This window comes from Nitrosomonas eutropha (assembly GCF_003201195.1).
Taxonomy (GTDB): domain Bacteria; phylum Pseudomonadota; class Gammaproteobacteria; order Burkholderiales; family Nitrosomonadaceae; genus Nitrosomonas; species Nitrosomonas eutropha.
The window spans coordinates 1-90190 of record NZ_QICQ01000008.1 but is presented as its reverse complement, the minus strand read 5'-3'; the positions used below and the strand labels follow the sequence as shown (position 1 = coordinate 90190).

The 90190-nt window shown below is 46.9% G+C and carries 85 protein-coding genes, 3 tRNA genes, 3 rRNA genes and 3 pseudogenes; 32 read left to right on the top strand and 62 right to left on the bottom strand.

Going from position 1 to position 90190, the window contains the following annotated elements:
- Positions 1 to 831, top strand: an 831-nt coding sequence (locus C8R14_RS04710; protein WP_110332566.1) for an IS3-like element ISNieu3 family transposase, incomplete at its 5' end; no start/stop codon positions are given.
- Between the two features lie 629 nt (positions 832 to 1460).
- Here the strand turns inward: C8R14_RS04710 and cspE are convergent.
- From cspE to C8R14_RS04670, 7 genes are all read right to left on the bottom strand, one after another.
- Positions 1461 to 1664 carry a transcription antiterminator/RNA stability regulator CspE gene (cspE, locus tag C8R14_RS04705; protein ID WP_011633429.1) on the bottom strand — a complete coding sequence of 68 codons (204 nt, stop codon included), beginning with the start codon at positions 1662 to 1664 and terminating at the stop codon, positions 1461 to 1463.
- A 704-nt stretch (positions 1665 to 2368) separates the two neighbouring features.
- Positions 2369 to 2445: transfer RNA gene (locus C8R14_RS04695), tRNA-Ile, on the bottom strand.
- A 51-nt stretch (positions 2446 to 2496) separates the two neighbouring features.
- Positions 2497 to 4746, bottom strand: a complete 2250-nt coding sequence (rpoD, locus tag C8R14_RS04690) for an RNA polymerase sigma factor RpoD (RefSeq protein ID WP_177165352.1) — start codon at positions 4744 to 4746, stop codon at positions 2497 to 2499.
- A gap of 181 nt (positions 4747 to 4927) precedes the next feature.
- The gene (gene dnaG / locus C8R14_RS04685; protein WP_011633426.1) at positions 4928 to 6721 is read right to left on the bottom strand and encodes a DNA primase; all 1794 of its coding nucleotides are present in this window, start codon (positions 6719 to 6721) and stop codon (positions 4928 to 4930) included.
- 94 nt (positions 6722 to 6815) lie between these two features.
- Complete coding sequence (locus tag C8R14_RS04680) at positions 6816 to 7265, bottom strand: GatB/YqeY domain-containing protein (RefSeq protein WP_011633425.1); 450 nt, start codon at positions 7263 to 7265, stop codon at positions 6816 to 6818.
- Between the two features lie 31 nt (positions 7266 to 7296).
- The gene (gene rpsU, locus C8R14_RS04675; RefSeq protein WP_011110871.1) at positions 7297 to 7509 is read right to left on the bottom strand and encodes a 30S ribosomal protein S21; all 213 of its coding nucleotides are present in this window, start codon (positions 7507 to 7509) and stop codon (positions 7297 to 7299) included.
- A 58-nt stretch (positions 7510 to 7567) separates the two neighbouring features.
- Positions 7568 to 7834, bottom strand: a complete 267-nt coding sequence (locus tag C8R14_RS04670; RefSeq protein ID WP_177162447.1) for a hypothetical protein — start codon at positions 7832 to 7834, stop codon at positions 7568 to 7570.
- On the opposite strand from C8R14_RS04670, the gene tsaD reads away from it, so the two are divergent.
- Entirely contained in the window at positions 7786 to 8802 is a 1017-nt protein-coding gene (gene tsaD, locus C8R14_RS04665; RefSeq protein WP_011633424.1) for a tRNA (adenosine(37)-N6)-threonylcarbamoyltransferase complex transferase subunit TsaD, read from the top strand. The two genes, C8R14_RS04670 and tsaD, sit on opposite strands and share 49 nt — an antisense overlap.
- Before the next feature lie 17 nt (positions 8803 to 8819).
- On the opposite strand, the gene plsY is transcribed toward tsaD, so the two are convergent.
- Complete coding sequence (gene plsY, locus C8R14_RS04660) at positions 8820 to 9422, bottom strand: glycerol-3-phosphate 1-O-acyltransferase PlsY (protein WP_011633423.1); 603 nt, start codon at positions 9420 to 9422, stop codon at positions 8820 to 8822.
- An 85-nt stretch (positions 9423 to 9507) separates the two neighbouring features.
- On the opposite strand from plsY, the gene C8R14_RS04655 reads away from it, so the two are divergent.
- A complete protein-coding gene (locus tag C8R14_RS04655; protein WP_011633422.1) occupies positions 9508 to 9861 on the top strand; it encodes a dihydroneopterin aldolase in 354 nt (117 codons plus the stop codon).
- Here C8R14_RS04655 and queC read toward each other — a convergent pair whose 3' ends face one another.
- The 24 genes from queC to C8R14_RS04535 all read right to left on the bottom strand — a co-directional run bounded on the left by queC (position 9862) and on the right by C8R14_RS04535 (position 29964).
- Positions 9862 to 10542, bottom strand: a complete 681-nt coding sequence (gene queC, locus C8R14_RS04650; RefSeq protein WP_011633421.1) for a 7-cyano-7-deazaguanine synthase QueC — start codon at positions 10540 to 10542, stop codon at positions 9862 to 9864. It lies immediately after the preceding gene.
- Between the two features lie 21 nt (positions 10543 to 10563).
- On the bottom strand, positions 10564 to 11199 hold the full coding sequence (gene queE / locus C8R14_RS04645; RefSeq protein ID WP_011633420.1) for a 7-carboxy-7-deazaguanine synthase QueE: 636 nt from the start codon (positions 11197 to 11199) through the stop codon (positions 10564 to 10566).
- 101 nt (positions 11200 to 11300) lie between these two features.
- The gene (ybgF, locus tag C8R14_RS04640; protein WP_011633419.1) at positions 11301 to 12122 is read right to left on the bottom strand and encodes a tol-pal system protein YbgF; all 822 of its coding nucleotides are present in this window, start codon (positions 12120 to 12122) and stop codon (positions 11301 to 11303) included.
- Positions 12122 to 12643, bottom strand: coding sequence for a peptidoglycan-associated lipoprotein Pal (gene pal, locus C8R14_RS04635; RefSeq protein ID WP_011633418.1), 522 nt, complete (start codon positions 12641 to 12643; stop codon positions 12122 to 12124). Before pal ends, ybgF begins: the two co-directional genes overlap by 1 nt.
- Positions 12644 to 12705: 62 nt before the next feature.
- Positions 12706 to 13977: a Tol-Pal system beta propeller repeat protein TolB gene (gene tolB / locus C8R14_RS04630; protein ID WP_011633417.1), complete on the bottom strand. Its 1272-nt coding sequence runs from the start codon at positions 13975 to 13977 to the stop codon at positions 12706 to 12708.
- A 38-nt stretch (positions 13978 to 14015) separates the two neighbouring features.
- Positions 14016 to 14912 carry a cell envelope integrity protein TolA gene (gene tolA / locus C8R14_RS04625; protein ID WP_011633416.1) on the bottom strand — a complete coding sequence of 299 codons (897 nt, stop codon included), beginning with the start codon at positions 14910 to 14912 and terminating at the stop codon, positions 14016 to 14018.
- Between the two features lie 20 nt (positions 14913 to 14932).
- Complete coding sequence (gene tolR / locus C8R14_RS04620) at positions 14933 to 15349, bottom strand: protein TolR (protein WP_011633415.1); 417 nt, start codon at positions 15347 to 15349, stop codon at positions 14933 to 14935.
- The gene (gene tolQ, locus C8R14_RS04615) at positions 15346 to 16050 is read right to left on the bottom strand and encodes a protein TolQ (protein WP_011633414.1); all 705 of its coding nucleotides are present in this window, start codon (positions 16048 to 16050) and stop codon (positions 15346 to 15348) included. Before tolQ ends, tolR begins: the two co-directional genes overlap by 4 nt.
- Entirely contained in the window at positions 16043 to 16456 is a 414-nt protein-coding gene (ybgC, locus tag C8R14_RS04610; RefSeq protein WP_011633413.1) for a tol-pal system-associated acyl-CoA thioesterase, read from the bottom strand. The genes tolQ and ybgC overlap by 8 nt, the downstream gene beginning before the upstream one ends.
- Before the next feature lie 60 nt (positions 16457 to 16516).
- Positions 16517 to 17557, bottom strand: coding sequence for a Holliday junction branch migration DNA helicase RuvB (gene ruvB / locus C8R14_RS04605; protein WP_011633412.1), 1041 nt, complete (start codon positions 17555 to 17557; stop codon positions 16517 to 16519).
- Positions 17558 to 17575: 18 nt separating this feature from the next.
- A complete protein-coding gene (gene ruvA, locus C8R14_RS04600) occupies positions 17576 to 18160 on the bottom strand; it encodes a Holliday junction branch migration protein RuvA (protein ID WP_011633411.1) in 585 nt (194 codons plus the stop codon).
- A complete protein-coding gene (gene ruvC / locus C8R14_RS04595) occupies positions 18157 to 18693 on the bottom strand; it encodes a crossover junction endodeoxyribonuclease RuvC (RefSeq protein ID WP_011633410.1) in 537 nt (178 codons plus the stop codon). Before ruvC ends, ruvA begins: the two co-directional genes overlap by 4 nt.
- Positions 18694 to 18695: 2 nt before the next feature.
- Entirely contained in the window at positions 18696 to 19421 is a 726-nt protein-coding gene (locus C8R14_RS04590; RefSeq protein ID WP_011633409.1) for a YebC/PmpR family DNA-binding transcriptional regulator, read from the bottom strand.
- A 142-nt stretch (positions 19422 to 19563) separates the two neighbouring features.
- The gene (gene glmS, locus C8R14_RS04585; protein WP_011633408.1) at positions 19564 to 21411 is read right to left on the bottom strand and encodes a glutamine--fructose-6-phosphate transaminase (isomerizing); all 1848 of its coding nucleotides are present in this window, start codon (positions 21409 to 21411) and stop codon (positions 19564 to 19566) included.
- 39 nt (positions 21412 to 21450) lie between these two features.
- Complete coding sequence (gene glmU, locus C8R14_RS04580; protein WP_011633407.1) at positions 21451 to 22827, bottom strand: bifunctional UDP-N-acetylglucosamine diphosphorylase/glucosamine-1-phosphate N-acetyltransferase GlmU; 1377 nt, start codon at positions 22825 to 22827, stop codon at positions 21451 to 21453.
- Between the two features lie 246 nt (positions 22828 to 23073).
- The gene (locus C8R14_RS04575) at positions 23074 to 23496 is read right to left on the bottom strand and encodes a F0F1 ATP synthase subunit epsilon (protein ID WP_011633406.1); all 423 of its coding nucleotides are present in this window, start codon (positions 23494 to 23496) and stop codon (positions 23074 to 23076) included.
- 25 nt (positions 23497 to 23521) lie between these two features.
- Entirely contained in the window at positions 23522 to 24904 is a 1383-nt protein-coding gene (atpD, locus tag C8R14_RS04570) for a F0F1 ATP synthase subunit beta (RefSeq protein WP_011633405.1), read from the bottom strand.
- Positions 24905 to 24934: 30 nt separating this feature from the next.
- Positions 24935 to 25819: a F0F1 ATP synthase subunit gamma gene (atpG, locus tag C8R14_RS04565; RefSeq protein WP_011633404.1), complete on the bottom strand. Its 885-nt coding sequence runs from the start codon at positions 25817 to 25819 to the stop codon at positions 24935 to 24937.
- 3 nt (positions 25820 to 25822) lie between these two features.
- The gene (atpA, locus tag C8R14_RS04560) at positions 25823 to 27364 is read right to left on the bottom strand and encodes a F0F1 ATP synthase subunit alpha (protein ID WP_011633403.1); all 1542 of its coding nucleotides are present in this window, start codon (positions 27362 to 27364) and stop codon (positions 25823 to 25825) included.
- 12 nt (positions 27365 to 27376) lie between these two features.
- Entirely contained in the window at positions 27377 to 27913 is a 537-nt protein-coding gene (locus C8R14_RS04555; RefSeq protein ID WP_011633402.1) for a F0F1 ATP synthase subunit delta, read from the bottom strand.
- Positions 27914 to 28387 (bottom strand): F0F1 ATP synthase subunit B, encoded by a 474-nt coding sequence (locus C8R14_RS04550; protein WP_011633401.1) that lies wholly within the window; start codon positions 28385 to 28387, stop codon positions 27914 to 27916.
- A gap of 39 nt (positions 28388 to 28426) precedes the next feature.
- Complete coding sequence (gene atpE / locus C8R14_RS04545; protein ID WP_011633400.1) at positions 28427 to 28699, bottom strand: F0F1 ATP synthase subunit C; 273 nt, start codon at positions 28697 to 28699, stop codon at positions 28427 to 28429.
- Between the two features lie 43 nt (positions 28700 to 28742).
- Entirely contained in the window at positions 28743 to 29552 is an 810-nt protein-coding gene (gene atpB / locus C8R14_RS04540) for a F0F1 ATP synthase subunit A (RefSeq protein ID WP_011633399.1), read from the bottom strand.
- Between the two features lie 31 nt (positions 29553 to 29583).
- Complete coding sequence (locus C8R14_RS04535) at positions 29584 to 29964, bottom strand: ATP synthase subunit I (protein WP_011633398.1); 381 nt, start codon at positions 29962 to 29964, stop codon at positions 29584 to 29586.
- A 603-nt stretch (positions 29965 to 30567) separates the two neighbouring features.
- On the opposite strand from C8R14_RS04535, the gene C8R14_RS04525 reads away from it, so the two are divergent.
- Genes C8R14_RS04525 through C8R14_RS04505 form a run of 5 tightly spaced genes read left to right on the top strand, consistent with a single transcriptional unit; the run spans position 30568 to position 34886 of the window.
- Positions 30568 to 31728, top strand: coding sequence for a cysteine desulfurase family protein (locus C8R14_RS04525; protein WP_011633397.1), 1161 nt, complete (start codon positions 30568 to 30570; stop codon positions 31726 to 31728).
- A 43-nt stretch (positions 31729 to 31771) separates the two neighbouring features.
- The gene (locus C8R14_RS04520) at positions 31772 to 32578 is read left to right on the top strand and encodes a phosphocholine cytidylyltransferase family protein (RefSeq protein WP_011633396.1); all 807 of its coding nucleotides are present in this window, start codon (positions 31772 to 31774) and stop codon (positions 32576 to 32578) included.
- A gap of 21 nt (positions 32579 to 32599) precedes the next feature.
- Positions 32600 to 33037 carry a hydrolase gene (locus C8R14_RS04515; protein ID WP_041353405.1) on the top strand — a complete coding sequence of 146 codons (438 nt, stop codon included), beginning with the start codon at positions 32600 to 32602 and terminating at the stop codon, positions 33035 to 33037.
- Positions 33038 to 33058: 21 nt separating this feature from the next.
- Complete coding sequence (locus C8R14_RS04510) at positions 33059 to 34126, top strand: fatty acid desaturase family protein (protein WP_011633394.1); 1068 nt, start codon at positions 33059 to 33061, stop codon at positions 34124 to 34126.
- Between the two features lie 49 nt (positions 34127 to 34175).
- Positions 34176 to 34886, top strand: a complete 711-nt coding sequence (locus C8R14_RS04505) for a 2,3-bisphosphoglycerate-dependent phosphoglycerate mutase (protein WP_011633393.1) — start codon at positions 34176 to 34178, stop codon at positions 34884 to 34886.
- Between the two features lie 44 nt (positions 34887 to 34930).
- Here the strand turns inward: C8R14_RS04505 and C8R14_RS04500 are convergent, their stop codons facing one another.
- From C8R14_RS04500 to C8R14_RS04475, 6 genes are all read right to left on the bottom strand, one after another.
- Complete coding sequence (locus C8R14_RS04500) at positions 34931 to 35617, bottom strand: DUF6781 family protein (protein ID WP_011633392.1); 687 nt, start codon at positions 35615 to 35617, stop codon at positions 34931 to 34933.
- A gap of 46 nt (positions 35618 to 35663) precedes the next feature.
- Positions 35664 to 36977, bottom strand: coding sequence for a serine--tRNA ligase (serS, locus tag C8R14_RS04495; protein WP_011633391.1), 1314 nt, complete (start codon positions 36975 to 36977; stop codon positions 35664 to 35666).
- A 194-nt stretch (positions 36978 to 37171) separates the two neighbouring features.
- Positions 37172 to 37696 carry an adenine phosphoribosyltransferase gene (locus C8R14_RS04490; protein ID WP_011633390.1) on the bottom strand — a complete coding sequence of 175 codons (525 nt, stop codon included), beginning with the start codon at positions 37694 to 37696 and terminating at the stop codon, positions 37172 to 37174.
- An 89-nt stretch (positions 37697 to 37785) separates the two neighbouring features.
- The gene (locus tag C8R14_RS04485) at positions 37786 to 38268 is read right to left on the bottom strand and encodes a YbhB/YbcL family Raf kinase inhibitor-like protein (protein ID WP_011633389.1); all 483 of its coding nucleotides are present in this window, start codon (positions 38266 to 38268) and stop codon (positions 37786 to 37788) included.
- 154 nt (positions 38269 to 38422) lie between these two features.
- Positions 38423 to 39034, bottom strand: a complete 612-nt coding sequence (locus C8R14_RS04480) for a hypothetical protein (protein WP_011633388.1) — start codon at positions 39032 to 39034, stop codon at positions 38423 to 38425.
- Positions 39035 to 39312: 278 nt separating this feature from the next.
- Positions 39313 to 39762, bottom strand: a complete 450-nt coding sequence (locus C8R14_RS04475; RefSeq protein WP_011633387.1) for an NUDIX hydrolase — start codon at positions 39760 to 39762, stop codon at positions 39313 to 39315.
- Positions 39763 to 39884: 122 nt separating this feature from the next.
- On the opposite strand from C8R14_RS04475, the gene C8R14_RS04470 reads away from it, so the two are divergent.
- A complete protein-coding gene (locus C8R14_RS04470) occupies positions 39885 to 40676 on the top strand; it encodes a glycosyltransferase (protein ID WP_011633386.1) in 792 nt (263 codons plus the stop codon).
- A 140-nt stretch (positions 40677 to 40816) separates the two neighbouring features.
- Here C8R14_RS04470 and C8R14_RS04465 read toward each other — a convergent pair whose 3' ends face one another.
- Positions 40817 to 41086 (bottom strand): Rho-binding antiterminator, encoded by a 270-nt coding sequence (locus C8R14_RS04465; RefSeq protein ID WP_011633385.1) that lies wholly within the window; start codon positions 41084 to 41086, stop codon positions 40817 to 40819.
- 148 nt (positions 41087 to 41234) lie between these two features.
- On the opposite strand from C8R14_RS04465, the pseudogene C8R14_RS14360 reads away from it, so the two are divergent.
- From C8R14_RS14360 to ftsZ, 18 genes and pseudogenes are all read left to right on the top strand, one after another.
- Positions 41235 to 41392 (top strand): annotated as a pseudogene (locus C8R14_RS14360) (transposase); the annotation flags it as partial.
- A pseudogene (locus C8R14_RS14355) lies at positions 41393 to 41584 on the top strand (IS5/IS1182 family transposase); the annotation flags it as partial.
- 345 nt (positions 41585 to 41929) lie between these two features.
- Positions 41930 to 42376 carry a division/cell wall cluster transcriptional repressor MraZ gene (gene mraZ / locus C8R14_RS04450; protein ID WP_011633383.1) on the top strand — a complete coding sequence of 149 codons (447 nt, stop codon included), beginning with the start codon at positions 41930 to 41932 and terminating at the stop codon, positions 42374 to 42376.
- 15 nt (positions 42377 to 42391) lie between these two features.
- Positions 42392 to 43345 carry a 16S rRNA (cytosine(1402)-N(4))-methyltransferase RsmH gene (rsmH, locus tag C8R14_RS04445; RefSeq protein ID WP_011633382.1) on the top strand — a complete coding sequence of 318 codons (954 nt, stop codon included), beginning with the start codon at positions 42392 to 42394 and terminating at the stop codon, positions 43343 to 43345.
- The gene (gene ftsL / locus C8R14_RS04440) at positions 43342 to 43629 is read left to right on the top strand and encodes a cell division protein FtsL (RefSeq protein WP_011633381.1); all 288 of its coding nucleotides are present in this window, start codon (positions 43342 to 43344) and stop codon (positions 43627 to 43629) included. Before rsmH ends, ftsL begins: the two co-directional genes overlap by 4 nt.
- A complete protein-coding gene (locus tag C8R14_RS04435) occupies positions 43626 to 45365 on the top strand; it encodes a peptidoglycan D,D-transpeptidase FtsI family protein (RefSeq protein ID WP_011633380.1) in 1740 nt (579 codons plus the stop codon). Before ftsL ends, C8R14_RS04435 begins: the two co-directional genes overlap by 4 nt.
- Entirely contained in the window at positions 45362 to 46924 is a 1563-nt protein-coding gene (locus C8R14_RS04430) for a UDP-N-acetylmuramoyl-L-alanyl-D-glutamate--2,6-diaminopimelate ligase (RefSeq protein WP_011633379.1), read from the top strand. Before C8R14_RS04435 ends, C8R14_RS04430 begins: the two co-directional genes overlap by 4 nt.
- Positions 46921 to 48294 carry a UDP-N-acetylmuramoyl-tripeptide--D-alanyl-D-alanine ligase gene (locus C8R14_RS04425; protein ID WP_011633378.1) on the top strand — a complete coding sequence of 458 codons (1374 nt, stop codon included), beginning with the start codon at positions 46921 to 46923 and terminating at the stop codon, positions 48292 to 48294. Before C8R14_RS04430 ends, C8R14_RS04425 begins: the two co-directional genes overlap by 4 nt.
- Before the next feature lie 71 nt (positions 48295 to 48365).
- Positions 48366 to 49451 (top strand): phospho-N-acetylmuramoyl-pentapeptide-transferase, encoded by a 1086-nt coding sequence (mraY, locus tag C8R14_RS04420; RefSeq protein ID WP_011633377.1) that lies wholly within the window; start codon positions 48366 to 48368, stop codon positions 49449 to 49451.
- Positions 49448 to 50860 carry a UDP-N-acetylmuramoyl-L-alanine--D-glutamate ligase gene (gene murD / locus C8R14_RS04415; RefSeq protein WP_011633376.1) on the top strand — a complete coding sequence of 471 codons (1413 nt, stop codon included), beginning with the start codon at positions 49448 to 49450 and terminating at the stop codon, positions 50858 to 50860. The genes mraY and murD overlap by 4 nt, the downstream gene beginning before the upstream one ends.
- A gap of 4 nt (positions 50861 to 50864) precedes the next feature.
- Positions 50865 to 52025 (top strand): putative lipid II flippase FtsW, encoded by a 1161-nt coding sequence (gene ftsW / locus C8R14_RS04410; RefSeq protein WP_011633375.1) that lies wholly within the window; start codon positions 50865 to 50867, stop codon positions 52023 to 52025.
- A 22-nt stretch (positions 52026 to 52047) separates the two neighbouring features.
- The gene (murG, locus tag C8R14_RS04405) at positions 52048 to 53160 is read left to right on the top strand and encodes an undecaprenyldiphospho-muramoylpentapeptide beta-N-acetylglucosaminyltransferase (protein ID WP_011633374.1); all 1113 of its coding nucleotides are present in this window, start codon (positions 52048 to 52050) and stop codon (positions 53158 to 53160) included.
- On the top strand, positions 53157 to 54578 hold the full coding sequence (murC, locus tag C8R14_RS04400) for a UDP-N-acetylmuramate--L-alanine ligase (RefSeq protein WP_011633373.1): 1422 nt from the start codon (positions 53157 to 53159) through the stop codon (positions 54576 to 54578). Before murG ends, murC begins: the two co-directional genes overlap by 4 nt.
- 9 nt (positions 54579 to 54587) lie before the next feature.
- Complete coding sequence (gene murB, locus C8R14_RS04395) at positions 54588 to 55586, top strand: UDP-N-acetylmuramate dehydrogenase (protein ID WP_011633372.1); 999 nt, start codon at positions 54588 to 54590, stop codon at positions 55584 to 55586.
- Positions 55583 to 56503 (top strand): D-alanine--D-alanine ligase, encoded by a 921-nt coding sequence (locus C8R14_RS04390; protein ID WP_011633371.1) that lies wholly within the window; start codon positions 55583 to 55585, stop codon positions 56501 to 56503. Before murB ends, C8R14_RS04390 begins: the two co-directional genes overlap by 4 nt.
- Before the next feature lie 55 nt (positions 56504 to 56558).
- Positions 56559 to 57287 (top strand): cell division protein FtsQ/DivIB, encoded by a 729-nt coding sequence (locus C8R14_RS04385; protein WP_011633370.1) that lies wholly within the window; start codon positions 56559 to 56561, stop codon positions 57285 to 57287.
- Between the two features lie 61 nt (positions 57288 to 57348).
- Complete coding sequence (ftsA, locus tag C8R14_RS04380; RefSeq protein WP_011633369.1) at positions 57349 to 58587, top strand: cell division protein FtsA; 1239 nt, start codon at positions 57349 to 57351, stop codon at positions 58585 to 58587.
- 69 nt (positions 58588 to 58656) lie between these two features.
- Positions 58657 to 59805 carry a cell division protein FtsZ gene (ftsZ, locus tag C8R14_RS04375; protein ID WP_011633368.1) on the top strand — a complete coding sequence of 383 codons (1149 nt, stop codon included), beginning with the start codon at positions 58657 to 58659 and terminating at the stop codon, positions 59803 to 59805.
- A gap of 132 nt (positions 59806 to 59937) precedes the next feature.
- On the opposite strand, the gene C8R14_RS04370 is transcribed toward ftsZ, so the two are convergent.
- Positions 59938 to 60189: a hypothetical protein gene (locus C8R14_RS04370; protein ID WP_011633367.1), complete on the bottom strand. Its 252-nt coding sequence runs from the start codon at positions 60187 to 60189 to the stop codon at positions 59938 to 59940.
- A gap of 230 nt (positions 60190 to 60419) precedes the next feature.
- Between C8R14_RS04370 and pstC the strand changes: the two genes are divergently transcribed.
- The 3 genes from pstC to pstB all read left to right on the top strand — a co-directional run bounded on the left by pstC (position 60420) and on the right by pstB (position 63167).
- Positions 60420 to 61355, top strand: a complete 936-nt coding sequence (gene pstC, locus C8R14_RS04365; RefSeq protein ID WP_011633366.1) for a phosphate ABC transporter permease subunit PstC — start codon at positions 60420 to 60422, stop codon at positions 61353 to 61355.
- A gap of 78 nt (positions 61356 to 61433) precedes the next feature.
- On the top strand, positions 61434 to 62360 hold the full coding sequence (pstA, locus tag C8R14_RS04360) for a phosphate ABC transporter permease PstA (RefSeq protein WP_011633365.1): 927 nt from the start codon (positions 61434 to 61436) through the stop codon (positions 62358 to 62360).
- A 9-nt stretch (positions 62361 to 62369) separates the two neighbouring features.
- Positions 62370 to 63167: a phosphate ABC transporter ATP-binding protein PstB gene (gene pstB / locus C8R14_RS04355; RefSeq protein ID WP_011633364.1), complete on the top strand. Its 798-nt coding sequence runs from the start codon at positions 62370 to 62372 to the stop codon at positions 63165 to 63167.
- Between the two features lie 118 nt (positions 63168 to 63285).
- Here the strand turns inward: pstB and hemB are convergent, their stop codons facing one another.
- The 8 genes from hemB to dapC all read right to left on the bottom strand — a co-directional run bounded on the left by hemB (position 63286) and on the right by dapC (position 70152).
- Entirely contained in the window at positions 63286 to 64293 is a 1008-nt protein-coding gene (hemB, locus tag C8R14_RS04350) for a porphobilinogen synthase (protein WP_011633363.1), read from the bottom strand.
- A 143-nt stretch (positions 64294 to 64436) separates the two neighbouring features.
- On the bottom strand, positions 64437 to 65108 hold the full coding sequence (gene yihA, locus C8R14_RS04345; protein ID WP_011633362.1) for a ribosome biogenesis GTP-binding protein YihA/YsxC: 672 nt from the start codon (positions 65106 to 65108) through the stop codon (positions 64437 to 64439).
- An 18-nt stretch (positions 65109 to 65126) separates the two neighbouring features.
- The gene (locus C8R14_RS04340) at positions 65127 to 65900 is read right to left on the bottom strand and encodes a type III pantothenate kinase (protein WP_011633361.1); all 774 of its coding nucleotides are present in this window, start codon (positions 65898 to 65900) and stop codon (positions 65127 to 65129) included.
- Between the two features lie 27 nt (positions 65901 to 65927).
- Positions 65928 to 66917, bottom strand: a complete 990-nt coding sequence (locus C8R14_RS04335) for a biotin--[acetyl-CoA-carboxylase] ligase (RefSeq protein ID WP_011633360.1) — start codon at positions 66915 to 66917, stop codon at positions 65928 to 65930.
- Positions 66918 to 67103: 186 nt separating this feature from the next.
- A complete protein-coding gene (smbP, locus tag C8R14_RS04330) occupies positions 67104 to 67451 on the bottom strand; it encodes a small metal-binding protein SmbP (RefSeq protein WP_011633359.1) in 348 nt (115 codons plus the stop codon).
- An 86-nt stretch (positions 67452 to 67537) separates the two neighbouring features.
- A complete protein-coding gene (smbP, locus tag C8R14_RS04325) occupies positions 67538 to 67909 on the bottom strand; it encodes a small metal-binding protein SmbP (RefSeq protein WP_011633358.1) in 372 nt (123 codons plus the stop codon).
- 188 nt (positions 67910 to 68097) lie between these two features.
- The gene (gene dapD / locus C8R14_RS04320; RefSeq protein ID WP_011633357.1) at positions 68098 to 68919 is read right to left on the bottom strand and encodes a 2,3,4,5-tetrahydropyridine-2,6-dicarboxylate N-succinyltransferase; all 822 of its coding nucleotides are present in this window, start codon (positions 68917 to 68919) and stop codon (positions 68098 to 68100) included.
- A 27-nt stretch (positions 68920 to 68946) separates the two neighbouring features.
- Positions 68947 to 70152, bottom strand: a complete 1206-nt coding sequence (gene dapC / locus C8R14_RS04315; RefSeq protein WP_011633356.1) for a succinyldiaminopimelate transaminase — start codon at positions 70150 to 70152, stop codon at positions 68947 to 68949.
- 94 nt (positions 70153 to 70246) lie between these two features.
- Between dapC and C8R14_RS04310 the strand changes: the two genes are divergently transcribed.
- The gene (locus C8R14_RS04310; RefSeq protein WP_011633355.1) at positions 70247 to 71143 is read left to right on the top strand and encodes a DMT family transporter; all 897 of its coding nucleotides are present in this window, start codon (positions 70247 to 70249) and stop codon (positions 71141 to 71143) included.
- 6 nt (positions 71144 to 71149) lie between these two features.
- Here C8R14_RS04310 and tviB read toward each other — a convergent pair whose 3' ends face one another.
- From tviB to C8R14_RS04240, 14 genes and pseudogenes are all read right to left on the bottom strand, one after another.
- A complete protein-coding gene (tviB, locus tag C8R14_RS04305; RefSeq protein ID WP_011633354.1) occupies positions 71150 to 72424 on the bottom strand; it encodes a Vi polysaccharide biosynthesis UDP-N-acetylglucosamine C-6 dehydrogenase TviB in 1275 nt (424 codons plus the stop codon).
- Positions 72425 to 72432: 8 nt separating this feature from the next.
- Positions 72433 to 73440, bottom strand: a complete 1008-nt coding sequence (locus tag C8R14_RS04300) for an NAD-dependent epimerase (protein ID WP_011633353.1) — start codon at positions 73438 to 73440, stop codon at positions 72433 to 72435.
- A gap of 188 nt (positions 73441 to 73628) precedes the next feature.
- Positions 73629 to 74355: pseudogene (locus C8R14_RS04295) on the bottom strand (IS5 family transposase).
- A 1125-nt stretch (positions 74356 to 75480) separates the two neighbouring features.
- Positions 75481 to 75593 (bottom strand): 5S ribosomal RNA (gene rrf, locus C8R14_RS04290).
- 66 nt (positions 75594 to 75659) lie between these two features.
- Positions 75660 to 78543, bottom strand: a 23S ribosomal RNA gene (locus C8R14_RS04285).
- 148 nt (positions 78544 to 78691) lie between these two features.
- Positions 78692 to 78767 (bottom strand) — tRNA-Ala (locus tag C8R14_RS04280).
- A 2-nt stretch (positions 78768 to 78769) separates the two neighbouring features.
- Positions 78770 to 78846, bottom strand: a tRNA-Ile gene (locus C8R14_RS04275).
- A gap of 94 nt (positions 78847 to 78940) precedes the next feature.
- Positions 78941 to 80477: ribosomal RNA gene (locus tag C8R14_RS04270) — 16S ribosomal RNA — on the bottom strand.
- Together the 16S, 23S and 5S rRNA genes with 2 tRNA genes alongside form the textbook arrangement of a ribosomal RNA operon.
- Before the next feature lie 523 nt (positions 80478 to 81000).
- Positions 81001 to 82428: a D-alanyl-D-alanine carboxypeptidase/D-alanyl-D-alanine endopeptidase gene (gene dacB, locus C8R14_RS04265; protein WP_011633352.1), complete on the bottom strand. Its 1428-nt coding sequence runs from the start codon at positions 82426 to 82428 to the stop codon at positions 81001 to 81003.
- Positions 82429 to 82455: 27 nt separating this feature from the next.
- A complete protein-coding gene (locus C8R14_RS04260; RefSeq protein WP_011633351.1) occupies positions 82456 to 82776 on the bottom strand; it encodes a hypothetical protein in 321 nt (106 codons plus the stop codon).
- Positions 82777 to 82813: 37 nt separating this feature from the next.
- The gene (gene sucD, locus C8R14_RS04255; protein WP_011633350.1) at positions 82814 to 83689 is read right to left on the bottom strand and encodes a succinate--CoA ligase subunit alpha; all 876 of its coding nucleotides are present in this window, start codon (positions 83687 to 83689) and stop codon (positions 82814 to 82816) included.
- Positions 83690 to 83692: 3 nt separating this feature from the next.
- On the bottom strand, positions 83693 to 84886 hold the full coding sequence (gene sucC / locus C8R14_RS04250; RefSeq protein WP_011633349.1) for an ADP-forming succinate--CoA ligase subunit beta: 1194 nt from the start codon (positions 84884 to 84886) through the stop codon (positions 83693 to 83695).
- Positions 84887 to 84903: 17 nt separating this feature from the next.
- Positions 84904 to 88569 (bottom strand): ATP-binding protein, encoded by a 3666-nt coding sequence (locus tag C8R14_RS04245; RefSeq protein WP_011633348.1) that lies wholly within the window; start codon positions 88567 to 88569, stop codon positions 84904 to 84906.
- A 5-nt stretch (positions 88570 to 88574) separates the two neighbouring features.
- Positions 88575 to 89357, bottom strand: coding sequence for an aldolase (locus C8R14_RS04240; RefSeq protein ID WP_011633347.1), 783 nt, complete (start codon positions 89355 to 89357; stop codon positions 88575 to 88577).
- A gap of 627 nt (positions 89358 to 89984) precedes the next feature.
- Between C8R14_RS04240 and C8R14_RS04230 the strand changes: the two genes are divergently transcribed.
- A partial coding sequence (locus tag C8R14_RS04230; protein ID WP_143000361.1) for a transposase occupies positions 89985 to 90190 on the top strand: 206 nt, incomplete at its 3' end.

Here is a 90190-nt window from a genome sequence, read left to right as displayed (position 1 = left end):
CTGATGTGCCGGCTATTGGGTGTCAGTCGCAGTGCTTACTATGACTATGAACAACGCCGCTGCAATTGCCCGGATGATCTACACCACAGGCAACTACTTAATGCTGTGCAGAATATTGCAAAATCATGCGATTACACCTATGGCAGTCGCAGGATGAAACGAGCGCTAAATGCCTTGGACTATCGGGTTAGTCGCTGGAAGGCGAGAAGACTAATGCAAGAAGCCGGGATACAAGTGAAACACCGGAAGAAGTACAAGGTGACGACGGACAGCAATCACCCGTTGCCAGTGTTTGAGAACCAATTGAATCGGCAATTTACGGTTGCCAGACCGGATCAAGTCTATGTTTGCGACATTACCTGCATTTGGACTCAGGAAGGCTGGCTGTATCTGGCGGTTGTCATCGATTTGTTCTCCCGAAAGGTGGTGGGCTGGAGTATGAGCTCACGGATGAAAGCAACACTGGTTTGTGATGCATTACGAATGGCGATCTGGCTACGCCGGCCACCGCCTGGCCTGATCGTGCATTCGGATCGTGGGTCGCAGTATGCTAGCAAAGCATACCGCAATCTACTGAAAGCATACGGTTTTATTGGCAGTATGAGTCGTCTGGGAAATTGTTGGGATAATGCGGTTGCGGAAAGTTTCTTTGGCAGCCTCAAGCAGGAACGCTGCCAATGGCGGCATTACCAAACCCGCCATGCAGCACAGCAGGATATTTTGCAGTATATCGCCGTGTTTTATAATAACCAAAGACTGCATTCATACCTGGATTACAAAAGTCCGAATCAATATGAAGCAGAAGCAGCAAAATCGATAAAAGCAGCTTAACTGAGGTGTCCGATTTTACTTGACCACGTTAATCCGGTTTCCAGAAGGGAGGGATCGTCCTTATGGCTGGAGTGTCACCGGTAATGTAAAAATGCCCCCCTGAATTAAGCTGGTCACTTTTTCTACAAGGTGGCCGCTATTGTTAACACAGGAGATGGCAATGACTATTAAGGTATTAAGAAGCAAAGGCACCTCCTGCGCCGAAGCTGTCTATCAAGGCACCTGTCTGGACAAAGCCAGATCCCGTCGCTATAAGAGATTAGCTCGTACCATCGTAGTAACTAACAGACAAACTGATCACAGAACTGAAAGTCTGGGCCAATACTTTACCACGTAGAATTGGCGGCCTTTGTGGAATGCTCTGAAGATCTTCAGGATCTACTCGTTACCGGTTGGACTGAGGTGGATGAGACCCCCTAGCTGGATGGATCACCCGGGGGGGGGGGGGGGGGGGGGGGGGGGGGGGGGGGGGGGGGGGGGGGGGGGGGGGGGGGGGGGGGGGGGGGGGGGGGGGGGGTGAATTACCTGCACAGATGGCAAGGAAGGGAATGGAAAGGTGGGGAATGTAGGGTAAACAGCAAAAAGCCCAGCTTCTTAAGGGCTGGGCTTTTTATCAGATCAAGTCTTAATCAGGGAGCTTGAATATTGGATGCTTGTTTACCCTTTTGACCTTGTGTCACATCAAAAGAAACTCTTTGACCTTCTCTCAGAGTCTTAAATCCATTCATGCTGATTGCAGAAAAATGCGCGAATAAATCCTCGCTACCATCATCAGGGGTAATAAACCCAAAACCTTTTGCATCATTAAACCATTTAACTATACCTGTCGTCATGTGAATACTCCTTTGTCAAAAAACGGAAAGGCTTCCGTAGAGCTATTTGAATCTAAGATTGCACATGGAATACCAACAGGAACACCAATAACTGCAAAAGCTTTGAAACAAATTCGTTATATAGTTACTTATACTCCAAATAGAACTGAAAGTCTATAAAATAAAAATCTGAGTTACCTCAAATCACCATTAATAAGTCACGCTTGCAACTGATTCAATTGACGATGGAAGCTAAGCAGGAGAAGCTAGCTGTCGCATCCTGAATGATTGTATGGTTTTTTATGAAAGAGATGGGGATGAGTTTTATACCATTCTTTCATGGCCTACATTGCTTTTTGATGTAAAACTCCTCGGATGATGGGTTTTTTTCCACCTATCAAGGTGTCCGGGCAAATTAGACTACTACAGCCAGTAAGAAGCTGGCATATATCACGCTGCGCGCACATTTTGATAAGGTCATCAGGGAAGCGGCCAGCGTAGATAAAGGCAAATTTCAGTTCCGCGATTTGTGTGCAAAAGCCGGGATCGATAAAGCAGAGTCTGCAGATGATATCAGACAGGCTCAAAAGCAACTGGGACACGCATCAGTCACCATGATGACGGAGATATATGTTCGGGAGAGAAAAGGTGACAAAACCACTCCAACGAAGTAGCGGTTTGCGGAAATAGTTATGGGTTATATAACCCATAACTATTTGATTGAATGGTGGGTCTGGTAGGACTTGAACCTACGACCAAGGGATTATGAGTCCCCTGCTCTAACCAACTGAGCTACAGACCCTGATGACAGAAGTTTTTGACAGCTTCTTTTTTCAATTTGATTAATATAGTATCAGGAATTTCCACTATCCAGGAAGCTGCGTAATCGGTCAGATCGGGCAGGATGCCTTAATTTTCGCAGCGCTTTTGCCTCGATCTGGCGAATTCGTTCACGCGTCACATCAAACTGCCTTCCTACCTCTTCTAGAGTATGATCTGTATTCATTTCAATACCGAAACGCATGCGTAAAACCTTTGCTTCCCGAGGCGTTAAAGAGTCCAGTACATCTTTTGTGACAGTACGCAATCCTGCATAAATCGCAGCATCGGCCGGCTCCATGGTAGAGACATCTTCAATAAAATCTCCCAAGTGAGAATCCTCATCATCACCAATAGGTGTTTCCATTGAAATTGGTTCTTTTGATATCTTAAGGATTTTTCTGATTTTTTCCTCAGTCATCTCCATTTTTTCTGCAAGTACTGCAGGTTCTGGCTCTTGTCCGGTTTCCTGCAGAATCTGACGGGAGATACGATTCATCTTGTTGATAGTTTCTATCATGTGCACTGGGATACGAATAGTACGTGCCTGATCTGCGATAGAGCGTGTAATCGCCTGACGGATCCACCATGTCGCATACGTTGAAAACTTGTATCCACGTCGATATTCGAATTTATCAACTGCCTTCATCAATCCGATATTACCTTCCTGTATCAGATCAAGGAACTGCAATCCGCGATTAGTGTATTTCTTGGCAATTGATATAACTAACCGCAAATTAGCCTCTGTCATTTCGCGCTTTGCACGTCGTGCTTTGGCTTCACCCGTCGTCATACGACGATTAATTTCCTTCAATTCCTTGATAGGAATACCAGCCTGTTCCTGAAGAGTAAGCATCTTTTGCTGCTGCTCCATAACAGCCGGGCGATAGTGCTCAAGAGATTGGCTGTAAGGCTGATTTGCATCCACTTCCGAGTTGATCCAGTCAATATTTGTTTCGTTACCTGGAAATGCCTTAATAAAATGATTTCGTGGCATTTTTGCCCGCACGACACACAATTCAGCAATTTTGCGTTCGCAGCTGCGAATATCATTCACAATAGCACGCTGTGTATCACACAATCTTTCAACCATCTTGGCCGAGAAGCGCATTGCCATCAGTTCGGCAGAAATTTTTTCCTGCAGCTGCTTATATTTCTTGTCTTGGCGCCCACCACCCTTTTTATCAATGATTTTTTTCATATCATCATAGGTTTGGCGTATCATAGCAAAACGCTCCAGCACCTCATTTTTCATCTTCAGCATATCGGCATTGGCCGAAGCGATTTGCTCTTCTTCAGTTTCATCCGAATCAAAGTCCTGATCCAGTGATTCTTCAGGCATTCCCTTGCCTATGATTTCCTCTGTATCGTCATCCAAGAAACCATCGACCAGCTCGTCTGCACGCAACTGGCCGCTTTCCACATCTGCAGCCAGCCCAAGTATGTTTTCTATAATCGTCGGACAGGCAGAAATTGCCTGGATCATATGTCTTAAACCATCTTCGATACGCTTGGCGATTTCTATTTCACTTTCTCGCGTCAACAACCCTACCGAACCCATTTCACGCATATACATCCGCACTGGATCTGTAGTACGTCCAAACTCTGAATCCACACTAGAAAGTGCCGCTTCCGTTTCTTCAGCCACATCCTCGTCAGCCACCGCCGTCGCTGTATCCGACATCAGCAAAGCTTCTGCATCAGGCGCTTCATCGTGTACCGAAATACCCATGTCATTGATCATGCTGATAATGCTTTCAATTTGATCAGCATCCAACATATCATCTGGCAAATGGTCGTTAATCTCAGAGTAAGTCAGATAACCGCGTTCCTTACCCTGCATAATTAATTTCTTCAAACGCATTCTGCGTAATTCAACATCATCGCCCGATGATATAGATACGGAGCTCCTGCTCAATTCAATAACCTGCTTCTCTGAAAGAAGGCTTTTATCTTTTTTGCTCACTTTGTTTTTTTCAGAAATATCATCAACGAGTTTCGACTCTTCCACTCCTGTTTCAGGCATCACCACATCCTGTCCGGGCGAGGCAGCTAGATCACCGCTGGACTTCGTTCCCTTGACAGATTTTTTCCTGGTGATCGCCTTCTTTTTAACAGATGCACCCCCTGATTTAGCCACAGAAATATCGCCAGCACCCTTAACTACCACTTCAATCTCATCATCGTGGACTGTAATAGGCGTTTTTTTACTTTTTGTTTCAGTCGTTTTTTGTGATGTAACCGTATTTTTTTTAGCTGATTCTGACACCTTTACTTTTGCCATGCAGAGCACCTATTAAGACTAAAGACGAAACAAACCGAAAGCTTTTAATTATATCAAATTTCTGACGCGCTTTTAATAGATGAACAAAAGTATCGCTTATCAACCAATCGCGGCAACACAATTTGATATACCCCACATTTTTTATTTTGATCACCTTGTAAAAGGTCCTGCACACCACAGCTCAAGAAAGTATCAATCGTCGCAACTCTTTTTTCTCTTCCGGAGTAAGTGATGCAAGCGGTCTATTGTGTAACTCAGCCACTCTCGACTTACGTTGAGCTTCTCGTAATCGCACCATTGCTCCAGTAAATTCAGCATCGATATCCCAATCTACATCTTTTACATGTATATCCCGGGCAATCTTTTCCAATAAAACACGATGCGGAGTTTGATCAAGATGCAACATGATTGCTACTGAATTCAATTCATCCATCGAAGTGCAGGAAGATGTTTTAAGAAAATCCACCAATGCAGCCAGCAGTGCCTTTTCCTCATTTTGACCATCATTTAATGCAAAAAGATCTGTATCCAGCTTATCCACATAAGCTGGAGTGTGCAGCAAAATCTGTATCAACCTTCGATATGGCGTAACCGATAAGGGCCTGGATACATTTGAACGAGATATGGAAGGCTGATTCTTCTTTCCGGGTTTCAGAAAAGCAATCAGCTGATTCTGATCCACTCCAGCTAACTCAGAAATACGCTTCATTAACATAAATCCAAATATAGGAGCATTAATCTGCACAAGCAGCGGTTCTGCCTGCTGAACCAATCGGGCACGTCCCTCACTTGTACTAAGATTCACACGGCTAGATAACTCTTTACAAAAAAACACAGATAGCAGCTGAGCTTTTTCCAGCAGATTTTTAAAAGCATCCTTGCCGTATTTGCGAATATAGCTATCTGGATCTTCTTTATCCGGTAGAAATAAGAATTTGATATCCTTCCCATCTTTGAGTTGCGGCAAACTGGTTTCTAATGCTCGCCAAGCAGCTTTTGTACCGGCTTCATCTCCATCAAAACAAAAAACCACTTCATCCGTATAACGTAAAAGCTTCTGGATATGCGTAGACGTCGTTGCCGTACCTAAAGTTGCCACTACGTTTTCAATGCCGTGCTGCACCAGCATTACAACGTCCATATAACCTTCTACGACGACTACCCGACCTGATTTTCGGATTGCCGGACCGGCTGATACCAGATTATAAAGTTCGCGTCCTTTGATAAATAACGGAGTTTCCGGCGAATTGAGGTACTTCGGTTCACTCCCATCCAATGCTCGTCCGCCAAACCCTATTATTCTCTTTTTAAGATCGAGAATAGGGAACATGATCCGATGACGGAAACGGTCATAGTTTTTTTTGCTTTCATGAGCAACGATCAAACCTGATCGCACCAGCGCATGACTGGAATCACCTGACGGATAATCCGTAAAGATCTCAGCCAGATTTTGCCAGCCAGAAGGTGCGTATCCGATTCCGAAATGCAAAGCGGTCTGCCCTGACACCCCTCGATCTTTCAAATAAGCAATCGCCAACTCTGATTGTTTGAGTTGCACACGATAAAACTTTGCAGCCTGCTCCATCCGCCCATACAAATCAGATGATGTCTGTATAACCTCATCAAATCTCACTTCATTCAATGAAGTTTCACCTGAATCGGATGCTTTTGAATTAATGTTCTTCCAAGCAGGAATTTGCATACCAGCATGCGCCGCGAGACTTTCCACTGCTTCGACAAAACTGACTCCACTATGTTCCATCAAAAAATTAATGGCATTGCCGTGCCTGCCACAACCAAAGCAATGGTAAAACTGCTTGGACGAATTTACAGTAAATGACGGGGTTTTTTCATTATGGAAAGGACAGCACGCTGTAAAATTTGCACCGGCCTTTTTGAGTTTAAGATGTCTTGCAACAATATCGACAATATCGATACGATCCAACAATTCCTGAATAAATGGCTGCGCAATCATTTATGGGTAATAAATCTCCGATAAAAGACCACTCGGAGCACACCTCTTCTGAAGTATGCCTGCCTGGAACAGGTATTAGCCGGTTAGCTTCAACTTAATTTGATGCGATTTTTTCCTTTACCAGCTGAGATACCCTTCCCATATCTGCCCGACCTGCAAGCCTTGACTTAAGCAGCGCTATGATCTGCCCAATTTTTGGTGACCCACTTTCTCCAAGTGAAGTAATCACTTCGTTTATCATAGCATCCAGCTCAGCATCACTTAGTGCTACAGGCATATACACCTGTAGAACCTCTACCTCAAATTTTTCGATATCCGCCAAATCTTGACGCTGTGCCGCTTCATATTGCGAAATGGAATCCCGACGCTGCTTAAGCATTTTCTCTATCACAGCAACTACGGCACCATCGTCCAGCTCAATCCGCTCATCAACTTCTTTTTGTTTTAAGGCAGCTTGCAGCAAACGTAACGCATCTCGACGCTGCACGTCCCCTGCACGCATTGCCGACTTCATATCCTCGGTTATTTTTTGCCTTAATTTCATTAAATGATGAAACCCAGGAAAACAAATGGAATCAATACAATTTGGGTGGCAACATCTGACTACGTAACCGTTTATAGGTACGTTTTACTGCCGCAGCATGTTTACGCTTACGCACCGCTGTGGGTTTTTCATAAAATTCCCGTGCGCGCAACTCGGTCAGTAAACCTGTTTTTTCAATAGAACGTTTAAAACGCCGCATTGCAATTTCAAATGGCTCATTTTCCTTGACTTTAACAGTAGTCATAAAGTAATAATTCCTTTCGGTCTCCTTTGATTGTTTTCCATATCACACAAAGCAAAAGTTAATCGGTTTGCCCTGCAGTTAAAACTAAGTTATAAACCTGACTGATTCCTTGTTTGAATAATGAAGCAACGCAAGTTCGCTCCAAACCAGCCTGCTTTTTCCAAAGCCTGTTTGCCCAACCAGCCTCGAAAAATCCCGCTAGTTTAACATCAATCATTTTTTTTCCAAAAGAAAGTTTGATCACTACAAAAAATATTTCCCACCAAAAATCCCAAAATGCTCGTATTAGGTATTGAAACTTCATGTGATGAAACAGGCGTGGCACTCTATGACACCCGTCGAAAATTGCTTGGCCACGCTCTGTACTCTCAAGTTGACATGCATCGTGATTATGGTGGTGTTGTGCCGGAACTCGCATCACGTGATCATATCCGTCGGGTATTACCCCTTGTCACACAGGTATTAGAACAAACGAATACTTCTCTGGAAACTATTGATGCAATTGCCTATACCCAGGGTCCGGGACTTGCGGGAGCGTTATTGACAGGTGCGAGCATTAGCAATGCACTAGCTTTTGCACGCAACATCCCTGTATTGAACATCCATCATCTTGAAGGCCATCTTCTTTCCCCACTTTTATCTGATCCGGCGCCTGATTTTCCGTTTGTGGCGCTGCTTGTATCCGGAGGACACACTCAATTAATGCACGTAAAAGGCATCGGGCAATACAAGCTATTAGGTGAAACGGTGGATGATGCCGCAGGAGAAGCATTTGATAAAACTGCAAAACTATTGGGCTTGGATTATCCGGGTGGAAAATTGCTCGCAGACCTGGCAACCCAGGGCCAACCAGGAAGATTTAAACTCCCACGCCCCATGCTTAACAGTGACGATCTGAATTTCAGTTTTAGTGGATTAAAAACAGCCGCAGCTTTACTCATTAATAAACAAAAAGCAAATACTCAAACCCGTGCCGACATCGCGCTTGCTTTTGAAGATGCGGTTACTGACGTACTGGTAAAAAAATCTATCGCTGCTTTAAAAATTACCAGACTGCAACAACTGGTCGTAGCCGGCGGTGTAGGCGCAAATAGCCGTTTACGCCAAAAACTGCGACATCATCTGGTAGGAACGGGTATTGCCGTCTTCTTTCCTGAGCTAGAATTTTGTACTGATAACGGTGCAATGATCGCCTTAGCCGGCGCATTACGCTTGCAGCAGCTCAACGAAAAACCACCTGGATCAGATGGCAGCTTTACCATCAAGGCTCGCTGGAACCTGGAAGATTTATGAGAATATGCAGCTTGAAATTAGCTACTTTTGCCTATCCTTGTTTCCTTGCCGGCGATCAAGTTAGCAATATTCGATTGATGCTTTAATATCAATAGTATGGATATGATGAGCACAGTTATTGTCAGCATTTCTTTCTGCAATAAAAAATAAGTGTACAACGGTGCAAGCAGAGCTGACAATAAGGCAGACAATGAAGAAATACGCGAAACCAATGCAACGATTATCCAAGTTAATATAGCAAGAATACCTAACCACAGATTTAATCCTAACAGTATGCCTGCCGATGTGGCAACGCCTTTTCCACCCTTAAACGCAAGAAAAATCGGAAATAAATGTCCCAGAAATACTGCAAGTGCTGCGCTGGCAATGACCTCATCACCTAATCCCAGAACATTACCCAAATATTTAGCGACCACAACCGCTACCCAGCCTTTACCCGCATCTCCCAATAATGTTACTGCCGCTGCCACTTTCTTACCGGTACGCAATACATTCGTTGCTCCGGGATTACCAGAACCGTAACTACGCGGATCCGGAAGCTTGAATAACCAGCTTGCAACAACAGCAAAAGAAATTGAGCCTAGCAAGTAGGCAGAAAAAATCAGAATCACCGTAATCATCAAAACTTTTATATTCCAATAAATAAACTAAAATTGTGCAACCCGGGTATTACCCGTAACCCCCAAGCCAACCCGGAGTCTGTCCATGGATATCATCTTTCTCAAAGAATTCAGAATAAAAACCTTGATTGGCATTTATCCGTGGGAAAAAAAAATTCCGCAGACCATCGAATTAAACCTTGAGATTGCTTTGCCTTCTCAACAGGCTAGCAAGACTGATCATATTGAAGATACGCTGGATTACTCACAAATCGCGTATAAAATTAATTCAATGCTCGATCAGCAACATTTTTCTTTACTTGAAACGCTCACAGAAAATATTGCTCAGATGATTCTTAACGAATTTGGCTCACCCTGGGTAAAAGTCAGTGCAGCAAAACTGGATGTTATTCAAGGGGTGAAACAGCTTGGTATCTGCATCGAGCGCAGTCGATTGTAATCATCGTTTGTCCTGGTAGTATGTTGGGTCGGGAATATTTGCCGCTGCAAAACCAGCTCGGCGGATATGGCACGCATCACACTGACCGCAAGCCCACCCGCTTGCATCTGCCTGGTAACAGGAAACAGTCATACTGTAATCTATTCCAAGCTCCAGGCCGCGACGAATGATGTCATGTTTGGGCAGATTAATTAAAGGAGCATGCACCTTTAGAAGATTGCCTTCTCTTCCTGCTTTTGTGGCCAGATTCGCCATTTTCTCAAAAGCATCAATATAATCCGGCCGGCAATCAGGATATCCAGAATAATCAACAGCTGTTACACCGATGAAAATATCCTGGCTGCCCAGCACCTCCGCCCATGCCAGCGCCAGCGACAACATAATGGTGTTTCGGGCCGGAACATAAGTGGCTGGAATTCCTCGATTGGTGCCATGTATCGGAACAGTAACAGAAGGATCGGTCAGCGCAGAGCTGGCCAGAACAGTCAAATCCAGCTTGAGAAACTGATGTTCACAAACCTGGAGTAATTGACCAATTCGCGTTGCAGCAGCTAGCTCGGCAGCATGACGCTGACCATAATCAACACTGAGTGCGTAACAGGCAAACCCATTTCCCCTGGCAATAGCAAGTGTTGTAGTGGAATCCAGCCCTCCTGATAACAGCACAACTGCTTTTTTCATGAATCAAACCCGTCTACTGTTTTATCGCCCGACACACTCCCCCCAGAGCAACTTATGTAGCTGGAATTGCAAACGAACCGGCAATCTATCTTGTAATATCCAAGCCGCCAGCGCTGCGGGATCAAGCTGGTTATAAACCGGGGAGAACAAAACCGGGCAGATGTTAGCTAACTCCAGCGTCAGGAGTTTTTGCATCGCCCAGTTATAATCAGTCCGATCACACAATACAAATTTTATTTCATCATGAGCAGTCAGGCAGTCGAGGTTATTCCAGTAATTTTTTTCCATCTCACCAGAACCTGGTGTTTTGATATCCAGAATTCTCGATACACGCGTATCTACTCGTGAAATATCCAGTGCTCCGCTGGTTTCAAGAGAAACGGAATATCCTCGATCACACAAAGCTGTCAGCAGAGTCAGGCTGTCGGCTTGAGCTAACGGCTCCCCTCCCGTAACAGTGACATAATGCGGAGAAAACGAAGCCACTTTGCGCATGATTTCACTGATATCCATACTTTCGCCACCAGAAAATGCGTAGCTGGTATCGCAATATCCACAACGTAACGGGCAGCCGGTCAGGCGGATAAATACCGTGGGCAATCCCATCCGGCTTGTTTCCCCCTGAAGCGAATAGAAAATTTCCGTAACTCGTAACATCGGATCCTAACGGGACTGGAACATTCCCTCTGCTTGCCAAAAGGAATTTAAAAATGAGTAGAACAAGTTGTGCTAAATTTTAGCAACATAGACAGTCAAGTCTATTTGAGAGATCCCAAACGACGCTTAGCCTTTTCTGCCGCCTCAGTACCAGGGTAGTTCGTAATGAGATTTACCAATGTTTTTCTGGCAGCAGCTTTTTGACCGATTTCAACCTGACTGCTTGCCATATTAAGAAGCCCATCCGGTACTTTGGGACTATCAGGATACGTTTCAATCAATCGCTGTTGCGCAGCAATCGCTTTGTCAAAATTTCTCATTGCATAATGTGCGTTTCCAATCCAATAAGCTGCGGCAGGTGCCAGAGCAGATTGGGGATGCCGGGACAAGAAACTCTCAAAACTGGCTATCGATCCGGAATAATCACCATCCTTAAACAAAGCATAGGCTGCATCATAGCGATTGCGCTGAACTGTATCCGGTAATTGCAGAATCACAGACGCTTTGAGAGGTGTAGTATTTTTTATATCAGCAGCTGGCGGTTCTGATGCCGGGACAGAGATTTCGGAGTCCGGCACAGAGACGCTCGCTGAACCAGGCTCAATCTGACGCAGTCGGTTATCAAGGTCCAGATAGAAATCCTTTTGTTGCTTGCGCAATGACCGATTCTCATCCTCAAGTACCTCTATCTTCCCCCGTAGTTTTCCCATTTCTTCCTTGAGGGCTTCTGCCTGGGAATGCAATTCGATTAGAGATTGGCCCATAAAAACTTCTTCCGTATGCTGCATGCGCGCTTCCATTTCCAATACCTTTGTGCGCAGCGCATCCAACTGTTCACGGGTTTCAGAATCACCAAACAGTGCAGCCTGTGCAACGCTACAACCAAGAAGCAAAAGTAACGGCAAGAAAGCGCGCAAAAACATTAATACTCTCCTTGATAGAGAATATCAGTACGTCGGTTCTCAGCCCAGGATGACTCATCACTCCCCAGAGCACGCGGTTTTTCTTCACCCAGGCTGACAGCTTCAACCTGTTGATCACGGGCACCGGATAGCAGTAGGATATCCTTCACACTGTTGGCCCGGCGTTGCCCAAGTGCAAGGTTATATTCCCGACTGCCACGTTCATCAGTATTGCCTTGCAGTAACACCTGTGCGTTCAGGTTGTCACGCAAATAGGCAGCGTGCGCAAGAACCAGGTCGCGGTACTCGCCCTTTACTGTATAGCTGTCAAAATCAAAGTAAACACTGCGCCGGGATAATATGTTGTTCGGGTCCTGTAAAGGATTCATCCCAAATCTATCTGATCCGGTACCGCTTCGCATACCCTCACTTTCTCCTCCCCTGCTATACGAATGATCCTCAATATCAGAAGTTTGTTGTGCATTATCGCTAGCGCAAGCTGACAGCAGGCTAATCGCCAGCACTGCTAAAAATTTTTTCATTTCTCACCATAAATAAATAAATAAATAAATAACCCACATCCAGTGAGCGTTTCTTATCCACATTACCGCTGTTTCAGCAACGGCCCCCAAACCGCTTCCCGGACATCACCCGCTTCCTGCGAAAATCGACTTCTCGTCTGGCCATCACTGGAAACGATGGATAATATACCACGCCCACTCACTTCCGTCGTGTACAGAACCATGCGGCTATTGGGGGAAAAACTGGGAGATTCATCAAAACTGGAATCCGTTAGTAATTGCATCTGGCGAGTCGATAAATCCTGTACAGCAACGCTGAATCGGCCAGAATTTCTGTGGATATAGACAAACCGTTTTCCATCCGAGCTATAACGCGGACTGACATTGTAATCTCCTTCAAAGGTCAACCTCTCGGCAGCACCGCCAGATACCGGCATACGATATATCTGCGGACTTCCTCCTCTGTCAGAAGTAAATATCAGCCATTTTCCATCCGGTGAAAAACTGGGCTCTGTATCTATCCCCGGGCTTTGTGAAATCCTCTGCAGTCCACTACCATCCGCATTGATCAGATAAATCTGTGATCCACCATGCAATGTCAAAACCACTGCCAATTTTCCACCATCAGGCGACCAGGCCGGGGCACTGTTACTTCCTTTGAAATTTGCTACCACCTTACGTTCACGGGTTGCCAGCGCCTGCACATAAACCACTGGTTTTTTCTTTTCAAAGGAAGTGTAAGCAATTTTGCTGCCATCTGGCGACCAAGCCGGGGAGATGATCGGCTCGGTATACTCGATCAGTGAACGTGCATTGAACCCATCATAATCTGACACTTGCAATGCATAGCGGCTTCCCTGTTTTCTGACGAAGGCAATCCTCGTGCTGAAGACACCAGGTTCATTTGTCAATGCTTCATACACAATATCCGCAATACGATGAGCAAAGGCACGCAGCTGTTCGATCGTAACGGTACCGCTAAATCCAGTCAGTTGAACCTGTTTGGCAACATCCAGCAAGCGAAACTGGATATCCACCCGCCCGTCCGGCAACATTGATGTACTGCCGATGACCAGCGCACTCGCACCTCGCCCCAGCCAATCGACATAGCTCACTGGCTCTTGCGAGGTTAACCCCAACGGATCAACCAGTTTAAATATCCCGCTGCGCTCCAGATCAGCCGATACAATCGCCGAAATATCCTGGGGAAGCCCTTTTTCGCCATTAAACGGAGCTACGGCAATCGGCATCCTGTTAGCCCCACCACCAAAGATTTCAATATCAAGAGCAGCTTGTAGCGGTGTATTCATCCATAACAACAGAAACACACCAGTACAATACAAAAAATTACGCATATGAATCACCATGCCATGTTGTAGAGGTAGGTCAAAAACTATTCACGATAATAAACAGTAATATTTAAATTACGAAACTCATTAAACAATCCGGGATCCGGGGGCAAAGGCAAGGGCTTCGCTAGATAAATCGCCCTTTCCACTGCCTCATCAAAAGCAGTATAACTACTTGATTTGCGCAAAGTGACTGTCAGCACATCTCCTCCCGGTAGCAGGGTCACCATAAACTCAACTGCAGGGTTCCCCGGAAGATCCGGCGGCATGATAATCCGGCTACGAATCTTGGCCTGAATCATGGCTTTGTATTTTTCGATTTCACCCAGCGCTCTGGCTTGGGCTGCCTTCGCTGCAGCCATCTGCTGTTCACGCTGCTGATCCTGTTTTTGTGCTTCAGCCTGCTGCCGAGCGTCATCCTTTTTCTCGGTTTTCTGTTCGACTTTTTTGATAGATTCAGTTTTGGGTGCCTCTTTCTTAACCAACTCTGGTTTCTTTACCTCTTCCTTGGATGCTGGTTTCTCTACCGGTTTCTTGGCTGGTTCTTCTTTTGACACTTCCTTTTTCACCGGTTCCAGTTTTTTCACTTCCTCTTTAGGTTGTGGTTTTTCCGTTTTATCCTTAAGCGCAATCTCGGGTTTACGCACCGGAGGGGGTGTCGCCTTGATCACCGGCTGAGGCTGGGGTTGAGTTTTTTGTTGTGGCCGGGATTGCGGCTTAGCTGGTTCGGGCTGGGATGTTACTTGCGCAACAGGTGATACAGGCTTGATCGGACGTTGAGGCAGATCTGCCCATAAATCAACGGACATCGCTTCAGGTGCTTCATTCTTCCAGTTCAGGCCAAATACCAGCAAAGCGAGAAATGCTGCATGCACCAACAGGGCAAACAATGCCGCACGCAGTTTTCCCGGTTCGTTCTTATTCCCGGGTAGCCGGACCATTGCGCATACACCCCGATAGTTTATTTTGACTTGGTTAACAACCCGATTTTACGGATTTGTTGCTGTTGCAACATATCCATTACTTGAATTACCTCTTCGTAACGAACATTTTTATCTGCTGCAATCACGACAGGCTGATTGGTATTCTGTGCCTGCCTGGCCTTGATCAGCTCCACTAGCTGGTTGCGATTCACCTGCTGCTCCCTGTTCGCACCGGCACGATCACGTAACGTGAGATTACCATTTGCGGCAATTGTGACTTCTAAAGGCTCTGCTGGAGGTACAGATGATTTACCGATTTCAGGCAATTCAATTTGGCTGGGCTGGATAAGCGGTGCTGTGATCATGAAAATTATAAGCAGCACCAGCATAACGTCAATATATGGCACAACATTTATTTCATTCATTAATCGGCGTTTACTGCGACGCGGAATCATGAGAAATTTGCCATATCCCGAGGTTTGGCCACACGACGCTGCAAAACGTTGGATACTTCCTCTATAAAACTTTCATAGCGAGTGGCGAGCTGAGCGGTATCACTAGCATAGCGGTTATAGGCAATCACGGCCGGAATCGCTGCAAAAAGCCCCATTGCCGTTGCAATCAGCGCCTCAGCAATACCAGGCGCAACATGCGCGATGGTCGCCTGACCAACATTGGACAGCTCACGAAAGGCATTCATAATCCCCCACACCGTTCCGAACAATCCTACGTACGGGCTTACAGATCCTACAGTAGCCAGAAACGATAAATGTGATTCAAGTCTGTCCATTTCCCGCTGGTAAACAGCTCGCATTGCGCCGCGCGTACTGTCCATGATGGGACCGATATCGATCCCCGACTGGTATTTGGTGAATTCACGAAATCCAGCTTCAAAAATACGCTCCATACTACCTGCTGCATGGCGCGCACTGGCCGCTCGCTGATACAGCGCATTCAAATCTGATCCGCGCCAGAATACGCTTTCAAATTCATCGGTTTGCTTGATTTCCTGACGGAGGGTAAATAATTTTCTGAAAATAAACCACCAGGAAATAAATGAAGCCAACAACAATAGCAGCATAACCAGTTGAACCGGGAGGCTTGCACCGCTAATCAGGTGAAGAAATGATAAATCCTGGGTGATGGTTTTACTCATGATGGCCGTTTTCTATTTTTTGACGAAGTGGCACTGGAATACTAATCGGTTTCAACGTATCCGATCCGACACATACTGCATGAACAGTTGCGCTGGCAAGTGTACCTTGTTCACGTAAAATCTGCTGCTGCAACGTTATCCGGCTTCTGCCCATTTCTGTTACCTTCACAGTTATGTCCAGCAAATCGTCTAGTACAGCCGGCTTGAAGTACTCGATACTGAGTGAACGAATAAGAAAAATCATTTTATGTGACCGGATCATGGTATCCACCGTAAACCCCAGATCGCGCAACCACTCGTAACGGGCGCGCTCCATGAAGTTGAGGTAAGATCCATGATATACAACGCCTCCCGTATCAGTATCCTGGTAGTAGACACGCACGGGATAAAAAAAAGCAGCTTTCATTTTTGTAAAAATACTCTTCAGAAAGATATTGAATCTTGGTTTGCGGGTTATTACTAGCTTTTAATCTGGGTTAAACAGACCGGGTGTAGCGGCTTGCTGTAAAGGGATGATATCGAAATGCTGATAAGTCATGGTTGTTGCCATTCGGCCACGAGGCGTACGCTGCAGAAAACCCTGCTGAATAAGATAAGGCTCCAGCACTTCTTCAATCGTGTCACGCTCTTCATTGATAGCCGCAGCAAGATTATCCACTCCTACCGGACCACCGCCAAATTTTTCCAGCACTGCTAGCAGAAGCTTTCTATCCAGTACATCCAGACCAGCAGCATCAACATCCAGCATCTGCAATGCAGCATCTGCTACCTGGCGATCAATACGTCCGTTCGCCCGGACTTCAGCAAAATCACGGACTCTGCGCAGTAATCGATTGGCGATCCGTGGCGTGCCCCGTGACCTGCATGCAATCTCTCTGGCGCCATCGGCAGTAATATCGACATCAAGTAACCCGGCAGAACGGGTAACAATCTTGCTGAGCTCATCTGAAGTATAAAATTCCAGGCGGGAAACGATTCCAAAGCGGTCTCTCAGTGGGTTGGTCAACATACCCGCTCGCGTAGTCGCCCCCACTAGAGTAAAACTTGGCAAATCAATCTTGACTGATCTTGCTGCCACTCCCTCGCCGATCATGATATCCAGCTGGTAATCCTCCATCGCCGGATACAGAATTTCCTCAACAACGGGAGAAAGCCGGTGAATCTCATCAATGAACAATACATCATTGGCTTCCAGATTGGTCAGCAAAGCGGCCAGATCACCTGCGCGCTCTAGTACTGGGCCGGAAGTATGGCGCAAATTTACACCCATTTCGCGAGCAATAATATGAGCCAGTGTCGTTTTACCCAATCCGGGCGGGCCAAACAGCAGCACATGATCCAGTGCTTCTTGCCTTTGTCTGGCAGCCTCAATAAAAATCTTTAATTGCTCACGGATCTTTTCCTGACCGACATAGTCATCCAGCTGAACAGGACGAAGTGCGCGTTCTATTACTTCTTCTTGGGAAGAAAACGGAGAGGCAGTGATAATCCGATCCGATTCAATCATTTAAGATCAGCCAAAACGTTATTTTACTTTCGACAAAAATTTAAGTGACTGCATAATGCCGTCAGATACCGTAACACCTTCCGACAATTGCTCTAATGCCCGGTTAACTTCGCGGCCATTATAGCCCAGTGCTAATAGTGCAGAAAGAATGTCTTTGTCAACGTTAGATGCAGCCGCTCCCGCTTCAGAAAGGATCGCTACTGGATCGATCTTATCGCGCAACTCCAGTAATAAACGCTCCGCCGTCTTCTTTCCAATTCCGGGGATTTTGGTTAGGCGAATACTGTCCTGCGATACCACAGCTTGATGGAGATCTGTGACGCTCAAGCCGGACAAAATCGCCAAACCTGTTCTCGCACCAATACCAGAAATTTTTGTAAGCTGGCGAAAAAGCGCACGTTCCTGCTCCGTCATAAAACCAAACAGCAAATGTACATCCTCTCGTACCCAGAAATGGGTATGGAGCGTTACCTTTTTGCCAATATCAGGCAACTTGCAGAAAGTACTCATCGGCACGTCAATTTCATAACCGGTACCTTGTACATCAACCAACACCAGCGGAGGATGTTTTTCAAGCAGCAACCCGGTAATTCTGCCAATCACGGACAACCACCTCGTTTCAGATGATTACGCACACTCAGGGCAAGCAAGCCTGTTCCTCCATGAGCATGGCAAATGGCACAGGCCAACGCATCAGCCGCATCCGGGCGAGGGCGTTCTCCCAGCCTCAACAATCGCATCACCATTTCCTGCACCTGCTCTTTCCGGGCATGGCCATTCCCCACTACAGATTGCTTGATTTGCAGAGCAGTATATTCGTATACGGAAAGTTCATGAAGAACTGCTGCGCTAATTGCGGCACCGCGAGCCTGTCCGAGCAACAGCGTCGATTTAGGATTGATATTGACAAAAACCTGCTCTACAGCAACCTGCTCCGGTTGGTGCTGCAAAATAATTTCATTCAGTCCATCAAGGATGGTCTTCAAGCGATCCGGCAAACCGGATTTTTCGGTTACTACGCAGCCACTCCCAAGGTAGGTTAGTTGGCTTCCATTTTTTTCGATAACACCAAAACCTGTTATACGTAAGCCAGGGTCAATCCCCAGTATGCGGATGCTCTTGCCGGAAGGTAACAAGATTAGATGTCTAAGACTGCAGTAGTATAAACATCCTGTACATCGTCTATATCTTCCAGAGCATCCAACAGCTTCTGCATTTTGGCTGCATCATCACCCTGCAGCAAGATTTCGTTTTCCGGTTTCCAGGTTACCTCAGCCAGTTCAGCCTTAAAAGCAGCCTTTTCCAGCTCGTCTCTGACTGCTACAAATGTATCCGGACTGGTAATAACTTCCAGACTGCCGTCATCATTATCGATAACATCTTCCGCACCTGCATTGAGCGCAACTTCCAGTAACCGCGCTTCATCAATATCTGGCGCAAATAATAATTGGCCACAATGTGTGAACAAATAAGAGACAGAACCATCCGTTCCCAAGTTGCCACCGTGCTTGGTAAATGCATGACGAACATCCGCCACGGTTCGTGTACGATTATCCGTCATGCAATCAACCATGACAGCAGCCCCGGATACCCCATAGCCTTCGTAGCGAATTTCCTCATAGTTAACGCCTTCAAGCTCACCACACCCGCGCTTGATCGCACGCTCGACATTATCCTTTGGCATGTTATGTCCAAAGGCTTTATCCATCGCCAACCTTAAACGGGGATTACTACCAGGGTCTCCGCCACCCAGCCGGGCAGCAACTGTAATTTCCTTAATCAGACGAGTAAAAATCTTTCCTCGTTTTGCATCTTGCGCGGCCTTTTTATGCTTAATATTGGCCCACTTACTATGACCAGCCATTGACTTCCTCTAATCATTGAAAGGCTACAATGCTACCATTCCAGCATCATTGTATAAAGCATGCCGCAGCCGTGTGCCTTGTTGGTCGGGCCAGAGAGTACTTGGATACTTTAATCGCAAGCTGAAAATCAAAGCAGCTCAATTACTCAACCGTAACGGATTTTGCCAGATTTCTGGGTTTATCAACATCGGTACCCTTTTGCAAAGCCACGTGATAAGCCAATAGCTGTAACGGAATAGTATGCAAAATGGGACTAAGTACACCTCCATATTCATCCATGCGAATAATATGCACCCCTTCACTCTCCTCAATACGTGAATCTGCATCTGCAAAGACGTACAACTCTCCTCCGCGTGCACGCACTTCATGCAAATTGGATTTCAGCTTTTCCAGCAACACATCATTCGGAGCTATGGCAACTACAGGCATTCCACTGTCTACAAGCGCAAGAGGGCCGTGCTTGAGTTCACCTGCGGCATAAGCTTCAGCATGAATATACGAAATCTCCTTAAGCTTCAGCGCCCCCTCCAATGCGATTGGGTAGTGTACGCCGCGCCCCAGAAACAGAGCATGGTGTTTCTGGGAAAAATCTCCTGCCCATTTTTTAATTTCCAGCTCACTTTGAAGCGTACGCTGTATCGCAACTGGCAAATGCCGTAATGCGGCAATCATTTTCTGTTCGTCTTCAGTCGGCAATTTGTTGCGTATCTTTGCAAGCACTGCTGTAAACAACAGCAAAACTGCCAGCTGCGTAGTGAAAGCTTTTGTGGAGGCAACTCCAATTTCAGGGCCGGCACGAGTCAGGAAGCGCAGATTAGTTTGCCTAATCAGGGCACTTTCCGGCACGTTACAAATTGCTAAATTGTAGCGATGGCCTAATGACTTAGCATAACTTAGCGCAGCCAGAGTATCCGCAGTTTCACCAGATTGAGAAATACCAATAACCAGCGTAGCTGGATCAGCAATTGGATTGCGATATCGATATTCACTGGCAATCTCGACATTACAAGGAAGTCTTGCAATTGTTTCCAACCAGTATTTTGCAACCAGACCAGCATGATAGCTGGTCCCGCAAGCGAGTATCAATATTCCCCGAGTCTGGGCAAAAATCGTTTGTGCTTCACTGCCAAATAATTGAGGAGACACTGATTGTACATTCAATACCATTTCCAGGGTATTTGCCACAGCAACCGGCTGCTCAAAGATCTCCTTTTGCATAAAATGCGAATATGAACCTAGCTCCACCGCATCCCGCGTCAAGCTGCTCTCAATTACTTCACGAGTGACTTCACAGCCGTTTACCGTATTCAGGCAATTCAAAATACGATATCCATCACTGGACAACTCCGCCACATCTCCTTCTTCAAGATACACAATCCGCTGCGTAATCTGTACCAGTGCAGAGGCATCAGAAGCAGCGTAAAGTCCACCATCATCTATCCCGAGCAAGAGTGGAGCCCCATTTCTGGCAACGACAATGCGATCCTGACGCGCCTCTTCCATAACGGCGATAGCATATGCGCCCTGCAACTCCTCAAGGGAATGGCAGACAGCATCCAGCAAATCATCGGTCTTACGAAGATAAAGCGAAATCAAATGAGCAATTACTTCGGTGTCGGTATCTGACAGAAATTTAAATCCCTCCTGTTCTAAACGTTGCCGGAGAGTTTCGTGATTTTCGATAATACCATTATGTACAACAGCAATTTTTCTTTGATCACCAGAAAAATGCGGGTGAGCATTCCGCTCAGAAGGCGCCCCATGCGTTGCCCAACGAGTATGCGCAATACCGGTAAGTCCTGATGTTCCTCCGGCATGAACCAGCTTGCTCAGCTCAGAAACACGGCCCGTTGTCCGCAATCTATGCAACGTACCATCTGCAACTACGATTCCTGCCGAGTCATAACCACGGTACTCAAGCCTGGATAATCCTTCCAATAAAAATGGTACAACATCATTTTTCGCAATTGCACCTACAATACCGCACATAACCTATCCTCTACTCAGCTCTACCTTGTATAAACAGCATCAATCCTTGTTTTTTTTCGGCCGCTTCCAGTTGGCAATACTTATTTGTTTAATCCTGGATAATGTTAGCTGACCTTCAGGCGTATCACGCGTAATAGTGGATCCAGCGCCAATTGTCGATCCCTTGGCCACCGTTATCGGAGCGATCAACTGCGAATCAGAGCCAATAAACACGTCATCTTCAATGATCGTTTGGTGTTTAAAGGCTCCGTCATAATTACAAGTAATCGTACCAGCACCAATATTCACCCGTCTGCCCATTTCAGTATCACCAATATAGCTGAGGTGATTAACCTTGCTCCCAGAAGCTATATGACTATTTTTAATCTCGACAAAATTTCCAACATGTACAGCGTCGTCGAGTTGTGTCCCCGGTCGGATGCGAGCATAAGGGCCAACACGGCAATTTTTACCTACCTCTGTATCTTCTATCATGCTAAAAGGATGGACAATCGATCCATCCGAGATGGCCACGTTTCTAAGTATGCAGTTTGCGCTAATCTTCACGTTATCCCCCAAGCGTACATTACCTTCAAATACGCAGTTGATGTCGATTTCAACATTATGTCCGCAAATCAGCTGGCCGCGCACATCAAAGCGCGCAGGATCAGCAAACATCACTCCCTGCTCCATAAGCCCCTTTGCAACATCCTGCTGATGGGCGCGCTCCAAGGTAGACAATTGAATCTTGTCGTTTACACCAACCACTTCCCAATCAGATGCGGGGCTGGAAGTCTCTATTTGGACTCCATCATTAACAGCCATCGCAATAATATCGGTAAGGTAGTATTCGCCCTGAGTATTGGCATTACTTAGCCTATCGAGCCAGCTCTCCAGATACATATTCGGAAGAACCATGATGCCTGTGTTAATTTCACGAATTTTCTTCTGCGATGGCAGGGCATCCTGTTCTTCTACAATTGCTTGGACACGATTTGTTTTAGGGTCGCGTATGATACGCCCATAACCGGCAGGGTCATTTAATTCTACAGTCAGCAAAGCCAGGCTATCTTCACACGCTTTATCAATCAGGGATTTGAGTGTATTACTCTTTACTAACGGTACATCACCGAATAAAACCAGCGTAATACCATTCTTCCCCAAGCAAGGCAGAGCTTGCTTTACTGCATGCCCCGTCCCCAGCTGCTGTGTCTGTTTTACCCAGATAAGATTAGGATCATTACCAACAGTTTGCCGAACCAGCTCTCCGCCATGCCCGTAAATCACACATATTTTTGTAGGAGACAGAATACGCGCAGTATCTAAAACATGGAATAAAATAGGTTTTCCGGCCAAAGGATGCAAAACCTTGGGTAAAGTTGACCGCATCCTCTTACCCATCCCAGCTGCCAGTATGACTACATCAATTTGTAACACGAGTTAATCCTTACTTGAAATGCTTTGTTTATGGTTATGCAGTCAAAGGTGTATCTGCTAAACCAAGAATTATCTATCACTCTTGCACAATTATCAGTGACAAACACACGCAAATTAAGTGTACTGGAAAGGGAAAGGGTGGAATAAATAAGACAGCTAACAAAATACCTTCTGTTTATAAAAAAAGGCGATTATGAATCGCCCTTTTTTATAAACACATTACCATTGAACACTAATTAGATAACTCTAGTGTCTCCTTTTTCTTAGCTTCCGAATAGCTGCCAGCTGGGCTGTTGCTTCAATTAATTCAGCTTGTGCCCGTGCATATTCAATATCAGAAGTCTTATTTTTCATGATTTCTTCTGCTTTGCGCTTCGCCTCCAAGGCTTTGGCTTCATCTAAGTCCTGCCCCCGCACAGCGGTATCTGCCAGAATTGTTACAACATCGGGCTGTACTTCAAGCATACCACCCGAAACATAAATTTCTTCATCATCTTGAAGTGGTGCCTTTACTCGTACCACACCTGATTTGATACGAGTAAGCATAGGGGTATGCTGAGGATATATTCCTACCTCCCCCATCACTGCCGGAGCAACAATGAATTCTGCAGGTCCAGAATAAATCGATTCTTCTGCACTCACTATATCCAAATGGAATATCGTACCCATTGATTACCTATAAAATAGATATTTATTATTGGAATGATTTAGCCTTCTCTAGCACTTCTTCAATTCCGCCCACCATGTAAAAAGCCTGTTCGGGAATATCATCATACTCACCATTAATAATTCCTTTGAAGCCCTTAATGGTTTCTTTTAATGAAACATATTTCCCGGGTGAGCCTGTAAAGACTTCGGCAACAAAAAATGGCTGCGACAGGAATCTTTGTATTTTTCGTGCGCGACTAACCGATAATTTATCTTCTGGTGAAAGTTCATCCATACCTAAAATAGCAATGATGTCACGCAGCTCTTTGTAACGCTGTAATGTCTGCTGAACTTCACGCGCTGTGTTGTAGTGATCTTCGCCAACAACCAGGGGATCTAATTGACGTGAAGTCGAATCGAGTGGATCAACAGCAGGATAAATCCCAAGAGAAGCGATATCCCTCGACAACACTACAGTAGCGTCAAGGTGACCAAACGTCGTTGCCGGAGACGGATCGGTCAAGTCATCAGCCGGTACATATACAGCCTGAATTGACGTAATTGAACCCGTTTTAGAAGAAGTAATTCTTTCCTGTAAACGCCCCATTTCTTCTGCAAGTGTCGGCTGATATCCAACTGCAGATGGCATACGCCCTAATAATGCAGAAACCTCCGTCCCCGCCAGAGTGTAACGATAAATATTGTCTACAAAGAATAAGACATCACGCCCTTCATCGCGAAATGCTTCAGCCATTGTCAAACCTGTTAGCGCAACACGTAAACGGTTTCCAGGTGGCTCGTTCATCTGTCCATAAACTAATGCCACCTTGTCCAATACATTGGAATCTTTCATTTCATGATAGAAATCGTTTCCTTCCCGTGTCCTCTCGCCCACACCAGCGAATACCGAGTATCCGCTATGCTCAATTGCGATATTACGGATAAGCTCCATCATGTTGACAGTTTTTCCTACACCAGCACCGCCGAAAAGCCCAACCTTGCCTCCCTTGGCAAAAGGACAAATCAAATCAATAACTTTAATTCCAGTTTCCAGCAGCTCCGTCGAGGCTGACAGTTCATCAAAAGCAGGAGCAGTCCGATGAATGGGCATGAATGATTCTGCACCGATTTCTCCCATTTCATCAATGGGCCTACCGAGGACATCCATAATGCGCCCCAGCGTCTTGGTACCAACAGGAACCGATATCTGCTTTTGGGTATTGGTAACCATCATTCCTCGCCTCAGACCATCTGACGATCCAAGTGCAATGGTTCTAACAACTCCATCTCCCAACTGCTGCTGTACTTCCAGTGTTAACTCCGACCCTTCCATTACCAGAGCGTCATATACTTTTGGTATTCCCTCTGATGCAAATTCCACGTCGATTACCGCGCCAATGCATTGAACGATCTTTCCTTGATGGCTCATCACTTTTCCCTAAATACAAATTTACAATACTTAAACAGCCGCTGCTCCGCCGACGATTTCTGAAAGTTCTTTGGTAATAGCTGCCTGACGAGATTTGTTATAAATGAGTGTCAGTTCGTCAATTAGATTACCAGCATTATCGGAGGCTGCTTTCATAGCAACCATCCTTGCTGATTGCTCGGAAGCCATATTTTCAGCAACTGCCTGATATACGAGTGCCTCTATATACCTAATCATAATATCGTCAATAACAGGCTTGGCTTCAGGTTCATAAATATAATCCCATGGAGCGCGAGCAGGCTTGGCTTCATTACCATCATCCCTCATATGCTCGTCAGTCAGCGGGAGAAGTTGCTCCATAACCGGTATTTGTTTCATCGTGTTGACAAAACGGTTATAGAAAATATATACCCTGTCAAAATGGTCATCAGTATAAGCATCCAAGACAACCTTAACTGCGCCTATCAGTTTTTCCATATTAGGTGCATCACCTAAGCCAGTAACCTGTGAAATCACCCGGACACCGAGACGACTCATGAACCCCAAGCCTTTGTTACCTATGCAGCAAACTTCTATTTGCTCGCCTTCGGCTCCCCAAACTCGTATTTCATTGAGAGCTCTACGTAATACATTAGTATTCAGCCCGCCACATAACCCTTTATCTGATGTCACAACAATAATTCCTACTCTTTTAACAGAATTACGGTCAATCAGAAAAGGGTGACGATACTCAACACTCGCCTTGCTCATATGTGCGGCCACATTACGAATCTTTTCGCCATAAGGACGCGCCTTTTTCATGCGATCCTGTGCTTTTCTCATCTTGGAGGCAGCAACCATTTCCATCGCACGCGTAATCTTTTGCGTATTTTTAATACTCTTGATTTTGTTTCGTATTTCTCTGCTGCTTGCCATGGGTTAGTATATCCCGTTCTGCTTAAATTCCTGAATAGCTGCTTCTAACGCCTTTTCTGTTTCAGCGTCAAGCTCCTTGGTTGTCTCGATCTTATCCAGTATTGCAGCATGATGACTACGAACATGGCTTTTTAATGCAGACTCAAAAGCAAGAGCGCGCTTAATGTCAACATCATCAAAATAACCTTTATTCAACGCAAACAGTGTTAATGCCATCTCTGAAACTTTTAATGTAGCGTACTGCGCCTGCTTCATTAACTCTGTAGCCATTTTTCCACGCTCCAGTTGCTTACGTGTGGCCTCATCAAGATCAGAAGCAAACTGTGCAAAAGCAGCAAGTTCACGATATTGCGCCAAAGCCAAACGAATACCACCGCCTAGTTTTTTGATGACCTTGGTCTGAGCAGCGCCTCCAACTCTGGAAACCGAAACACCAGCATTGATTGCCGGCCGTATACCTGCATTAAATAAATCAGACTCAAGGAATATCTGACCATCCGTAATTGAAATTACGTTAGTAGGTACAAATGCCGTTACGTCACCTGCTTGAGTTTCAATAATAGGTAACGCGGTTAGCGATCCTGTTTTTCCTTTTACTTTTCCACCAGTAGCTTTTTCAACATAATCAGCATTCACTCTTGCTGCTCTTTCTAATAAACGAGAGTGAAGATAGAAAACATCTCCCGGATAAGCCTCACGACCAGGAGGTCGGCGCAACAACAAAGAAATCTGACGATAAGCCCATGCCTGCTTAGTTAGGTCATCATAGACAATCAGCGCATCTTGCCCCTTGTCACGAAAATATTCACCCATGGTACAGCCAGAATAAGGTGCAATATACTGCATAGCTGCTGATTCAGAAGCAGAAGCCACTACCACAATGGTATATGCCATGGCACCAACTTCTTCCAGTTTACGCACCACATTTGCAATTGATGAAGCTTTCTGGCCTATTGCAACATAGATGCAGATCATATCTTCACCCTTTTGATTAATGATCGCATCAATTGCAACTGCTGTTTTACCTGTCTGCCGATCTCCAATGATCAACTCACGCTGCCCTCTTCCGATCGGAACCATTGAATCAACCGATTTCAAGCCAGTTTGCATTGGTTGATCAACTGATTTACGTGATATGACGCCAGGAGCAATTTTCTCTATTGGCTCCATTCCCTGTGCAGCTACAGGTCCTTTACCATCAATCGGCTGCCCTAAAGCATTTACGACACGACCCAGCAAAGCCTCTCCTACAGGAACCTCAAGAACTCTGCCAGTACATTTTACGATATCTCCTTCCGTAAGATGTTCGTAAGCACCTAAGATAACCGCACCAACCGAATCACGCTCCAAATTTAACGCCAGGCCATACGTCCCACCCGGAAACTCCAGCATCTCGCCTTGCATTACGTCAGAAAGACCGTGCACTCGAACGATACCATCCGTCAACGATACAATAGTTCCTTGCGTACGAAATTCCGATGTAACGGAAAGGCCTTCAATTTTACTCTTGATTAATTCACTGATTTCTGATGGATTTAACTGCATTTTATATCACTCCTAGCTTTTGAGAGTCGCCGCCATAGCTTCCAGCTTTCCGGACACAGAACTGTCAATCACCTGGTCACCGATTTCAATTTTTACGCCACCAATAAGCCCACTATCCACACTTACCTGAGCCTTTACTTTATGCTGAAATTTTACCTCCAGAACCGATATTAGCTTTTCCAGCTGATACGATTCAAGAGGAAATGCTGATACTATTTCCGCTTCAAGCACACTCTCATGTTGCGCCTTAAGCTGCTCATACAGCTCGCTTATCTGCGGCAATACAAGTAGCCGTCCATTTTCAATCAACAATGAAATTAAACGCCTTCCATCTTCATTTAGTTCTTTATCACAAATACTGAAAACGATTTCACGCAGTTTTATTGATGGGATTTGTGGGTTGCCGATTAAAGCATTTACCTGAGATTCCTGAATAACAGAGCTGACAATCCCAAGCATCTCCGACCAGAGTGACAAAGATCCACTTCCTTGAGCAAGTCTGAAAACTGCCTCTGCATACGGTCGTGCTATTGTTATCGCTTCAGCCATTTATTTTAACTCTGTCTCTATTGATGCCAGTAGATCAGCATGAGCCTTGGCATTTACTTCACGACGTAGAATTTTTGAAGCACCTTGCACCGCCAATCCCGCCACCTGTTGACGCAATGATTCACGCGCACTAAAAATCTCATGCTGAATTTCCGCTTTAGCTCCGGCTAGAATTTTTTCACCCTCAACTCGAGCATTCTTTTTAGCTTCTTCTATGATGTCAGAAGCTCTTTTTTCCGCCTGAATAACGATCTCACCCGCACGCTGCTTGGCTTCTTTCAATACCTCTGATGAACGCTGGCTGGCAAGCTCCAATTCCTTCTTACCACGCTCACCTGCTGCCAAGCCATCCGCTATTTTCTGCTGACGCTCTTCAATAGCACGCAACAAATACGGCCACACAAATTTTGTGGTAAACCATATAAATATGGAAAAAGCTATCGCTTGCGAGACCAATGTGAAATTTATATTCATAACAGCCCCTTATTTACATTCGGCAACTAATTCAATAATTTACTGAACAACAGCTAACAATGGGTTACCAAATGCAAAAAGCATTGCTAAACCTACGGCAATAATAAATGAAGCATCAGTCAATCCCAGCAACAAAAACACCTTACCCTGCAAGGTAGGAATCATTTCAGGCTGACGAGCAGCACCTTCCAAAAATCGGCCGCACATCACACCCACACCAATACACGCACCCGCTGCACCCAAACCAATCATTAATCCAATACCAATTCCGGTATACGCCTGAATCATTGCAAGAAATTGAACGTTATCCATATTTTTCCCTTTAGTTCAAGTTAATAACAAAAAACCTTTTAAATCAATGTGATTCATGCGCCATGGAAAGATAAACCACAGCCAGTATCATAAATATAAACGCATGCAACACCACGATCAGTATGTGAAAAATTGCCCAACCAACACCAAGGACAGCTCCAAAAATTGTACCGGCGATCCCTGTTGCCGCCCACATACCGAGCAACATAAAAATAATCTCACCCGCATACATGTTCCCAAAAAGTCGCAAAGAATGAGATAAAGGCTTTGAGATGTATTCAATCAGATTCAACAACAAATTAAACGGCCACAATATAGGATTCTTGCCGAAAGGGGCGCAAAACAACTCTTTAATCCACCCTCCAAAACCCTTTACTTTGATGCTGAAGTAAATTGTTAGCATCCAGATAGAAAGCGCAAGTGCAAAAGTTGTATTAACATCTGCCGTCGGCACACCTCGCCAGTTATGCAGACCGAACAAGTGCTCGTAAATCCACGCCATAATATCGACAGGCAAAAAATCCATGGAATTTAACAGAAGAACCCAGACAAAAATTGTTAACGCCGCCGGGGCAACAAAGGCATGACGATTTCCGTGAAATGTATTTTTTACCTGATCATCTATAAATTCTATCAACAACTCAACAAAAGCCTGTGTTTTACCGGGGACTCCCGACGTAGCTTTCCTAACAACCATCCAAATAAAACCAAGACTGATCACGCCAAGTATCAATGACATCACCAGTGTATCCACATGCAAAACCCAGAATGAACCCTCTCCGATGCTCATCGTCATATGTGTTAAGTGATGCTGTATGTACGATGTTGGGTTTAACTCAGCTTCAGTTGACATCTACTTACCTTTATTACGTTATTTGATATGTTCATTTAACAGGAGGCTTTTCTGAAACAAACACTGCCATGCTTGACATCAATACAGCAACAGTAAACGAACCAATAAATATAACAGGCTTCAAATCTTTATATGCTGCAAACACGATCCATAACAGCATTACTATTAAAAATATTTTCACAGCTTCCGCACGAAGTGCCGTGCGTAAAACATCACCTGCAGAATATCCGCTGTGCCTGGATACCAAAACTGCGTAAGCACCTCCTGCAATTACGCTGACTAATACACCAAAAAAACCAGAGAATGCGCCACTTACACCTGACAACAAACCACAAACAATCGCCACCACAAATGCAAATGTCAGTTGCCAGAGCAGAACAATACCAAGCGGTCTGTGCTTAATCAGAAACATAATCCAAGCGGATACGTCGAAAAATTAAAAAGTGAAATGTCCCTAAAAAAGTGCGGCGATTCTACCCTGATCACCCTACCCAGTCAACGCGAATGAGAAATGTCGATTTTAACTTAGATGGCGTAGTCACGAGATTGAAAATATGAGATTCTTTTATTTTTAAAAGGATCTCATACAACACAACCCCATCGCAGGCATGATATTTCAAATAAGCTGGTTGCTACTTGATGAGCATTTACCGGGCAGAGAAGGGGCATAGGGAGGGATTTACCGCCGGACTACGGGGGAATACCCACCATCGCTTTATTCACTGGCATGGCGTTGCTTGCTTGCTTGCTTGCTTGCTTGCTTGCTTGCCATAAGATACGCCAAAAACACCTCTTCTTTTCTTGCCACCGTACAAATTAGATGCATCACCCTCTGGGCAGGTATCTTGTGATTGCACCATCGAGTGATTTATCTGTTGCCAGTTAATTTGAGGCAGATATTTGAAAGATCGTATCCGCAGTCCACAAATTTGACTATACTCGTTCTTTATTGATTTCTATATCAGGAGTTTGCCGGATACAAGCTATCCGGTGTACTAACCGATTCTTACATCTCATGACTCAAGTTTATTTTGATCATAATGCCACTACCAAAGTGGATGATGCAGTGCTGGCAGCGATGTTGCCTTACTTCCGTGAACATTATGGTAATGCGTCTAGCAGTCATTCCCTTGGATTGGCTGCACGCCGAGCAATTGATCAGGCGCGTGAACAGGTGGCTCAGGCGGTAGGAGCTCGGCCTGCACAGGTCATTTTTACCAGTGGTGGTTCTGAGGCAAATAACTTGTTTATTCGCGGTGTAGCAGATAGCCTGAAGCCTTCTGCACTGATTGTAAGTGCAATTGAGCATCCATGCGTCATGCGTACCGCGCAGGCACTGACAAGAAAAAACGGTGAGAAATGGCAACTGCATTATCTGTCAGTGGATGCTGCAGGACAGGTAAATACGGATGAAGCAACGGAAATGCTGGTTGCAGAAAAACCAGCCATGGTTTCAGTAATGCTGGCAAATAATGAAACTGGTGTGATTCAGGATGTTACTTCCATTGCCGAAGCTGCAAAGACACAGGGTACTTGGATGCATACCGATGCAGTGCAGGCATTTGGTAAAGTTCCGGTAAATTTTGATGAACTTGGCATACATGCCATGACGTTGTCTGCACATAAAATTTACGGGCCCAAGGGGGCTGCAGCGCTGATTATTGATGAGCGTCTTCCACTTAAACCGCTCATTTACGGAGGCGGCCATGAAGATGGGCTGCGCTCCGGTACTGAGAATGTGCCAGCTATTGTCGGATTTGGTGCTGCTTGTGAACTTGCTATATCCAGGCTAACTGAATCAATGGCACACACGGTGAAGTTGCGTGATCATCTGGAGCATGGTTTGCTGGCGATGGGTGCCACGGTATTTGGATTGGATGCTTCTCGCTTGCCTAATACCTGTTATTTTGCATTGCCAGATATAGAAGGCGATACCTTAGTTGTTCGCCTGGATAAAAGAGGATTTGCAGTTGCCAGTGGCGCTGCCTGTTCCAGTGCTGTACCCGGTAAAAGTCATGTACTGGAAGCCATGAATGTACCAACTATTCTGGCGCGATGCGCGGTAAGGGCAAGTCTGGGGCCAGATAATACAATTGAAGAAGTTGACGCTTTTCTTTCTGCTATCAGGCATATAGCGGATGAATTGAGAAAAATGAGCGTACTGCTAAATGTGTGAATATATCGAAAGAACCCGTAATTGAATAGAGCCGGATATAAAAATGACTGACCAAATTGATGATTTTCCGGGTAAGGCGATCATTCTGAGTGCCGGGCAGGGTAGACGATTATTACCCTTGACCGAAGATACTCCTAAATGCCTGTTGCCAGTTTCAGGAAAACCGGTGATTGCTTGGCAGATTGATACCTTACTGGCCAATGGTATCCAGGAAATCGTAATCGTCGCCGGCTTCCAAATTGGCAAAGTGGAAATGCTGTTAGCCGAACGCTATCCGAATCATTCTAATATTCGGGTTGTATTTAATCCTTTCTACGAAGTAGCGGATAATCTGGCCAGTTGCTGGATTGCACGTGAAGAGATGAATACCGGATTTCTATTACTGAATGGTGATACGCTGCTGGAAGATAATTTGCTGTCAGGTGTGTTGCGCACACAAATAGCACCAATTACTTTATGCATTGATTTTAAAGAAAAATTTGATGACGATGACATGAAGGTTCAGCTTGATCTGCTAGGCCAAGTGAAACAGGTCAGCAAGAAACTGTCTGTAGAGGAAACCAATGCAGAATCAATTGGACTGATTCGTTTCAGCGGGCAAGGTGCGCGGCTTTTCCGTAATGCAGTGGAGCAGGCATTACGCGAACCGGAGAAACTTGGATCGTGGTATCTGGCTATTATCAGTGCGTTAGCTAAACAAGGTATAGTAAGCAGCCACTCGGTTGTTGGTAATCACTGGTGTGAAATTGACTTTATTCAGGATTTACAGAGGGCGAGAAACTACTTCCCTTGTGTGGAGATTGCTGCAGATCAATCGCAATCTGATCAGTTCCTGCAGGCACCAGGCTGATCTGGAGAAAAGATAGTGAGTATGAAAATATTTAATGGCACCATGCAGAAGTTTGGCGCGCCAGACACAGTTATTTGCCAGTTTCAGTATTGGAGCGTGCTGTTGCGTCCAGCCCAGTTGACCTTGGGTGCTTTGGTTTTGATTGCGCATGAACCGGTACAAAGTTTTTCTGCGTTGAGCAGTGCCAGTTTTACTGAACTGAAAATTGTGACTGGCAAGATTGACGTTACTTTAAGAAAAGCCTTTCAGTATGACAAATTGAATTACCTGATGTTGATGATGGTTGACCCTGATGTCCATTTTCACGTTATTCCTCGTTATGCACAAGCCAGAGAATTTGCCGGTAAAACTTTTTTTGACGCTGGTTGGCCCGGTGTGCCTGATTTCAGCAAAATTAACGGAACCAATCCAGATATAAACCAGCTGATAATCAAACACCTGATTTCTAATTGGGGATAAATTTGAAAAATATTTTCCCTCATGGCTGCTGATAACGATAATACGATACAAGTCAATTTTCCCTTATATGAGGCGCGTGCATTGGTGCGTGACCTGATGACACCTGATCCTGGAATTTACTGGTCAGATTTTCTGTTTCATATCATGCTGGGATGGGCAGCTTTCGCGACAGCATTCCACATGCCATGGCTTTCCATCTGGCAAATACTTTCTTGTTGGGTAGCGATATTTGCCTTTTATCGTGCTGCAATTTTTATCCATGAGCTTGCCCATCTTGAGCGTGGAACGTTCAAAATATTCCGACTGGTGTGGAATCTGACTTGTGGCATTCCATTTATGATCCCGTCTTTTACCTATGACGGCGTGCATTATGATCATCATAAACCGGCTATCTATGGCACCTCTGAAGATGGGGAATATCTTCCCTTTGCCACTCAACATCCGGTAGGGTTAGTAGGTTATGTACTGCTTTCACTGATTCTGCCGCTACTGCTGGTGATGCGGTTTTTGTTGCTGACTCCAATCTCGTATCTGATTCCACCCTTGCGGAAAATTATCTGGGAGCGTGCTTCTTCGCTGACAATTAATCCAGCCTATATTCGTCGGGCAGATGCTGTACGTAACGATCATCATTGGCAGCTGCAGGAGCTGGCGACATTTTTGTTTGCAGTAATTGTCGTAGCCAGTGTGATATTGGGGAAGTTATCCTGGCAGGTATTGGTGCTCTGGTATGTGGTTGCTGTCGCAATTTTTATCCTGAATTCACTGCGCACTCTGGCTGCCCATGCGTATCGTCATAGAGGTGATTATCATCTGACACTGGTTGAGCAGTATCTTGATTCCATCAATGTTCCCGGTAATTTTATGACCGGATTATGGGCGCCGGTCGGGCTACGTTACCATGCTACACATCATCTTTTCATGAGCATGCCCTACCACAATCTCGGCAAGGCTCAAAGGCGGCTTGCACAGGAATTTGGTGATAACCAATTGATTTTACAAACCAATCGTAATGGATTGTGGTCTGCATTGAGGCAAATCTGGCAGGAATCTACGGCGGCAGTAAAGAAAAATAATATACGGGATTGATGTTTAATATTTTTGTAACTTTACTGTCTCTAAAAATCTACAATCATTTGTGAGTAAAACAGAAAAGTTAACCCGGCTGGTATTGCTCCGCCATGGGAAAAGTGTCTGGAATAAAGACAGGCACTTTACTGGTTGGAGTGATATTGCACTCAGCTTGCAAGGTGAGGAGGAAGCAAGAAGAGCAGGCCAGCGTCTCAAGCAGGCAGGTTTTAGTTTTGATATCTGTTTCTGTTCGGAGCTAAAGCGTGCACGAGATACGCTTGCGTTTGTGCAATCGGAAATGAGCCTGAGCCATCTCCCAGCTTATCAGAGCTGGCGGCTGAATGAACGTCATTACGGCGCACTGGAGGGCATGCGTCCTTGGGCTGCCATTCGTAAATTTGGTATCTGGCCGGTACTGAAAAGCCAGCTCCATTTTGATGCGGTGCCTCCATTGCTGATGGCAAATGATCCTCGTGTACCCGCCAGCCAGCAGCGCTATGCAGCAGTTAATCATGCCCAGTTACCTCTGGCAGAAAGTATGCAACAAGCATTGGTGCGCGTACAGCCCTTCTGGCAGCAAACGATTCTCCCTGAAATCAGGCAGGGGAAACGTTTGCTAATTGTCTCGCACAAGGGGCTTTTAAGAACTTTAGTTATGCAATTGGAAGGATTGACAGGCGCACAGGTGATGCGCTTATCAATTACGACAGGTCAGCCGCTTTGTTACGAGCTGGATAGCTCGCTCAACCCAGTTAACCGTTATTATTTACCAGGTTGAGGCGCGCCAGAATTTTCGACAGATTTTCCGGATCGGAGAAATGATTATTTTTTATCCCGATCAGTTTGACTGGTGATGCCGGATAAGACCCCGGTAGAAATTTTGTACAGAAGATCTGCAGTCATTTGAGTGAGTTTTACGCCCGCTTCAAATTGTGCCCGGCCGGCTGAAGCTACTTGATGCGCCAAAACTGCCAGCGTATCTTTGATCTGTCTGCCCACAGCGGTGCCATTATGTTGTGCATGTGTTAACAGATCCTGCAGTGTTTCAGCAATCAAACCCTGTGTGGCGGAAGCCGTCTGTTTCAGGGTATCCAGAAATACATCTTCCAGATCTTCCAAATCTGCCCGGGCTTTGGCCAGGTCGCTGTCGGAGAACTGCTTTGCTTTTCCTGCTGCTTCTTCCAGAGCCAGCTTGGAAGCACCGGCCAATTGAGCAAAAGCACCATCTAGTCCGCTGACTGCCTGGGTGATTTGTGATCGCGCTGTTTGAGATTGCCCTGTGGCATGCGTTATTTTCTGCTGCGCACCAGCCTGAGCCCCTTCCATTACAGCGGTTGCTATCTGTTTCAGGGATTCGATATCCAGACCGTTAGAGTGCATAGTCTTGAGTGTAAGATTTCTGACAGCATTTTCCACATCACCACCCTGCTCTATTGCTTTCCTGACTTCTTCGGCAAGTTGGGTAACATCCTTATCAGTATGGGTGGCATCATGATTGTCATTTTGCATCAGAATCCTCCATTTCTAGTAGTTAATACAGACGAACATGCATACATTATAGGCTGATCCGCTTGATGCCGCCCATATAAGTCTGCAAAATTTCCGGGATAGTAACACTGCCATCTTCATTCTGATAATTTTCCAAGATGGCCACCAGCGTTCGTCCTACTGCTAGTCCAGAGCCATTAAGTGTATGCAGCAGTTCCGGTTTATCTTGCCCCTTACGGAAGCGTGCTTGCATGCGTCGCGCCTGGAACGCTTCACAATTACTACACGATGATATCTCCCGGTAGGTTTGTTGTGCGGGTAGCCATACTTCAATGTCGTAAGTCTTGGCGGCAGAGAATCCCATATCTCCTGTACACAACAACATGATCCTATAAGGCAGCTCCAGCTTTTGGAGAATTTTCTCGGCATGACCTACCAGCGATTCCAATGCTTCGTAAGATTTTTCCGGATGGGTGATTTGTACCAGTTCGACCTTATCAAATTGATGCTGACGGATTAATCCGCGTGTATCCTTACCGTAACTTCCCGCCTCGGAACGGAAACACGGAGTATGAGCGACAAACTTAAGCGGAAGCTGCTCAAGAGGAACAATCGTATTGCGAACGATATTGGCAAGAGGGACTTCGGCAGTAGGAATGAGGTGCAGGCCAACCATGCCTGTTTTATCTACATTATCTGTTTCATCCTGTGCGTTGGTCAGTACAGAAAAGAGATCTTGTTCGAATTTGGGTAGCTGTCCAGTTCCGCGCAAACAGTCCGCATTAACTAGATAAGGCACATAGACCTCGTTGTAGCCATTTTCTTGCGTATGGGCATCGAGCATAAATTGCGCCAGCGCGCGATGCAGCCGCGCCACCCCGCCTTTCAGCAGGCAGAAGCGTGCCCCGCTCAGCTTTGCCGCGGTTTCAAAATCAATCAACCCAAGATGCTCACCGATGCTGACATGATCCTTGACTGTAAAATCAAAATTCTTGGGCGTTCCCCAGCGCCTTATTTCAAGATTGCCATCTGCATTCTTGCCTGTCGGAACGCTGTTATGAGGCAGATTGGGAATTTCCATCAACAATTGCTGTAGTTTGGTTTGAATAGATTCGAACTGATTTTCCGCCTGCTTTAACGCATCTCCCATATTCGCTATTTCAGCCATGATCGTACTGACATCTTCTCCCTGCTGTTTGGCGATACCAATTTGCTTAGAAGCTGAATTACGTTTTGCCTGTAATGTTTGAGTCAGGGTTTGTATGGATTTACGTTGGCTTTCCAGATTCTCAAAATCGGACACAGGAAAGTTGTAACCTCTTTGGGCTAGACAAGTAGTAATATTTTGTAGGTCGCTACGTAATTGCTGGATATCTAACATGTGAACGGACTCCACGGCAGCCAGTAGGCTGGGTCGATATAAAATTTGTTATTGCGGAAAGTTGCTCCGGCATCTTAACCGGCAGGATTGCGGCTAATCTGCTGCGGATATTAGCATTGCAACGATTCTGTTTGAACAGAAATTAGATATCTGTATACGTGTTTAATCCAGAGACGAGGATGCCGCCAGCAGATTCAATCATCAAAACTGCACAGAGAATACAGTGGATGGTCTTGTTGGCGCAGCCGTGTACTTCCACCGACACCAGGTAAATCAATCACAAAACAGCATTCGATTATTTTTCCGCCCATCTCCTGAACCAGCTTGATCGCTGCTTCCATCGTTCCACCTGTTGCAATTAGATCATCGATCATTAGCACACGGTCGTCTTTATCGATTGCATCCGCATGGATTTCAATCTTATCGTAACCATATTCCAGTTGGTAATCACAGCTGATGGTTTCTGCCGGCAATTTACCTTGCTTGCGGATGGGAACAAATCCGGCCCCCAGCGCATAAGCAACCGGTGCGGCAAAGATAAAACCACGAGATTCTATTCCGACAACTTTGTCGATTTTTTCAGCCCGATAACGCTCGGCAATCTCATCAATAGTTATACGCAATCCGACTGGATCTTTCAGAAGAGTGGTGATATCCCGGAACATAATCCCTTCGCGAGGGTAGTGTGGGATAGTACGGATACGTGATTTGATAGACATATTAACAAGAGTGATAGCAGTATCGGAGTCAGCAGCCAGGATTGACAGGATGATGCAGTTTGTTGGCTTTTAACTTGGCTGTTTGTGTTTCAGGCGTTGCTTGGGCGGCAATATCGTCCGATTAATTCAGCCTGAGCAATAATGTGACCTTGCATGGCTTTTTCCAGAACAGCTTTGGTTGGTTGGTTCAAATCGGGCAATATAGTATCCAGAGCGTACAACTTATGAAAATAGCGATGGGTTCCGATTGGTGGACATGGTCCGCCGTAACCAGTTCTTCCCCAGTCGTTTATACCTTCCAAAGTACCGGCAGGCAATCTATCTACGGTTACTTGTGCTGGCAGGTTATCAACCGTAATTGGAATATTGTAAAGTACCCAATGTACCCATGTCATTTTGGGTGCCTGTGGATCAGGTGCATCCGGGTCATCAACGATCAGAACCAGGCTTTTCGTATTTTCTGGTACTCCTGTCCAGATGAGCTTCGGAGAAGAGTCCTCACCGTCGCAGGTATGATCTGCTGGAATTAGGCCTTGATGAGAAAACGATGGAGATGTCAAACTGAGTGCCATGATTTTTTATTGTAAGAAAATGGTTGGGAGTATGCTTATGCATAGCTTGCGCCACTTTTTTCGTGGTATCTGGGTATCCGGGTATTCAGGCATGCAGCTCTATATTTGGCAACACAATGCTGCATGCTTCCATATTTAATTGATATTATCTTGATTAAGCTTTTGCGGGATCTTTCTTGCGAAGGAAAATGAAAGCACCTGCTATGCCCACACCAGCAAGTAGAATCAATTCCATCGTACCAAAGTTGGATCCATGACTGTGGCCACTCCCCTCTCCAATATGCAGCGGGATCTTGACGGCTGTTTTGACATTGCCTGCACCATCGTCTGTTTCCAGCTGAACGTTATACTGTCCAACTTGTTCAAGATTGGTTGCAACCACGATAATACCGGAGGAATATTTCTCGGCAGGCATATACAGCACTTCATGTGCGCCGTGCTCACTACCTTCATGTCCTTCCATAAGGACCCTGACAGCGATAGGAACTTCACGTGTCTTGGCATCGGAAAGCTCAATCGTCATATTGATCTTGCCTGCATTGGGAACATGACTGCAATATGAATGCATAGGAGGAATATTCCCTTCCGGAACTTCATAAATGCTGATCGCAACAGGAAAATCTCCATCATCAACTTTACACCCTGAGTCATCATGATGTCCCTCGTGCGCGAGCATCAGCTGAGCTGATGCGGGCAACGATACCAGAAACATTGATATTGCGAGGCATAGCCCGGCAACGTATCTGTTTCGAAAAACCTTCTTCATATTTCCTCCACTTTATGATTTCAAATTTTGGTGCTGCTTAGTGTATTTCCTTTTAACCGGGCCGTTTGATTCTGGCTCGATTCTTTTGATTCGGGTTAGAACATAAACCACCACCGGATTGTATAACAAAAAACAAGCTGGGCAGCATCGTGATTTGTATGGTTATGGGATTGCTGTTTCTATCCTTGCTAGATAAGAGTGTAGAAAGCCCATGGGTTGCCATACCGGTTCATATGTATGATTCCTTGTGCCGAATTTTGTAGTTAGCTGATTGGCTCTCAGCCGTAGTACTTCAGGATATTCAGCGGATAGTTTCTCCCGGTGAGGTAGTCTTCAATACATTGCATTACCAGCGGTGTGCGATGAAATGCCTGTTTTGCACGGATTTCATCTATATTGAGCCAGATTGCCCGTATGATGCCGGTATCGAGTTTTCTTTCGTGATCAAAAGCAGTAACTTGACCGGAGAAGGTAAAGCGCAGGTAGGTGATACCATTCGAGGCCGATGTCCAATGATAAATGCCGGTTAACACCTCAGGCTGAAAGGTATGGCCAGTTTCTTCCAGTACTTCTCGACAGCACGCCTGAATAATGGACTCACCGGGTTCCAGATGACCGGCTGGTTGGTTGAGTTTTATCTCGGTTCCTTTGGGAATTTCTTCCACCAACAGGTATTTACCATTCTGTTCAACAACTGCGGCGACTGTAACATTGGGTTTCCAGATCATATGGCAGGGGCGTGTGAAATCAAGCTGTTTAAAATTGGAAGATGTAATTATAAATGCAGGCTTCTGGGCATATCTATCCTTACCCGAATTTTATATTGTAAGCTGAACAAGGTTGTAATTCTGTGATTTACGATGAACGCTCGGTAATGGCAGAAATTACTGAATTTTTTATTATTGAAATAGGTTATATGCGCATTTCTTTTATCATTCCAGCTTTCAATGAAGAGCAATTGATCGAGCAGTGCCTGCGTTCAGTTGCCGATGCAGTGATGGCGAATCGCTCCTATGGCTATACCCATGAAGTCATCGTAGTGAATAACAATTCTACTGATGCAACTGCTCGTTTAGCTAAACGAGCAGGTGCCCGGGTGGTTTTTGAGCCGATCAATCATATTGCGCGTGCCAGAACTGCTGGCGCAGATGTTGCCAAGGGGGAATGGCTGATATTTATGGATGCCGATTGCCTTATGAATGCCGGACTGGTAGGCGATATGTTTGAATTGATCAAACAAGGCAGGCATGTCGGTGCGGGCAGCACGCTTTATATGCCGGATCAGCCCAGATGGGCGGAGATATTGCTGCGAATATGGACGCTGCTGTCAGTGCAGCTTGGCTGGGCTGCTGGGGCGCTGATAGTATGCAATGCCATCGCATTCAAAGAGGTAGGCGGGTTTGATTTGACACTGTACGCGGCGGAAGAAATCGAATTGAGCCGGAAACTCAAGAAATATGGCCGCCAGCACAAGCTCAAGTTTGCAATTTTGAGCAAACACCCGCTCGAAACATCCTCCAGAAAAACCAAGCTTTACAGTGGATGGGAGATTACCAGGCAGTTTTTTTACCTGGTATTGTCTCCCTTGGGCTCATTGCGTAATAAAAAGAAGCTGCCGATGTGGTACGACGGTAGACGCTGACCGGGAAAATACCGGTTACTCCACTACGCTGTTAATTCAGGCTGTGTCACTCCGGCGAAAGCCGGAATCTGGAAAAGTCAGTCCGCCGGATGACGGATTTCGCGCCTGATTATTCAGGCAGTTTCCGGATCGTAACGGATTCAGGATTCACAGGATCCGGAAAAGACAACTTCAGTAAATCGTGCATCCGGAGTCAGTACTTGCAGTTTATCGAGAAAAATTAATTCAACCTGCTGGGATCCGATTTCAGTTTCCAGCAGCAGAAACTCACGCGTTTCAGTATCCGTCAGAATATCCTTAGCCTTCCCTTCCGCAGTTGACTGGTCCTTCAGGATCAACCTGACCTGATAGCCATACATACAAGCCACTTCGATATAGTCGTGTAAATCGCAGGAAATATGTTGAGTCATGGTATTTGTCCAAATGATTTGAATCACCGCTGTTTTTCTTCGGTAATTATACTGCGCCTAGGGCCTGTTCCCGTTTGGTCTCAAGCCATTGATTTAAAGAAGCACTCATATCGTTGTAGCTTTCACACAACAACAATACGAGCTTGCAATACTCCGATTACTGCTCAATGCCGAACTTTGGTCGAAGCTATTGGCTATTTTGCTTCACGACAACATCTACAACAAGCAAGATTTGCGTATAACTGTCGAAGGCATACTGTACGCATGCATACCGGTTGTCCCTGGAGAGATTTACCCAAGGCATTCGACTGGAAGCCGGCGACACGGTGCCAGAAGGATACCGACGCGACCTGGACGAAGAAGCCCGGCAAGAGCCACTTCGGCTACAAGCTGTCGATCAATGTCGATAACAAGTGCAAGATCATCCACCGGATCGAAACCGATACCGCCCCCCACGCCCGGCAGGATCATGCCGGGCATAACCAAGATGCTCGGAATGATCCGGTGCATCATCGGATCACGTGCCGACAAGTCATTAACTGCCTGTTCCCAAAATACCAAAGCCATATCGGTCTGGTTTGAAATGTTCTCCCGGTTTGTACTATGCCATATTCAAATCCCGAAATAAGCTGTCTTTACAAGGTGATTTTATTTGAAATGATTACCGGAAAAATCTGTTAAGTAATTGTCACAACAATATAAAAATTCCTCCTGACTTGACCCTGAAAATTTTATTGAGTAAAGTGGCAAAAAGTGGTGAAATATGTAGAATTGTGGATGCCAGTGGAGTAAATACGATTCAAATATTAAACAGCCACCTCCATTGAAATCAAAAGGGACGAAATGTTTCGTGGCTCCACTCAATTAAATCTCGATAGCAAGGGAAGGCTCGCGATTCCCGCCAAATATCGAAATGAATTATTTGCCAATTGTGGAGGCAACATCGTTGTGACCGCTGATCCCTCCAGGTGCCTGCTGATATACCCCCAGCCCGTGTGGGAACCAATTGAAAAGAAACTGAGCGGCTTTTCTAGCTTCAACCCACAGATTCGAAGTTTGCAGAGACTTATTATCGGTAATGCCTGTGACGTGGAAATGGATGGCTCCGGTCGCATTCTGATCAGCGCCCCCTTGCGGCAATTTGCCGGTTTACAGAAAGAAGTCGTGCTCGCGGGACAAGGCGAAAAATTTGAACTCTGGGATATGGCGAAATGGGATCTGGAAATCGATACGGCAACTGCTTGCAAGGATGGAGATATTCCTCCCGAACTGGAAGGATTTTCACTGTAATGTGCCGGTAACGCCGTGCACATATCCGTTCTGCTGGAAGAAGCTGTAGATGCGCTAAATATTCAAAAAGGCGGCATCTATGTGGATGGAACGTATGGCCGGGGCGGCCACAGCCGCCTGATTCTGTCGCGACTGGACAAGTCAGGCCAGTTAATCGCGTTTGACAAGGATCCGGCGGCTATTTCCGAAGCTCGATCCATCCTGGATGAAAGATTTCAGGCAGTACACAGCAGTTATGCCGGAATGTACACAGCACTTCAGTCGCTGGGCATAAACCGGGTTGACGGTATTCTGCTGGATCTTGGTGTATCGTCAATTCAACTGGACGAAGCTTCGCGCGGATTCAGCTTTCGTCATGATGGTCCCCTGGATATGCGCATGGATTCCAGCCGGGGTAAAACAGCAGCAGAGTGGCTGACTATGGCGTCAGAAACAGAATTAAAGGAAATAATCAGAACCTACGGCGAAGAGCGGTACGCAGGACAGATTGCAAGTGCAATTGTTATGGAGCAGGCACGCCAGCCCATCAGTACCACGCTTCGGCTTGCCGAGATTGTCGCAGCAGTTGTGCGTAAGCGCGGTCACCGGGATGATCGACAGCATCCAGCGACACGTACTTTCCAGGCGATACGGATTCACCTTAACCAGGAGCTTGAAGAACTATCAATGACATTGCCACAATGTGTGGAGTTGCTGAATACAGGCGGCCGGTTGGTGGTGATCAGCTTTCATTCATTAGAAGATCGCATTGTCAAGCGTTTCATGCGTATGCAGACCGGTACCGATACTCTGCCGCGAAGATTGCCTATCAGGGAGGAGGAAAGCCGTTTACACAATCAGCAAAAATTAAGAATTATCGGTAAAAAAATTCGCCCAGGATCGGATGAAGTATCCGCCAATCCACGGGCACGCAGCGCTGTCATGCGGGTGGCAGAAAAACTGGAAACCAGAAACGCGATAAGCAGATGATCAAGCTAAATATTTTTCTATTTGTAATATTGATTATCTGTGGATTGGGTATTGTGACCGCACGGTATGAAGCACGTAAACTTTTCATGGAACAGGAAAAGGAACAAAAATTAACTGAGCAGCTAGAAACCGAATGGAGCCAGCTACTACTGGAGCAAAGCACACTGGCCATGTCTGCGCGTGTAGAAAAAATCGCCCGGAAAGAACTTGGCATGATTACGCCACCTACGACCGGAAATATTCTGGCTATTCATCCTGATTACACTCCGGGCACAACCGAATGAAAGTTTTGTTCAATCCTTCCCGTAAAACAATCTCTCCTGTTCCAGAATGGCGTTCACGCTTGGTGCAGGGACTTCTACTGACGTGCCTGATCATACTAATCTCCCGGTCAATTTACTTACAGGCACTGAACAAGGATTTTCTTCAGCAACAAGGGCAGTCACGTCACGAGCGGGTTATCGAACAAAATATGCAGCGCGGCAATATCAAGGATCGCAATGGTGAAATCCTTGCTGTTAGCGCACCTGTCAGATCTGTATGGATCGAACCTCAAAGAGTAAATGCAACACCGGAACAAATTAGACAATTAGCCAGTTTGACGGGCGTAGAAGAAGCAGTCATCCAGCAGCGCATTCGCAGCGGGAAAAAATTTGTATACCTGAGACGGCAGCTCCCTCCAGAATTAGCGGAAAAGGTAGCTGAACTCAATATAAAAGGAGTAAATCTCAAGCACGAGTTCTATCGTTATTATCCAGCACGCGAGCTGGCCGCGCATATTCTGGGCTTCACTGATATAGATGGACGGGGGCAGGAAGGAATGGAGCTGGCGTGGCAGGACATGCTGACCGGCGAGGATGGTAAACGGCGCGTGATTAAGGACCGGATCGGACGTATTGTGGAAGATGTCGAGCAGATTCAATCTCCGAAACCGGGCCAGGATGTCGTTCTGTCAATTGACAGTAAAATACAATACCTCGCTTACCGGGAATTGGCACGCGCAGTAAAAGAACAGCACGCTAAAGCAGGTAGCATCGTAGCGTTGGATGTACAAACTGGTGAAGTACTGGCAATGGCGAACTACCCGGCTTTCAATCCCAATCAGCGCGCCAGCATGAATAATGAAGTAATTCGTAATCGCGTGCTGGTCGATACATTCGAACCTGGTTCAACATTAAAGCCATTCGTCGTGGCTGTGGCAATGGAAACCGGCCGGATCAAGCCGGATACGCTGATGGAGACTGCTGGAGGCAAACTGAAAATAGGCAGAGCTGTCATACATGACGTGCGTGACAAGGGCAACCTGACCGTTTCCCAGGTTATTCAGGCTTCCAGTAATGTTGGCGCTGCAAAAATTGCTTTGTTGCTCCCGCCAAAAACTTTCTGGGAAATGCTCAACCGCTCAGGTTTTGGGACTGAAACCGGCATTGGATTTCCCGGCGAGGCAAGCGGACGGTTACGTGCATATAATACCTGGCGACCGATCGAGCAGGCCACCATGTCCTATGGCCATGGCATTTCAGCCAGTTTAATGCAGCTGGCGCGTGCTTATACGCTGTTCGCCACTGATGGAGAATTAAAGCCTGTCACACTGCTAAAGCGTGATATGCCTGCCGTTGGCCAGAAAGTCATTTCGCACGAAACTGCACAATCAGTCCGAAAAATGCTGGAACTTGCCGTTCAACCTGAAGGCACAGGCAATAGTGCACGCATCAGCGGCTACCGTGTTGCAGGAAAAACCGGTACCGCACACAAACGCCTGAAAGGTCAGAAAGGTTATGCCAAAGATCGCTATATCTCTTCATTTGTCGGCTTCGCTCCGGCGTCTGATCCGCGCGTAATCATCGCCATCATGATTGATGAACCCTCAAGCGGAAATTATTATGGCGGTACAGTAGCCGCCCCTGTCTTCAGTCGGGTAATGGAAGGTACGTTGCGCATATTGAACGTGCCGTTTGATGAGCCACTGGGCAATCTGGTTATATCACCTGTTCCTGCAGAGCTGGAAGATAAGGGATGAGCACTTCGTCCCGCTTTGGATCAGATGAAACTTATCTTGCTTGCTTGCTGGATCGGCTGAGCGTCAAGATACAACGTCTGGCGGCAGACAGCCGCACCCTGAAACCGGGCGATACCTTCCTGGCTTGTGCTGGCGAACAGCATGATGCACGCAACGATATTCCACAAGCAATTGCATTGGGCGTCAATGCAGTTATCTGGGAAAAACAAGGATTTTCCTGGAAACCGGAGTGGAAGATACCCAATCTGGGTATCTCTGGATTACGCCATGAAGCCGGGAAAATTGCCAGCCAGGTGTACGACCACCCATCCAGACATTTACGGCTAGTTGGAATCACAGGCACCAACGGAAAAACTACGTGTAGTCACTGGTACGCCCAGACCATGATGACACTGGGGGAAAAGACAGCCATCATTGGCACGCTGGGACATGGCTTCCCGGGAGCGTTGAATCATGCCAACCATACAACGCCGGATGCAGTATATCTGCAGCAACTGATGGCTGACTATTTACAGCACGGCGCTCGCTCCCTGGTTATGGAAGCTTCTTCACATGGTCTTTCTCAAGACAGGCTGGCTGGTTCGGAATTTTCGATTGCCGTACTGACCAATCTGACGCGTGACCACCTGGATTATCATGGCAGTATGGATGCCTATGCTGCTGCTAAGGCAAAACTCTTTTTCTGGGAGGGGCTGCAACACGCTGTCCTTAATCTGGACGAGGTACTGGGCGTGGAACTATCACAACAGCTGGCCTGGAAAGACGTGTCGATCATTGGTTACGGTTTCAGGCAACCTGATCCATCAGCCCGTACAACCGGTAACCAAAAAATACTCTACGGAAGTAATCTGCGATTTACCACACAGCATATTAGCTTCGATGTTGAATTTTGTAATCGGCGCGCCAGTCTGCAATGTAATGTAACCGGTCGTTATAACGCATATAACCTATTGGCTGTACTGGCCACTTTACTTGCCAGTAATGTTGATCTTGATGATGCAATAACTGCCTTGCAACAAGTACAACCAATTCCAGGGCGAATGGAAAAACTGGGAGGAGGTGATCAGCCCATCGTAATCGTTGATTATGCGCATACACCCGATGCATTGAACGAAGTATTAACCGGCTTGCGCGAAACACTGGCCGGTACGCGCATGAAAAAACGGATACGAAAAAACCAGGCAAAACTGGTTTGCGTGATCGGTTGCGGAGGAGATAGAGATCGCGGCAAGCGCCCGTTGATTGGAGAGATTGCTTCACACCTGGCTGATGAAGTCATTATTACCAGCGATAATCCGCGCAATGAAAATCCGGCAGATATTATCAATGAAATCATGCTTGGGGCCAGTGGCAAGCACTGCACGGCTGAAGCGGATCGCACTGCAGCCATTTACCGGGCTATTCATGGTGCGCGCAAGGGCGATATTGTATTGATCGCCGGCAAGGGGGCAGAAACTCATCAGGAAATACAAGGAAAAAAATATCCATTCGATGATCGCGAGGTAGTGCGGCAGGTATTGCATGACCTGGCTGGTCCAGAATTGCAGGTGCAGGGATGATGAGCGTACAGGAAGCTGCACTAGCCCTGCATGCAAATTCAAATTGGTCTGGTGGCAACCCGATATTCACTGGGGTCAGCACAGACAGTCGCACCCTGAGACCGGGCGATCTTTTCATCGCGCTATCCGGCGAGCAGTTTGACGGTCAGCACTTCATTTCTACTGCCATCGAAAAAGGTGCCGTTGCCGCAATGGTTTCGACCGATACGGTCATCGTTCCGACAAAATCTGATTTCGGCTGGATCAAAGTAAACGACACTCGGCTTGGCTTCGGCCAATTGGCCGCAAACTGGCGTCAGCACTTTACACTCCCGCTGGTTGCCGTGACAGGTAGTAATGGCAAAACCACCGTCAAGGAAATGATTGCAGCTATTTTCAGACATGAATTCGGATCAGGAAACGTTCTTGCAACGACCGGCAACCTGAATAACGACATTGGTGTTCCACAAATGCTGTTGCAGCTCAATACCGGGCATACTTGCGCGGTTATTGAAATGGGCATGAACCACGCTGGCGAAATTGCCTATCTCAGTCAACTGGCTGCACCCACGATTGCCGTCATCACCAATGCCGGCACCGCACATATTGAACACCTGGGTACAACCGAAGCGATTGCCCGTGCCAAGGGGGAAATCTTTACAGGGCTGGGAGCACAGGGCATTGCAATCATCAACGCGGATGATGCTTATGCCCAGCTGTGGCGACAACTGGCAGGAAGCAGACAGATTCTGGATTTCGGCATAACGAATCCTGCTGCAATCCGTGCGCAACAAATGTCCAGCTCATCAGAAGCTGCATGGTTGTTGCAACTGCCAGACGACAAAGTTGAAATAACGCTGCAGGTACCAGGCCGTCACAATATTTACAACGCACTGGCTGCAGCGGCAGCTGCTACGGCTGCCGGCATCAGCACAACCTCCATTGCCGAGGGTCTGCATAACTTCATGGGCACTCCTGGGCGTTTGCAGAAAAAAGTGGGGCTATATCAATCTATTCTGATTGATGACACCTACAATGCCAACCCGGATTCCATGCAGGCAGCGCTGAATGTTCTGGCAGAGATGCCCGGCAAAAAAATTCTGATTATGGGGGACATGGGGGAGCTCGGTACGGATGCTGCAGGATTCCACTACACCATCGGCCAACAGGCTGCAAAAGCTGGCATAGATGCGTTACTGGCACTGGGAGAATTAAGCCAGCAAACCGTTGCAGGATTTGGCAGCGGGGCACAATATTTTGCCGATCTGGATACATTGCTGGAAAAAGCAAAAGACTGCCTGGGAAAGAATGTTTCTGTTCTGGTCAAAGGCTCGCGATTCATGCGCATGGAGCGTGTGATCGAGCAACTGCAGGATAGATATGTTGAGTAGGAACAAGGTAGATCCTCTGATTAAAACTGTTTTTTGTGTCTGCGACCGGACATTGCAACGGGAACCGTAAAATGTTATTGGCGCTTTTTCAATGGATTGCGGAAGATATCCGAGCTTTCAATGTATTCAGTTACATCACGCTACGTACCATGCTGGCAGCGCTGACTGCATTGAGCATCTCCTTTTTGATCGGTCCGGCCATGATACGCAGCCTGACTACGCGTAAAGTTGGCCAGTCCGTGCGTAGTGATGGTCCCCAATCTCACCTGACAAAGGCGGGCACTCCGACCATGGGTGGCGCACTAATTCTGATGGCAGTTATCATTACGACACTGCTGTGGGCAGATTTGAGTAATCGTTATATCTGGCTCGTACTACTGACAACCTTGGGTTTTGGTGCAATTGGCTGGGTGGATGATTATCGCAAGGTCGTACAGCATAATTCCAAAGGACTTCCGGCTTCAGCCAAGTTTTTTTGGCAATCAATCATTGCGTTGCTGGTCGCAGTATATCTTGCCATGACGGCTGAACTTCCTCAGCACACTGATATGATCGTACCGTTTTTCAAGGAAGTCGCCATCCCATTGGGATCATTTCTGTTCATCATTTTGACCTATCTGGTTATCGTTGGCAGCAGTAATGCAGTCAACCTGACGGACGGATTGGATGGCCTGGCTATTATGCCCACGGTCATGATCAGTGGCGCGCTGGCCATCTTTGCCTATGTTGCCGGCCACGCCATATTTGCCAAATATCTTGGTATTCCACATATTCCCAGCGCAGGTGAACTGGCTGTTTTCTGTGGTGCGCTGGCTGGCGCCGGTCTGGCATTTTTATGGTTTAACGCCAATCCGGCGGAAGTGTTTATGGGCGATGTTGGTGCCCTGGCGCTAGGAGCAGCATTGGGAGTGATAACGGTCATTGTTCGCCAGGAAATAGTACTGGTCATCATGGGAGGGGTATTCGTCATGGAGGCATTATCGGTCATGATCCAGGTCGCCTCCTTCAAGTTATTCGGCCGGCGTGTTTTCCGCATGGCACCGTTGCATCATCATTACGAGCTCAAGGGATGGAAGGAAAACCAGGTTGTAGTGAGATTCTGGATTATTACCATCATTCTGGTGCTGATCGGCTTATCAACACTGAAACTACGATGAATTACGCCGACAAAAAAATATTGGTTCTGGGTATGGGTAAAACCGGCATCTCCATGGTCAAGTGGCTTTCCCGTGCCGGAGCTCGGGTGTCCGTAGCCGATACACGTACCACCCCGCCGAATCTTGAGCTGCTGAGTCAGATAGTGCCGCTTGAAACGATTTTCTGTGGTCCATTCAAGGCAGAGCTGTTCAAGGACATTGATGCAATTGCTATCAGCCCCGGCGTGGCAATTGCCGAGCCACTGGTGCAGGCTGCATTGCAACAGGGCGTATCAGTAATAGGAGATATCGAGCTGTTCGCCATTGCACTTGATCAGCACGCGCCACCGGGTACGAAAATTCTGGCAATTACCGGATCTAATGGGAAAACCACTGTTGCCACCATGGTAGGTGAAATGGCAAGGAATACCGGATGGGATGTTGAAGTAGCGGGTAACATCGGCCTGGCGGCGCTGGATGCGCTGATGCAGCGAATAGATACAGGAAAATGGCCGCATTTATGGGTACTTGAGCTGTCAAGTTTTCAGCTAGAAACCACCAGCAGTTTACGTCCCAATGCTGCCGTCGTATTAAACCTCAGCGAAGATCATCTGGACCGCTACCGCATTATCGAGGAATACGCAGCCGCAAAAGCAAGGATATTTCCCGATCCACATAACAGTTGTGTGCAGGTACTCAACCGGGAAGATGCCCGGGTATACGCCATGGCTCACGAAAACAGCAAACAATTAACTTTTGGTTTGTCCGCACCGGCATTCGACGATGAATTCGGTGTGTTACCCAGTGGATCAGATTTGTGGTTGGCACAGGGCACCACTCGCTTGATGAAAGTCAGCGAACTTGCTGTCGCGGGATTGCATAACGCGGCCAACGCACTGGCGGCACTGGCATTATGTCGGGCCATTGATCTACCTTTTGAACCGTTGTTGCATGCTTTGCACATCTTCAAGGGATTGCCGCATCGCATGCAGAAGATTGCCGAGTTCAATGGCGTGACTTTTTATGATGATTCCAAAAGCACCAACGTGGGCTCCGCCGTTGCCGCACTGAATGGTTTCCGAAAAAACGTGATTCTGATTGCAGGCGGAGATGGCAAAGGGCAGGATTTCTCACCTCTGGAACAGCCTGTCAGCAAACATACACGCGGTGTTGTACTGCTGGGAAGAGATGCCGAGAAAATTTCACAGGCAATTCAGGGCTGCAATGTACCGGTACATCGCGTGGCAACTATGGATGAGGCTGTCCGGGTAAGTTTTTTGCTGGCAGAGCGTGGCGATAGCGTTCTACTCTCCCCGGCCTGTGCCAGTCTTGATATGTTCAACAACTACATCCATCGCGCTGAGGTTTTTACGACCGCTGTCCAGGGAATCGAACACAAATTTATACTCACGGCACAGACATGTCACTAACCGTATGATAAGTCCATCCACTACACATAATCAGCCAATCCAGCCCGAACTAGATCTGCATCTGCTTTCAGCTGTTCTGCTGTTGCTGGGCCTAGGACTGGTCATGGTGTATTCCGCCTCGATTGCGATCGCCGAATCAAAATATGGTGAGGGCGGTACTTATTATTTTCTTGTCCGGCAAGCTCTTTCTATCCTATTGGGAATATTTGCCGGGATGGTCGCTTTCCAGGTCTCGTTACGCCAGTGGCAAACTTATTCTCACTATCTGCTTGCAATAGGTATTGTACTGCTGACCGTAGTGCTGATCCCGGGTATCGGCCTTGAAATCAATGGCAGCCGTCGCTGGCTGCCTCTGGTGATATTTAATTTCCAGCCTTCCGAGCTGATGAAGTTACTCATTTTGATTTTTACAGCAGATTACGTTGTACGCAAAACCGCTTACAAGGATCACTTTTTCAAAGGTTTTCTGCCCATCCTTACATTACTGGCTATTGTTTCCCTACTTTTGCTGATGGAACCGGATCTGGGGGCTGCAGTGATCATAGCTGCCATCGTGCTATCCATCATGTTTATCAACGGAATGAGCCTGAAAATGTTTCTGGGGCTGTTATGCCTGATACCAATCCCGCTAATTCTGCTGATTATATTTGAGCCTTATCGTATGGATCGGATCAACGCTATTTTTGATCCCTGGAATGATCCATTCAATAAAGGCTACCAGCTCACCCATGCACTAATCGCGTTCGGGCTTGGTGAATGGTGGGGAGTGGGGCTTGGAGGCAGTGTAGAAAAATTAAATTATCTGCCCGAGGCCCACACTGATTTCATGTTTGCCGTACTGGCCGAAGAACTTGGTTTTGCAGGCGTGGCCACTGTTATAGCGCTGTTTTTCTTTCTGTTAATCCGCACATTCAGAATCGGCCGTGCGGCAGCCACCCAGGGAGATCAATTCGGGGCACTGGTCGCGCAAGGTATCGGGGTCTGGCTGGGTTTTCAGGCTTTCATCAACATGGGCGTAAACATGGGCCTGCTTCCTACCAAAGGCTTGACATTGCCATTCATGAGCTATGGCGGCAGCAGTATCGTTATCAACAGTATTGCAATTGCCATATTGCTGCGGATTGATTGGGAAAATCGGCAAAAACGCAGAGGGCTAAATGTATGAATAAACACCTGCAATCCGGTCCATGGCATACACCACATGTGGAGTTCACAGCTTGTCCCGCACAATCATGATCATGGCAGGGGGAACCGGTGGACATGTATTTCCGGGGCTTGCGGTAGCTCGTGCCATGCAGGCTGAGGGCTGGCGAGTTATCTGGCTGGGTACTCGTAATGGCATGGAGGCCACATTGGTACCACAACATGGTTTTACTATTGAGCTGATCAATTTTTCCGGGCTGCGCGGCAAAAAACCGGTCAGCTATTTGTTGCTCCCCTGGAGATTGGCAAAAGCCTGCTGGCAAAGTTTCTGCATATTGCGTCGCCAACGCCCGCAGATTGTACTCGGGATGGGAGGTTACCCGGCGCTTCCTGGAGGGATAATGGCTGTTTTGTCTGGCAAGCCGTTGCTGATTCATGAGCAAAACAGAATCGCGGGACTAACCAATAAAATACTGGCAAAAATTGCCAGCCGTATCCTGCTGGCATTTCCCGGTACCATCACGGACCAGGCAGGCAAGATTCAGGTTACCGGCAATCCGGTACGAACAGAGATCGCGCAGCTCCCGTCACCGGAAGTGCGTTATGCAAAACGGGCAGGCAAGCTGAACATCCTGGTGGTGGGCGGCAGCCTTGGTGCACAGGCATTAAATACCGTGCTGCCACAGGCTTTGAGCATGATTCCTGGAAATCAGCGGCCATTTGTTACCCACCAGTCCGGAAAAGTTCATCTGGCTGCGTTGCAGCAAGCTTACGCTGAGCATGGTGTCACAGGTAATCTGGTCGCATTCATTGAGGATATGGCTGTGTATTACCAGAATTGTGATCTGGTAGTTTGTCGCGCTGGCGCGCTAACGATTGCTGAACTGGCTGCGGCAGGAGTAGCCAGTATTCTGGTGCCTTACCCCTACGCAGTGGATGATCATCAGACGGCTAATGCGCGATTTTTGAGTGAACACCATGCTGCTGTTTTATGGCCTCAATCCGAACTGACCGCAAACTCACTTGCACAATGGCTGATGACTTGTACACGCACACAACTGCAAACAATGGCAATCAATGCACGCATGCTGGCCATGCCTGAAGCTGCACAAAGCGTAGTCACAGTTTGTCAACAACTTATTGAGACAGGCCCATGAAACATAAAATCAAGCATATTCATTTTGTAGGGATTGGTGGTTCGGGAATGGGCGGGATTGCTGAGGTGCTGATCAATCAAGGCTTCCAGATCAGCGGCTCGGATCTGAATGGCAATTCGACCACCAAACGTCTGCAATGCCTGGGTGCTGTCATTCATCATACCCACGCGGCTGAAAACATCCAATCTGCAGATGCCGTCGTCATTTCAACAGCTATCCAGCCTGATAACCCGGAAGTTATTGCAGCACGTGAACGCCGTATACCCGTGGTACCTCGGGCCATGATGCTAGCTGAGTTGTTACGTCTGCACCAGGGTATTGCAATCGCAGGCACTCACGGTAAAACCACTACCACAAGCCTGGTTGCCAGTATTCTGGCGGAAGCAGGCCAAGATCCAACGTTTGTAATAGGCGGCAGACTTAAAACAGTCGATAGCCACGCCAGGCTGGGCAAAGGAGAATTCATTGTAGTTGAGGCGGATGAATCCGATGCTTCGTTCCTCTATCTGCAACCAGTGTTGACCGTGGTGACCAATATCGATGCAGATCACATGAGCACGTACGAACATGATTTCAACCGGCTCAAACAGACTTTTGTCGAATTCATCGAACACCTGCCTTTTTATGGCATGGCAGTACTTTGTGCAGATGATCCGCATGTAAGCGCCATCATACCAATGGTTTCCAAGCAAGTAACCACGTATGGGATTACATCTGAAAATGCACAAATACGTGCCACCGATATTCGCCACGATCAATGCAAGATGCATTTCTGTGCCCATATTGGTGTCAATGGCTCGGCACGAACACTAGACATCACATTAAATCTGCCAGGCAAACACAATGTACTCAATGCGCTGGCAGCCATTGCGGTTGGCAATGAACTGAATATACCGGATGAAGCAATGGTAAAAGCGCTGGCTACCTTCGGCGGAGTCGATAGACGATTTCAGCAGTATGGTGAAATCCGTTTGCCGGATCGAAGATCTTTTACCCTCATTGATGATTATGGCCATCATCCGGCTGAAATCGCTGCCACGATGGCAGCTGCCCGCAATGCTTTTCCCGGTCGTCGCCTGGTTTTGGTGTTTCAACCACATCGCTACAGTCGTACACGGGATTTATTCGAGGATTTTGTCCGGGTGTTATCCAGTGCGGATGCACTGCTGCTGACAGAAATATATTCAGCCGGGGAAGAACCAATCATTGCTGCCGACAGCAAATCTCTGGTCCGGGCGATCCGGGTGCAGGGAAAGATTGAGCCTATTTATATTGAGCACATCAACGAGCTGAAATCCGCCGTTCATACCGTTGTACAGGAGGGTGACGTAGTTCTCATTATGGGGGCCGGATCCATTGGAAAAATCGCACCTGGCCTGGCAGAGCCAACGATGAAGCTGACACTGATAACAGGTTGATTGAAAAACATGCAGACAAAAGCCCGACTGCCAGTCGATATAAATGCTCCGAGCTTGCAGTCTCCTGCACTCGGTATCGACACACATCTGCTACGCGGCGAATTACGTCAACATGAACCCATGAAGCAGCATGTTTCCTGGCGCGCCGGTGGACACGCTGCCTATTTTTACCAACCGGCAGATCTGGAAGATCTGGCTGTATTTTTACACTTCTGGCCGAAAGATGAACCCGTCATGATGATTGGCCTTGGTAGTAATTTTCTGGTTCGGGATGGTGGACTACCGGGAGTAATGATTGCATTGCATGCAAAACTTAATGACCTGCTGCTGGTTGAACAAGAGGAGGATGGTGGCCTGATTTATGCCGGAGCGGGGGTACCCTGCGCCAAGCTGGCCAGGTTTGCTTCATTACATAACCTGGCCGGTGCGGAATTTCTGGCCGGCATTCCCGGTACGGTCGGCGGCGCACTGGCGATGAACGCAGGGTGTTACGGCTCTGAAACATGGGAACGGGTAGAGCGGGTCAAAACCATTGATCGCGACGGTACATTGCATGAGCGAACACCTGAGGATTACCGTATCGGCTACCGTCAGGTCGAATTGCATGAAGTCGTGCCGCCCGATACATCTTGCAGCTGGTTTGTCGGCGGCTGGTTCAGACTTCGCCCTGGTCAGCAGGAATCTTCCCGTCAGGCGGTCAAAGCATTGCTTGGTACACGTATCAAAACGCAACCCTTGGGATTTCCCAGCGCAGGATCGGTTTTTCGCAATCCGCCAGGAGATTATGCCGCCCGGTTAGTTGAGCAATGTGGTCTGAAGGGATTTCGGATCGGTGATGCCATGATTTCTACGTTACATGCCAATTTTATTATTAACTGCGGACACGCTACTGCTACTGAAATCGAGACAGTGATTAATACTGTGCAAGATATCGTTTACAAGAAAACCGAGATCAGGCTGGTCACGGAAGTACGCATTATCGGACAGCACAAAGGAAACGAGCTATGAACATTCGTGACCTTGGGAAAGTAGCTGTATTGCTGGGTGGACGTTCCGCTGAACGTGAAATCTCACTTAAAAGCGGCCATGCCGTACTGGCAGCATTACAGCGAAGCCAGGTTGATGCGCATGCATTTGATCCGGTCGGCCAACCTCTGGAAGATCTTTTAAAACAGGGCTTTGATCGGGCATTTATTGCGCTGCATGGTCGTTATGGTGAAGATGGCTCTGTTCAGGGGGCACTGGAGCTGATGGATCTGCCTTATACCGGCAGCGGCATACTCGCCAGCGCACTAGCAATGGATAAATGGCGCACAAAAATGATCTGGCAGGCGGCAGGCATCAGCACACCTGACTACGTCATGCTAGATGCTGACAGCAATTTCCAGGAAGTGACTGACAGGCTGGGATTACCGCTCATCATAAAACCTGCCCGGGAAGGCTCAACCATCGGATTGAACAAAGTGGATTACGCGCAAGATATGCAATCCGCCTATCAGACTGCCGCACAACACGATTCGCTTGTAATAGCAGAGCAGTTTATTCAGGGAATCGAGCTGACAGCAGCCATTCTGGATGATGTGCCTCTTCCGCTGGTACGAATCGATGTGACAGAAGGTCTATATGATTATCAGGCTAAATATTTTTCTGAAAGCACACGCTACACTTGCCCAAGCGGTTTGTCGAAAATATTGACAACCCGCATACAGGAACAGGCTTTATATGCTCATCGGATACTGGGATGTACCGGCTGGAGCAGAGTGGATCTGATTCTGGATAAAAATGGCCAGCCTTTTTTCCTTGAGGCCAATACTTCGCCAGGAATGACTAATCACAGTCTTGTACCGATGGCGGCACAGGCTGCAGGTATTTCCTTTGATGAACTTGTTATACAAATTCTGGAGTTGAGTTGTGAGTATGCTTAAAGATAGAAATCCAGATCAAGGTGATCAGGGCAAATTGATACTGTAACCAGGACATATGTGGAACGATCATCAATCCTTAAATCTTCTAGCAAACATACTGCTGACAGGCGTTCTTCTGGCCATGATCTATGCAGTAGGAATCAGGGTGCTGGCATTGCCGTTTTTTTCATTACGGGAGGTTCGGGTAGAGGCTGTGGACAAGAGCCAGACAAACAATATACGTCTGGCACATATCACCCGGGATCAGATTGAACAGGTCATACACAACTCGGTGAATGGTAATTTTATAATGATCGACCTGAAGATTTTACAAAAAGCTTTCATGGAGCTGCCATGGGTACGTTCAGTTAAAATTTCGCGCGATTGGCCACCTGCATTGGACATATTACTCGAAGAGCATAAACCGCTTGCATCTTGGGGAGAGGCAGCACTGGTCAATACGAATGGAGAAATATTTCACGCGATTATGGATAATGCACGTCTTCCGGTATTCACAGGCCCTGATAAAAGCAATCATTTGATTACACGCCAGTATCATATTTTCAACAAGCTACTGCAGCCGACCGGGTACACGGTCACGGAGATCGCTCTGACACCACGGCATGCATGGCACGTACGACTGAACACTGGAACCTGGCTTAAATTGGGAAGGAAACAGATGGAACAACGTTTGAAACGTTATGTGGCAGTTCATACGCAATATAACGAAAATCTGGATTGGTACGGCAACTCCACTTATGTAGATTTGCGTTATGCCAACGGGTTTGCTGTTCGCATACACTGAGTTTGTGTATTCAATTCAAGGCAAACAGAGCACCATAACTATGAAATCGGGGGATTTTCAAATGAGTAAAGTCAAGGAAGGCAAGAACATGATTGTCGGTCTTGATATCGGCACATCGAAAATCGTGGCTATTGTCGCCGAAATCAAGCCTGAGGGTGGCTTCGAGATTATTGGTCTGGGTAGCCATCCCTCGCGAGGTCTGAAAAAAGGCGTGGTGGTCAATATTGAAGCAACCGTCAACGCCATTCAGCGTGCGCTTGAGGAAGTTGAACTGATGGCGGGTTGCCGGATTAGTGATGTGTATGCCGGGATCGCCGGCAACCATATCAAGAGTTTTAATTCACATGGCATGGTGGCAATCAAAGACAAAGAAGTCACCCAGGCGGATGTGGAAAAAGTAATGGAAACTGCCAAGGCGGTCAATATTCCGGCTGATCAGCAAATACTGCACATTCTGCAACAGGAATTTATTATCGACGGCCAGGAAGATGTGCGCGAACCAGTCGGAATGAGTGGTATCCGGCTGGAAGTTAAGGTTCACATCGTAACCGGAGCAGTATCCGCCGCCCAGAATATTGCCAAATGCATCAATCGTTGCGGACTGGATGTGCGGGACCTTATCCTGCAGCCACTGGCTTCGGCTACAGCTGTACTTTCCGAAGATGAAAAAGATCTGGGGGTATGCCTGGTTGATATCGGCGGCGGGACTACTGACATTGCTGTTTTTACAGATGGCTCCATACGACATACCGCAGTAATTCCAGTGGCTGGCGATCAGATCACCAATGACATTGCCATGGCATTGCGCACACCGACAAAAGATGCAGAGGATATCAAATGCCGTTATGGCACCGCTTTGCGTACGCTGGCTGATATCCGGGAGATGGTTGAAGTGCCGGATGTGGGCAATCGTGGCGTTCGCCCGCTGTCGCGACAAACCCTGGCCGAGGTTATCGAGCCGCGCGTAGAAGAGCTCTATCTGCTGATTCAGGCAGAATTGAGACGTAGTGGTTTCGAACAGCTGCTTTCATCAGGGATTGTCATCACTGGTGGCAGCAGTTCCATGCTGGGCATGGTTGAACTGGGAGAAGAGATTTTTCATATGCCCGTGCGACTTGGGTTACCCGCTTATAACGGCAGCCTGGAAGAAGTTGTGCAGACACCGAGATACTCGACTGCCATCGGCCTGGTGATGGCAGGCATGGAAGATCATCTTCATCATCACCAGGCAAAACTGAAGAGCGGCTCCACCAGACAGATTTTGGCAAAAATGAAAAGCTGGTTCCAGGAAAATTTCTAAATTAGATTTAAAAAATGTTCTGTCAACGGAATATTGTTTGAAAATTCACTATGCAATAGGAGAAATGTAATGTTTGAGATCACGAATACCGAATCCCAGGAAGCTATCATCAAAGTCATAGGTATTGGCGGATGTGGCGGCAATGCCGTAGATCACATGATTTGTAACGAGGTTAAAGGTGTCGAATTTATTTGCATGAATACTGATGCACAGGCACTCCAGGCAAATCGTGCACAAACCCTGTTACAGCTTGGCAACAATGTCACTCGGGGACTGGGTGCGGGGGCCAACCCGGAGATTGGTAAAGAAGCAGCGCTGGAAGATCGTGATCGCATCGCTGAAATTGTCCAGGGCGCCGACATGCTGTTCATTACCGCAGGAATGGGGGGCGGCACCGGTACAGGCGCTGCCCCGGTCGTAGCCCAGATTGCCAAGGAAATGGGCATTCTGACCGTTGCGGTCGTCAGTAAACCTTTCTCGTTTGAGGGCAAACGCCTGAAAGCAGCACAGGCTGGAATGGAAGCACTGGCAGAGCATGTCGATTCATTGATTGTTATTCCGAATGACAAGCTGATGAAAGTGCTGGGAAATGATATCAGCATGCTGGATGCCTTCAAGGCAGCAAATGATGTGCTGTATGGTGCTGTAGCAGGAATCGCGGAAGTTATTAATTGCCCGGGACTGGTTAATGTGGACTTTGCAGACGTTAAAACCGTCATGTCCGAAATGGGTATGGCCATGATGGGTTCTGCAGCTGCCGGTGGTGTTGATCGTGCACGCATGGCCGCAGAAGAGGCCGTTGCCAGTCCACTGCTTGAAGAAATCACCCTAACGGGAGCACGTGGAGTGTTGGTCAACATAACCGCCAGTTCAGCCATGAAAATGCGTGAAGTACAGGAAGTCATGGATACTGTCAAGAAAATGACGGCTGAAGATGCAACTGTAATTGTTGGTACGGTTATTGACGAAAATATGGGTGACAGTCTGCGTGTCACACTCGTTGCAACAGGACTTGGCAATATTTCCCAACAATCCCAGAGACCCATGACCATCATCCATACCCGTACCGGTACTGATGACAGAGTATCCTCTCATCAGGTAGATGAGCCCGCTGTAATGAGAACCGGAAGAAGAAGCAACGCTGCTGTAACTGCCATGCAGCAAGCAGGAATGGATCCGATGGATATTCCTGCCTTTCTCAGAAAACAGGCCGACTGAAGATCCTCTGATAGAGATATTTCAATTATAAGCAATCTGTATTTTTATATTTTATAACGCTTGCCGGGCTGCCTCTTCGGAGACGACCCGGTAGCATTTTCGATACTGTCAGCAATCAGGCTGATCGATAAATCAGCTCTTTCGGGGAAAGCGACGTTCGTGGATTTCTTTCAGTTTATCCAGCTCCAGAATAACTTCAAATGAAAAACCGCCTCGATCGCGCCCTTTTTCTGTAACCAGCAATTTCTCCAGATAAAGAGAAAATTCTGCGTAACCCCACAATAGTCTGCTCTGATCCACAACCCTTGGATAATCCCTGTCAAGAATTGACTCCTGGTTACCCAGAAAAGCGGCAAATTCTTTTATGGTGCTTTTCAGCGTCATAAAACTTACTCCTTTCAAATTTCCAACAAGGTAGCTATTTGCTGTATCGGCTTGAGCTTATTACGGGTTTAGCTGCTTACAACTGAATATGATGTCATACACCAGCGAAGTAACTCGCAGTACCGGCTGGTATATCAACTGCTATTTTGTTCTTCATTTTTATATTTTCATCAAATTGTAATAATTGGTTTCTAGAATAAATTTTTTCAACATAACCAGCTTACTATTTCATGGTCAGAGTACCTGCCCCAGCTGTCAGTCATCGACCTAAAAGTCTACATCACAATCACAAACGCCATCTGAAAGAGCGAATAATAGAGCTGCTGCTGTTTCTGGCAGCTTTTTTTTCTGTTTTTATTACGTTCGCGATTATTTACCTGCTGATCTCAGAATCACTGGTATTTTTCGAGCATGTTTCCCTCTGGGATTTTTTGACCGATACACAATGGACACCGCTGTTTGACGATGCTCATTACGGAATTCTCCCTCTCGTTTCCGGAACAGCCGTCAGTTCGCTGGTCGCGCTTGCCATTGCCCTTCCTTTCGGCACGATCATTGCTATTTATCTCTCAGAATTTGCCCCCTTTCTCGTGAGGGAGATCGCCAAGCCATTCCTTGAGCTGCTCGGCGGTATTCCAACAGTTGTTTACGGATATTTTGCGTTACTGTTCGTTACTCCCATGCTGCAAACCATCTTTCCGAATCTGCCGGGTTTCAGTCTTTTATCTGCAGGGCTGGTGATGGGAATTATGATCATCCCCTACGTCAGCTCAATGACGGAAGATGCCATGCGTTCTGTACCCATGCATCTGCGAGAGGGTTCCTATGCTATCGGTGCTACACGCTTCCAAACAGCTGTCAAGGTGGTGATGCCCGCTTCACTATCCGGCATTGCCGCCGCCTATATCCTTGGTATTTCCCGCGCAGTTGGTGAAACTATGGTGGTTGCAATCGCAGCAGGTATGCAGCCGAATCTAGTATGGAATCCCATGGAGCCCGCTGCGACCATCACCACTTACATCGTGCAGGTCAGCTTGGGTGATCTGCCGCATGGTAGCGTAGGATATCAAACCATTTTTGCTGCGGGATTGACGCTGCTCTTGTTAACGCTGGTTTTCAATATCCTGGGACATCTGCTGCGTAAACGATTCCGAGAAGTTTATTGATGTGCCATGATTCATTTACAGTCGCTACCGAATACTGACAGGATAGTGCATGCAGAATGATTTAATTCACTGACCCCCATGAATAACACAGACAATATTAATGAAATTCGCACCATTATTGCTCGCCACAAACGCTGGGATCTGCTCGCGCTAGTAGCAGGTATCATCGCATTGATGATCGCTGTTCTGACATTTATTGCGTTGTTTGGCAACATGGTGATCGACGGAATGCCTCGCCTGACTTGGGAATTTTTTACTTCTTTTCCATCTCGCAAACCAGAAATTGCCGGAATTCTTTCTGCATGGGTTGGTACGACACTGGTCATGCTGGTAACGGCAGCAGCGGCTGTTCCCCTCGGCGTAGCAGCTGGCGTCTATCTTGAGGAGTACGCGCCAAAAAATTTCATTACTGAAATTATCGAAATTAATGTTACCAATCTGGCAGGGGTGCCTTCCATCATTTACGGCTTGCTGGCACTGGGGTTATTCGTTTATCAGCTTGGACTTGGGCAGAGTATCCTTGCAGCCGGATTAACGCTCGCGCTGTTGATCCTGCCAATTGTCATCGTGGCAACACGTGAAGCGATTCGATCCATCCCGGTTACCATTCGTGAAGGGGCTTATGCGCTGGGTGCAACTAAGTGGCAAACGGTTGCAGATCATGTAGTGCCTTATTCTGCCGCTGGCATTCTGACTGGTATCATTATCGGACTGGCGCGGGCGATCGGAGAAACAGCGCCAATCATTACTATCGGCGCACTGACATTTATCGCTTTTCTGCCCCCATCCCCTGTTCAGGATCAATTTCCGTTTTTGTCCTTTGAATGGCTGATGGAGCCGTTTACAGTCATGCCCATCCAGATGTTCAACTGGATCTCAAGGCCCCAGGAAGCTTTCCAGCATAATGCTGCCGCAGCCGGCTTGGTGTTAGTCCTCATGACATTATTGATGAACGGGTTGGCTATCTATCTACGCTACCATCTGCGTAAAAAAATCAAATGGTAAATCAAAGTTATGCAAATATTTAAACTCGCCAATGCTGCTTCTCCAACCACTCAAAAGGCAGCGGTTAATAAACTGAACTTCTATTACGGAGGTTATCAGGCACTTAAAAATATTAATATGGTGGTCCATGAAAAACAGGTAACCGCCTTGATCGGACCATCAGGCTGTGGCAAATCAACTTTTCTGCGGTGCTTTAACCGCATGCATGATCTTTATCCGCACAACCATTACGAAGGTGAGATTCTCCTGTATCCGGACAATGAAAATATTCTCTCGCCAGAGGTTGATCCAATCGAAGTCAGAATGCGGATCAGTATGGTATTTCAAAAACCCAACCCCTTCCCCAAATCAATTTTTGAAAATGTGGCCTATGGTCTCAGGATAAGAGGCGTCAAGCGTCGCTCAATTCTGGAAGAAAGAGTAGAAAATGCGCTACGTAATGCCGCCTTATGGGGAGAAGTCAAAGATCGGCTGGGAGATCTCGCATTTAACCTTTCAGGAGGTCAGCAACAACGATTGTGCATCGCCCGTGCACTGGCAACCGATCCAGAAATTCTGTTATTCGATGAACCCACTTCTGCACTGGATCCAATCGCAACTGCCAGCATCGAAGAATTGATTTCAGATATCAAAAATAAAGTGACGATTCTGATTGTGACCCACAACATGCAGCAGGCAGCCAGAGTTTCAGACTATACTGCCTACATGTATATGGGGGAATTAATTGAGTTTGGTGCTACTGACAATATTTTCATCAAGCCAAAAAACAAACAGACGGAAGATTACATAACCGGTCGGTTCGGTTAGGAAAATTCCTGTTTTTTATGTTCGTGACATTTCTTTGAAGTTTTATCGGCTTTCTGGAACAATTCACAAAGGCTGAATCAGCTGATACGGATGCTACCGCAACCTCGACAATCCGGCTTCAAGTATTCTCCTGTAACCAGCTGGCAACTACCGGAGCAAAATAAGTCAAGATCGCATCGGCACCTGCACGTTTGCACGCCAGCAATGCCTCGGTAACACAGGCTCTTTCATCCAGCCATCCGTTCATCCCCGCTGCTTTCAGCATGGCATATTCACCACTCACCTGATAAACAAAAGTGGGTACACCCAGTTTGTCCTTCACTCTGCGTACGATATCGAGATAAGGCATACCGGGTTTGACCATGATCATATCCGCGCCTTCCTGGATATCCAACTCTGCTTCCCATAATGCTTCATCCGAATTGGCCGGATCCATCTGGTAGGTATATTTATTACCCGTCCCCAGCATAGCAGCTGAACCAACTGCATCCCGGAAGGGGCCGTAAAAACTGGAGGCATATTTGGCCGAGTAAGCCAGTATCCGCGTATGAATGAGACGGTCACGATCCAGTATCGACCGGATCGCAGCGATCCGGCCATCCATCATGTCAGAAGGGGCTACGACATCCGCCCCGGCTTCGGCGTGCATTAACGCCTGCCGCTCCAGCACACTGACAGTTTCATCATTTAACACATAACCATTTGCATCAATCAGACCATCCTGACCATGACTAGTATACGGATCAAGTGCCACATCGGTAATTACACCCAATTCCGGAAAACGTTTTTTCAACTCCTTTACGGTGCGGGGCACCAGGCCCTCAGGATTATAAGCCTCATCAGCGGTCAAGCTTTTCAGGGAAGCATCAATAACCGGAAAAATTGCCAGTGCAGGGATTCCCAAACGCAGACATTTCTCCGCCTGAAACAAAAGCAGATCAACACTCTGTCGGACAATACCGGGCATTGATGCTACTTGCTCTTCACGCTTACTGCCATCTAGTACAAATACCGGGTAGATCAGATCATCCACCTGCAAGTGATTTTCCCGAACCAGGCGACGGGAAAAATCATCTCGGCGGTTACGGCGCATTCTTTTTTGTGGAAACTGGCTGAAAAATGTCATGTTTATATCTGGAAATAAAAAAATTAATGCATCACGGAACTAACTCCAATTAGTTCTCTCTTATGAATAGGTGGTTGTTAATAACTGCCTCTCGCCTTCCCTCCCTGAGGCGAGGCCTTACAAGCAAGGCGATTCTCCCCGGCTTAATCCCCTTTAGCCGGGGTTTTTTTTTGATTGCTGATTTCACTGTCATTCAGCTGCTGTACCCTAGCCCCTCCTTCATCAAACCAGTCTTGCAACAACCGGGAAGCCTCTTCTGCTCCCTCGGAGGTTAAACTGGAGAAAATTTGTACTGTGCAGCCAGAGTAACTAGTAGACAAGAACTGCCTGATCTCATCTAATACCGCGAGCGCCTTACTTCGGCTTAGCTTGTCAGCTTTGGTCAGCAGAACATGCACCAATTTCCCCGTTTGCGCAAACCATTCCAGCATCTGCAAATCCAGCTTGGTTAGCGGATGGCGTATATCCATGATCAATATCATACCGTACAACGCTTGACGCGTTTGCAGGTAGGTGCTCAGTAAATGTACCCAGTGCTGACGAATGGCTAGAGGCACTTGCGCATAACCGTATCCCGGAAGATCGACCATGAAACGCTCCTCTCCAAGCTGGAAAAAATTAATATGTTGCGTCCGGCCAGGTGTTTTGCTGGTAAAAGCAAACCGCCCTCTTCCCACCAATGTATTAATCGCGCTTGATTTTCCTGCATTTGAACGCCCGGCAAAAGCAATTTCAACACCAGTTGCTTGCGGCAAATCCTTGATGTGGTTGACTGTCGTGTAGAATTCAGCATGCCTGAAAAGCGGGTGTACCATAGTGCGTTGTCCTGATGTTTATTTTTTGTTGTAATCGAAGTTACCCGATTTCGCAATAATAGCCAGCCCCTCCAGCACCAAGCTATCGACAATCCGGTGAGGAATGTGAATATGCTGAGCCAGCAACGCAGCACCGCCACCCGTCATGATAACTTCCGTCAAGGTTTGTTTTTCCGAATAGCTGGAAAGCAGGCGATACATTCGCTCCAGCGCACCACTTAATGCCTGAATCATGCCGCTGTACAACGCGTTTTCAGTATTAACTGGAAAATTCTGGAAACAGCTGGAAACAGGTGCTGCTAATGTTCCGGCACAACCTGCTAGTGCTTGTTTCATCGCATCCGGCCCGGGTACGATAATGCCCCCTAGAAATTCACCCGTGGAGGACAGTGTATCGACTGTCATGGCAGTACCCACATCCACGACCAGGCACGCTCGCTGTACCCTATACCAAGCGGCAATCAATGCTGCCCAGCGGTCACAGCCCAACTGCTCTGGTTTGGTATAGCGACTGGTTACACCACATTGACTGGCACTTGCCGTAATCCAGTGCGGCTGGACATACCATGGTTTTAACAACGCTGTTAAATCGTCTGCAGCTTGTAATCCGGCCACATTGGAAATCAGCACCGATGCAGGTGGTGCTGGCAGCAGCGCCCAGGCTTGTTTCAGCACCATGCGTTCACTTTGCAGTGCACTGCCACGCACCAGCCACTGATCACCCGTGTGCAACCCCCATTTGATAGCAGTATTACCGGAATCAATCGCCAGCAGAAAAGAGGATACGTTCATTCAATTAGGGAATCTCTGATATCCGTATCAGATCAGCCCGCGCAGAGAAACCTCTCCACTTCTCAATTGCACGATACCTGTCGGGGTATTGATCTGTAAGGCACCATCGGGCACAATACCGATTGCGATTCCATTTTTGACAGCACCATCCGGAAAACTAATCTGCACAGCTTTATCCTGATAAGCATGATGACGCTCCCATTCCTCCACAAAAGGCTCGAAACCATGCTGTTCAAATGTATCAAGCATCTTGGCCAGTTCTTTCAACAAAATAGCCAACAACCGATTTCTGTCCGGCATTTGTCCTGCAACACTGGCAACATCGGTTACCTTTTGATCAATCTGAGATTTTGTAACGTTAGAAAGTCTAAGATTCAGCCCGATACCAATAATCACGGTACCTGGACTCAACATATCCCCATGCAGCTCAATCAGCACTCCTGCTAACTTGTTGTAGCCAGATAACACATCATTCGGCCATTTCAGTGCGATGTTACGAATTCCAAATAATGTCAGTGCACGAACAATTGCCACACCCACTGCCAAACTCAACCCGGAAAGAGTATTTACTGCACATTGCGATGGCCATAAAACAGAGAAAACCAGGCTGTCTCCCAGTCCCGATACCCATGTACGTCCGCGTCGCCCGCGCCCTTGCGTCTGTAACTCCGTAACCAGAACTTGCTTTAATCTGCCAGCAGAAGCGCCCTGATCAATCACGCGCTGCAGCAGCAGTGAATTAGTAGATTCAACAGCCTCTACGATTTCTATTTGTATGGAATCCGCATATTCAGCAAGATAGTGGCGTATTTGTTTACTGTCCAGCCATTGCGTTGGATTCAACCAGCGATACCCTCGACCACGAATCCTGTGTATTACCAACCCGTAGCAATCCAGATCATTCAACGCATTGGATATGCTGGCGCGGGAAACATTCAGTGCCTGGCCCAGTGCTGTGCCGGAATGATAGTTTCCATCACTCAGCATTCTCAGGATAGTAAATGCAAACGGATTCATATTAAATTTCCTGCCAATATCTCGCGAGCACTTCTGATTTATTCACTTCGAGCAATCTTATTGTTGTGGTTTTCCCGATCAGATATACCATAATGAAAAAAGCGGAGTAATCCGCTTTTTTCATTACTTGACATGCCTCTGGCAAAATTTATCAGCGGCACACCCCTCCTTGTAAATAAATCTAACTTAACGTTCTGAAGCACGCAAATGTTCGATAGCCTTTCGCACGCTCTTGGTAGCAACATCAACATGGCCTTCCTCTGCATGTTTGATCGCATCTTCTAGATATTTAATTCCATGAAGAACATGTGCATTGGCCTCACCACTCTCACCAGCAGCCTTGGCGTGGGCCAAACTTTCTTTTGCATGCTCAAGCAATTCATCGGTATGACCTTCTTTACCATATACCACGGCCTCATCCGCATGCATCAACGCTTCATCCAAATGAACGGTATGCGAATCTGCATATACCTGTATGCTCAAGAACAATGCAGCAGCAAAGACTGTGATCATACTTATCGGAGTTCTTTTCATAACAGCTTCTCCTCTTATGTAAACTGATTACTCCCTCTAAAATACATCAGAGGAAGCAATCAGTTTTTCAATTTTCTGATACGATTTTAATGTCCAGAATGTTCATGTTCAGAAAGTTCGGAAGCACGCAGGTGATCGACCGCTTCCTGAGCATGTTTGGTGGCAACATCAACATGCCCCTCTTCAGCGTGCTTGATAGCGTCTTCCATATGTTTAATACCGTGGTCGGTATGTGTATTGCCTTCACCGGCCGCTCTGGCAGCTTTGGCATGCATCAGGCTTTCCTTTGCATGCTCAAGCAATTCGTTAACATGACCTTCTTTACCATGTACTACAGCCTCTTCCGCATGCTTCAACGCTTCATCCAAATGAGCAGTATGCGAATCTGCATACACCTGCATGTTCAAGAACAATGCGGCAGCAAAGATTGTGATCATACTTATCAGAGTTCTTTTCATAATAGCTTCTCCTCTTGTATTGGTTGGTCAAGATGTATGAATCTTTTGTAACAATAATACGACGAATAAGCAGGGAATAAAGCCAACTGATGTTACAGACAAACCCCGCCACATTTTGTGCAGAACTCACACGATTATTTTTATACCACAGATCATTATTAACAGATAGCATTCACCGATCTGAATAATCAGATACCGCGCAATAATTCATTAATCCCGGTTTTGGAGCGAGTCTTTGCATCGACCTGTTTCACAATCACCGCACAATACAGACTGTAGCGGCCATTATCAGCCGGTAGGCTCCCGGAAACCACCACTGATCCTGAAGGAATCCGGCCATAGGTAACCTCTCCGGTTTCACGATTGTAAATCCTGGTGCTTTGGCCAATGTATACACCCATTGAGATGACTGAATTTTCACCAACAATGACACCTTCAACAATTTCAGAACGTGCGCCAATAAAGCAGTTATCCTCAATAATGGTGGGGCTGGCCTGCACTGGCTCCAGTACACCACCAATACCAACGCCACCGGACAGATGAACATTTTTGCCAACTTGCGCACAGGAACCTACAGTTGCCCAGGTATCCACCATGGTGCCTTCGTCAACATACGCGCCAATATTCACATAGGACGGCATCAGCACCACGTTATTCGCGATGAAAGCTCCTTTACGAACAGCAGCTGGTGGAACCACACGAAATCCGCCATCACGAAAATCACGTGAGCTGTAATCAGCAAATTTGGATGGAATCTTGTCAAAATAATTAGAGAATCCACCCTTGATAAAATAATTATCTTCCATGCGGAAAGACAACAAAACAGCCTTTTTAACCCACTGACGGGTTACCCATTCGTCGTTAATTTTCTCGGCAACTCGCAACTTGCCGGTATCCAGCATATTGATAACCTGGGCGACCGATTCCTTGAGATTGGCCTCAACATTACGAGGGGTAATTTCAGCACGCCTTTCAAAAGCATCTTCGATGACAGCTTGTAATTGCTCCATGTGACTCCTAACTAAAAAATAATCAGATCAGAACTTTCTAGCGATATCCTTGATTCGCTCCATTGCCTCCATGCACTCTGCCACCGGCGCAACCAGCGCAATCCGTACAAAATGCTCACCAGGGTTAAGGCCGTGTGCCTCTCGTGCCAGATAACTGCCAGGCAGTACAGTAACACTTCCTTCCCGATATAAACGCCCGGAAAATTCGATACCACTGACAGGCACCTTTAACCATAAATAAAACCCGGCATCCGGCATGCTAACAGGCAAGGTATCGCTCAGTATACGCATGGCACCGGCAAATTTTTCACGATACAGTCGCCGGTTTTCAACCACGTGCTGCTCATCACCCCATGCAACAGTGCTGGCTGCCTGCACAGCCGGATTCATGGCACTGCCATGATACGTCCGGTAAAGCAAAAACTTTTTGAGAATGGCAGCATCCCCTGCCACAAAACCAGAACGCATGCCCGGCACATTGGAGCGCTTGGAAAGACTGCTGAACACAACCAGCCGGGGAAAACCATTGCGGCCTAACTTCTCTGCCGCCTCCAACGCCCCCAGAGGAGGGTGATCCTCATTGAAATAGATTTCTGAATAGCATTCATCCGCTGCAATTACAAATCCATAACGATCAGACAAATTAAACAGAAGTTGCCATTCATCTAGTGTTAGCACCTTACCAGTCGGATTATTGGGTGAACAGATATAAGTCAGCTGAGTACGTTTCCACACCGAATCAGGCAACTGAGCGGCATCCACTGAAAAACCATTTTCTGGAAGCTGATTCAAAAAATAGGGTTCGGCACCAGCCAGCAATGCAGCACCTTCGTAGATTTGATAAAAAGGATTTTGGCAAACCACTACAGGTTGCATAACCTCGCGCGCATCGGCATCAATAACCGCCTGGGCAAATGAAAATAATGCTTCCCGACTGCCATTGACCGGGATAACTTCGGTATCTGGATTGATAGCAGCCAAGCGATAGCGCTGTGTTAGCCAGCTCGCAATGCTGATCCGCAGCTGGCTGGTTCCAAGTACTGTGGGATAATGTGCCAGCCCTTCAAGATTATTCACTAACTCTTGTCTGATAAACTCGGGCGTATCGTGTCTTGGTTCTCCAATATGCAAACCAATGGGGGTCAGAGAGGCATCACTCAGCACGAGATTCTCAAATAGTCTGGTAAGTTTTTGAAACGGGTATAACTGAAGGCTTTCCAGTAAAGGGTTCATACTTTTCAGGATTATCCACAAATGTGGTGCTTGTGGAGCAGGTTAGGGAGGCAGTAAAAATGTTAAGCACCAATTATAAAGGGCACTGGCAACGTTGACCAAACAAAAAAAATTATTGCCGATAGCCAGTCTATTACTGGGTGCTGCCGCTTGGGGAGTAGCCTGGTATCCTTACCGTCTACTGGAACAGGCCGGTATGCGGGGCGAATTATCCACTGCGCTGACTTACTCCATTGCGTTGTTGATCAGCCTGGCTTTATTCAGGAAACAAATCCGGATCTCTGAAGTACTTAATACGACAGCCTGGATTCTGCTCTGGATCAATCTGGGCGCAGGCTGGACTAGTATCGCCTATGTGCTCGGGATTATTCACGGCGAAGTTATGCGGGTTCTGCTCCTGTTCTATCTGGCACCGCTGTGGACTATTTTATTTTCCCGCATTCTGCTGCAAGAACGGCTAAGCAGACAAGGTTATCTGATCATTCTGTTATCTCTGACGGGTGCTTTACTTCTGCTCTGGCAGCCGGAAGGCGGGTTGCCCCTGCCAACTTCCTACGGTGACTGGATGGGGCTATCGGGTGGATTTGCTTTTGCACTGACCAATGTCCTGATTCGCAAAGATCAGCAGCACAACATCCACTTAAAGCTGATGGCGGTACTCTCTGGCGCTGCCCTGACCGGGTTTGTCGCCACCCTGCTCATGGGAAATACTTCTGATATCACCCATCTGCCTGCCAACGTATGGCTGATATTGCTCGGTGCAGGCGGGCTAGTTTTTTCCCTCAGTATATTGCTGCAGTATGGAATGACCCATGTACCGGCCAATCAGGCTATTGTAATTATGCTGTTTGAGCTGGTGGTCGCAGCTGTAGCCGCCTGTTTTCTGACCGACGAACATCTGACAAGTAGAGACTGGGCGGGAGGACTCGTGATTGCATCTGCCAGCCTGTTTTCTGCCCGGATCAATCAGAACCAGGATCTGCGAAAGTAATCTTATTTACAGCCTCAGATCTGATTCCTGTGGATTAAGCACATACTTCAAATCATATAGAACAGCATTGGGTTTCCCCAGTGCACGGATAGAGGAAGCCCCCATATCCTTGAACTGCCGATGTGCCACAGCCAGGATAATAGCATCATAATTACCGGATTCGGGTGCTTCAATCAGCTTGATACTGTATTCGTGTTGTGCCTCTTCAGAAGACAACCATGGATCGTATACATCCACTACGCAGTTGTAATCCTTGAGTTCGGTCACGATATCCACCACTCGGGTATTACGCAGATCCGGACAGTTTTCCTTGAAGGTAAGTCCCATGACCAATACCTTGGCGCCATCTACCTGAAGACGTTTTTTGGTCATGGCTTTAACCAGCTGAGCAACAACATAGGCTCCCATGCTGTCATTTAGTCGCCGTCCAGCAAGAATAATTTCCGGATGATAGCCAATTGCCTGCGCTTTATGTGTCAGGTAATACGGATCCACCCCAATACAATGTCCACCCACCAGACCGGGACGAAACGGCAGAAAATTCCACTTACTGCCCGCTGCTTTGAGTACGGCTTCAGTATCAATATTCATTTTGTTGAAAATCAACGCCAGCTCGTTGATAAGAGCAATATTCAGATCACGCTGGGTGTTTTCGATCACCTTGGCAGCTTCAGCCACCTTGATACTTTCCGCTTTGTGTGTGCCTACAGTAATAATTTCGTTGTATAAGCTATCTACCAGATCAGCGATTTCCGGAGTGGAGCCCGAGGTAACCTTTTTGATAGTCGTGACACGATGTTCCTTGTCACCTGGGTTGATGCGCTCTGGACTGTAGCCACAGTAGAAATCCCGGTTAAATTTCAGGCCAGAAACACGCTCCAGCACAGGCACACAATCTTCTTCGGTACAACCAGGGTAGACAGTAGATTCATAAATAACAATATCTCCTTTTCTCAATACCTTACCGACAGTCTCGCTGGCTTTGATAAGTGGCATAAGATCAGGGCGCTTGTGATCATCAATTGGTGTGGGAACGGTAATAATGTAGCAATTACAGGTGCGTAAATCGTCTATATTGGTGGTAAAAGTCAAATGCTTTGCCGCTGCAAGTTCTTCCTGCGTGACTTCCAGCGTAAAGTCATTGCCATTTTTAAGCTCATCAATACGCTGCTGGTTAATATCGAACCCGGTCACAGGACGCTTGCGGCCAAACTCAGCAGCCAGTGGAAGGCCGACATATCCAAGCCCGATAATGGCAAGTTTGATATCCTGGAGTTGCATGTTGTCTCCTACAAATTGAAGTAATTGCGATACCACGTCACAAAGCTGGCTATTCCCTGTTCGACCGACGTGGCGGGCCTGTAATCGAATTGTTCGACGAGATCAGAAACATCGGCATAAGTATCCGGTACGTCACCTGGCTGCAGGGGTAGCATTTCCATTGCGGCCTTTTTACCAAGCGCTTTTTCCAGTGCAGCAATATAGTCCATCAGCTCTACCGGGCTGTTATTGCCAATGTTGTAAACACGCCAGGGTGCCATACTGGTGCCTGCATCCGGATTTTCCCCGCTCCAGGCCGGGTCAGGCCGAGTGGGTTGATCCAGCACACGGATTACGCCCTCCACAATGTCATCTACATAAGTAAAATCTCGGCGATGTTTTCCATAGTTAAATACCGGAATCTTTTCTCCGGCAAGAATAGCCTTAGTGAATTTAAACAGCGCCATATCCGGCCGCCCCCAAGGACCATATACAGTAAAAAAACGTAGGCCAGCAGTCGACAAGTTATATAAATGGCTGTAAGTATGCGCCATTAGCTCATTAGATTTTTTGCTGGCTGCATAAAGGCTGAGCGGGTGATCAACGTTGTGATGCACCGAAAACGGCATCTGCGTATTGGCACCGTACACGCTAGAGCTGCTGGCATACACCAGATGTTCGACACCGTTATGACGACAACCTTCAAGAATATGGGCAAAACCAACGATATTGCTGTCAATATAAGCCAATGGATTCTCAATGGAATAGCGCACCCCAGCCTGAGCAGCCAGATTCACCACCCGTTGTGGTTTATGCATTTCAAAACAGGAATTGATCCCTTCGCGATCTGCCAAGTCAAGACGCAAATGGGTGTAAGCAGGATGATCCGCAAACCGGGCAAGACGATCCTCCTTAATCTGTGGATCATAATAATCATTGTGATTATCGATACCAATGACGGTGTCACCACGTTCAAGCAGCCGCAGCGTCAATGCAGATCCAATAAAACCGGCTGAACCAGTAATAAGTATCTTCAATTAATTGCTCCCGAATAGATCACGTGTATAAATCTTGAAGTGGCAACTTGCCTGACACAAGGGATCCGCAAGTTGAAAAACTCAGCAATTCCTTTAGCCCTGATGCACTTCATGACTCGTTGAATAAATTATCCGATCCTGTCTTCATAATCAGCTGATAGACGCCTACGATCTTAGTTGTTTAAGTCCTACGATATGTTGATATTGAGTAATCGCTCACAGTTTTTCCACAGCCGCCGATTCTTTTCTAGCCACGCGAAACCACATCCCATAATCCAGCGCTTGGATATGACCTTAAAGGTATGGCCGCCGCTATGTTTGGCGATTTGTGCCGACACAAACTTTTCCAGGACTTCGCACTTTCCTTGAGCGAAAGGTTTGTCCATATAATCGCTGTCGTACAGCAAACTTTGTCCCTGCTGCAGCCTCGACGCAGCCGCCAGCAAAGCTCCCTTACGGCCTCTTCAGCTATAGTGACTGCGATTGCATCGGATAATCCTTAGTATCTACTGCAATGTGGCGTTTGATTCCCGAAACTTCGTTGCCCGCATCATAACCCTTGAACCGTGCTGTGTCAGTGTTTTTGGCACTTTGTACGCCCACAACCAAGAACGTGTTGCTGGCATTGGACCCAGCTTCTCTCGGACCACACTAACCTGATTTTTAAAGCCTGCTCTAGCAGAACCGCCACCTTCGCGTTTCACTCCAGATGGAAAAGTACGAGTGTACTTGCGCTATTTGGGAAACTTTTCGAGCAGCATGCGTCATTGGCAGCCACTCCTGAATAAATACAGAGAGCACACCACACAGAATATTTCGGACAGGTCTATGCGTCTGGGATGGGTCTTCCAGCGCACTCTCCAGCAACGGCTTGATCGCCTCGATCTCGGTACTGTCGATAAATAGCGGTGGAATTCCTGCCTGATGGCACTCTACTACCCTCACTAAAAATTTATGAGAAAAACAGGTTATCTGTAACCCAATACCTTACTAATTTTGGCAAGATAACCAGCTGGGTGGCGTATTTGATCGCCATCACTGCTCACGGATTGATGATTATGACATCACGAATGATTACTGATTATCCCGAAAAATCTATAAATTCTGAAAATATTTGTACGTAACACATTGATTTTATTGTGATCAGTAGATTTTCAAAAACAGGATTTTTCGAGGTAACCTATCTTAATAAAACTCGCATTGAAGTGATTGATGTTTGTAGGCGTATAGATAGTGACGCTGACAAACCTTCAGCATGTTGCCAGCAACACTAAATTAGATAACCCAACATAATCAACGCCTGCAACCACTATTTGCATAATTTCAAATACTGTCTGGCCACCATATCGCCCTTATATTCGCGTTTTTAATATGCAACACATAGCTCAGATATTGCGGCCAAAACTTCTATTATGAATGCAGAACAAATTTTAAGATAACACCACAACCTAGATTATCACTACTGTTCATTTGTTTAAATAGAAGATTAAACTAGAAAATAAAGCTTCTCCATAGTTTACAAAGTTTTACAAATAAAAAAGAATCCACCAGACAGGCAGTTAAGGAAAATGATGTAATCATCATACGGGATAATGAGCATAGAGAATAAGTCACTTGATCTGTACATCAAGATCACACCCAAACATCTTGGCCAACTTATTCCTGTTTTCAATAGAAACAGAAATCACATAAGAACATTGATAATTAGAATTACATCCATGTAACCCTAGGTAATTCAAATTCAATCCATGAAATTAAAACGATACTATGAAGATAGCTAGGTGAGAAGAGAGAAAAATCATTCATTATAGCCATATAAAAATATGGCTGCAATAAATGAAATAAATAGGAATGGGAATACTAAGAGGATATTTGTTAATTCATTAAAAAATATTTAAATATTAGCCACGCAAGATCTATAGATTTATTTCATAATATATATAAAAATATTGCAAGCTAAAATTAAAAAATAGTTTTGCCTCAACAAAACAATAGAGTATTTTAAAAAAATAATCTTTCAAAATACTCTATAAATAGGAAGCTTGGCGGTGACCTACTTTCACATGTGAAAACATACTATCATCGGCGCTGCTTCGTTTCACTTCTCTGTTCGGGATGGGAAAAGGTGGGTCCAAAGCGCTATGGCCGCCAAGCATAAACGGTAGAATTGGGTAATAACCGCAACTATATATAAAATATAACTCAATTTTCAAGATTATAGGATCAAGCCTCACGGTCAATTAGTATCGATTAGCTCAACGCATTACTGCGCTTCCACATTCGACCTATCAACGTTGTAGTCTCCAACGAACCTTCAGGGGAGTTATACTCCCGGGAAATCTAATCTTATGGCAAGTTTCCCGCTTAGATGCTTTCAGCGGTTATCTCTCCCGCACTTAGCTACCCGGCGATACGACTGGCGTCATAACCGGTACACCAGAGGTGCGTCCACTCCGGTCCTCTCGTACTAGGAGCAGCCCCACTCAAATTTCCAACGCCCACGGCAGATAGGGACCAAACTGTCTCACGACGTTTTAAACCCAGCTCACGTACCACTTTAAATGGCGAACAGCCATACCCTTGGGACCGACTACAGCCCCAGGATGTGATGAGCCGACATCGAGGTGCCAAACTCCCCCGTCGATATGAACTCTTGGGAGGAATCAGCCTGTTATCCCCGGCGTACCTTTTATCCGTTGAGCGATGGCCCTTCCATACAGAACCACCGGATCACTATGACCTGCTTTCGCATCTGCTCGACTTGTCAGTCTCGCAGTTAAGCACGCTTATGCCATTGCACTATCAGCACGATTTCCGACCGTACCTAGCGTACCTTCGCACTCCTCCGTTACTCTTTGGGAGGAGACCGCCCCAGTCAAACTGCCTACCATACACGGTCCTCGATCCAGATTATGGACCTGAGTTAGAATTCCGACCATTCCAGGGTGGTATTTCAAGGTTGGCTCCATATACTCTAGCGAGCATATATCACAGCCTCCCACCTATCCTACACAAGAATAATCAAAATCCAATGTAAAGCTACAGTAAAGGTGCACGGGGTCTTTCCGTCTAGCCGCGGGTAGATTGCATCTTCACAACCATTTCAACTTCGCTGAGTCTCAGGAGGAGACAGTGTGGCCATCGTTACGCCATTCGTGCAGGTCGGAACTTACCCGACAAGGAATTTCGCTACCTTAGGACCGTTATAGTTACGGCCGCCGTTTACCGGGGCTTCGATCAAGAGCTTGCACCCCATCACTTAACCTTCCGGCACCGGGCAGGCGTCACACTCTATACGTCCACTTTCGTGTTTGCAGAGTGCTGTGTTTTTATTAAACAGTCGCAGCCACCATTTTATTGCAACCTTTTTCTGCTCCATACGCGAAGTACTTTACATACTAAAGGCACACCTTCTCCCGAAGTTACGGTGTCAATTTGCCGAGTTCCTTCTCCTGAGTTCTCTCAAGCGCCTTAGAATTCTCATCCTTCCCACCTGTGTCGGTTTACGGTACGGTCTTTATTTAACTGAAGCTTAGCGGCTTTTCCTGGAAGCATGGCATTACTTACTTGGCTTCCCTAAGGAAGTTTCGTTATCACATCTCAACTTAGCCATCCGGATTTTCCTAGATAGCATGTCTACCTGCTTCAACCGGGACATCCAACACCCGGCTAAGCTAGCCTTCTTCGTCCCCGCATCGCATTAAATAAAGGTACTGGAATATTAACCAGTTTCCCATCAGCTACGCATCTCTGCCTCACCTTAGGAGCCGACTAACCCTGCGCCGATGAACGTTGCACAGGAAACCTTGGGTTTTCGGCGAGGAAGCTTTTCACTTCCTTTATCGCTACTCATGTCAGCATTCGCACTTCCGATACCTCCAGCAATCTTCACAAATCACCTTCACAGGCCTACGGAACGCTCTCCTACCACTTGCAACTAATTGCAAGTCCTTAGCTTCGGTGTACAGTTTAGCCCCGTTACATCTTCCGCGCAGGACGACTCGATCAGTGAGCTATTACGCTTTCTTTAAAGGATGGCTGCTTCTAAGCCAACTTCCTGACTGTCTATGCCTTCCCACTTCGTTTACCACTTAACTGTATCTTTGGGACCTTAGCTGAAGGTCTGGGTTGTTTCCCTCTCGACACCGAACGTTAGCACCCGATGTCTGTCTCCCATACTTACATTTTTTGGTATTCGGAGTTTGCAATGGTTTGGTAAGTCTTGACGACCCCCTAGCCATAACAGTGCTCTACCCCCAAAAATGATATATGAGGCACTACCTAAATAGTTTTCGGAGAGAACCAGCTATTTCCAGATTTGTTTAGCCTTTCACCCCTACCCACAGCTCATCCCCTAATTTTTCAACATTAGTGGGTTCGGACCTCCACGAAGCATTACCCTCGCTTCATCCTGGCCATGGGTAGATCATCTGGTTTCGGGTCTACACCCAGCAACTTATCGCCCTATTAAGACTCGTTTTCACTACGCCTCCCCTATCGGTTAAGCTTGCTACTGAATGTAAGTCGCTGACCCATTATACAAAAGGTACGCGGTCACCCCTTGCGAGGCTCCCACTGTTTGTATGCATGCGGTTTCAGGATCTATTTCACTCCCCTCCCGGGGTTCTTTTCGCCTTTCCCTCACGGTACTGGTTCACTATCGGTCGATTACGAGTATTTAGCCTTAGAGGATGGTCCCCCTATATTCAGACAGGATTTCACGTGCCCCGCCCTACTTTGCGTAATCTTAGTTCCATACTTGAATTTTTATCTACGGGACTATCACCCACTACGGTTTAACTTTCCAGATAATTCGATTAATTCAAATACTAAATATTACCGGCTGCTCCCATTTCGCTCGCCGCTACTCTGGGAATCTCTTTTGATTTCTTTTCCTCTGGCTACTTAGATGTTTCAGTTCACCAGGTTAGCCATCAACCCCCTATATATTCAGGAGTGATTACCCTTACGGGTGGGTTTCCCCATTCGGACATCTCCGGATCAAAGCTTATTGCCAGCTCCCCGGAGCTTTTCGCAGGCTTCCACGTCCTTCATCGCCTGTAATCGCCAAGGCATCCACCACATGCACTTGTTCGCTTGATCCTATAATCTTGAAAACTTACCACCACCATCACAAAAAAAGATTGGTGTTTGTCATCACTCTTATAGTTACTTTAATTATGCTTTAAGCACAATCTTACCCAATTTTTATTTTTAAAGAACAATAAATAAATTAAATTTCCATTCTTAATGGTGGAGGTGAACGGGATCGAACCGATGACCCCCTGCTTGCAAAGCAGGTGCTCTCCCAGCTGAGCTACACCCCCTATGGTGGGTCTGGGTGGACTTGAACCACCGACCCCACGCTTATCAAGCGTGTGCTCTAACCAACTGAGCTACAGACCCTTACGAGTCCAAGTTTAACCCAACACCTCAAACCCAAATTTATATTTATCTACTCAAACAACCAATAAGTGTGAACACTTGACAATAATTTATGAAAGGAGGTGATCCAGCCGCAGGTTCCCCTACGGCTACCTTGTTACGACTTAACCCCAGTCATGACCCCCACCGTGGCAAGCGCCCTCCTTGCGGTTAAACTACCTGCTTCTGGTGAAAATCACTCCCATGGTGTGACGGGCGGTGTGTACAAGACCCGGGAACGTATTCACCGCGGCATGCTGATCCGCGATTACTAGCGATTCCGACTTCACGGAGTCGAGTTGCAGACTCCGATCCGGACTACGACGCGCTTTCTGAGATTGGCTCCTCCTCGCGGATTGGCAACCCTCTGTACGCGCCATTGTATTACGTGTGAAGCCCTACCCATAAGGGCCATGAGGACTTGACGTCATCCCCACCTTCCTCCGGTTTGTCACCGGCAGTCTCGCTAAAGTGCTCATTAAAATGATAGCAATTAGCGACAAGGGTTGCGCTCGTTGCGGGACTTAACCCAACATCTCACGACACGAGCTGACGACAGCCATGCAGCACCTGTGTCTTGGCTCCCTTTCGGGCACTCTTATGTCTCCATTAGATTCCAAGCATGTCAAGGGTAGGTAAGGTTTTTCGCGTTGCATCGAATTAATCCACATAATCCACCGCTTGTGCGGGTCCCCGTCAATTCCTTTGAGTTTTAATCTTGCGATCGTACTCCCCAGGCGGTCAACTTCACGCGTTAGCTACGTTACCAAATCCTTAATTAGATCCGACAACTAGTTGACATAGTTTAGGGCGTGGACTACCAGGGTATCTAATCCTGTTTGCTCCCCACGCTTTCGTGCATGAGCGTCAGTGTCAACCCAGGGAGCTGCCTTCGCCATCGGTGTTCTTCCACATCTCTACGCATTTCACTGCTACACATGGAATTCCACTCCCCTCTGCTGCACTCTAGCTTTGTAGTTTCAAACGCAATTCCCAGGTTAAGCCCGGGGCTTTCACATCTGACTTACAAGGCCGCCTGCGCACCCTTTACGCCCAGTAATTCCGATTAACGCTCGCACCCTACGTATTACCGCGGCTGCTGGCACGTAGTTAGCCGGTGCTTTTTCTGTCGGTACCGTCATAAATCATAGCTATTTACTATGACTCTTTCTTTCCGACTAAAAGAGCTTTACAACCCGAAGGCCTTCTTCACTCACGCGGCATGGCTGGATCAGGCTTTCGCCCATTGTCCAAAATTCCCCACTGCTGCCTCCCGTAGGAGTCTGGGCCGTGTCTCAGTCCCAGTGTGGCTGGTCGTCCTCTCAGACCAGCTACTGATCGTTGCCTTGGTAAGCCTTTACCCCACCAACTAGCTAATCAGACATCAGCCGCTCCTTTAGCGCAAGGTCTTTCGATCCCCTGCTTTCCTCCTGAGAGATATGCGGTATTAGCACATCTTTCGATGCGTTATTCCCCACTTAAGGACACGTTCCGATGTATTACTCACCCGTTCGCCACTCGCCGGCAGGCCGAAGCCCCCGCTGCCGTTCGACTTGCATGTGTAAAGCATGCCGCCAGCGTTCAATCTGAGCCAGGATCAAACTCTTCAGTTTTATTTCTTTTCATCTGACTCAAGCCTATTTGACAGGCCATCTTCGCAGACGCTTAATCATTTACCAGCCCAATTTTATTGGGCCTTACAACTTTTGTATTGCCAAGCGTCCACACTTATTGGTTATTTGTTTTTTTAAAGATCTTTGCTTTGATTTGCGTCATCGCTATAGAGATGCGCATTATATAGATTAAATAACCCAAGTCAAGCGATGTTAACCATCATTTTTCATTTTTATCTGTTAATCAATGTAATCATTTGATTTTATTTAGTATTTTAAAAAAGACACCTTCATGATTCTGCGACAAAGTATCTTGCGGATCATCCATTTTTGCTTAAAAACATTTTTAATTTTATACCTAGGGTCTATTGGCATTTCAGGCTATCTTCTTGCTTTATAAGAGCAAACTCGTATTACTGTTGTGTGGGAGCTATAACGATTGAGCTTGCTTCTTTAAATCAAAAGCTTGAATGAGATCAAACGGAAACAGGCCCTAGCCCGCTATCTACACTTTCCTCATGTTTTATGTTTTTATATACAACCATTCTAATAGCGCATCCATAGCCACTCTTGCACCGCCTGACTTCGGATGATTCACGATGAATACTATTACATAACGCTTTTTTTTATGGTTCAGCACATACCCTGCTATCGCAGATACATCTTTCAATGTGCCTGTTTTAATATGCGCCTTTTGAGCAACAACGGATTTCTTTAAGCGCTTTCGAGCTGTTCCATCCACCCCGACCACTGCCAGGGAGGCCATGAATTCAGGCATCGTGGGCGAAAAATAAGCCGCATTCAGCAAGTCATTTAAATGCCGCGCACTGATTCGTTCTATGCGTGACAACCCCGATCCATTTTCCAGCACCAATTCTGGAAAATCCATATTTTTTGAAAATAGCCACTGTCGTATTCCAGATCGCGCAAGATTGGGTGAAACAAATTCGCCGCCGTTAGATTCTGTTTCACCCAGTGATAAAAACAACTGTTTTGCTGCTACGTTATTACTGAATTTGTTAATACCACGAATGACTTCGGCCAGTGGCGGAGAATGGTAGACACTAATCGGATTCAGCGTTTTTGATGTTACTCCATGCCGTACGCTGCCATTAAATGTACCATCCAGCTGCTTCCATAGCCCACTAAACAGCTGATGAATGTACGTCGAGCTCTCGTGCAAACTCAGGTAGTAAGCGGTTTGGCCACAATGAGCCGAGTAATCACCTTCAAGCATTACTGTCACATGGCCTGGTCGCGGAACATCGTCACGAATATTCACGCGAACTCCACTGGTGCTACATTTTTTCTGAGTCAGTTTGAGGTGGTTTTGCACATTCAGCAATTGGCTTTCCGGATCGGCCGTAACCCGCACTCCACCATGCTGCGATTCGGGAAATAGATGTAGTGTTGATGTGTGGTAATTCACCAGCAGCGCTTCCGGGGCCACATTGTAAGTTTTATAGCGTTTACCATCAAAAGCACCAGGATTTTCCGTCGGAAAACTATAGTAGCTGTAATCCAGTACCAGATCCCCGCTGATATCTTTTAGCCCGGACTGGCGAAGCTGACGGAGCAACAGCCAGAAATTTTCCAGATTAAGACTGGGATCGCCATAACCCTTGATGATCAAGTCACCTTGCAATCTGCCATTTTCCAGATTGCCATTTGCATACACCTTAGTACGCCACGTGTATGATGGCCCAAGCATTTCCAGTCCGGCATACGTTGTTACAACCTTCATGACTGAAGCAGGATTCATTGGCACATCAGCATTGACTGACACTAGCGGCCGCTCAGCACCGACTTCCCTGACATAAATCCCGACAGCTGCTTCGGGAATGCCTGTTTTTTTTAGTGCCTGCCTGACGGTATCTGGCAAATCAACGGCATAAGCCGGAAAAGTCAACGCACCCCATAATAACCACGTTATTTTCAGCAAACTTTTCATAACAGTCAGCGGATCAGTTTATTTTGATCAACGTGTACCACGACAAATAGATAACCCGTCATCCCAACCCATCCGGTACTGCATATCGGCCGCGTAGCGTTTTTTATCCTTAAACCCATAAGCTGATTGTTTTGCGGTTTCACATCCATCCACATATCCTTCCTGAGCTGCTTTGGGGTAGCCAGCAAGATTGTAGGTTGGGCGCGTACTAAGCGGCAACGGACCGGACGGTCTTTGCTGCACAACAGGATCCGGAGCCGGGAGAACGGGGCCAGGCATCGGGCGCTTAGCCATCGTACAGCCTGCCAATAAAGCAATTACTATCGCAACAACATTTACTCGCAGCATTTTTCACTCCCTTTTATTCGTTATATTTTATTTTTTGCTATATCACTGTTTTCAATAGCTTGCCCATTTCAGCTGGATTGCGGGCAACATGAATACCACATGCCTCCATTACTTCAATTTTTTCCTGTGCTGTTCCTTTGCCTCCAGCAATAATTGCACCTGCATGCCCCATCCGTTTGCCGGGAGGCGCTGTCATTCCGGCAACAAACCCCACCACCGGCTTCTTCATATGATCTTTAACCCAATGAGCAGATTCTTCCTCATCAGTACCACCAATTTCACCCACCATCAACACCGCATCAGTTCCGTCATCCTCATTGAACAACTTTAGGATATCAATATGTTTAAGACCATTGATCGGATCACCACCAATTCCGATGCAAGTAGATTGCCCTAATCCCAGCTCACTCAGCTGCGCCACTGCCTCATAAGTTAACGTACCTGATCTTGAAACCACCCCAATCCTTCCTTGTTGATGAATGGCGCCTGGCATAATGCCAATTTTCAACTCACCTGGCGTGATAACTCCCGGACAATTAGGACCGATCAACTGTGTCTTTTTTCCACGCATACGGGCGCGTGTCCGCAACATATCTCGAACAGGAATACCTTCAGTAATGCAGATGACCAGATCCAGTTCGGCCTCCACCGCCTCATCAATTGCTGCAGCTGCATAAGCAGGCGGCACATAAATCACCGATACAGTCGCACCCGTCGTCTGCCTTGCTGCTTCCACTGTTGCAAACACCGGAATACCTTCAAAATCCTCTCCTGCCTTTTTAGGATTGACTCCAGCCACAAAACAATCCCTGCCAAAAGCATATTCTCGGCACTGGCGAGTATGAAACTGCCCGGTTTTACCTGTAATACCCTGTGTCATGACACGCGTATGACGATCAATCAGAATAGCCATCTGTTATGCTCCTCTGGTTGCAGCTTCAGATCGATGCCGAGCTGCTGCATCCACCGCCTTTCTGGCAGCATCAGCCATGTTGCTGCCAGCAATAATCGTTAATCCCGAATCTGCCAGAATCTTTTTCCCCAACTCCACATTGGTTCCCTCCAATCGAACAATCAATGGAACAGCTAGCTTCACCTCGCGCACCGCTGACACCACCCCATCAGCAATTACATCGCAGCGCATAATCCCACCAAAAATATTGACCAGTATTGCCTGCAAATCGGGATTTCTCAGCATCAGCTTGAATGCCTCAGTTACTTTTTCCACCGTCGCTCCGCCTCCCACATCCAGAAAATTGGCTGGATTGCCACCATAGAGTTTAATAATGTCCATGGTTGCCATAGCCAAACCAGCACCGTTGACTAGACAGCCAATATCACCATCAAGCGGAATATAGGAAAGCCCATGCCGCGCTGCTTCAACCTCAAGCGGATCATCTTCATCCAGATCCCGCAGGGCAACGATTTCCGGATGACGAAACAAGGCGTTATCATCGAAATTCATTTTGGCGTCCAAAGCAATCAGACGGTTATCTGGTGTAACAATCAACGGATTGATTTCAAGTAATGAAATATCGTTCTCATCGAATGCCTGATATAGCGCCCCCAGCATAGACACCGCCGCTGATCGGCATGATTCAGGCAAATTGATCTGGCGCACAACTCTCTCTGCATCTTGAAGATTCAATCCCTCAAGCGGATTAATCTGAGTTTTATGTATTTTTTCTGGTGTACTGGTTGCCACCCCCTCAATATCCATGCCACCCGCATCACTCGCAATTAAACTGACACACTGCGAAGCACGATCAACAACCAGTGCCACGTAATACTCATGACTGATATCGATCCCCTGTTCAATATAGAGCCGGCGAACAATCTGTCCCTGTGGGCCGGTTTGATGCGTGACCAGCGGAGCAAACAACATCGCCTCAGAAAACTGCCGGACCTCCACAATGGACTTTGCCAGCTTTACCCCCCCTGCCTTGCCACGCCCTCCAGCATAAATTTGTGCCTTGACCACCCATTTATCACCCCCCAGCTTTTCAGCAGCCAGAATCGCTTCCTCCACGCTAAAACAAGCAATACCGGCCGGCACACTAATCGCATAACGGCTAAGAATTGCTTTAGCCTGGTATTCATGAATTTTCATATTTCATCCTTTTGCGCTCACACATCGGGTTGTGCCAATACCTTCTTAATATAACTCCCCACTTCGGCCAGCTCTTGTTTAAAGCCAGGCAATAGCCTAGCCAGTTTTTCCACATCACCTTCTTTTGCAGCCACCTCCATTTGCGCACACCACTCACCCAGAGCCAGCGCACCAATCGAACGCGCTGAAGATTTAAGCTTATGTACGGCAAATTTCGCCTCATCTGCCTTGCCATCTGCTACGGTACTTTGCAACTGTTCAGCAATCTTTCGAGCGTCACGGAGAAAATCTTGCAAAAATTCTTTGATAATGACCTGATCATTTCCGACCAACGATTTAAGTATATTAATATCCACTGTGATTTTTTCAGCGGCAACTAAAGGCCGATGAATATTTTCCTCCTGTTGCTCCACCCGTTTCGACCCTTGTAACCATTTCTCCAGTACCGATTTAAGCTGTTCTAGTTGCACCGGCTTACTCAGATAATCATCCATTCCTAGTGCACGACACCTTTCCGCTTCACCCTTCAGTGCATTCGCTGTCAAAGCGATGATTGGAATCTGATAACGGCCCGTTTTTTCAGCGCGAATCGATTGCGTTAACTGATACCCATCCATTTCCGGCATATGCAGATCAGTCAGTATCAGCGCATACTCTCCACTTTTCCATTTCTGCAGTGCCTCACGCCCATTGACGACAATGTCTGCAGCAAACCCCAGCAAAGTAAGCTGCTGGCGAATAACTTTCTGGTTAATCTCATTGTCTTCAGCAACCAGAATCAGATTATCCCGCTGTAGCGCCTCTTCCCGGGATAATGGAACAACTTTATCGACAACTACTACAGAAATATCCTGATCTTCCTCTAGCTTTGCCCGGCCGGCTGCAACCGCTACCGCACGGAGAAATACCCGACGATAAAGTACATTTCCATCGAGCGTCACTACACCCTCCTCTTCCATACGGCCGCGATGGCGGCGGCCACGTCTAATAATTACAAACTGAAGCTTGTCATTTACACTCGAATTGGGCCGATCGCGAAATACCGCACGCAACTCTTCAATGGGCAACTCCTCATCCCTCATATCTACCACTAACAACCATTGACCCGTCGGAAGCTGTTTAATTCGTTCACGTGCAGCAAGCAATCCCGGTACACACTCAACTACAACACCTGCATATTTCAGATAGGTTGCAAGATCAAGGCTCAATCCGTCTTTACTTCCCATAACCACACATGACAACCCCGTGAGATCTGTTTCCAATTCCTCCTCTTGAATGACTTCTCTCTGAATTATTCCAAACGGGATACGCACGGTAAACACAGAGCCTACATCAGGTTTACTTTCTACAGAGATCTCACCTTTCATCAACTCAACCAGCCGACGGCAGATGATCAAACCCAAGCCGGTTCCACCAAAGCGGCGCGTGGTGGAAGCATCTCCCTGGGAAAAAGGTGTAAACAAACGCTCCCGAGCAGCATCATCCATACCGATACCATTATCGATAACCTGGAACATAACCGTTACAACATCGCCATCCACCTCCTCCGCCGGACTGGCCCTGACCGCAACACGCCCTAACCGCGACATGCCACTGGAAAATTTGATGGCATTGTTAATCAGGTTGATTAATATCTGCCGCAAACGCAACGCATCTCCCAGTACACCTTCCGGTAAAGCCGGATCTACGAACAAGGTCAACTCAACTTCCTTGCTGGCAGCCATATGTGTCAGCGTCCCACATGCACGCTCCACCACTTTCTCCAAAGATATCGGCGTTTGCTCGATCTCCAGCCTGCCCGCCTCAATCTTGGAAAAATCGAGAATATCCTCAATGATCTCAAGCAACGCGAAGGCAGATTCCCGAATGAGATCAGTCATTTCTCTCTGATACGTACTCAAGCTGGTCTGATCCAGTACATCGATCATGCCAATCACACCATTCATCGGCGTGCGAATTTCATGGCTCATGGCGGCAAGAAAAGCAGATTTTGCCTGATTGGCCAGCTCGGCCTCGTGCCGCGCCTGTTCCAGATCCTGTCGGATTTTCACATGCTCGCGCATATCACGCATAATTCCAGTGAAATGCCGTTCATCTCCTACGAAATACTCACTAACTGCAAGATACAAAGGAATAACCGTTCCATCCTTGCGTACCCCCTCGACTTCACGCCCCAGCCCGACATTATGCCCGCCTGGCAATTGTGGACGCCCCACATATTGCTGACCATATCCAGTTTCACAATACCGCTGCATATAGTATTCATGCATGCTTCTATCTGGCTCTGGCACCAGAATGGAAACGTTCTGCCCGATCGCCTCTTCCACGGTATAGCCAAACAGTTTTTCCATGACGGGATTCACCGAGAGCATCACGCCTCGATCATCGGTTGACACCACACAATCCACCATGTGTTCAACGACTGAACGTGTTTCCTCTTCCTTGATTGCCAGCTCGGCGTTGAGTCGCTCAAGTTGGGCAGTACGCTCAGCCACACGCGCCTCCAGATGCCGGTAGCTGATCGCCAAGCGCTCAGTCATCATATCGAAAGCACCGGCTAGTTGCCCGATCTCATCCCACCCTTCACTGGGAATATGATGCTGAAGATTCCCGGCAGTAATTGCTTGAGCGCATTCATTGAGATTTTTCAGCGGGATCACAACCCGCCGGTTGAACAATAGCGCCCCCAGAATCGCCATCAAGAAAGTCAGGCCAAGCACCACCAACCCCATGATGCGCATTTTCGTCACCGAAGCAAATGCTTCCTCGGTATCAATCTGTACGACTATCCCCCAGCCCATACGTGATAAATACCGCCAGGCGGCAATCACCGGCTGGCCATTAAAATCAGTGACTACTCCTCCTCCATGTTCGCCATTCAGACTGTTTCTGATCGCCAATGCAAGCAACGGCTCACTCAGAGATATGGTGCGTTTCAGAGCAGCATTAGGATCTTCCCGCAGAGGCGCCACGATTCGGGCAGTGTCTTTGTTTTCTCTATGAGTAACAATTGTTTCGCCACTTTCACCCAGTCCGACGTTATTGGTCAGCACATTGAATACATGCTCGCTGTATATCTGCAGCGCCAGCACTCCGTGAAAATCTCCATCAATCAATATGGGCACGGCGACAAACGCCGCAATTGCACCGTGTGATGGCGGATAGTATTCAAAACTAGATAGATCGCTTTGATGTGTCTCTTTTATTTGTTGAAATACCTCACCCAACCCAGTATCTCGATAAGGACCTGTTAATAAATTGGTGGCAAAATCGGATTCATGGCCAACAGAAAAAACAATCCAGCCATCAGAAGATATCAGGAACAGATCATAGTAGCCTGTGCCTGCAAGGTAGCGCTCGTAATGCGCCCGGTAGCGAGCATCCAGAGATCGATAGACATCGGAATCTGCACCATGCCGGCTGAATACCTGTGAAAATTCGTCTATTGCCTGACGCGTCGTGTCACTTGTCTGGATAAGATCTGCGTCCAGTATCCGTTCATGCAAGTAAGAATCAATCTGTTCAACTTTTTTGTCAGCAATCGACGAAACCTGCTGAATGGCCGACTTGCTGATTTCTCCCTCAAAGATGTGCAGCAAACCATAGCCGACCAACGCAATCGGCAATAACGCCACCAGCGCAAACCAGATGGCAAACCGCTGAGTGAGCGACGTAAGAATCATCACTCTCACAGACAATCAGAACAATGTTTCAGAGAACGTCGGGCGTAATAGGCAAAGGCGCTCGCACTGCGTTGCGCATGTAAAATCCAGTCATGCGCCTCTCGTCCCAGCGTCGGATCGATCGGCTGAATTTCGCCAACCGCACTTGCCAGCAACTGCATGCGTGCAGCCCGCTCAAATGCCAGCGCGATCAAACAGGCTTCCTCAACATTACTGCAAGCCACCAGCAGTCCGTGATGAGCAAGCATCAATGCGCGTTTACTACCCAATGCCTCGGCAATCAACCCACCTTCTTCGTTACCCACCGGAACACCCGGCCATTTCGGTAAAAAAGCCACATCACCATACAGCACACAGTTATCCATGTGCGAAATGATGAGTGGTGTTTCCAGCATACTCAGTGCCGCTGTATGCAATGCATGGGAGTGGACAATGCAATGTACATCGGGGCGTGCACGATATACCCAGGAATGAAAACGATTCGCGGGATTAGGCATACCCTCCCCTTCCAGCACCAGCAAATCCTCATCAACCAGCAACAAATTCCCGGCACTGATCTCGTCAAAACCGAATCCCAGCCGCTGCGTCAAAAACGTGCCCGGCACCTCCCCGCGCGCGGTAATTTGTCCGGCCAGCCCGGAATCATGGCCATTATCAAATAAAATACGACAAGTCAAAGCTACCTTCTGGCGCAGAGAATAAATTGCCCCCGGCAGCTTATTCTCCATCTGATCGAATTCACGTTGCATCAACTGCTGCTTGTCAAGATCAAACGTTTCACCACTCATAAGCCGGAATCCCCCTCTTTTCCACAAAGAAACTTCATTGTTATTACCAGTGCGATTTTCCGTATTTCTTTCGTGGTTGCAAGCAAAACCCGATAGAAATCAAGCATAATCTACATTAGCTCTGACGTGGCTCTCAAACGTTCGATGAAAGGGCAGCTTAACCTCGCTTGCTTCCCAGGGTCTGTAGATTTGCTACCAGCCGCCCGGTTGCTTGAGATCACGATAAAAATCGACTATGTCTGCATCAACATTGAAAAATTTTTCTGCCCAACAGAATCGAAACATCAAAAAAATAGAGGGAGGCATGAATTATGAAAGCCTCCGATTCTCGAAAACAGGTTGAAAAATAGTGCAACCAAGGATGGCCTTGGTGGGGAATGCTGCCTTGGTCGAGATTGTCAAGTAACTTAAGCGTTGTCTTGAGCTGGTTTGCCAGTCGAATTACCTTTATCACTGAAGATATATCAAGCAGGTGCATGTTTCTGCTGCCGCACGTGCAAACGCACATCTACAGAGCTGTACGGGCACCCTACTGGCCATCACCAGTTTCTGACTTACCGGCGGCTTGTCGAAACCTATCATCTCAGAACCTGTTCAAAGTCTAGGGGAGTATGAGAAACTCGGAAGATGAGAAGAAGTTACCCGAGCGACATCAGTCGTGAACAATTCGAGCTTATCAAGCCTTTGCTGGAGAGCGCGCGCAGGAAGACCAGCCCTCGACGAATAGATCTGTACGATGTTTTTTGTGCGGTGCTGTATTTGCTCAAGAGCGGCTGCCAGTGGCGAGCCCTGCCTAATGACTTTCCCAAGTGGCGCACTGTCCACTCATACTG

Coding starts and splice junctions, on each gene's coding strand:
- pstB (WP_011633364.1), top strand. CDS start 62,370: ATGCAAATATTTAAACTCGCCAATGCTGCTTCTCCAACCACTCAAAAG.
- C8R14_RS04535 (WP_011633398.1), bottom strand. CDS start 29,964: ATGTTTCTGATTAAGCACAGACCGCTTGGTATTGTTCTGCTCTGGCAA.
- C8R14_RS04655 (WP_011633422.1), top strand. CDS start 9,508: ATGGATATCATCTTTCTCAAAGAATTCAGAATAAAAACCTTGATTGGC.
- queC (WP_011633421.1), bottom strand. CDS start 10,542: ATGAAAAAAGCAGTTGTGCTGTTATCAGGAGGGCTGGATTCCACTACA.
- murG (WP_011633374.1), top strand. CDS start 52,048: ATGGCATACACCACATGTGGAGTTCACAGCTTGTCCCGCACAATCATG.
- C8R14_RS04515 (WP_041353405.1), top strand. CDS start 32,600: ATGAAAATATTTAATGGCACCATGCAGAAGTTTGGCGCGCCAGACACA.
- atpA (WP_011633403.1), bottom strand. CDS start 27,364: ATGCAGTTAAATCCATCAGAAATCAGTGAATTAATCAAGAGTAAAATT.
- ftsW (WP_011633375.1), top strand. CDS start 50,865: ATGATAAGTCCATCCACTACACATAATCAGCCAATCCAGCCCGAACTA.
- smbP (WP_011633358.1), bottom strand. CDS start 67,909: ATGAAAAGAACTCTGATAAGTATGATCACAATCTTTGCTGCCGCATTG.
- C8R14_RS04335 (WP_011633360.1), bottom strand. CDS start 66,917: ATGAATCCGTTTGCATTTACTATCCTGAGAATGCTGAGTGATGGAAAC.
- sucC (WP_011633349.1), bottom strand. CDS start 84,886: ATGAAAATTCATGAATACCAGGCTAAAGCAATTCTTAGCCGTTATGCG.
- rpoD (WP_177165352.1), bottom strand. CDS start 4,746: ATGGCAAAAGTAAAGGTGTCAGAATCAGCTAAAAAAAATACGGTTACA.
- mraZ (WP_011633383.1), top strand. CDS start 41,930: ATGTTTCGTGGCTCCACTCAATTAAATCTCGATAGCAAGGGAAGGCTC.
- C8R14_RS04385 (WP_011633370.1), top strand. CDS start 56,559: ATGTGGAACGATCATCAATCCTTAAATCTTCTAGCAAACATACTGCTG.
- ybgF (WP_011633419.1), bottom strand. CDS start 12,122: ATGTTTTTGCGCGCTTTCTTGCCGTTACTTTTGCTTCTTGGTTGTAGC.
- ftsZ (WP_011633368.1), top strand. CDS start 58,657: ATGTTTGAGATCACGAATACCGAATCCCAGGAAGCTATCATCAAAGTC.
- C8R14_RS04510 (WP_011633394.1), top strand. CDS start 33,059: ATGGCTGCTGATAACGATAATACGATACAAGTCAATTTTCCCTTATAT.
- dacB (WP_011633352.1), bottom strand. CDS start 82,428: ATGAAAAGTTTGCTGAAAATAACGTGGTTATTATGGGGTGCGTTGACT.
- yihA (WP_011633362.1), bottom strand. CDS start 65,108: ATGGTACACCCGCTTTTCAGGCATGCTGAATTCTACACGACAGTCAAC.
- tolR (WP_011633415.1), bottom strand. CDS start 15,349: ATGATTCCGCGTCGCAGTAAACGCCGATTAATGAATGAAATAAATGTT.
- atpG (WP_011633404.1), bottom strand. CDS start 25,819: ATGGCAAGCAGCAGAGAAATACGAAACAAAATCAAGAGTATTAAAAAT.
- C8R14_RS04490 (WP_011633390.1), bottom strand. CDS start 37,696: ATGTCTATCAAATCACGTATCCGTACTATCCCACACTACCCTCGCGAA.
- C8R14_RS04390 (WP_011633371.1), top strand. CDS start 55,583: ATGAACATTCGTGACCTTGGGAAAGTAGCTGTATTGCTGGGTGGACGT.
- dnaG (WP_011633426.1), bottom strand. CDS start 6,721: ATGATTGCGCAGCCATTTATTCAGGAATTGTTGGATCGTATCGATATT.
- C8R14_RS04430 (WP_011633379.1), top strand. CDS start 45,362: ATGAGCACTTCGTCCCGCTTTGGATCAGATGAAACTTATCTTGCTTGC.
- murD (WP_011633376.1), top strand. CDS start 49,448: ATGAATTACGCCGACAAAAAAATATTGGTTCTGGGTATGGGTAAAACC.
- C8R14_RS04435 (WP_011633380.1), top strand. CDS start 43,626: ATGAAAGTTTTGTTCAATCCTTCCCGTAAAACAATCTCTCCTGTTCCA.
- tsaD (WP_011633424.1), top strand. CDS start 7,786: ATGCTCGTATTAGGTATTGAAACTTCATGTGATGAAACAGGCGTGGCA.
- C8R14_RS04590 (WP_011633409.1), bottom strand. CDS start 19,421: ATGGCTGGTCATAGTAAGTGGGCCAATATTAAGCATAAAAAGGCCGCG.
- plsY (WP_011633423.1), bottom strand. CDS start 9,422: ATGATTACGGTGATTCTGATTTTTTCTGCCTACTTGCTAGGCTCAATT.
- C8R14_RS04425 (WP_011633378.1), top strand. CDS start 46,921: ATGATGAGCGTACAGGAAGCTGCACTAGCCCTGCATGCAAATTCAAAT.
- dapC (WP_011633356.1), bottom strand. CDS start 70,152: ATGAACCCTTTACTGGAAAGCCTTCAGTTATACCCGTTTCAAAAACTT.
- hemB (WP_011633363.1), bottom strand. CDS start 64,293: ATGACATTTTTCAGCCAGTTTCCACAAAAAAGAATGCGCCGTAACCGC.
- C8R14_RS04485 (WP_011633389.1), bottom strand. CDS start 38,268: ATGGCACTCAGTTTGACATCTCCATCGTTTTCTCATCAAGGCCTAATT.
- C8R14_RS04475 (WP_011633387.1), bottom strand. CDS start 39,762: ATGATCTGGAAACCCAATGTTACAGTCGCCGCAGTTGTTGAACAGAAT.
- tolB (WP_011633417.1), bottom strand. CDS start 13,977: ATGCGTAATTTTTTGTATTGTACTGGTGTGTTTCTGTTGTTATGGATG.
- atpE (WP_011633400.1), bottom strand. CDS start 28,699: ATGGATAACGTTCAATTTCTTGCAATGATTCAGGCGTATACCGGAATT.
- murC (WP_011633373.1), top strand. CDS start 53,157: ATGAAACATAAAATCAAGCATATTCATTTTGTAGGGATTGGTGGTTCG.
- queE (WP_011633420.1), bottom strand. CDS start 11,199: ATGTTACGAGTTACGGAAATTTTCTATTCGCTTCAGGGGGAAACAAGC.
- atpB (WP_011633399.1), bottom strand. CDS start 29,552: ATGTCAACTGAAGCTGAGTTAAACCCAACATCGTACATACAGCATCAC.
- C8R14_RS04465 (WP_011633385.1), bottom strand. CDS start 41,086: ATGACTCAACATATTTCCTGCGATTTACACGACTATATCGAAGTGGCT.
- tviB (WP_011633354.1), bottom strand. CDS start 72,424: ATGCAACTCCAGGATATCAAACTTGCCATTATCGGGCTTGGATATGTC.
- pstC (WP_011633366.1), top strand. CDS start 60,420: ATGGTCAGAGTACCTGCCCCAGCTGTCAGTCATCGACCTAAAAGTCTA.
- ftsA (WP_011633369.1), top strand. CDS start 57,349: ATGAGTAAAGTCAAGGAAGGCAAGAACATGATTGTCGGTCTTGATATC.
- C8R14_RS04575 (WP_011633406.1), bottom strand. CDS start 23,496: ATGGGTACGATATTCCATTTGGATATAGTGAGTGCAGAAGAATCGATT.
- cspE (WP_011633429.1), bottom strand. CDS start 1,664: ATGACGACAGGTATAGTTAAATGGTTTAATGATGCAAAAGGTTTTGGG.
- C8R14_RS04260 (WP_011633351.1), bottom strand. CDS start 82,776: ATGCTGCGAGTAAATGTTGTTGCGATAGTAATTGCTTTATTGGCAGGC.
- C8R14_RS04525 (WP_011633397.1), top strand. CDS start 30,568: ATGACTCAAGTTTATTTTGATCATAATGCCACTACCAAAGTGGATGAT.
- ruvB (WP_011633412.1), bottom strand. CDS start 17,557: ATGATTGAATCGGATCGGATTATCACTGCCTCTCCGTTTTCTTCCCAA.
- C8R14_RS04370 (WP_011633367.1), bottom strand. CDS start 60,189: ATGACGCTGAAAAGCACCATAAAAGAATTTGCCGCTTTTCTGGGTAAC.
- smbP (WP_011633359.1), bottom strand. CDS start 67,451: ATGAAAAGAACTCCGATAAGTATGATCACAGTCTTTGCTGCTGCATTG.
- C8R14_RS04340 (WP_011633361.1), bottom strand. CDS start 65,900: ATGAACGTATCCTCTTTTCTGCTGGCGATTGATTCCGGTAATACTGCT.
- murB (WP_011633372.1), top strand. CDS start 54,588: ATGCAGACAAAAGCCCGACTGCCAGTCGATATAAATGCTCCGAGCTTG.
- C8R14_RS04240 (WP_011633347.1), bottom strand. CDS start 89,357: ATGAGTGGTGAAACGTTTGATCTTGACAAGCAGCAGTTGATGCAACGT.
- C8R14_RS04480 (WP_011633388.1), bottom strand. CDS start 39,034: ATGAAGAAGGTTTTTCGAAACAGATACGTTGCCGGGCTATGCCTCGCA.
- ybgC (WP_011633413.1), bottom strand. CDS start 16,456: ATGAAAGCTGCTTTTTTTTATCCCGTGCGTGTCTACTACCAGGATACT.
- C8R14_RS04550 (WP_011633401.1), bottom strand. CDS start 28,387: ATGAATATAAATTTCACATTGGTCTCGCAAGCGATAGCTTTTTCCATA.
- C8R14_RS04245 (WP_011633348.1), bottom strand. CDS start 88,569: ATGATTCTTACGTCGCTCACTCAGCGGTTTGCCATCTGGTTTGCGCTG.
- sucD (WP_011633350.1), bottom strand. CDS start 83,689: ATGGCTATTCTGATTGATCGTCATACGCGTGTCATGACACAGGGTATT.
- pstA (WP_011633365.1), top strand. CDS start 61,434: ATGAATAACACAGACAATATTAATGAAATTCGCACCATTATTGCTCGC.
- C8R14_RS04500 (WP_011633392.1), bottom strand. CDS start 35,617: ATGCAAAATGACAATCATGATGCCACCCATACTGATAAGGATGTTACC.
- mraY (WP_011633377.1), top strand. CDS start 48,366: ATGTTATTGGCGCTTTTTCAATGGATTGCGGAAGATATCCGAGCTTTC.
- tolA (WP_011633416.1), bottom strand. CDS start 14,912: ATGGTCCGGCTACCCGGGAATAAGAACGAACCGGGAAAACTGCGTGCG.
- pal (WP_011633418.1), bottom strand. CDS start 12,643: ATGAAAAAATTTTTAGCAGTGCTGGCGATTAGCCTGCTGTCAGCTTGC.
- serS (WP_011633391.1), bottom strand. CDS start 36,977: ATGTTAGATATCCAGCAATTACGTAGCGACCTACAAAATATTACTACT.
- C8R14_RS04680 (WP_011633425.1), bottom strand. CDS start 7,265: ATGAAATTAAGGCAAAAAATAACCGAGGATATGAAGTCGGCAATGCGT.
- rpsU (WP_011110871.1), bottom strand. CDS start 7,509: ATGACTACTGTTAAAGTCAAGGAAAATGAGCCATTTGAAATTGCAATG.
- C8R14_RS04520 (WP_011633396.1), top strand. CDS start 31,772: ATGACTGACCAAATTGATGATTTTCCGGGTAAGGCGATCATTCTGAGT.
- glmS (WP_011633408.1), bottom strand. CDS start 21,411: ATGTGCGGTATTGTAGGTGCAATTGCGAAAAATGATGTTGTACCATTT.
- atpD (WP_011633405.1), bottom strand. CDS start 24,904: ATGAGCCATCAAGGAAAGATCGTTCAATGCATTGGCGCGGTAATCGAC.
- ftsL (WP_011633381.1), top strand. CDS start 43,342: ATGATCAAGCTAAATATTTTTCTATTTGTAATATTGATTATCTGTGGA.
- dapD (WP_011633357.1), bottom strand. CDS start 68,919: ATGGAGCAATTACAAGCTGTCATCGAAGATGCTTTTGAAAGGCGTGCT.
- C8R14_RS04555 (WP_011633402.1), bottom strand. CDS start 27,913: ATGGCTGAAGCGATAACAATAGCACGACCGTATGCAGAGGCAGTTTTC.
- tolQ (WP_011633414.1), bottom strand. CDS start 16,050: ATGAGTAAAACCATCACCCAGGATTTATCATTTCTTCACCTGATTAGC.